The following is an 87,869-nucleotide window of genomic DNA, read 5'->3' as shown; positions in this document are numbered from 1 at the left end:
GGTGGGACCGGTTGTTCGGTTTTTTCGGTCGCCGGGCCCCCCCCCGGGGGGGGGGGGGCCCCCTTCGCTTGCGTGGATCAGTCGTTGGCCTTCTTGGCGCCGGCGAACGCGGCGGCCGCGCCGACGGCGAGGAAGACGTAGGACATGAAGTCCGCCGCTTCCTTCCACACCTTGGTCAGGTCACCGAAGTGGCCGAAGAAGTACTCCGTGAAGGAGAGGTCGCCCAACTTCGTGAAGATGACCGCGATGGCGACCAGCTGGCCCAGGTACACGGCACCGAGCGCGAGCACCGCGCTGATGACGGGCAGGGCCGGGTTGCGGCCGCCGACCTTGGCGGCGGCGAAGCCGACGAGGAAGCCGACGCCGATCGCCGCGTAGCCGATCTCGCGCTCGATGGCACCGCCGATGGCGCCGTACGCGCCCGCGGCAACCAGGGCGGCGACGACGGCGGCCACCAGGCCGAGGCCGATGTTGTCGCGGACCGGGGCCGGCGGCGGAGTCGGGGCGTACGGGGCGCCTTCGCCGGCGAACGGGTTACCGGACGGCGGTGGAACAGGCTGGCTCATGTGGAATTCCCCCCAGGGACGAATGCATCGCACGACCGTGCGAGCGGAGGTCCCGGAGACTAGCAGTCCGGTCCGACAGTGCGGCATTCAGTTATCGAGCCGTTGTGAGGGCTCAGAGGCGGTGCGCTGCGCCGACCGGGGTGGCTCCCCTTGTGTCCAGCAGGAGTTGGGCCTTGACCGCGAGACCCTGGAGGTCGTACGTGCGGTGGTGCTGGAGAAGCACCGTCAGATCCGCGCTGGCGGCGGCCTCGTAGAGCGAGTCGGCCCGGGGCACCGGCTGATCGCCGACGCGCCAGTCGGGGACGTACGGGTCGTGGTAGCTGACGGCTGCGCCGAGGTCCAGCAGACGGCGGGCGATCTCGGTCGCCGGGGAGCTCTCCAGGTCGGCGAGGTCCGGCTTGTAGGTGATGCCCATGAGCAGCACGCGCGCGCCGCGGGCCGATTTGCCGTGTTCGTTGAGGAGGGTGGCGCAGCGCTGGATGACGTACTGCGGCATCCGGGTGTTGATCTCCTGGGCGAGGCCGACCATGCGCAAGGGGTGGCCGGGGGTACGGCCGGTGTGCGGGAGGCAGTTGGGGTCGAGGGGGACGCCGTAGCCGCCCACGCCCGGGCCGGGGCGGAAGGCATGGAAGCCGAACGGCTTGGTCTCGGCGCAGCGGATCACGTCCCACAGGTCGACGCCGAGGTCGTGGCAGAGCACCGCCATCTCGTTGACCAGGGCGATGTTGACATGTCGGAAGTTCGTCTCGAGGACCTTGACGGTCTCGGCCTCGCGCGGTCCGCGAGCGCGGACCACTTTGTCGGTGAGCCGGCTGTAGAAGGTGGCTGCCGATTCGGTGCAGGCCGGGGTGAGACCGCCGATGACCTTGGGGGTGTTGGCGTAGTCGTGGGTGCGGCTGCCCGGGTCGACGCGGCTGGGGGAGTAGGCGAGATGGAAGTCGCGGCCGGCCCGCAGTCCGGAGCCTTCCTCGAGGATGGGGCGGAGGAAGTTCTCCGTGGTGCCGGGCTGGACGGCCGATTCCAGCAGCACGGTGGTGTGCGGGCGCAGTCGGGCCGACAGTGCCCGGGCGGCTTCGGCGACCGCTGTGAGCTCGAGGGTGCCGTCCGCGCCGAGAGGTGTGGGGGCGCAGATGACGGCCGTGCGTACGCGTCCGAGTTCGCCCGGGTCGGTGACGGTCCGGAAGCCCCCCGAGAGCATCCGGCGGATGTCGGCGGGGGTGCGTCCCGCGGCCGGTTCCGTGAGGTGGCGTGGGTCGGTGTCGTAGCCGATGGTTTCGATGCCGACGGCTACGGCGGCCTGGGCGAGGGGCAGGCCGAGGTGGCCGAGTCCGATGACGGCGAGATCTGCGGGCATGGCGTTGGCCGTCCTTCCCTTAGCCGGAGGGGACAGAGAGCGCAAGCCCTGTGGGCAGAACGAGCGTGCGCAATGTCAGACTAGGCGTAAATATGACCGATATGTCGCATTGCAAGCTTGTGGCTGTCCGAGTGTTATCCACAGCCGGTGGCTGAAGTCGCCGAGTGCGGACAGAATCGACGTTGTGAGCCCGACCGCAGGGAACACACGGGGGCGACGGGAGGCAACAGTGAGGACAGCGACACTGGGACCCGCGGAGCGCGCCGAGGCGCTCGCCGGGATGGCCGAGCGTGAACTGGACGTGCTGGTAGTGGGCGCGGGCGTGGTCGGAGCCGGGACCGCGCTGGACGCCGCGACGCGCGGGCTCTCGACCGGTCTGGTCGAGGCGCGCGACTGGGCATCGGGCACGTCGAGCCGGTCGAGCAAGCTGATCCACGGCGGGCTGCGCTATCTGGAGATGCTGGACTTCGCGCTCGTACGGGAGGCGCTGAAGGAGCGGGGGCTGCTGCTGGAGCGGCTGGCACCGCATCTGGTGAAACCGGTGCCGTTCCTGTATCCGCTGCAGCACAAGGGCTGGGAGCGGCTGTACGCCGGATCGGGCGTCGCGCTGTACGACGCGATGTCGGTGTCGTCGGGGCACGGGCGCGGACTGCCTGTCCACCGTCATCTCTCCAAACGGCGCGCGCTGCAGGTCGCGCCCTGTCTGAAGAAGGACGCCCTGGTCGGGGCCTTGCAGTACTACGACGCCCAGATGGACGACGCACGCTATGTGGCGACGCTGGTGCGCACGGCGGCGAGCTATGGGGCCCAAGTCGCGAGCCGGGCCCGGGTGATCGGCTTCCTGCGGGAGGGCGAGCGGGTCGTCGGGGCGCGGGTGCAGGACGTCGAGGCCGGCGGGGAGTACGAGATCCGGGCCAAACAGGTCGTCAACGCCACGGGTGTGTGGACGGACGACACCCAGGCGCTGATCGGGGAGCGCGGGCAGTTCCATGTGCGCGCGTCCAAGGGCATACATCTGGTGGTGCCCAAGGACCGGATCCACTCGACGAGCGGGCTGATCCTGCGGACCGAGAAGTCGGTGCTGTTCGTCATCCCGTGGGGCCGGCACTGGATCGTGGGGACGACGGACACCGACTGGGACCTGGACAAGGCCCATCCGGCGGCATCCAGCGCGGACATCGACTATCTGCTGGAGCACGTCAATTCGGTGCTGGCGGTGCCGCTGACCCGGGATGACGTCGAGGGTGTGTACGCCGGGCTGCGGCCGCTGCTCGCCGGGGAGTCGGACGCGACCAGCAAACTGTCGCGCGAGCACACGGTGGCGCATCCGGTGCCGGGTCTCGTGGTCGTCGCGGGCGGTAAGTACACGACATACCGCGTGATGGCGAAGGACGCGGTGGACGAGGCAGTGCACGCGCTCGACCAGCGGGTGGCCGCGTGCGTCACGGAGGACGTGCCACTGGTCGGGGCCGAGGGATACGGCGCGCTGTGGAACGCGCGGGCGAGGATCGCGGCGCGGACCGGGCTTCATGTGGTGCGCGTGGAGCATCTGTTGAACCGGTACGGCTCGATGATCGAGGAGCTGTTGACCCTGATCGCCGACGATCCGGCGCTCGGTGAGCCGCTGGGCAGTGCGGACGACTATCTGCGGGCCGAGATCGTCTATGCCGCCTCGCACGAAGGGGCGCGGCACCTCGACGACGTACTGACACGACGGACCCGGATCTCGATCGAGACCTTCGACCGGGGTACGCGGAGTGCGCGCGAGTGTGCGGAGCTGATGGCGCCGGTGCTGGGTTGGGACAAGGAGCACATCGAGAAGGAGGTGGAGCACTACGAGAAGCGGGTCGAGGCGGAGCGTGAATCGCAGCGGCAGCCGGACGACCTGACGGCGGACGCGGCGCGGCTGGGCGCGCCGGACATCGTGCCGATCTGACCTCTGGAGATCTGTCCGGCTCCCTGCTTCCGGCCCTGAACCGGCGGAAATCGGCCTCTGGAAAGGTCGGTTCGGGGCGGCGAGCGGAGCGGAGGAGTGTCGTCCGCTTGGCCGGGCAGGGCTACGACCAGCGGAGCGGTGAGCTTCACCGCGAGTAATGGCATTGTGGGTGGTCCCATGCTTCCGGACCCGTCCCGGCGGACGGCGGACCCGGGAGAAACGCCGGTCCTGGAGTAGGGGACAATGGGGGCTCTGCCAGGGCGGGTTACCGCATCGCGCGGGAAGCGGCAGGCGCGGGCGAAGATCAGGGATCGCAGAGGGGACGCATGTCGGAGGCGGAGCAGTCGCGGGAGCCCCAGCGGGACACGGCCGAGGAGCCCCAGCGGGACGCCGGGCAGGATTCCGGGACGGAGCTCGAGGCGGAGTCCAAGGACTCCAAGAAGGAGCTCGGCAAGGAGCCCGGGCCGGGGCCCAAGGCGGAGCCCGTGAAGGGGTCCGGGGCTGGGTCCGGGGCGGGGCCTGCGAAGGGTTCCGGGGGGTCTGACAGGAGCTCAGGGCGGGGCGCGGAGAAGGCTTCCGGTCACGGTGCCGAGGCCGGGTCCGGTGCTGGGTCTGCGGACTCCGCGGCTGGGGCAGGGTCCGCTGAGCGCGGGTCCAAGGCCGGGACTGCGGGGTCCGGGGCAGGGTCCGGGTCCAAGGCCGGGGCCGTCGCGTCCGGAGCCGGGCAGGGCGCTGCCAAGGCTGCCGCGGGCGGAAAGGGGTTCGGGCGGGAGACCGAAGGACGGCTTCTCGCCGGGCGTTACCGGCTCGGAGGCGTGCTCGGGCGCGGTGGCATGGGCACGGTCTGGCGAGCCGTCGACGAGACCCTCGGCCGTACCGTCGCCGTGAAGGAACTGCGCTTCCCCAACAGCATCGACGAAGAAGAGAAGCGCCGGCTCATCACGCGTACGCTGCGCGAGGCCAAGGCGATCGCCCGGATCCGCAACAACAGCGCGGTGACCGTCTACGACGTCGTCGACGAGGACGACCGCCCGTGGATCGTCATGGAGCTCGTCGAGGGCAAGTCCCTCGCCGAAGCCGTACGTGAGGACGGCACGCTGACTCCGCGGCGGGCCGCCGAGGTCGGGCTGGCGATCCTCGACGTACTGCGTTCCGCGCACCGCGAGGGCATCCTGCATCGCGATGTGAAGCCGTCCAATGTGCTGATCGGCGCGGACGGGCGTGTGGTGCTCACCGACTTCGGTATCGCGCAGGTCGAGGGCGACCCGTCGATCACCTCGACCGGCATGCTCGTCGGCGCCCCTTCGTACATCTCGCCCGAGCGCGCCCGTGGCCACAAGCCCGGGCCGGCCGCCGACCTCTGGTCGCTGGGAGGCCTGCTGTACGCGAGCGTCGAGGGCTGCCCGCCGTACGACAAGGGTTCCGCGATCGCGACGCTGACCGCCGTGATGACCGAGCCGCTCGACCCGCCGAAGAACGCGGGCCCGCTGGAGGAGGTCATCTACGGCCTACTCGCCAAGGACCCCGATCAGCGTCTCGACGACGCGGGCGCACGGGCGTTGCTCATCGATGTATTGCACGCGCCCGAGGCGCCGGAGCGGGTCGCCGAGCCGGAGCCGTCGCCCGAGGCCACCCGGGCCATCGCGCTGCCGCCGCTCCCCCCGAAGCCGCCGGAGGCGACGCCGAAGGACCCCGCGGCCGACCGGGTGCGCGGTGCGCTGCGCTCCGTACGGAACGCGGCGGCGGCCGCGAAGCCGGAACAGAAGCCGAAGCCGCGGCTCACGCCGCAGGCACCCGCCGCGCGGCCCGCGCCGGCGCGGGCGCCGCTCACCGATGTGGTGCCGCGCCGCACGCTGGTGATCATCGCGGTCCTCGCCGCGCTCGCCGTGCTGTCCACCGTGCTCTATCTGACGCTGGGCGGCGACGACAAGGGCGGCAAGGGCAAGCCCAAGGGCGACAAGTCCGCTTCGGCCGGGGCCACGAACGGCGGCAACGGCAAGGGCACGGACGCCGGCACGGGCACCGGTAAGGGCAAGGACACGGGCACGGGCGGCGGCAAGGACGACACCGGCGGCAGCGGCGCCGCGTCCGGGCAGCCGTCGGGCAAGCCCAGGACCGACGACTCCGCGGGCGGGAACGGGCTGCCGGCCGGGTACGCGTTGATGTCCAACGACCAGTTCCACTTCACCATGGCGATGCCCAAGGGCTTCAAGCTCACCGGCATCGCGGGTGAGAACTCCGGCGGGATTTTCAGCGCCGGCGGTGGATTCCCGCGCATCCAGGTCGACTTCAACCCCAGCCCCAAGGACGACGCAGCCGCTGCCTGGAATGCGGCGATGCCGGGGACCGCAGGCAGCAGCAGTGGCTACAAGCACCTCGGGATCCGCGCGGTCCAGTACAACGGCTATCCGACCGTCGCCGACTGGAAGTTCGAGCGCAATCAGGACGGCAAGCGGGTACGGATCCTCAACAGGGGCTTCAGGGTGGACTCCACGCACGGCTACTCGATCATGATCACGTGTGTGGCGAGCGAGTGGGGGAGCGCGGAGTGCGAGACGCTGCGCAAGACGGCGTTCGCCACATTCAAGCCCAAGGACTGAGCAAGGCCACGTATCGTGAGAGCGCGCGGACGGTACGCAGCCGCGAGGGGTCGTAAGAGGCCGTCAAACGACCGGAATTGACGGTTTGGTGTCGGCCTCCGGGACCAGCCGGGGGACAGCGCGCTCGTGGGGAGGCGTCGTGGACGACTATGCGGGACGGGTGCTCGCCGACCGCTACCGCCTGCCGCTGCCGCCTTCCGACGCGTACGAACTGGTCGAGACCCGCGCGTTCGACACCTACAGCGGACAGGAAGTCCTGGTGCGGCAGGTGCCGTTACCGGAGGTCGTGGACGCGGAGGTGCTCGACTCGGACGGCATGGCCGGGGCCGCGGTACCAAGGAGAGCCCAGGGGCGCACGACGCGACGGCCCACGGACCCGGCGGTGCGGCGGGCCATCGACGCGGCGCAGGCCGCGGCACAGATCCCCGACCACCCGCGCCTGGACCAGGTCTTCGACGTCTTCGCGGAGGGCGGCTCGCTCTGGATAGTGAGCGAACGCGTCGCGGCCCGGCCGCTGGCGGCGCTCCTCGCGGAGAAGCCGCTCAGTCCGTACCGCGCGGCCGAGGTCGCCTCCGATGTGCTCACCGCGCTCCGTGTGCTGCACGCGCACGGCTGGACCCACCGGAACATCACCGTCCGCACAGTGCTTGTCTGCGACGACGGGCGCGTGGTTCTGACCGGACTTGCGTCCGGCGCGGCCGAGGAGGCGCTCTGCGGATACGCCCCGGTGCCGGCGCCGCCGGAGGAGAGTGACCAGCAGGACGAGGTTATTGAAGCGGAGTTGGAGCCACTGCCGGCGGCGGGAGTTCCCGCATCGCCGGGGCGGGCCGCGCTGGAGACCGCCCGCTCGGAAGATGCGGACGACGAGGCGGATGCGGACGACGAGGCGGATGCGGATGTCGCGGTGGATGCCGAGGATGACGGTCCGTACGAGGCTTCGCCCGCAGCACCGGTCGCGCTGCCGGGCAGCGGGGCCCGCGGTGGTGTGCCGGATGTCCGCGCCGCCAGGGCGGGCGCGATCGCCGCGTATCGCGCGGGCGCCAGGGCGGCTGCACGCGTCAGCGAGAACCAGCGCCAGGACGAGGGGCCGGGCGATCCGGTGGACCGCCCGGTGCAGACCGGCTACGACCCGGACTGGTGGGCCCAGCGACCGGGCGACCTGCGCCCTGCCATCGATGTGGACGACATCGACGACGACGAGGACGACGGGGAGGACGAGGGCGGCTGGTATCCGGACGACGGCTCTCGCGGTCCCGGCCACGCCCGGCTGGCCGGGACGTGGCACGACGGGCCGTTCCCGGGCAGTGAGGGACCCGGACCCGTACCCGCGGGCGGCAGCGGCATGCCCGCCGGTGGCAGGCCCGTACATGGAGTCCCCACAGGTGCCGGGCCCGCCGACGGTGAACTGCCGTACGGTGTGCGCCGGGCGGCACCGGACAGCGGCCATCGCTCCGACCGCGACCGCTCAGACCGCTCAGGCCGCTCCGGACGCTCCGGACGCTCAGACCGCTCCGAGCGCGACCGCTCCGGTGGCAGCCCTTACGGCGGTGCCCCTCCCGCGCTGCCCGCCCCCCGGCCGCCCGGAGGCGGACGCGCCCCGCAAGGCAGCAGCGACCCCTACCGCGCCCGGCCCGCCCGGCCCGCCCTGCCCGGCGCCCGCTCCGGCGCCCCGTCCGGCCCCCGGCCCGCCGCCCCCGCCGCAGGCAGCAGCGGGAGTTGGGAGCACGGCGGTGGCGGGGACGCGCTGCGCGCAGACGCCCAGCGGCAGCCCGTCGTGGCCGGCAGCAGCGCCCCCACCGGGCGTTGGGACGAGATCGTCGCGAGCGGCGGCGCCCCCGCGTACCGCGGCCCCGCCACGCCGCTCGCCGCCGAGCGCGCCCGGCAGGCGCGCATCGCGGTCGTCGGCGCCGTCACCGAGCGATGGGCGCCCGAACAGGCCGGACCAGTCCACGAGAACTGGCAGTTGGCAGCCCCGGTCGGCCCCTCGACCGATCTGTGGGCGCTCGGTGCGCTGCTCTACCGGGCCGTGCAGGGCCATGCCCCGTACCCCGAGGAGAGCGCCGTCGAGCTGGTCCAGCTCGTCTGCGCCGAGCCGCCCGCGTTCGCCGAGGAGTGCGGTCCGCTGCGCCCCGTCGTCGAGTCGCTGCTGCGGCAGGACCCCACCGAGCGCCCGGACTTCGAGGAGCTGCGCGGCTGGCTGCGTTCGCTCGTACGGTCCGCGCCCGAGCCCGAGGCCGGTATGGACGTCGTGCCGCTGCCGGCGAGCGCCGTCGACGGCACGCGGCTGCCCGTCGTTCGCCGCCGGGGCGAGCTGGTGCGCAAGCGCCGCGCCGGCTCGGCCGAGGTGGTCCACGGCCGCCATCGCCACGCGAAGTCGAAGCGGGAGCGGCGCGGACGCGGCGAGCACCGGCCGCGGGCGCTCGGCCGCACCCTCCTGGTGCTGATCCTGGTCGTCCTGGTGGCCGCCGTCGCGTACGCGGTGCTGTTCATGCCGAAGTCCGGCCAACAGCAACAGGACCAGCCGCTGCCCAAGACCGGCGCCCGCCCGCCGGCCGGCAGCCCCAGCCCGGACCGCACCGCCCCGGGCACCCCGCCCGCGACCTCAACCGGCAGCCCCGGGAGTGCCCAGCAGCCGCAGACCTCGGCCCCGGCCGGGAAACTCCCGGACGGCTATGCGCTGCGCAAGGACCCCGAAGGCTTCCAGATCGCCGTCGACAAGACCTGGCAGCGCCGTTCCATCAATGACAGCGGCCAAGTCCGCTACACCGACGGAATCTTCACACTGATAGTCGTCCCCGGCCGGGACCCCGTGAAGACCAACGGCAACGACCCGCTGGCATACCAGCGCGACAAGGAGCGCGAGCTCCAGCCGTTCCGGGACTCCTCCTGGGCCGGGGCGACCGGGCTGCGCCGTATCGACGTCGGGCAGCAGGCCATGGCAGAGGGCCAGTTCACTTGGCAGGACAGCAGCGGCCGTGAGGTCTATGTACGCAACCTCGCCCTGATCGTCGACGGCAGCTATCACGTCATCCAGGTGATCGGCCCTGAGGACCGGCGGGACAAGGTGACGGAGGCCTACCAGGAAGCCACGAACGCCTACCGCGCGACCCGTTAGACAGCTGGACACCTGCCGTACACCCGTTAGCGGGCGTTTTGGCTGTCGTTGCGCAGAGTCACAAGCATCACAGTGAGGTCACTTGAGCCATCCGAGGTTCCGCGCCCGTACTTCACCTCCGTAACCTGTGATCCCAAGGAAACGGGGCGGGGGACGTGGAACACTCTCAGAGCACGGGCGCGGGTCTCTTGCTCGCCGGGCGTTACCGGCTGAGCGAGACGATCGGCACCGGCGGCATGGGCAAGGTCTGGCGCGCACACGACGAGGTGCTGCACCGGGTCGTCGCGGTCAAGGAGCTGACGGCGGGTCGGTATGCCTCCGAAGCCGACCGGATCGTCCTGCATGCCCGCACTCAGAAAGAGGCCCGGGCCGCCGCCAGGATCAGCCACCCCGGTGTCGTCACCGTCCATGACGTACTCGAGCACGACTCGCGCCCCTGGATCGTCATGCAGTACGTCGACGGGCCTTCGCTCGCCGACGCGGCCAAGGAGTCCGGACGGATCCAGGCGCTCGAGGCCGCCCGCATCGGGCTGCACGTGCTGCGTGCGCTGGGTGCCGCGCACGCCGCCGGTGTGCTCCACCGGGACGTCAAACCCGCCAACATACTGCTCAACCGCGACGGCCGGGTCCTGATCACCGACTTCGGCATCGCCGCGATCGAGGGCGACTCGACGATCACCCGCACCGGGGAAATAGTCGGATCCATCGACTACTTGGCTCCCGAGCGGGTGCGCGGCGCCGATCCGGGGCCCGCTTCCGACCTCTGGTCACTGGGCGCGACGCTCTACACGGCGGTGGAGGGCGAGTCGCCGTTCCGTCGCTCCTCGCCGCTCTCCACCATGCAGGCGGTGGTGGCCGAGGAGCCGCGCCACCCTGAGTCGGCCGGTCTGCTCACGCCCGTGATCATGGAGCTGCTGCGCAAGGACCCCGCCGCCCGCCCTTCGGCCGCCGAGGCCGAACGGATGCTGCTGGCGGCGATGGACGGCCGCGGGCCGGCCGCGAAGCAGCCGCAGGTGCCCACTCAGCGGATGACCCAGCGGAACGTGCGGCCCGAGACCGCAAGGATGCCCGCGCCCACGCGGCCCGCACCTGTCCCGGCCCCCGCCAACACCAGTACCAACGCCAACACCAACACCACCGCTTCGGCGTCGGCACCGCGGCGCGGCGGCCGACTGCGCATGGCGGCAATCGTCGTCGTACTCGCCGCCGTCGTCGGCGGCGGTGCGGGACTGGCCGCCATGAAGTACGCGCCCGGGAAGAGCGGCTCGGAGAGTACGGGCACCCAGTCGACCCCGGACACCTCCCCGTCGGCGTCCGCACCGTCCGGCTGGCACCGCGTCGACGACCCCGAAGGCTTCAGCCTGCTGGTGCCGGTCGGCTGGAAGCGCCAGACGGACGGCGACCAGATCGACTACACGCCCGACAACGGCCGTCACCGCATCCGGATCAGCAGCGACACCTCGCCGGACTTCGAGAATCCGTACATGCACATGCTGGACATGGAGAAGAGCGTCAAGCGTCTGCCCAAGTACCAGAAGGTGAAGCTGCGCCCCAACACCTTCCGCGACCATACGAACTCCGCGCTCTGGGAGTTCTCCTGGACCGAGAAGACGGACTTCCCGGGCAAGCGGCGGGCCATCGACCAGATCTACTACGAGGACGACGGCACGGAGTACGCGCTCTATATGTCGGGCCCGGCCGAGGACTGGGCGACGACCCGCGAACAGTTCGACACCATGCTCGGCGGCTGGCAGCCTCCGGCATGATGGACGCAGGCTGATCGAGAGGGAGTTGCGTGTCCGAGGAATCGCGGCTGATCGCGGGCCGCTACCGGCTCCTGGATCGGCTTGGGCGCGGGGGCATGGGCACCGTGTGGCGCGCGGACGACGAGCTGCTGGGCCGTCGTGTCGCCGTCAAGGAGCTTCATCCCGACGACGGGAACTCCGGCCGTCCGGCGTCTCCGTACACGTCGGCGGCCGCACCCCTGCGCGAGGCCCGCGCCGTCGCCCGGGTCAAGCACCCGCATGTCATCGTCGTCCACGACGTGGTGGTGGACGACGGACTCGCGTACATCGTCATGGAACTGGTCGACGGCGGCTCGCTCGCCGAACGGATCTCCCGCCGGGGTCCGGTCGATGTGGCGGAGGCGGCGCGGATCGGGCTCGCGCTGCTCGGCGCGCTGCGTGCGGCGCACGGGCTCGGGGTGCTGCACCGGGATCTGAAGCCCGCCAACGTACTGCTGGAGGAGTCCACCGGGCGGGTCGTCCTCACCGATTTCGGCATCGCGCACTTCGCCGGGGCCACCACGATCACCGAGTCGGGGTCGTTCGTCGGATCGCCGGAGTACACCGCGCCGGAGCGGATGTCGGGCGACACGGCCGGTCCCGAGTCCGATCTGTGGTCGCTCGGTGTGCTGCTGTGCGCGGCGCTCAGCGGTGAATCGCCGTTCCGCCGCGACTCCTTGGGCGGCATTCTGCACGCCGTCGTCGAGGACGAGATCCGTCCGCCCGCGCAGGCGGCCCCGCTGCGGCCCGTCGTCATGGGGCTCCTCGAGCGGGACCCGGAGCGCCGGCTCGGTGCGACGGAGGCGGAGGATCTGCTGCGTACGTACATCACGACGGGCTCGCTGCCGGTGGTCGCGCCGCAGTACACACCCACCCGCCAGGACACGCCGCCCGCGTCCTCGCCCCGGCAGCCGGTCGCCGTGCCGACGTCCGCGCCCCGCCGCCGTGCGCCGCTCCTGGTCGCCGCCGCCCTGGTCGCCGCGCTGGCCGGAGCGGGAGGGGCGGCCGCGGTGCTGCTGCAGGACGACGGGCCGGGCGGCGCACAGGCCGGAAGAACGCCGAACCCTACGGCCGGGAGCAGTACGCCGCCGGTACGCACCGCACAGTCACCCGCCCCTGGCGCGAAGCCGACCCCCACGGTGACCGTCACCACCTCTGCCGCCGGCGCCGCCAACAGGCCGGTGGCGCCGGACGGTTACCTCACCGTGGCCGACCCGGACGGGTTCGCGCTCGCCGTCCCCGAGGGCTTCGTCCGCTCCGAGGACGACAAACGGGTCTACTTCATGGCGCCCGACAAGAGCATCAGGATCGGCGTCCGGGTGCAGAACCCCGCCTCCGACGGGCCACTCGGCACGATGCGACGCTCGGACGCCGACGGTTCGAACACCAACCCCGGCTACCGCGACGGCAAGGTCACCCCGACCACGCACAACGGACTGTCCGCCGCGCTCTGGGAGTTCACCTGGAACGGCTACTCCCAGGCCGAGGGGCCCCGGCACACGTACGACATCTGCTGGGACGAGGACGGCACGATGTACGACATCTGGGTCTCGGCGCCGGTCGGCCGACTCGACGAGGCGCGACGGCACTTCGACACCGCGCTCGACTCCTTCACGCCGCACAGATGACGCGCGGACACGGTCACGGGTCTGCATCCGCTCCGCTGGGCCGGTGGTATCCACATCCACTTATGGCCAGGATGTGAGCATGACCAACGATGGGGGACGGGCGAACGAGCCCACCAGCTATGGACTCCGGCCGCCGAACGCCGCGCAGGTGCCGTCGCAGAGCGGCGCGTACCGGCCCACGCAGGCATCCGAGCTGCCCGGTTCCGGCTCTGGAGATGCCTCCGGTTCCGGTTCGGGCGCCGGCGTCGGTTCGGGCGCCGGGACCGATCCCGAGGTGGGCCGGCTGATCGGCGGTCGCTACCGCCTCGTCTCGCGCCTCGGACACGGCGGAATGGGCACGGTCTGGCGGGCCCGCGACGAGGTCGTGGACCGCGACGTCGCGGTCAAGGAGCCACGCCTGCCGGACCATGTGAACGCGCGCGAGCGGGACAAGGTCTATCTGCGGATGCAGCGTGAGGCGCGCGCCGCGGCCCGGATCGACCACCCTTCCGTCGTCACCATGCACGACGTGGTGATCGAGGACGCCAAACCGTGGATCGTCATGGAGCTGGTGCACGGCCAGTCGCTCGCCGACCGGCTGCAGGACGGGACGCTCGACGTTCGTGAGGCGGCCAGGATCGGTCTCGCCGTACTCGGCGCGCTCTCCGCGGCCCACGAGGCCGACGTGCTGCATCGCGATGTCAAACCGGACAACGTCCTGCTGGGGCGCGGTGACCGGGTCGTACTGACCGACTTCGGTATCGCGCAGGTCGAGGGCGAGCAGGGGCTGACGGAGACCGGGGCCTTCGTCGGGTCGCCGGAGTTCATCGCGCCGGAACGGGTGCTGGGTCAGCAGCCGGGTCCCGAGTCGGATCTGTGGTCGCTGGGTGTGGTGCTGTACGCGGCGGTCGAGGGCATGTCCCCGTACCGCCGCTCCAACAGCCCCGCGACGCTGCAGGCGGTGCTCTCCGCCGAGCCGCAGACGCCCGCTCGCGGTTCCGGGGCCTTCGGCACGCTGGTGATGCAACTGCTGCGCAAGGACCCGGCGATGCGGCCGGACGCCGCGGAGATCCGGCAGACGCTGGAGTCGGTGGCGCGGCCGCCGCAGGTCCCGCTCGATGCGACGAGGCTTCTGGCGGGCGCCCCCGGCCAGGGCGCCGGCAGTCCGGCCGGGCGTGGGAGCCGGTGGGTGCCGCCGGTGCTGCAGGGCAACCGGCCGGCGCAGTTCGGTCTCGGCGGCGGGGTGCTCGCGGTGGCTGTCGCCCTGGTCCTGATCTTCGCCGATCCCTTCGGTGGCGACGGGATCCCGGAGGGCTGGGAGGTCCGCCCGGACCGTGAGGTCGTCTCGGCGAACATCGCCGTTCCGGCGGAGTACGAGCGGGTCGAGGGCGACGGCGGCAACAGCGTCACCTACTGGGATCCGAGCGGTGTCTTCCAGGTCTACATGGAGCGCATCGAGACCAAGACCGTGGAGGGCGAGCTCAAGCCGGAGGCCGACGCCTGGCGGCAGTACTACGAGAAGGGCGGCAAGGACGGCACCGAGATCAAGGACCAGGAGGTGAGGTCCTCGTCCACGACGCAGCAGGGCAGGAAGGCGTTCGACACGCTTGTCGACTATGTGCAGTTCAGCGACTCGAACGACGACCCGATCCGGTACCGCTGGCACGAACGCCTCGTCGGCACGGGCAAGGGCGCGGACGAGGTCTACTGGCGGCTGCGGGTGGCCGGGCCCGCGGAGGGCTGGGCGGCGAGGGAGGGCACCAAGCTCTTCGACGGGGTCGTCAAGCATCTGAAGATCCAGGATCTGTGAGCCCGGCGGGGCAGCCGGAGCCGGCAGACGGGGGCGACGGCAACAGGGGCGACAGCAACACGAGTGACGGCGGCAGGGGCGAGGGCGGCAGCGGTGGGGGCCGGCTGATCGGCGGCCGATACCGGCTGACCGTACCCGTCGGGTCCGGCGGCATGGGCACGGTCTGGCAGGCGCGCGACGAACTCGTCGGCCGCGACTGCGCGGTGAAGGAGCCACGGCTGCCCGGCGATCCCCGCGAGCCGTCCCAGCAGCGGCTCTACGAAAGGCTGCGGCGGGAAGCCAGGGCTGCGGCCCAGGTCGAGCACCCGGCGGCCGTGGCCGTCCACGATGTCGTGATGGACGGCGGACTCCCTTGGATCGTCATGGAGTTGATCCGCGGCGAATCGCTCCATGAACGGCTCAAGCGCGGTTCGCTGCCTCCGGCAGAGGCGGCACGGATCGGGCTCGCGGTGGCGGGCGCGCTGGGCGCGGCGCACACGAAGGGGATCGTCCACCGCGATGTGAAGCCCGCGAATGTGCTGCTCGGCCCGCACGGCCGGGTGGTGCTCACCGACTTCGGTATCGCGCGGATCCAGGGCGAGGAGCCGCTGACCGTGAGCGGTGAGTTCGTCGGCTCGCTCGAATTCATCGCGCCGGAGCGGATGTCGGGCGTCACGGCCGTTCCGGAGTCGGATCTGTGGTCGCTGGGTGTGCTGCTGTACGCGGCAGTGGAGGGCTGGTCGCCCTTCCGCCGTACGACCCTGGAGTCGACGCTCGCCGCCATCCTCCAGGCCGAGGCCCCGAAGCCGGTCCAGGCGGGCCCGCTGGCGGAGTTGATCGTCCGCCTGCTCTCGAAGGTCCCGGAACACCGGCCGTCCGTCGACGAGGTGGAGAGGGAACTTGCGGCGGTCGCGGAGGGCAGCGCGTCGACGCTGCGGCCACCGGCCCCGGCGGAGACCGAGAGCCCGCCGACCCCGCCGGAGACCGAGAACCGGCCGGAGGCGGCGTGGCCGGGGTCCGAGGTGGACTGGCCCGTGGCCGGGTCCACCGGAGCGGGCCGGCTGCCGGGAAGGCGGGAGGCCCAGCAGGCGGCTACGGACGACTCCGGCCCGGTCTACGCCGACGCCGACTCCGACTCCGACTCCGGGACCGTACGGCTCGGAGGCCGCACATCCGCCCCGTCGGCCGCTCCCGACCCCTCGACGCCACCAAGGCCCCCGGCCCGCGCCCGCGCCCGTGTCGCGCTCGCCGCAATCGCCGGTGCCGTCGCCGTCGGTATTGCGGTCTGGGCGTACGTACCCGCCTCCCCGGACACCGGCAACGACAAGCGCGCCGGCGCATCCACCCGTACCACCCCGCCGCCGATGGAGACCCCGGAGGCATGGCAGACCTGGCGGCCCTACCTCGAGTCCCGGCTCGACGCGGAGATCTCCGTCCCCTCCACGTACACACGTGAACCCGTCACCTCCGAGGCCGAGCTCGCGAAGGACAAGCAGATCACCTTCGAGGAGCGCGGCAATCCCGTCTGGGTCGAGCTCAAGCGCGCCGGCAAGGCGAAGGACACGGCCGTCCAGTGGGCGCGGGGGGAGCTGAAGTGGCTGACGGACGGCGGCCCGCGCGCGGGTGGGTTCACCGCGTCCGAGGCGAAGGGCACCGTCGTGCCGGCCAACCACCACGGCGTCGACGCGGCCCTGCTCGACGTGACGTACTTCGCGCAGGAGGGCGACACCGCGCGTCCCGTCCACCGCCTGGCGTTCTACGTCGTCACCGAGGCCGGCGAGCGCTACACGGTGCTCGTCGAGATGCCCAAGGGCGGCAGGGAAGAGGCGGCCGGGCAAGATCTGTTCCGGGGCGTACGGAAGCGGTTGAAGCTCGGAAAAGCCGAGACAAGCCCCTGATCAGGCCTTATCTGCCAGTGATCGCTGGCGCGATGGTGAGGGCCTGGTGAAAAGCCGTTACCGACGGGTACCCAAAGTTCCGGATGCGGCATACTCTCGCCCCCATGACGGACTCGCAGGCCCCCGCCGCCGCCCCCGGCACCAACCCGACAGCCGCCACGCCGGCCGGTGCGCGCACCGCAGCCGATGTGGTCACCCCCGAGGTGGTCGCCCAGCTCACCCGTGGTGTGGTCGGCTCCGGCCGTACCGCCAACCACACCCCGTTCACCGGGGAGAAGCTGGCGGACCTGCCCGAGTCCACCCCCCAGGACGTGGCGGAGGCCTTCGAACGCGCCCGCGCCGCCCAGCCCGTCTGGGCCGCGACGCCGGCCCGCGCCCGCGCCGCCGTCCTGCTGCGCTTCCACGACCTGGTCCTGGAGCGCCAGGCCGAGGTCCTCGACCTCATCCAGCTGGAGACCGGCAAGGCCAGGCTGCACGCGCACGAAGAGGTCCAGGCCGTCGCCGTCGCCGCCCGCCACTACGGCCGCAAGGCGCCCGCCTATCTCAAGCCCAAGCGCCACACCGGTGTCGTTCCCGTCCTCACCAAGACCACCGAACTGCGCCAGCCGCGCGGGGTCATCGGCCAGATCGCGCCCTGGAACTATCCGTTGGAGCTCTCCGTCGGCGATGCGCTGCCCGCGTTCGTCTCCGGCAACGCCGTCGTGATGAAGCCCGACACCGAGACCGCGCTCACCGCGCTGTGGGCCCGCGATCTGCTCATCGAGGCGGGCCTGCCCGCCGGTGTCTTCCAGGTCGTCCTCGGCGAAGGGCCGGTCGTCGGCCCCGAGGTCGTCAAGCACGCCGACTATGTCTCCTTCACCGGCTCCACCCGCACCGGCCGCGAGGTCGCCCAGGGCGCCGCGGCCCGCCTGGTCGGTGTCTCCCTCGAACTCGGCGGCAAGAACGCCATGCTGGTGCTGAAGGACGCGGACATCGAGAAGGCCGCGGCCGGAGCGGTACGCGCCTGCTTCTCCTCCGCCGGCCAGCTGTGCATCTCCATCGAACGGCTGTACGTGCACGAGTCGATCGCCGACGCGTTCGTGGAGCGCTTCGCCACCCGTACGAAGGCGATGCGCCTCGGCAAGTCCCTCGCGTACGGCGCCGACATGGGCTCGCTCGTCGGCGAGCGCCAGCTGGAGACCGTCACCCGCCATGTCGAGGAGGCAGTCGCCAAGGGCGCGACGCTCGTAGCCGGCGGCGTCGCCCGCCCCGACATCGGCCCGCTGTTCTACGAGCCGACCATCCTCGACGGCGTCGAGGCGCCGATGGCCGTCTGCACCGAGGAGACCTTCGGCCCGGTCGTCTCGATCTACCGCTTCACGGACGAGGACGAGGTCGTCGAGCAGGCGAACGCCACTCCGTACGGGCTGAATTCGAGCGTATGGACCAAGGACGGCAAGCGCGGCCACGCGGTCGCGGCGAAGCTGCGCACCGGCACGGTCAACATCAATGAGGGCTACGCCCCGGCGTACGGCAGCGTGCAGTCCCCTATGGGCGGCATGAAGGACTCCGGCCTCAGCCGGCGGCACGGCTCCGAGGGCATCCTCAAGTACACCGAGGCACAGACCGTCGCCCAGCAGCGACTGATGCCGCTGGGGCCGTCCTTCGGTATGGACGACGAGAAGTACGCCGCGTTCATGAGCCTCAGCCTGAAGGCGATGAAGGCCCTGCGCCTGCGCTAGTTTCCGCTGTTTTCGTACGAGGAGAGCCATGTCCCAGGTACCCCCTGCCCAGAATCAGGCCGCCGAGAGTGACGAACAACTGCTCTCCGAAGCGGTCTCCGAAGCGGACTCCGACCAGGCCTTCGACCCGGCGTACGACTACGACGTCGTCGTCGTCGGCTCGGGCTTCGGCGGTTCGGTCACCGCGCTGCGGCTGACCGAGAAGGGCTACCGGGTCGGGGTCCTGGAGGCGGGCCGCCGCTTCACCCGCGAGACCCTGCCCAAGAATTCCTGGGACATCAAGAACTATCTGTGGGCGCCCCCGCTCGGCCTGTACGGGATCCAGCGCGTGCATCTGCTCGGCAAGGTGATGGTGCTGGCGGGCGCGGGTGTCGGCGGCGGCTCGCTCAACTACGCCAACACGCTGTACGTACCGCCCGCTCCCTTCTTCGAGGACCCGCAGTGGAAGGACATCACTGACTGGCAGGAGGAGCTGTCGCCGTACTACGACCAGGCCAAGCGGATGCTGGGCGTACGGCTCAACCCGACGATGACCCCCTCCGACGTACATCTCAAGGCGACGGCGCAGGCGATGGGTGTCGGCGACAGCTTCCACATGGCCCCGGTCGGCGTCTTCTTCGGCGACGGCGAGGACGCCGACGGTACGTCGAAGGCCGGTCCGGGCTCGACGGTTGAGGACCCGTACTTCGGGGGCGCGGGCCCGTCGCGCAAGGCGTGCACCGAGTGCGGCGAGTGCATGACGGGCTGCCGGCACGGCGCGAAGAACACCCTCAACGAGAACTACCTCTACCTGGCCGAGAAGGCCGGGGCCGTCATCCACCCGATGACGACGGTCGCCTCGATCAGCGAGGACCCGGAGGGCGGCTTCCACGTCACGACGGTCCCGACGGACGCCCGCAAGAAGGCCGAGCCGAAGCTGCTGAGGGCCGGGCGCGTGGTCGTGGCGGCGGGCACGTACGGCACCCAGACCCTGCTGCACACCATGAAGGACCAGGGCCTGCTGCCGCATATCTCGGACCGGCTCGGCGAGCTGACCCGTACCAACTCCGAGGCGATCGTCGGCGCCCAGACCGACAACCGCCGCTACCGCAAGCGGCATGGCGTGGACAAGGTCGACTTCACACGCGGAGTGGCTATCACGTCCTCGGTCCACCCCGACGAGAACACCCATATCGAGCCGGTCCGCTACGGCAGGGGCTCGAACGCGATGGGTGCGATGACGATCCTCCAGGTTCCCTACAGTGCGCGGGCGCGGGTCGCCGGCTGGTTCGGCAATATGGCCAGGCACCCCTGGCTCGCGGCTCGCGCGCTCTCCAACCGCCGCTGGTCGGAGCGGACCATCATCGGGCTGGTCATGCAGTCGCTGGACAACTCGCTGACCACGTACCGCAAGCCGGGCGGCATCGGAAAGGGCCTGCTCACCGCCCGCCAGGGCCACGGCGCACCGAACCCGAACCAGATCCCCGAGGCGACGCGCGCGGCCTCGCTGCTCGCCGAGGAGATCAACGGCTTCGCGGGGTCCAACATCGGCGAGCTGATGGGCACCCCGCTGACGGCCCACTTCCTGGGCGGCTGCCCGATCGGCGCCTCGGCAGAGGAAGGCGTCATCGATCCGTACCACCGGCTCTACGGCCACCCGGGCATCTCGGTCGTCGACGGCGCGGCGGTCTCGGCGAACCTCGGTGTGAACCCGTCCCTGACCATTACGGCGCAGGCCGAGCGGGCGATGTCGTTCTGGCCCAACAAGGGCGAGGAGGACCCGCGTCCGGAACAGGGCGCGGCATACGAACGCCTGGCGGCGGTCGCGCCGAAGTCACCGGCGGTCCCGGAGGAGGCGTTCGGCGCGCTGAAGCTGCCGTTCCTGGGCATCCCGGCGGTCCCGCCGAAGAAGTGACCCGGCCTCCGTACGTCGTACGAAGGCCGGAGGTACGAAGGTCGGAACGCGCGAAGGCCGCTGCACCCCCCTCCGAGTGCAGCGGCCTTCTGGCGTGTGGGCCCGGTGTTACGCGGTGGCGTCGCCGCTGCGGCGGCGCTTCATCGCGAAGACGACACCGGCACCGGCGACGATGGCGATGCCACCGGCGATACCGACGGTCGGCAGCATGGAGCTGGAACCGGTCTCGGCGAGGTTGCCGGTGACCGGGATCTCCTTGGAGCCACCCTGCGGCTTGACGTCCTTCGGCTTCTCACCGCTCGGCTTGGCGTCGTCGACGTCGCCCGCGTTGCTGCCGGCCTTGAGAACGTCGAACTCGTAGAACTCGCTGTCCTCGAAGCAGTCGTCGCCCTTGTCGTAACCGCCGGCGGCGAGGGCGATGCCCTTGCCCGCAGGGGCCGCCTTGTCGATGCGAACGCGCAGCTTGATCGAGCGCTTCTCGGCCTTCTTGAGGTCGATCACGTCGAAGTAGAAGCCGTTGTTCATTCCGGAGAGGTTGCCGCCCGCCTTCCACTCACCGGACGACTTGTCGAAGTACTCGAAGTGCGCGTACTTCTCGATCAGGCGGTCCTGCTCGCCGCCGATCAGGTCGTCCTCGTACGAGGCGAAGGTGAAGAGACCGAAGTTCTCGATCTTCTCCTTGCTGTTGTTCTTGACGTCCAGGCTGAACTTCTTCCAGCCGCCGCCCGCGACGATCTTGTTCGGGAAGCCGGCGAGCTTCACGTCGACCGCGGACGCCTTGCACTCGAAGTCCGGGTCCTCGTCGCCCTCGCCCGGCTCGCTCGCGGTGGCGCTCGGCGTCGCGGCGGCCGAGCTCGCGGGGGTGCTCGGCGTCGCGGCGGGCGAGCTCGGGGTGTTGACCGGCGCGCTCGGCGTCGTGGCCGGGGTGCTGCTCGGCGCCTGCGACGGGGCGCTCGGCGACTCCGACTGGGTGGTGCTCGCCGTCTCGGTCGGCGTCGGCGACGGGTCCGCGAACGCGGCCGGAGCCGACAGGAGCGCGGCGGGTGCTATGACAGCGGTCGCTGCAGCGACGGCCATAGCGCGGCGAAGCTTCATTAAGACCTCAGTGAAGTCCGGCGTACCGCATGACGCGGCACGGAGTCTGGAGGGCCTACCGAGGTGGGGGTACACGGGTGAGGCCGTTGTTTCGCATGCATGACCTGTGACCAGGGTGAATGGTTGCCCTGGGACTCACAGAATCTTTATGTGACAGCCGTCACAAGCAACCTTCTCCTCCTGGCCCGGGTCGAACTCGTCGTGCCTTCCGTTCCCTTGCCGTCCCGCGGCAACTTCAGCACCCAGTGATGAGAGTCCCGATGAGACGTTTTGGCTTCGCTGCCTTCGCCGCGGTCTGCCTTGTGACACTGGCCCTGGGCGCAGCCGCGTGTTCGGGCGCAGGCGGCGACGGCGCAGGGAGCGCCGCACCCACGCCGTCTTCGTCATCGTCATCGCCGTCGACAACGCCGACGACCGCGCTCCCGACGCCGTCCGTGAGTCTTTCGCCCGGCAGCGATACGACCGCTACCCCCAAGACGAAGGCCGTGCCCGGCCTGACGGCGAAGCCGCGCAGGACGAAGGCGCCGGGCGGTCGGAGCAGCGGCGGCGGGCAGGCGTCGGCGTCGGCTGTGCCGCAGAATCCCAACCGCGGCTCCAACCCACCACCCGCGCCGCCGGCCCCCGAGCCGACGGCGGAGTGGAGCGACGCCAACTGGAAGCCGGGAGACCCGAACGCGACGAGGTAGCCCCGCGCGGGACAAGCAAGGGCCCCGCGGATGCATGATCCGCGGGGCCCTTGGCGGTCAGCACCGACGTCAGGGCAGCGCCGGTGCCGAGGTGCGGCGCCGGGGGGTAGCGCCGCGTGGGGAGGGTCGCCGACCCGGCGCACTTGGGGCGCACGAGTGGTATCGACCTTTGGCAATATGGCTGCGCAGAGTGGGGACGCGCTTGTCCTGCATCGTGCTGGACGGGCTGCGGCCTGCGCAACCGTTTCGACCGGATGCGGTCGGCCCCGGGCGTCCCCGGAGCCGACCGCCCTTGGGGTGACCGGGCTGCTGTCCCCTGCCGACCGGTCACGCGCGCTGGGGCGAGGTCCCACGACGTACTTGCAGTACGTCACACGCCCCAGCGGAGCCACGCGTGGTTTCCTTCATGACCCGCCCCTGGCTGGCACGGATATCGGTACCAACGAAGCCCCGGCGCGTGCAGTCACGCGCCGTACGGGTGAGAGTGCGCCCGAACTCAGGTCCGTGCGCGGATGTCTGCGCAGGCTCGGACACGGCCTCAGATCCGGCCCCGGCAGAGCTCGAGCAGCGTCATCGCGAGCGCCGTTCCCGGCTTTCCGAGCGCGTCGCGGAAATGGCCGAGAACCTCCATTTCGCGCGACAGACTCACCCGGCGGCCGCCGGAGGAGATCCGGGCTTCCTGGATGACGGCCGAGACGGCCATCCGTTCCTGGATCAGCCCGATGATCCGGTCGTCGAGCGTGTCGATGCGGCTGCGGGCGTCGCCGATGAGGGAAGCGGCCTCGTCGGTACGGGCTCCGGTGTCGGTGGTGACGGTCATGTGGGGCTCCTCGTCGGGGTCGGTGCCCCGGAGCGGCAAGGCCCGGAAATGACAGAACGCCCCGGGCCTTGTCGGCCCGGGGCGCCTGGGAAGTTGCTTGTCAGTGGCTCAAGCAGCTCGACCATGGCAGCCGGACGGGCCGGTGCCATAGGTAAAGACGAAGGTCAGCTGCTTGTGCATGGGTGGAGTATGGACCTCCCGCCGTCCGCGGCCAAAACCGGGTTCGGATGGTGAGACGAAAAGCGGGTCCGCCACGCCGGTAGAATCGACAAATACCGACCCCCTCCCACCGCCGGAAGGCCGCCACCCGTGCCAGCAGCACCCTCCGCCGCCCCCGACAGCAACGCTCCGGACGTCGTCCTCGTTGTTGACTTCGGCGCGCAGTACGCACAGCTCATCGCCCGCCGCGTCCGTGAGGCCCGGGTCTACAGCGAGATTGTCCCGTCCACGATGCCCGTGGCCGAGATGCTGGCCAAGAACCCGAGGGCGATCATCCTCTCCGGCGGCCCGTCCTCCGTGTACGCGGAAGGCGCCCCGCGCCTCGACCGCGCGATCTTCGAGGCCGGGGTCCCCGTCTTCGGCATGTGCTACGGCTTCCAGCTGATGGCCACGACGCTCGGCGGGACCGTCGACAACACGGGAGCGCGTGAGTACGGCCGTACGCCGCTGCATGTCTCCAAGACCGGCTCGACGCTCTTCGAGGGCACCCCGGCCGAGCAGCCGGTGTGGATGTCGCACGGCGACGCCTGCTCCGCCGCGCCGGAGGGCTTCACGGTCACCGCGTCCACGGACGTGGTGCCGGTCGCGGCCTTCGAGAACGACGAGAAGAAGCTGTACGGCGTCCAGCACCACCCCGAGGTGATGCACTCTACGTACGGCCAGCAGGTCCTGGAGCACTTCCTCTACCGTGGCGCCGGCATCGAGCCGAACTGGACCACCGGCAATGTCATCGAGGAGCAGGTCTCGGCGATCCGCGAGCAGGTCGGCACCAAGCGCGCCATCTGCGGTCTGTCCGGCGGCGTGGACTCCGCGGTCGCCGCTGCGCTCGTGCAGAAGGCCATCGGATCCCAGCTGACCTGCGTCTACGTCGACCACGGCCTGATGCGCAAGGGCGAGACGGAGCAGGTCGAGAAGGACTTCGTCGCGGCGACCGGCGTGCAGCTGAAGGTCGTCGACGCGCAGGAGCGGTTCCTCAAGGCGCTGGCCGGCGTGTCCGACCCCGAGGAGAAGCGCAAGATCATCGGGCGCGAGTTCATCCGGGTCTTCGAGCAGGCGCAGGCCGAGATCATCGCCGAGGCCGCGCATGGCGAGGACGTCGCCTTCCTCGTGCAGGGCACGCTCTACCCGGACGTGGTCGAGTCCGGCGGCGGCACCGGCACCGCCAACATCAAGTCCCACCACAATGTCGGCGGCCTGCCCGAGGACCTCGAGTTCGAGCTCGTCGAGCCGCTGCGCAAGCTGTTCAAGGACGAGGTCCGGATGGTCGGCCAGGAGCTCGGCCTGCCGGACGAGATCGTCCAGCGCCAGCCCTTCCCGGGCCCGGGCCTGGGCATCCGTATCGTCGGCGAGGTCACCAAGGACCGCCTCGACCTGCTGCGCGAGGCGGACGCGATCGCCCGCGAGGAGCTGACGGCGGCCGGTCTGGACCGTGACATCTGGCAGTGCCCGGTGGTGCTGCTCGCCGATGTGCGCTCCGTGGGCGTACAGGGCGACGGCCGCACCTACGGCCACCCGATCGTGCTCCGGCCCGTCTCGTCCGAGGACGCGATGACGGCGGACTGGACGCGGATGCCGTACGACGTGCTGGCGAAGATCTCGACCCGTATCACCAACGAGGTGGCGGACGTGAACCGTGTGGTGCTGGATGTGACCTCCAAGCCGCCGGGCACCATCGAGTGGGAGTAGCCCTCTCTGCAGGGTCAACGCCGACGCCGTCGCTCATTCGTTTGAGTGGCGGCGTTGTCGTATGGGCTGGGTACGCTGACCGTACGGCCCAGAATCCCGTCCATGGGAGGAACCATGACCGCTGAGATCGCGCACCCCTGGCCGGTGCCGCCGCAGGACGGTTACACCGTGGACGACCTGCTGACGCTGCCCGACCTCCCGCCGCACACGGAGTTGATCGACGGGAGCCTGGTTTTCGTGAGTCCGCAGCGGTATTTCCACAGCATCGTGATCGATCTGCTGGTGAACAGCCTGCGTCGCACTGTGCCGCCCGAGTTGAGGGTCGCTCGGGAGATGACTGTGGTGATCGACAAGCGCAACGGTCCGGAGCCGGACGTCTCTGTCGTACGCGCCGCGTCGGTGCGGAACCGGGGTCAGACACACTTCCAGGTCAGGGATGTGCTGCTCGCGGTCGAGGTGGTCTCCCCGGACTCCGAATCTCGCGATCACGACACCAAGCCGCACAAGTACGCCGCCGCAGGCATCCCGTACTTCTGGCGAGTCGAGATGGCCGGGGTGGACGACCATCCAGTCGTCCATGTCTTCGAGCTCGACAAGGAGACGCGCGCGTACACGCCGACCGGAACGTACCGGGACACGCTCAAGCTCTCCGTCCCGTTCGACATCGACATCGACCTCGCGGACATCAACAACCTCTAGCCCTTCTCCGACTTCTCCAGCTCGAAGTCGTCGAAGTGGAACCCGGGCGCCACGATGCAGGTGACCAGGACCGGTTCGGCACCTGCCGGGTCCGCCGACTGCCAGGTGCCCGCCGGGACCAGGAGCTGGGGCTGTTCGCCGGATTCGACCAAGGGACCCAGGGGCAGGGTCGTGACTTCGCCCGGCTCGCTGCCCGTGCCGCCGAGGTGCAGATTCAGCGGGCCGCCCCGGTGCCAGAGCCAGAGTTCGTCGGAGCGTACGCGGTGCCAGCGCGAGCTCTCGCCGGGGTGGAGCAGGAAGTAGATACCGGTCGCGTACGCGCGCGGGTCGGGGTAGCCCGGCGGTGTCGTCGAGCCGGCCGTCTTCCAGGTCTCCTTGAACCAGCCGCCCTCGATGTGCTTCTCGAGGCCGAGGAGAGAGACCAGCGGGGATGTCGGTTCGGTCATGGGCGCATTCTCGTGGAAGCCGTGCGAGGCGCGTGAAGTCTCTGGTCAGTTGCGGTACCCGAAGGTAGCTTCCCAGCCATGACTGAGACGCCCGCTCCGATCCCCGTCGAGCAGCTGCGGTTCGCCATGCCGCCCGTGCATGAGTCCGTCGTGGACGAGCGGGCGTACCGGAAGGAGCGGCTCGCCGGGGCCCTGCGGCTGTTCGGGCGTTTCGGGTACGAGGACGGGGTGTCCGGTCACATCACCGCACGGGACCCGGAGTTCACCGACTGCTTCTGGGTGAATCCCTTCGGCGTGCCGTTCGCGCATGTCGCCGCCGGTGATCTGATCCTCGTGAACGAGGAGGGGCAGGTCGTCGTGGGGCGGCACCACGTCAACCAGGCCGCGTTCGCCGTACACGCCCAGGTGCACCGCGCCCGGCCCGAGATCGTCGCCGTCGCGCACACCCACTCCGTACACGGGCGGGCACTGTCCGCGCTCGGCGAGCTGATCGAGCCGATCACCCAGGAAGCCTGCGGTTTCTACGAGGACCACGCCCTGGTCGACAAGTACACCGGAGTGGTCGTCGACGAGGAGGAGGGGCGGCGGATCGCCGATGCCCTCGGTGCGTACAAGGCCGTCGTCCTGCGCAACCACGGGCTGCTGACCGTAGGCGACTCGGTGGACGCGGCAGCCTGGTGGTTCATCTCCATGGAGCGCTGCGCGCAGGTTCAGCTCGCGGCGCGGGCGGCGGGCAAGCCCGTGCTGATCGAGCACCGGGACGCGGTCGCCACGCGCGAGCAGCTCGGCACCGATCTGGTCGCATGGATCAACTACCAGCCCCTGTGGCGGCAGATCAGCCGGGCCGAGCCCGACCTCATGCAATAGGGAGTGGTCAACCGGGCAATAGCGGATTCACCCGCTGTGGCCTCGGGCGCCGCGGCAGGCGCCCCTTCCGTACGGCACAATTCCCAGCAATCAAAGGGAAGTTCAGTCGGTGCGGGGCGGGGAAGGCGGCGTCGGTCGTGGCGGTGCAAGAAGCGGGACAGTGCGACGAATGTACGCACGGAGCGCGCGAAGGGCATCGGCGGGCAGTGGCAGCCTTCCTCGCCAAGCGGGACGAGCTGGCCACCGGGCAGGGATTACCGGTCGCTCTCTCGCACTCGCCGGTCGCCTCGCGCCAGTGGGTGTCGGACGAGCTGACGCAGTCGGCGCGCACCGTCGCCGATCGCAGCCGTGAGGCGGGCGAGGCCTGGCTCCACCTGGTCTGGTGCCGCACGCTGTTGGTCGTATGGGCCGGCCTCGCGGTCCTGGCGCTGGGGCAGACGGTGACCGCGATCGGCGCGGGCTGGACGGGCGCGCGTACGGCAGGGTTGCTCGCCGCGCTCACCGTCGGTGGGCTGCTGACCGGCGCGGCACGGCTGCACCGGTTGCGTGGCGGGCTTCTCGCGCCGCTGATCGGCGAGGACAACCGCCTCTCGACCTCGCGCGCGGTCGCCACGGCATGGGTGCTGCTCGCAGTCTTCGCCGTCCTTGTGCTGGCCCTCCAGCTGGCGTTGGCCTCGTCCGCCGCCCACCGGGACGCGCTGATCGAAGGGCTCGACCTGGCCCGCGGCGCAGGCATGCTCTCCGTCCTCGCGCTCGTGTGCGCGATCGCCGTCGTCGTACGCCGCGTGGTCGCCGTACGCGTCCTCGGCAAGCGGCTGCAGAAGGTGCGTGCCGACCGCCCGAGGCCGGCCGATCTGCTCTGTGACGACGCCGGCCGCGGCAGCTTCGCGGATGTGCAGTACGTGCTGGTGAGCGCCGCCGCGGTGATCTTCGCGTTGGTTCGGCTCGCCCGCCGGCCCGAGCAGCTGCCCGACCTGCCGTGGGGGCTCGCGCTGCTGGTCGCGGTCTCGGCGATGACGTACTTCGCCGGGAAGCACGCGGAAGGAGGCCGGCCCGTCGTGTTCGCGGTCGTCCGGGCCCGTGAGGCCGGGGACCTGGACGCCCCGATCCGTACCGGCGACGACATCGAGATCCGCGGCGCCGGTTTCGTACCGCCGGGCGCCGGGGCCCCCGACCGGCTCGCCCGTATGGTCGTACGCATCGGCGCCGTCCATGTCCATGTCCCGCTGATCCCGGTCACCGGTGGTTTCGCCAACCCGACCGACACGGTGCTCACCGTGCCGGTCCCGGCGGAGGTCGAGCCCGGGCGGGTGGATGTGCAGGTGGTGACGGCATCGGGAGCGGAGAGCAACCGCTGCGCCATCGAGGTGACGGACTGACCGACGGGCAGGCTGTTGTCACAGAGTGAGCCGCACGTCTGGTGAGCCGCGCGGCTTCGTCGTACGTATGGTCAGTTGACGGGTCAACCGAAGGTGGGACCAGCGATGACACACACATATCGGACGACAGCGACCTACGGCACGGTCGACGGAGGCGGCGGACGCGGCGGCTGGCGGGAGCGGGCGGGACACTACGCCCTCCTGCCGCTGCGGATCTTCCTCGGCGTGACCTTCATCTATGCGGGCATCGACAAGCTCATGGACAGTCAGTTCATGGCGGCGAGCGGAGCCGGTTCCGTCGGCGACCTCATGCGCAGCGTGCGCGACACCTCCGCCGTGCCCGCCCTTGTCGATCTGGCGCTCAAGAACCCCGAGGGTTTCGGCTACGCCATCGCCTTCGGTGAGCTCGCCGTCGGCATCGGCACCCTCGTCGGACTGCTGGCCCGGCTGGCCGCGCTCGGCGGGGCGCTCATCTCGCTGAGCCTGTGGCTGACCGTGAGCTGGCAGACCGAGCCGTACTACTACGGCAACGACCTCGCCTATCTGATGGCCTGGCTGCCGTTGGTGCTGGCCGGGGCTCCGTTCCTCTCGCTCGACGCGCTGTTGGCCAAACGGCGGCGCCGGATGCCGTAGTACGTCAGGCTCACCGCCCCGGCCAGGAACAGACCGCCGAAAACGACCGGGAACACCACATAGAACGGTGTCTGCCAGGAGCCGGCCGCATCGCCCGCGTACAGCAGCGCTGCGGCCAGCACGGCGAGACCCGCGACCAGCTTGCCCGGCCGGAAATCGTGCCGGAGTTCACGACGCGGCACGGGTCACCTCCACCTGTCCGATGCCCACTTCGAGATCCAGATCCAGTGTGCCGGTCGGCTTCGCGCCGGCGGGCGGGGGCAGCGTCTGCCGCCGTTCCTGATCGGGTGAGACGTCGATGTCGTTCGCCGCGTCGTCGGGCAGACGGATATCGCCGAGGCCCGCCTGAGCCCACAGCTTCACCGTCGCGTTCTTCGGTACCACCACCTTGAGCTGACCCGCCGCGACCTCGGCCCTCGTCGACACCGTCCGACCCGCGGGGACGGCGAGAGAGGACAGGTCGAGCGTCGCGACTCCCGAGCCGAGCTCGTAGCTCGGCTGGACGGCGGCGACCGAGGCCGGCTTCCACTGCGTACGTGTCCACTCGGTGGTGATGTCCTTGGGCAGCGCCGCGGCTCCCGCCAGCAGTGCCGCCGTGATCACCGTCAGCATGATCGTTCCGAAGCCGGTTCGGCCGAGCAGCGAGCTGACCAGCAGACCCATCCCGAATACCGCCAGCGCGCAGACGAGCCCGATCTGCAGGCTCGTGCCCAGCGGTTGGCTGTCCCAGCTGGTCCCGGTGCCGAGCCCGCCCGCGAGGAGCGCGAGAAGGAAGACGGTGCCGCCGATTCCGCGCGGCCCGCGCACATACGCGGGAGCCGCGTTCGGCCGGCGCAGGCGCGGCGCCCCGGTTTCCGCCACCGCGCTCTCCGGACCCCACAGATAGCCGGTCGGCACCAGCCCCGTCGTGCCGTCCTTGACGATCGGGTCGCGCCACCACGAGGGCCTGTCGGTCACGGGCGGCGCCTTCGTCTCGGGCGGCGCCTCGGCCACCGCATGCGCCGTCGCCGCATCCAGCGGTACACCGTCGGGCGCGGTGAGACGGCGGCGCTGCGACCACACGGCGGCGCCCGCGACCGCGAGGGAAAGCAGCGCGGCGAAAGCGAGCGTCCCGCCGTTGCTCAGCATGGAGAGGAACACCCCGCAGCCGATGAGAGCGAGGAGTACGGCGGTGAGGGAAGCGCCGTCGACCCGGCCGGACAGCAGCCGGCGCGCCTCGTTCTCCTCCTCGTCCTCGAACGGGATCAGCAGCCAGGCGAAGCCGTAGAAGATCAGGCCGATGCCGCCGGTCACGGAGAGCACACCGATGACGATCCGGAATATCACCGGGTCGATGTCGCAGTACCGGCCGAGCCCGCCGCAGACACCGGCCACGACTTTCTGGCGGGGCGTGCGGCGCAACTGCTGCACCTCGGGCGGCGCCGGAGCGGGCTGCGCCTCCGGCTGCGCGTCGTGCGGCGCCGCCGGTGGTGGGGTCGGCTGAGTCATACGTACATGGTGACGGGCGCCGCGCTGTGATGGCACCCGCGCCGACCCTGGCCCTTCCCTGATATCGCACCCGGCTTTCAGGGTCGGTTTAAGGGACGACCCTGATACCGCGGCCTGTCCTTACATGTGACGATCGGGGCATGCCAGTCGCCTCGCCCCGACCCGCCGGTCCCTCCCGCGCCCCCGTGCCGGAGGAGCAGCCGATGCGCAAGCTGTACCGCAGCGCCGACGGCCGGATGCTCGGCGGCGTGGCGCGTGGGCTGGCCGGTCATCTGGGACTGCCGGTCATCTGGGTACGACTCGTCTTCCTCGGCCTCTTCATGGCCGACGGCCTCGGTGTGCTGCTGTACGCCGTCTTCTGGATCGTCGTACCCCTCGGCGTCGGCGGCAGGACCGCAGAGCCGCGCTCCGTCTTCGAGACCACGCCCGACGGCCGGCGGCGGCTGCGCAAGCCCGACAAGGGCCAGCTCTTCGCGATGGTCGCGCTGCTGGTCGGCGCCGCGGTCTTCGCCGGCAATGTCGAGATGGGCAGCAGCGCCAACCGCTATGTCTGGCCGATACTGCTGATCGGCGCCGGTGTGGTGCTGGTGTGGCGCCAGGCGGACAACGCCCGCCGCGCCCGCTGGGCCACACTGTCGACGGACAGCCGGCGCCGTCGGCTGCTGCAGCTGGGCCGGGCGCTCGCCGGTGTGGCGCTGGTCGGCATGGGCCTGACCGTCTTCATGGTGGTCCGCGGCTCGGCGGCCCAGCTCGGCAACGTACTGACCGCCGCGATCGCCGTCATCGCCGGTGTCGCTCTACTCGCGGGGCCGTGGCTGGTACGGATGACGCAGGACCTCTCGGAGGAACGGACCATGCGCATCCGGGCCCAGGAGCGTGCCGAAGTTGCAGCCCACGTCCATGACTCCGTACTGCACACCCTCACCCTGATACAGCGGAACGCCGACGACGGCGGCGAAGTGCGCCGCCTCGCCCGCGCTCAGGAGCGCGAGCTGCGGAACTGGCTCTACAAGCCGGAGGGGACGGGCAAGGACGAGGACGAGGAGCCGGACACGCTCGCCGAGGCGGTGAAGAAGGCCGCCGCCGAGGTGGAGGACAAGCACGGGGTCCCGCTGGAGGTCGTGGTAGTCGGCGACTGCCCGCTCGACGAGAAACTGTCCGCACAGATGCAGGCCGCGCGTGAGGCGATGGTCAATGCGGCCAAGTACGGTGGCGAGGGGGGCGCTGTCCAGGTCTACGCGGAGGTCGAGGGCCGTACGGTCTTCGTGTCCGTACGGGACAGGGGACCGGGATTCGATCCGGATTCGGTGCCCCAGGACCGGATGGGCGTAAGAGAATCGATCATCGGCCGGATGCAGCGCCACGGCGGAACGGCGCGACTGCGCTCGGTTCCCGACGGGGGCACCGAGGTCGAGCTGGAGATGGAGAGGGCGGGCGAATGACCGAGACCGAGGCTGCTGGAGAGACCACCGAGCGGCGTGTACGGGTCGTGCTCGTCGACGACCACCGGATGTTCCGTACCGGAGTGCAGGCCGAGATCGGCCAGACCGACCGCACCGGCGTCGAGGTGGTCGGCGAGGCCGCCGACGTCGACCAGGCACTCACCGTGATCACGGCGACCCGTCCCGAGGTCGTCCTGCTGGATGTGCATCTGCCGGGCGGCGGCGGGGTGGAGGTGCTGCGCCGCTGCGCCTCGCTGATGGCGGCCGCGGAGCATCCCGTACGGTTCCTGGCGCTGTCCGTGTCCGACGCGGCCGAGGATGTGATCGGGGTGATCCGGGGCGGAGCCCGCGGCTATGTCACCAAGACGATCACGGGCACGGATCTGGTCGACTCGATCTTCCGGGTGCAGGAGGGCGACGCGGTCTTCTCGCCGCGGCTCGCGGGCTTCGTGCTCGACGCGTTCGCCTCGACGGACGCACCGCCGGTGGACGAGGACCTCGATCGGCTCACTCAGCGGGAACGGGAAGTCCTGCGGCTGATCGCGCGGGGTTACGCGTACAAGGAAATCGCGAAGCAGCTGTTCATCTCGGTGAAGACGGTGGAGTCGCATGTGTCGGCGGTCCTGAGGAAGCTTCAGCTCTCGAATCGGCACGAACTGACCCGATGGGCGACCGCCCGACGTCTCGTCTAGTCTCCGTTGTGAGGTAACTGGTACATAGGCGGGCAACCAGTTGCGCCGAGTTCACCTCTTGTTTTGCGTGATGAATTTGACGGGGCACACCTTCTTCTTGATCACGATCGTCCTGGTCGTGATCGCCGTCCTGCTGCCGCTGCTGCTGTGGAGCCGGCTGCGCGGTCCCGCTGTGGTGCGGGGCGCCGGGCGGTTGTTCATGGTGCTCTTCGCACAGGCCACCGCCGTGCTCGTGGTCTTCGTGGCAGTGAACAACGCCAACGGTCTCTACGACAGCTGGGACGATCTGCTCGGCACGACCGACCATGTCGACTCGGCGATCGACCTCGGACCGAGCGGCACCGGCGGCAGGCAGATCTCCTCGCTGCCCAAGGTTCCGCTGAAGTTCGAGAAGGTCGACGACCCTCAGCTCGGCAGCGGCTTGCTGCGCACCTCGCTCAAGGGCTCCATATCGGGAGTGTCGGGCGAGGTGTACGTCTGGCTGCCTCCGCAGTACAACGATCCCGCGTACCGCAACAAGAAGTTCCCGGCCGTCGAGGTGCTCTCCGGCTTCCCCGGTACGTCGAAGAGCTGGTTCAAGGCACTGAAGTTCCAGAACAAGGTCCAGCCGCTGATCGAGTCGGGCAAGGTCGCGCCCTTCATCCTGGTCTCGCCGCGGACCATGCTGCTCGGCAAGTCCGACGCCGGGTACGCGAACATACCGGGCGAGGTCAACGCGGACAGCTGGCTGACCGTCGACGTACGCAAGGTGGTCACCGACAACTTCCGGGTCTCCCCGAACCCGGAGAACTGGGCCATCGCCGGCTACTCGGCAGGCGGGCACGGCGCCGCCAAACTGGCCCTGGCCCACCCCGACCGCTTCAGCGCCGCCGTCAGTTTCTCCGGGTACAACGACCCGGCCGTCGAGCGCGGCTCGCTGACGGGCGCGGACCCGAAGCTGCGGCACGAGAACGACGTCCTGAACATCCTGAAGTCGGCGAAGAAGCCGCCGCGTGTGTCGCTGCTGGCGATGGGCGAGGGCGCGGACGGCTATGAGCCGGGGCTCGCGCTGAGGCGTGTGGCCAAGCCGCCGACGCAGGTGGATGTACGGCAGACGTGGGGCGGGCATCTGCCGGTGGTGTGGAGCAGGGAGCTGCCTTACGCGTTCGAGTGGCTGACGCGGCAGATGCAGCTGCTGCACCGGGGCGGCGTGGACGCCGGGGCGCCTCGGGGCGGCGGAGGGCCCAGCGTTGGCGGGGTGTCCCATGAAGCCCAGGACGGTCAGGCGCCCGACAACGGCCAGGCGGCAGCCGGTGGCGGCCTGCTGGAGTGACAGCGGTGGCCTGTGGGGAATGACAGCGGTTTGGCCTGCTGACGTGGGAGCGGTGACCCGCCGGAGTGACAGCGGTGGCCTGCTGACGGTGAGAGCGGTGACCGCGCCGGAGTGACAGCGGTGACCTACTGGAGTGACAGCGGTGACCTACTGGAGTGACATATCGGTCTTGTCGCCGACCCGCCGGTAGCCGATCCCCGCGTAGATCCGCTCGATGTCCGCGTCGCCCGGCTCCAGCCAGACGATGCGGCAGCCCCGATCGAAGGCGGCGGCCGTCAGATACGCGGACAGGGCCGCGCCGATGCCGCGGCGGCGGTGCGAGGAGGCGACCGCCAGGCCGCACAGCTCGCTCAGTCCGTCGGCCGGGACGGAGCAGCCGCCCGCGGCGACCGGTGTGCCGTCCTTGTCGTCCCTGGCGAGGCCGGCGACTCCGCCGCCCTCGTTGGCCCCGCGCAGCCAGGCGATTTCGCCGTCGGTCGGGTCCCCCGATTCGCCGTACGCGAGATGCTGCACGCCCGCCGCGGCGGTGTACCCGGCCTCGTCGGAGGGCTCGGTGAGGGTGACTCCGTCGACCGGCGCCGGGGTTATGAGGGATTCGGGCGTGCAGGCCAGCAGTGGTGCGCGGCGCTCGACCGTGAAGCCGGCCGTGAGCAGAGCGGGCTCGACCTCGGGCGCGCACGACGGCAGGAACTCCAGGCGTGGCTGCCGGTCGCGCTCGTGGAAGACGGCGATCAGAGCGTTGACCTCTTCGGTGGTCGGCTCCGCGCCATGGTCGGGGATGGCGTAATTGGCCGGTGGGATCGCCCAGTTGGGGTTGTAGCGCACGGTGAAGGGGCCGACGCGGACGTGATCGGGCGAGCGGAGCGTGAGCGTGCGTACGTAGTTCTGGACGTCGACGTCCACGGGGGCTCCTGCCGCGATCGGGATCTTGGGACGCCGGGGATGGTGTCACTTCCGTACGCGGCCGGCAACCGGTTTGCGAGCGGTTCGCGGTCCCTCCGGCGGCGCGGGCTCTGCGGCGGCTACACGGGGCGGGCGGCACCCGCGAAGGGCATCTGGTCGATGGGCGCGACGCGGACGGGGGCGCCCGGACGGGGTGCGTGGATCATCTGGCCGCCGCCGATGTAGAGGCCGACATGGGAGATGCCTGAGTAGAAGAACACCAGGTCGCCAGGGGCGAGTTGAGAGAGGGACACGCGTTCGCCGGTGTTGATCTGGGTGTAGGTGGTGCGGGGCAGCGAGACGCCGGCGGAGCGCCAGGCGGCCTGTGTGAGACCGGAGCAGTCGTACGAGCCCGGGCCCGTCGCACCCCATACGTAGGGCTTGCCGAGTGCTCCGTACGCGTACGCGACGGCTTGCGCGGCACGGGAATTGGGGGCCCGGAGCGAGCCGCGCGGGACGGCGGAGCGGTCGGCGCGGGCATCCGTCGCTCCACCCGTACCGCCGTACGCGGAGTTGTACGCCGCGCGCTGCTCGGCGGTCATCCGGGTCAGCAGACGCTCGGCGGCGGCGAGCTTCTCCCGGACGGTGGACTTGTGCTTCGCCAACTCGGTCTGCCGGGCCTCGAGAGCTCTCATCCGCTCGTCGGCCCGCGCCTTCAACCGTGCGATCTCCACCAGCTGTTGGTGTACGCCGGTGATCGCGTCCGCGTGCCGCTCGCCGACTCGCTCGGCGAGCGCGGCGCGCTCCAGATACTGGTCGGGGTCGGAAGTGAGCGCGAGCTGCAGGCCGGGGTCGATACCGCCGGCGCGGTACTGGGCGGTGGCGATCGAACCGAGCGCGTTCCGCGAGGTGTTGAGCCGCTCGGTCCTGCGCCCGGCCTCGTCGCGCAGCGCGTCCAGTGACTCGCGCGCCCTGGCGGTCTGCTCCTTGGCCGCGTTGTACTTCTCGGTGGCGGCCTCCGCCTGCTGGTACAGCTTGTCGACCTTGGCCTTGATCTGTGCGGGGCTGAGGCGGGGCTCGGCGTGCCCGGCGCCTTCGAATGCGGTGGCGGTCGCTGCGCCGGCGAGCGCGAGAGTGGCGGCGGTGCGGGCGGCGGGCCCGGTGAGCGGATGCTGCTTGGGTTTCCGGTGCGCTGCCACGAGGGCGTCCACGTCCTTCCGTTCCCTGCCGGTCCGAGTCGGAGTCCGACGACGGACCGCACAGGGGGAGCGGCCCGCCGCCGGATCTCTCGGCGGTGGTGACTGACGGCCGCCCGGGAACTCGGCGGCGGTGGGGAGTCGGTCACCTGAGGGAGGACGCTAAACCTGGGGGTCACGGGAAAGAGGCGTAAGGACCGATGTTGGCCAAAGGTGGACATGAGGGTGCGCCTTGTGAGAGCCCTGCCCATGGTGCCGGACCGCATTTCCGTACCGGAGTGACCGATGAGGCGAACGAGGCCCACCTGCCCGGAGAGCGGTGGTATGGGGGCGGTTAGGCTCCGCCTCATGGACGTACTCATCAATGTCTTCGTCGCCCTGCACATCATCGGCATCGCGTCGCTGCTCGGCGGCTTCCTCACTCAGATGAAGGCGATAGGCGCGGGAGAGGCACGCTTCATTCCGGCGATGCTGCACGGCGCGCTGACGATGCTGGTCACAGGCGTGGTGCTGGTGGGCCTCAACCAGGCGGACGACCAGGCGGTGAACAACCTCAAGATCGGCATCAAGCTGGCGGTGCTGATCGTGATCCTGGGCCTGGTGTATGTGAAGCGGGACGAGGAGAAGGTGGAGAAGGGGCTGTTCGGGGCGGTGGGCGGACTGACGGTCGCGAACATCTTCATCGCCACGCTCTGGACGTGAGAACGCCGCTCCCGATGTGAGAGCGGCGTTCTCCGTACGTGGCACGTCTTCCGTACGTGGTCTGCCGTACGTGGTCTGCCGTCCGTGGCCTTCCGTACGTGGCCTTCCGTGCTGGGAACGCCCGGGCGCGGTCGGGTCCGGGCGTTCCACTTGTTCCGCTGTGCCGGTTGTTCCGCTATGCCGGACGCACGCTGCCGTAGATCGGCATGTAGTAGATCGACTCCTCGCGGACGTTCGCGCCGGGCTTGGGCGCGTGGATCATCTTGCCGTCGCCGATGTAGATGCCGACGTGGCTGATGTCGTCGTAGAAGAAGACCAGGTCGCCCGGGAGCAGATCCTTTGTCGCGATCCGCGTGCCGACCTTCACCTGGTCCCAGGTGGTGCGCGGCAGATCCACGCCGGCCGCCTTCCAGGCGGCCTGGGTCAGTCCCGAGCAGTCGTACGAGCTCGGGCCCGTGGCGCCCCAGACGTACGGCTTGCCCATCTGCGAGCGGGCGAACGAGAGGACCTTGTCGGCCTTGGCCGCGTACGCACCGCCGCTGGAGCCGGTGCCTGTGCCCGTACCTGTGCCCGTGCCGGTGTCGCCGCCCGGCTGCTGCGCCTGCTCCCGGCGCCTGCGCTCCGCCTCCGCGTCGGCGCGGGCCTTCGCCTCCTCCTTGGCCTTGGCCTCGGCCTTGCGACGCGCCACTTCCTCCTTCTCGCGCTCGATCGCCGCGAGCCGCGCCTTCTCCTCGGCGGTCAGCTTCGACAGCAGCGAACGCGCCTCGCTCAGCTTCGCCTGGACTTCCTGCTTGCTGGTGCGCAGCGCCTTCTGGGAGTCCGTGAGCGACTCGAGGCTCTTCGTCGCCTCCGCTCGCTGCTTGGCGGCTGCGGCCCGCTGGGTCTCGTAGTCGTCGATGACGGTGCGCTGACGGTCGGTCATCCGGTCCATCAGCTGTGTCTGGTCGAAGTACGCCTGCGGGCTGTCCGCGAGCAGCAGGGCGGCGGTCGGGGTGACCGCGCCCGTGCGGTACTGCGCGGCCGCGTAGTTGCCGAGCGTGCGCCGGGACTCGTTCAGCTTGTCCGTGCGCTTCGCGGCGTCGTCGAGCAACTGGTCGACCTCGCGCCGCTTCTCATCGGTGGATTCCTTGGCCTTGTTGTACTTCTCGGTCGCGGTGCCGGCCTGCCGGTACAGGTCGTCGACCTTCTTCTGCACCTCCTCGACGGAGGGCTTCGGCTCGGTGGGCGCGGCGTTGGCGCTCTGCGTGGACAGCAGGGTGACGGAGGCGAGGGCAGCCGTCGTGAACCCGACGGCGGGGGAGTTGGTGCGTAGTCCTGCCATTCCGGCAATTCCGGTACGGGTACGCGGTTTGCGATGCGACGCCAAGGCCGGCATCTCCTTCTTCCGTGGACCGCCTACCGGGTTAGCTGTCGGGTTCGGGCGGAACGGAAGGTCGCCCTACGGACCGAGGGGGGAACGGTCCGATTCACCCCAGGTTGTGCATGGTGGGTCCCCGGTTCCGAACTCCCGTGAAGAGAGCTCGAATTCGGCGCAGGCCGCCCGATTCGGCGCGAGTCGCCAGGGGGGTACGGGCCGCCTGATCGAGCACGCTAGCCAACTCGTGTGGTTGCTGTGAAGGTTGATGTTCGATATGTCCGATACATTTTCGTGACCTTCGCGGCTGAGTGAGGAGTCGCTCACGGGCCGACGCCGCCCGACAGCGCAGCGGAGCGGCCCGATCGCGCAGCGTCGTCGGGCTCCTCGTCGGTCTCGTCGCCCGAGTCGCTGCCCGAGTCGCTGCCCGAGTCGCGCCGGATCCGCTGTCGGAGTCGTATCGCAATGCGGCCGCGGGCTGTCAGTGCGGCGGCCTAGACTCGTAGAGCGATGAGCAGCCTCTTTGACGACAGCTTCCTGGCGGACCTCCAGCCCAGCGCGGAGCAGCACCCGCCACCGCCCGAGGACTCGGCCCCGGAAGAGATCCCGGACGATCTCTTCCAGGGTGCATTCGACGTGCCTCCGGCCCGGGACCCGTACTACCGCGACGGCGCCCCGCGCACCGTCGTGGACCCCGCCGCCCTGCTCGAGGGGCTGAACGAGCAGCAGCGTGCCGCCGTTGTGCACACCGGGTCGCCGCTGCTCATCGTGGCCGGCGCCGGGTCCGGCAAGACCCGGGTGCTGACCCACCGGATCGCGCATCTGCTGGGGACCCGCAGCGTGCACCCCGGCCAGATACTGGCGATCACCTTCACCAACAAGGCCGCCGGCGAGATGAAGGAACGCGTCGAGCAGCTCGTCGGGCCGCGCGCCAACGCCATGTGGGTCATGACCTTCCACAGCGCGTGCGTCCGCATCCTGCGCCGGGAGTCCAAGAAGCTCGGCTTCACCTCGTCGTTCTCGATCTACGACGCCGCCGACTCCAAGCGACTGATGGCACTGGTCTGCCGCGATCTGGACCTCGACCCCAAGAAGTTCCCGCCGAAGTCCTTCAGCGCGAAGATCTCGAACCTGAAGAACGAGCTGATCGACGAGGAGACCTTCGCCGACCAGGCCGTCGACGGTTTCGAGAAGACGCTCGCCGAGGCCTACCGCATGTACCAGGCGAGGCTGCGCGAGGCCAATGCCCTGGACTTCGACGACATCATCATGACCACCGTCCACCTCCTCCAGGCCTTCCCGGACGTCGCCGAGCACTACCAGCGGCGCTTCCGGCACGTCCTGGTGGACGAGTACCAGGACACCAATCACGCTCAGTACACGCTCGTACGCGAGCTGGTGGGGACGGGCTACGAGGACCTGCCGCCGGCCGAGCTCTGCGTGGTCGGCGACGCCGATCAGTCGATCTACGCCTTCCGCGGCGCGACCATCCGTAACATCCTCCAGTTCGAGGAGGACTACCCGGACGCGACGACGATCCTGCTCGAGCAGAACTACCGCTCGACGCAGACGATCCTCTCCGCCGCCAACGCCGTCATCGAGCGGAACGAAAGCCGCCGGCCCAAGAACCTCTGGACCAACGCCGGCGCCGGCGCGCAGATCACGGGCTATGTCGCGGACACCGAGCACGACGAGGCGCAGTTCGTTGCCGACGAGATCGACCGGCTGACGGACGCGGGCGACGCGAAGGCCGGCGACGTCGCCGTCTTCTACCGTACGAACGCCCAGTCCCGTGTCTTCGAAGAGATCTTCATCCGGGTCGGGCTGCCGTACAAGGTCGTCGGCGGAGTGCGCTTCTACGAGCGCAAGGAGGTCCGGGACGTCCTCGCCTATCTGCGGGTCCTCGCCAACCCCGAGGACAATGTCCCGTTGCGCCGGATCCTCAATGTCCCCAAACGGGGTATCGGCGACCGCGCGGAGGCGATGATCGACGCGCTCGCGCTGCGCGAGAAGATCACTTTCCCGCAGGCGCTGCGCCGCGTGGACGAGGCGTACGGCATGGCGGCCCGCTCCGCCAACGCCGTGAAGCGCTTCAACGTGCTCATGGAGGAGCTGCGTACCGTCGTCGACTCGGGCGCGGGTCCGGCGGTGGTGCTGGAGGCCGTCCTCGAGCGGACCGGATATCTCGCCGAGCTGCAGGCGTCCACCGACCCGCAGGACGAGACCCGTATCGAGAACCTTCAGGAACTGGCCGCCGTGGCGCTCGAGTTCGAGCAGGAGCGCGGCGAGGAGGACGGCGCGGGCACGCTCGCCGAGTTCTTGGAGAAGGTGGCGCTCGTCGCCGACTCCGACCAGATCCCGGACGAGGACGCGGACGGATCCGGTGTCATCACGCTGATGACGCTGCACACCGCCAAGGGCCTGGAATTCCCTGTGGTGTTCCTGACCGGCATGGAGGACGGCGTTTTCCCGCATATGCGTGCCCTCGGCCAGGCGAAGGAGCTGGAGGAGGAGCGACGGCTGGCGTACGTCGGCATCACGCGCGCCCGCGAGCGCCTCTATCTGACGCGGTCGTCGATGCGCAGCGCGTGGGGTCAGCCCTCGTACAACCCGCCGTCGCGGTTCCTGGAGGAGATCCCGGGCCGCCACCTGGAGTGGAAGCGGACGGGCCCGATGGCCGCGCCCGCCGGTCCGACGTCCGGCATCGCCTCGTCGCTGTCGTCGTCGCGCTCACGGTCGGGCGGCGGTGCTTCGGGATTCGCCACGCGGCGTACGAGCGACAAGCCGGTGATCGCGCTGGTCGTCGGCGACAGGGTCACGCACGACCAGTTCGGTCTGGGGACCGTGGTGGAGGTGACGGGGTTGGGGGCGGACGCACAGGCGACGATCGATTTCGGGGACACCAAGCCGAAGCGGCTGCTGCTGCGTTACGCGCCGGTCGAGAAGCTGTAGCGGGCTTCGTCGTTACATCGCCTCGGCGGGTCGTCGCCTCGGCGGGTTGTCGCTACGTCGCTACGTCGCTTGGTCGTTACGTCGGGTCGAGGCCGTGGCTGCGAAGCCACGGCAGCGGGTCGATCGCCGAGCCGCCGCCCGGCCGGACCTCGAAGTGGAGGTGCGGTCCGGTGGAGTTGCCGGAGTTGCCCGAGTACGCGATGACGTCACCGGCCTTGATCGAACCGGAGCGGATCTTGGTGCTGCTGAGGTGGCAGTACCAGGTCTCGGTGCCGTCGGGCGCGGTCACGATGGCCATGTTGCCGTAGGCGCTGTTCCACTGCGTACGGACGGTCCCGTCGGTCGCGGCCATCACCTCGGTGCCGTATGACACCGGGAAGTCGATGCCGGTGTGCACGGACATCCAGTTGACGCCGGCCTGGCCGTAGTACGCGCTCAGGCCCTGCTGTTTCACCGGCAGTACGAACTTGGGGCGCATGGCCTCGCGGCGCTTGGCCTCTTCCTCGCGCTTTTTCTTCTCCGCCTCCTGGCGCGCCTTGAGATCGAGGCGTTCCTGAGTGCGCGACGCACGGTCGCCGAAGTCGCGGGCGTCGGCGCTGAGAGCGGCGAGCTGCGTGTCCATCTTGTTGTTGGCGGCGACGGGTTTGACGGAGGCCGGATCGGCGGCCGCCAGGTTGGTCGTGCTGTCCTTGGTGCTGCTGCTGTCGGCGAGGCCACCGACGGAGGCGGCGGCGATACCGGCGACACCCATCACACAGGCGGAGGGTACGGCGACGGTGAGGAGCGCCGAGCGCTTGGCGGGGGTACGGCGGCGGCCTCGGCTTCCGCCGGCACGGCGGACGGGGCGGGGCGTGACGGGTGTGACGGGGGTGAGGGCTGACGGCTCGAACTCGGCCTCTGGGTCGGAGTCGTGGTCGAGTTCGGCTGCGGGCTCGGCTTCGGTGTCGAACTCCGCCTCGAACTCGGTCTCAAACTCCGTCTCGAACCCGGTGTCGGTGTCGGTGTCGAAGTCGGGCTGAGTCTCCGGCTGGAAGTGGGCCTCGGTCTGGAAGTCCGGCTGGTGCTCGGTCGTGTACTCGGCCGGGTTCTCGTAGCCGGTCTCGTACCCGGTGTCGACCGTGAACTCGGGCGCGGGGCTGAACTCCTGCTCCGGCGTGAACTGTCGCGGTACGAAGGCCTCGGCGCCCGTGTTCCAGGCGGTGGCGTCGTATGTGCCGGTGTCGAAGGCGGGCGCCGCCCACTGGCCGGTCGCGTCGTAAGCAAAGGTGGCCGCGGCGGTCTCGTACTGACCGGTCTGCGCGGTCTGGTTCCAGGCGCTGGCGTCCCACTGGCCTGTGGTGTCGTACTGACCCGTCGCGTCGTACTGACCCGTGTTGTTGTACTGACCGGCGGTGTCGTACTGACCGGTCGCGTCCCATTGGCCCGTGTTGTCCCACTGGGCTGTGGTGTCGTACTGGCCTGTCGCCTCGTACTGCGGGAATTGCTGCGTCTGCTGCGGCTGTTGGGCCTGCTGCGTGGCGTAGACGTCGTAACCGGGGGTCTGGTGAGACCCGGTGTCCCATTGGCTGCTGTCGTACTGACCGCTGTGGTTCGCCTCGTGGCTGCCCGGAAGGGCGCCGAAGAGGGGGTCGGCGTCGTAGCCGCCAGTGGAGTACCCGTCGTGTCCGACGTACCCGGCGTGGGCGTGCTGGTCGTTCACCAACTTCTCTCTCGCCTCGGCAGCAGGACCTGGTTCCGGGGCCCGGGAGAGCGGGGAGCCCCAGAGGGAAAGCAGTGGCGCGACTGTACCCGGCGGTATGCGACGGCGACAATCTTCCGCAGGTTTTAGGTAATCAGGAAACGGGCATTCGGCCGTGTTTCGGGGAACTGTGGGCACAGCTTTGGCCCTACGTTCGAAATATGTTCGACGTGCGGTTACCTGGTCGGACGCTGAATCGGGCGCCAAATCAGGCGACCGAGACGGCTCCCGAGGCGCCTGCCTCCGACTCGCTCGATTCGAGCGCCTGGCGGATGCCGGTCGCGACGGCGGAGTGGACCGGCAGGGCGAGATGTCCGATTCCGCTTACGCGCACGTTCTGCGCGATGAGGTCCGGATGGTCGATGCAGGCCGTCTCGACCGGGACCATTATCTGGTCGAGGTCACTCCAGAAGCTGACGAAACGGGTACGGCATCCGGGTGCGGGCTCGCGCAGCTCCTCGATCACGGCGGATCCCGGACGCATCTGGCGAACTATGGGATGTGCGCTCGCGAGCGGGGCGACGGCGGTACCCGAGTGCGGGGTGCCGAGCGTGACCAGAGTGCGTACCCGTTGGTCGCCGCCGAGGCGCTGTACGTAGTAGCGGGCGATCAGACCGCCGAGGCTGTGCCCGACGATGTCGACCTCGCGATGCCCCGTACGTGCGCAGATCTCCTCTATGTGCCGGCCGAGCAGATCGGCGGCGGCGCGGATGTCGCAGGTCAGAGGGGAGTAGTTGAGGCACTCGAGATGGTGCCAGCCGTGCCGGGCGAGGGAGCGGCGGAGCAGGACGAAGACGGAGCGGTTGTCGACGAAACCGTGGAGCAGCACGGCGGGCGGGTGTGCGGGGCCTGCGGTGGTCGGCAGGGCCGCGGCCTGGGACGGCAGCTCGGCGTTCCTCGGTCCGGGGTGGTCGGGGGTACGGCGCTCCGGGGTGAGGCCGGAAGGGTAGAGGAGCAGATGCCCGGCGAGGATCGCCAGCTCGAGGGCGGTGGCCCGCAGCAGCGCGGCCGAGATTCGTAGGTGTCGCACGGGGCGCAGACACAGCGGAAAGAAGGGCAAGACCTTCATGGCCGACCTCCCGAATGGCACGCCGGAGACGGCTCTGTCCCCCGTTGTGCCCTCATGGGGCGCCGCTCAGGCTCTTGTACGGCTCTGTGCCCGTGCCGGGCCGGTGTCGGAGGGGTCGCAGCACCGCGCCGTGCGGCTGACGGCGCGGTGCTGCGACGACCCTGTAGCGGCTCCCCGTGCGACCGTTCCCGCTGCGGCTTGTGTGCCGCGTGATGCGGGTACGACGCATAGCGAACATGTCCCACGTGTGATTTCCCCCTCCCTATCCACCGTGAAACGGCGGGTTGCGGGATGCTGGAGATAACGTTCGTTCACTTCCCCGGACCTTGGTCGGTGCGGGACCCGTGCCCGTGGCGGCGCAGTCGGTATGTGGAGGCAGTGATGGGTGTGACTGGTCCGATCCGCGTGGTGGTGGCCAAGCCGGGTCTCGACGGCCACGATCGCGGGGCCAAGGTGATCGCGAGGGCGCTTCGCGACGCGGGTATGGAGGTCATCTACACCGGGCTCCACCAGACCCCTGAGCAGATCGTGGACACGGCGATCCAGGAGGACGCCGACGCGATCGGCCTGTCCATCCTGTCCGGGGCGCACAACACGCTGTTCGCGAAGGTGATCGAGCTGTTGAAGGAGCGCGAGGCGGAGGACATCAAGGTGTTCGGCGGCGGCATCATCCCGGAGGCGGACATTGCTCCGCTGAAGGAGAAGGGCGTCGCGGAGATCTTCACGCCGGGAGCGACGACGGCGTCGATCGTCGACTGGGTCAACGCAAACGTCCGCCAGCCTGCGGGGGCGTGACGCCTCCGGCGGGGGTGCGGGTTCTTGTTGCCCGGGCCTGGGGCGTCCGGTCTTGTCGGGTGCGGGTTGCCTCCGGCGGGGTGCGGGGTCTTGTTGCCCGGGCCCGGGGTGCGGGTTGCCTCCGGCGGGGTCGTCCGGTCTTGTTTCGGTGCGGGCTCCGGTGCCCCTCCGGGCTCGACTCCTCGGGGTCGGCGGCGTACAGGCTCTTGGTGCGTGACCCCGGTCTTGCCGCCAATCCCCTGCGGGGACGACCCTGCACGGCCCCTCCCCACGTGTACGGAACGAGACCGTCCGCCGCGGGGGTACAGCGGTCCGCCGGAGGAAACCACCCACCGGACAGCAACCGACAACGCCCCCGGCCCACCTCGACCACATGACCGGGCAACTGACGGGGGCGACACTGCACGGCCCCTCCCCACCCGAACGACACGGGTGCGGCCCTCCGCGGGGGTGCAGCGGTCCGCCGGAGGAAACCACCCACCGGACAGCAACCACCAACGCCCCCGGCCCACCCTGACCACATGACCGGGCAACTGAGGAAACCACCCACCGGACAGCAACCACCAACGCCCCCGGCCCACCTCGACCACATGACCGGGCAACTGACGGGGTGGGGGAGCGAAAAAGGCCCCCATCCCGAGCGCGCCCGCACTCCTACCCCGCCGGGCCCCGGAGCTCCGTCGTCATCGTCGCTCGCAGCCGCAGTGTCGAGACCAGGCGCTGGAACGCCTCCGACCAGTAACCACCCGCGCCCGGTGACGCGCCCTCCGGCTCGTCAGGCGTGGCCGTGAGTATCTCCAGGCGGCTCGCCTCCTCGGGGGCCAGGCAGCGTTCCGCCAGGCCCATCACTCCGCTGAAGCTCCAGGGGTAGCTCCCCGCGTCCCGCGCGATGTCGAGCGCGTCGACCACCGAACGGCCCAGCGGCTCCGACCACGGCACCCCGCAGACCCCCAGCAGCTGGAACGCCTCCGACAGGCCGTGCGCCGCGATGAACTCCGCGACCCAGCCCGCCCGTTCACCCGCCGGCAGCGTCGCGAGCAGCTTCGCCCGCTCGGCGAGTGACGTCGTGCCGGGGCCGGTCTCCGGCGGGGTGCCCGGTGCGCCGAGGAGAGCCCGGGACCACTCCGCGTCCCGCTGCCGTACCGCCGCCCGGCACCAGGCCGCGTGCAGCTCGTCGCCCCAGTCGTCGGCGACGGGCAGCGCGACGAGCTCATCGGCCGTACGCCCGCCGAGCCGCCCCGGCCAGGTGGCCAGTGGCGCCGCCTCCACCAACTGGCCCAGCCACCAGGACCGTTCGCCCCGTCCCGACGGCGGACTCGGCACCACGCCGTCGCGCTGCATACCGGCATCACACTCGTGCGGTGCCTCCACCACTATCGCCGCTTCGGTTCCGTCACCACTGCGGTCGAGGCTGATGCACGATGCCGCCCGCGCCGCCATCCGCCCGGCGAGCGCGGAGTGCGGCAGTGCCGAGAGCAACTCGGCGGCCGTGGCGCGGACATTGCGGCTGCGGTCGGACAGGGCCTTTTCCAGGAACGCCTCGTCCGCGTCGGACAGTCCCGTACGCAATGAGTCCAGGAACATCAGCCGGTCCTCGGCGCGCTCCGTGGTCCAGGTCGCGGCCAGCAGCGCCAGCGCCGTACCCGCGTCGTGCGCCCGTATGGCGGCCAGCAGCGCGACCCGCTCGGCGAACAGTCCTTCCTCCCAGAGGCTTTGGACGGCCTCCGCGTCACCTGCGTCCGGAAGCGTGGCGCCGCCGGACGCGCCGCGGAGCGCGAACTTCCACTCCGGGTTGAGCCGGGCGAGCCACAGCCCGCGCGGCCCGGCGAAGGCGAGGGCCTGCGGCCGCAGATCCGTACGCGCACGGGCCGCGTCGAGCAGCGCGGGCAGTACGGACGCCGGCGCCTGGTACTCGCGCTCGTTGGCCGCGGCCAGCCACTGCGGGAGCAGCTCGGTCAGATCCGGCGCCGTACCGCGCCGCCCCCCGGCGGACGGGGCGGACCGGTCTGCCAGCAGCTGGGCGAGCCGGCGCCGGGCGGGCGCGGGCAGCTGAGGGCGCGCGTCGTGCGGCGCGGGCTCGGGGAGGGCGGCGGCAGGTGCGGGCAGCAGCCCCGCCCTGTGCCGTACGGTCTGCAGGGCCGCGGCGTCCAGCAGCGCGGCCGGCGCGTCCTTCCCCGGCGTCGTGGCTTCGGCCGGCGGCGTACGGCGGTCGGTTCCGAGAAGAGCCGAGGTGACGAGCTCTTCCCAGAGTGAGGTGCTGGTGGTGCCAGTCATGGGTCCTCCGTACATTCAGATGAGCGGGACCGTCTCGGACCCGTCCTCGGACCAGGCGGCGAGCGGCGAGAAGCCCTGGTGGCCGCACTCGCCGAAGACGGTGACCGGTCCGCCGCCGGAGAGCGCCACAAGCTTCAACAGCCCGGAGCGGCCGAGCGCGGCGGGCGCGATGGGCAGCGCGGTCTCGCCGTCGGCGTCCGCCAGTTGCCACCCCGGGCTGGTCGGGACGGGTATGACGCCGCTCAGCGTCACCGGCCAGGAGTCCAGCCAGGGATCGTCCCGCAGTGCCCGCCCGTACGCATCGAGAGCCGCCCCGGTCCGCCCTCCCGGCGGCGGTGACGCGATCGCGACGGGCGCGCCGAACTGCTCGCCCAGGTCCGCCCGCAGCTGCCCCGCGCCCGCGTACGGAGTGAGCTCCGCGTCGATCATCAGCCCCACCGGAAGCGCCTGCTGCGGGGACCGGCCTGCCGCGCCGAAGGAGAGCAGCAGCGCCGTCCGCCCGGAATCCCGCCCGTACAGCCAGATACGACGGGTGGTGATCTTGCCGTCCGAGGAGTCGTACTGGGCCAGAATCAGCCAGTGGTCCCGGACCGGCGGGCCCTCGGCGGGGGAGGTGAGGCCGACCCGGGTGCGGACCGTGGCGGCCAGTGGCTCCGGCAGCCGCTCGATGCCCAGCCAGGCTGCGTCCAGCAGATGGATCAGCGCGAACTCCTCCAGCAGCCGCACCGGCCAACCGGGCCCGGAGCCAGGAATGGCGCCCAACTCCCGCACCCGGCCCGCCAGTCCCGGCGCCTGCGCGTCTACCATGCGGGCCGCGGTCTCCTCCCACAGTCCGTACCCCGACTGCTCGGCCGCGGCCAGGCCGCCGCGCAGCAGATCCGCCAGCCGCTGCTCCAGCTCCGTCGCCCCCGCGGTGATCCGCCCCGCCCGGCGTTCGGCCCGGCGCCTGGCCGCTTCCGGATCGGCGGTCTTCGCGGACTGTCCCGTGCCCGCGTCGCTCTGTTCCTTGTCCGTGGCGCGCTTTCGGCGCCCTTCCAGCCACTCCTCAGCCCAGTCCGGTGTCGTGGAGCCGCCTACGACCTCCTCGTCCGCCGCCCAGAGCAGCAGCAGTCCCAGCGCGTGCTTGCACGGGAATTTCCGGCTCGGGCAACTGCACTTGTAGGCCGGGCCCGTGGTGTCGACGACTGTCTGGTACGGCTTGCTCCCGCTCCCCTTGCACAGGCCCCACACCGCCCCCGAGCCGCTGCTGCCCGCGCCGGACCACGGCCCGGCCGCGCCGAGTTTGATTCCCGCTTTGCGTGACGCGTCGTCAGGAGCCAGAGCCAGCACCTGTTCCGACGTCCAGCGCACCCCCTGCTGATTCATGGGTACGACGCTACGGGCCACCACTGACAATCGGCTCTGACCTGCGGAGACGGTCGATTGTCAGTGGCATGGTGCACGGTGGAACGCACATCGGGTCGAACGATCTGGAACCGATCTGGAGGGGGATCCATGACCGTGTCCGAAACCGGCGCAGCCACCGGCGCCGAGGCCCTGCGGCCGCACGCCGAGGATGCTTTCGCCGACGAGCTCAAGATGCTCGCCGCGGCCGACGACCGGCCGCGGCCGGCCCGCTGGCAGCTGTCGCCGTGGGCCGTCGCCACCTATCTGCTCGGCGGGACGCTGCCCGACGGGACGGTGATCACACCCAAGTACGTGGGGCCGCGCCGGATCGTCGAGGTGGCCGTCACCACGCTGGCCACCGACCGGGCGCTGCTGCTCCTCGGCGTGCCGGGCACCGCCAAGACCTGGGTCTCCGAACATCTCGCCGCGGCCGTCAGCGGCGACTCCACCCTGCTCGTGCAGGGCACGGCGGGCACGCCGGAAGAGGCGATTCGCTACGGCTGGAACTACGCGCAGCTGCTCGCCCACGGCCCCAGCCGGGACGCGCTGGTGCCCAGCCCCGTCATGCGCGCGATGTCGGAGGGCATGACCGCGAGGGTCGAGGAGCTCACCCGCATCCCCGCGGACGTGCAGGACTCGCTGATCACGATCCTGTCCGAGAAGACGCTGCCCATCCCGGAGTTGGGGCAGGAGGTGCAGGCGGTCCGCGGGTTCAATCTCATCGCCACTGCCAATGATCGCGACCGCGGGGTCAACGACCTCTCCAGCGCGCTGCGCCGCCGGTTCAACACCGTCGTGCTGCCGCTGCCCGCCACCCCGGAGGCCGAGGTCGACATCGTGTCGCGCCGCGTCGACCAGATAGGGCGCTCGCTCGATCTGCCGCCCGCGCCGGAGGGGCTGGAGGAGATCCGCCGGGTGGTCACCGTCTTCCGGGAGCTGCGGGACGGGGTCTCGACGGACGGCCGCACCAAGCTCAAGTCACCGTCTGGGACCCTCTCCACGGCAGAGGCGATCTCCGTGGTCACGGGCGGTCTCGCGCTCGCCGCGCACTTCGGGGACGGCGTGCTGCGTCCCGGTGATGTGGCGGCCGGCATCCTCGGCGCGGTCGTACGCGACCCGGCGGCGGACCGGGTCATCTGGCAGGAGTACCTGGAGACGGTGGTCCGAGAGCGGGACGGGTGGAAGGACTTCTACCGCGCCTGCCGCGAGGTGAGCGTATGACCGGCCCCCTGCTGCTCGGCGTCCGCCACCACGGGCCGGGCTCGGCACGGGCGGTCCGGGCCGCGTTGGAGGCGGCGTCGCCCGCGGCCGTGCTGATCGAGGGACCGCCCGAGGGCGACGCGCTGCTCGCGCTCGCCGCGGACGAGCAGATGCGCCCGCCGGTCGCGCTCCTCGCACACGCGGTGGACGACCCGGGGCGGGCGGCGTTCTGGCCGCTGGCCGAGTTCTCCCCGGAGTGGGTGGCGCTCCGCTGGGCGCTGGGACGCGGGATCCCGGTCCGGTTCATCGATCTTCCGGCGGCGCATTCGCTGGCGCCGGCAGCGCAGGAGGAGACGGCGAACCGGGACGCCGCCGACGGCGAGCCAGGCTCACCCGAGGGGGCCGAGCCACCCGAGGGCAGCGGTGCCGGGACGGGTGCACCCGGAGCGGGGGCGGACAGCGTCCACCCGGAAGGCCCGGGGACGGGCGGGCCGAGCGGGGTCGCGCCTACGGGGCAGGCGCCCGAGGGCAGCGGTGCTCCGGTGGAAGCACCGGGTGCGCCCGGGACCACAGGATCCCTGGCGCCCGACGGACGGACACCCGGTACGGAGGGCGGCGACGGCGCGGGCACGGTAGGACCCGAGGACGAGCGGGGCGCGCCCGACCCCCGTGGGCTGCGGATCGATCCCATCGCCGTGCTTGCCGAGACGGCCGGATACGACGATCCCGAGCGGTGGTGGGAAGACGTCATCGAGCATCGCGGTACGGGAGCCGACGCGGCGGATCCCCGCGTGCCCTTCGCCGCACTCGGGGACGCCATGGCCGCACTGCGCGAGACGTACGGGCACGGCGGACACGACCGTGATCTCGCCCGCGAGGCCCATATGCGGATCCAGCTCCGGGCCGCGCTAAAGGAGTTCGGGGACGACGTCGCCGTCGTCTGCGGCGCCTGGCATGTGCCCGCGCTCGAGGAGAAGACCACCGTCGCCGCCGACAGGGCTCTTCTCAAGGGACTACCCAAGGTCAAGACCGAGATGACCTGGGTGCCCTGGACCCACCGCAGGCTCGCCCGGCACAGCGGATACGGCGCCGGCATCGACTCGCCCGGCTGGTACGGGCATCTCTTCGGCGCGGCCGACCGGCCCGTCGAGCGCTGGATGACCAAGGTCGCGGGGCTGCTGCGTGACGAGGACAGACTGGTCTCCTCCGCCCATGTCATCGAAGCCGTACGGCTCGCCGAGACCCTCGCCGCCATGCGCGGCCGGCCCCTCGCCGGGCTGACCGAGACGACCGATGCGATACGGGCCGTGATGTGCGAGGGCTCCGACGTGCCGCTGGACCTCATCCGGGACCGGCTCGTCGTCGGGGATGTGCTCGGCGAGGTGCCGGACGCGGCGCCTGCCGTGCCGCTGCAGCGTGATCTGACCCGACTCCAGCGCAGTCTGCGGCTCAAACCCGAGGCACTGGAGCGGGAGTTGGAGCTCGATCTGCGTAAGGAGACCGACGCGGCGAAGAGTCGGCTGCTGCACCGGCTGCGGCTGCTCTCCATCGGCTGGGGCGAGCCCGTGACGGGGCGGGGGAGCACCGGCACCTTCCGGGAGAGCTGGCGGCTGCGCTGGGAGCCGGAGCTCTTCGTCAAGGTCGCGGAGGCCGGGGTGTGGGGCACGACCGTGCTCTCCGCCGCCACGGCGAAGGCCGAATCGAAGGCCGTGTCCGCGACCGCCCTTGCCGACGTCACCGCGCTCGCCGAACAGTGCCTGCTCGCCGAACTGCCCGACGCGCTGCCCGTGGTGATGCGGGCGCTTGCCGACCGCGCCGCACTCGACGCCGACGTCGGTCATCTCGCCCAGGCGCTGCCGGCCCTCGCCCGCTCGCTGCGGTACGGGGATGTGCGGTCGACGGACACGGCCGCGCTCGGTGAGGTCGCGGCCGGGCTTGCCGAGCGGATCTGCGTCGGCCTGCCGCCCGCTTGCACCGGACTCGACGCGGACGGCGCGGCCGAGATGCGGGGCCATCTGGACGGCGTGCACAGCGCGATCGGGCTGTTGCCGACGGACCGTGAACTGATCGCGCGCTGGGCATCGGTCCTGCATCGGCTCGCGGCCCGCGACACCGTGCCCGGAGTCATACGCGGCAGGGCGGCACGGCTGCTGCTGGACGACGGGCGGCTCGAGGAGGACGAGGCCGCACGGCTCATGGGCCTCGCGCTCTCGATCGGCACACCGCCCGCCGACGCGGCCGCCTGGATCGAGGGATTCGTCGGCGGCGCGTCCGGCGGCGGAATGCTCCTGGTCCACGACGAGCGCCTGCTCGCACTCGTCGACGCCTGGCTGACAGGCGTGCCGGTGGACGCGTTCACCGACGTACTGCCGCTGCTGCGCCGCACCTTCTCCGCGTACGAACCGGGCGTGCGCCGCACCCTGGGCGAGTTGGTCCGGCGCGGCCCCGCGGCGGCATCCGGCCCCACGCACGGCGAGTCCACGATGCCCGGCTTCGGCGCCGGCCTCGACGGGCCACGGGCGGACGCGGTGCTGCCGGTGCTGCACCTGCTCCTCGGAATCGACGACAACGACCTCGCGGGGGTGGCCCGATGAGCACGGCGACAAAGAACGAGACCGCGGACGACAGTGCGACCGGGAACGCAACCGAAGCCGTCACGGGAACCGGAACCGGAACCGGAGGCGCAACCGCAAGCACAAGCGCCACCGGAACCGGGGACGAGCGGCTGCGACGGTGGCGGCTCGTCCTGGGCGGCGACTCCGCCGACGGAACCGGTTGCACCCTCAGCGGGACCGACGCGGCGATGGACGGCGCCCTGACTGCCCTCTACGGCACCGACAAGGGCAGCACGGGCAACCGCACCGGAAACCGCTCGGCCGGGCTCGGGGCGTCCGCGCCGTCCGTCGCGCGTTGGCTCGGCGACATCCGCACGTACTTCCCGAGCTCCGTCGTCCAGGTCATGCAGCGTGACGCGATCGACCGGCTCGGCCTGTCCACGCTGCTGCTGGAGCCGGAGATGCTGGAGGCCGTGGAGGCCGACGTGCATCTCGTCGGCACCCTGCTCTCCCTCAACAAGGCGATGCCCGAGACGACCAAGGAGACGGCCAGGGCCGTCGTACGCAAGGTCGTCGACGATCTCGAGAAGCGGCTCGCGACCCGCACCAGGTCCACCCTCACCGGCGCACTCGACCGTTCCGCGAAGATCAACCGCCCGCGCCACCGGGACATCGACTGGGACCGGACCATCCGGGCCAACCTGAAGAACTACCTGCCGATGCCTGAAAAAGAAGGTGCCTACACCGTCGTTCCCGAGCGGCTCATCGGATACGGACGCGCGTCCCAGTCGGTCAAGAAGGACGTGGTGCTCTGCATCGACCAGTCGGGCTCCATGGCGGCGTCCGTCGTCTACGCCTCCGTCTTCGGCGCGGTCCTCGCGTCGATGCGCTCCATTGCCACCCGTCTCGTCGTCTTCGACACCGCCGTCGTCGACCTGACCGACCAGCTCGACGACCCGGTGGACGTCCTCTTCGGCACTCAGCTCGGCGGCGGCACCGACATCAACAGAGCGCTCGCGTACTGCCAGTCGCAGATCACCCGCCCCGCCGACACCGTCGTCGTACTCATCAGCGACCTCTACGAGGGCGGTATACGCGACGAGATGCTGAAGCGGGTCGCGGCGATGAAGGCGTCCGGTGTGCAATTCGTCGCACTGCTGGCACTCTCGGACGAGGGGACGCCGACGTACGACCACGAGCACGCGGCGGCGCTGGCGGCCCTGGGCGCACCGGCGTTCGCCTGTACGCCGGACCTTTTCCCGGATGTGATGGCGGCCGCGATCGAGAAGAAACCACTGCCCATATCGGACATGGTGACTCATCAGTAACAGGGGGCTTGCGTCCCCCCGGGAGACTCGTGCGAGCATCGTCCCGATCCCCGCGGAAGGTCCACTTCCGCCGACCGAGAAGGTTCCTCTCACTGTGACCGTCGCAGCTGCTCGTTCTGCTGCCGTTCTGTGCGCACTGCGCCGGGCGGCGGGCGAGCAGCGTGCGCTGCACGTGGTGCTGTTCCTCGGGGGACTGATGACCCTCGGTCTTCTCTACGGCGGCCAGGCGCACGCGGCGGATTCAGCGGGTATGCCGGAATCGACGGTGTCGGCCGACGCCGAGGTGCGCGTCGCGCCGCCGACCGGGCCGGCCCCGGCGCGGGAACTGCGGCGCGTGGCAACGGACTCCGCCGACGTCGGAACCACTGACGCCGCGGACACGGTCGACTCTGCCAAGTCCGCCCAACCCGTGCAGCCCGGCCGGGCGGCGCAGCCCGTCCAGACCGTTCGCCATGTGGTGAAGCAGGCCGCGGAAACCGTGCGGGACGTCGTACTGCCAGTGGCCCAGCCGCTGACCGGGCCTCTCACCGGGACGCTGAACGGGCTCCTGCCCGTACCGCTGCCGCCGGGCGGCGACGCGGATCAGGGACTCACGCCGCAGCTCCCCGTCGACCGGCCCGTGGACGACTCCGCGGACCGGTTCACGGTCGACAACCTCGCGGACTCCGCGGATCCCGCCCGGTGGTCCGGCACGACCGCCACCACGGTCGGTCCGGTCGGCGGGTACGACAGGGCTCTTGGCTTCAGGCAGGCCGAATTCCGTTACGAGCGGCCGGTAACTGCGCCCGCGCCTGCTCAAGTCCCCGGCAAGCCCTGCGACTCCACGCACGGCGCATTGCAGCAGTCCGGCGAGACGCACGCACCGCGTAAGGGAGACCAGCACGCGGCGACGAGCCCCTACGGCACGCAGTTCGCGCTCGTACCGGGCGTGGCCTGGGCCGCGGCCGAAGCGCCGACCCGCGAACGACCGCGCGACATCCTCGAATTCCCCGGCTAGGGCAGTCCTTTCCCCGCTCAAGACCTGCCGCGCGGGGGCGGGACAGGTCTGCCCGCCAACCGGATAGTTCCGGACAGCCGAATGAATTCGAAGGATTGACGTAAGCATGCATAAGAACATCCGCCGTTCCATAGCCGTCGCTGCCACGGCCACCGGCATGTGGGCCCTCGGCACCGCCGCGGCCAGCGCCGACGAGCTGCCCGTCTCCGTACCGCTCTCCGCGCCCGACGAGGCGGCCGGCGTTGTCGACGACGTCAAGGACGTCGACGTGGTCAAGGACGCCCAGGGCGTCGACGCCGTCCAGGGTGCCAAGGGCGCCGCCGCCGACGCCAAGCGCACCGCCACCGGCACGGCCGCCCAGGCCAAGCGCACCGCCACCGGCAGGGCTGCTCAGGCCACGGGCACGGCCACCGGCACGGCCGCCCAGGCCAAGCGCACCACCACCGGCACGGCCGCCCAGGCCCGCCAGTACGCCGAGGCCGAGCTCCCGGCGTACCAGGTCCCGGCCACCCCCGACGTGGCCGACGTCCAGAGCGAGATCGACTACCTCTTCGGTCCGCTCGCCGCCTTCGCGCCGCAGCTCGCCGAGCAGGCCCCGTCCCAGGTCCACTACCAGGCGCAGGGCGCCGTCGCCGCCGCCACCCCGCTCGCCGCCGCCGCCGCGCAGGACACCCTGCCGCCCATCGCCGCCCGCGCCGTGAACGGCGTGCTCCCGGTCGCCGGTCAGGCGGTCGGCGACGTCGACGGTTTCGCCCAGGGCGTGGTCGGTGACGTGACGCCGTTCGCAGGTGGCGTCGTGGGCGAGGTCCAGCCCTTCGCCGGTGGCGTCGTCTCCGAGGTTCAGCCCTTCGCGGGCGGGGTCGTCGGTGCGGTCCAGCCGCTCGTCGAGACCGTCGTCGACCACGCCCAGCCGGTCGTGCACGGCATCGGCGGCAGCGCCGGCTCCCTGGCCCAGGGCGTCGTGGGCGATGCCACGCCGTTCGCCGGTGGTGTCACCTCCGAGGTCCGGCCGTTCGCGCAGCACGTGTACGGCACGGCCGACTCGACGCCGCTCGTCGGCAACGCCGTCTCCGGCGTCCAGGGCGTGGCCTCCTCGACCACCCCGGGCTACGTGTCGCACCTGACGCAGGGCATCTGACGCAAGCCTGTGACACATGTGACGGAGTGCATCTGACAGGCGGGTCCGATGTTTCCGGGCGGTCCTCATTGGGGTGAGGGCCGCCCGATTCCGTTCGCAGCGGTAAACCTGCCGTCCCGCACCCAGCGGCACCCTTCTCCGAGTCCGCACGGAACCCCCCGTGTCCGCCCCGGCCCCGCCCCGCGTCCACCCTGTAACCATGTCCGACGCGGCCACCCGTGCGATCTGTGACAGGTATCACCGCCCAGGTGTGATCTGCGATTTAGGGACCTCGGGCCCACGGGGATAACCTGCGAGACGGACATGCCGCGTACTCGGACACCGTGTACGCCTCCCTCAGTGACAGCGCAGTCACGTTGCCCTTCGCGGCACGCCCACGCAGAAAACGAACCGCGAGACCACTGAAAAGGGACGGACGCGCGTGGACCTGTTCGAGTACCAGGCGAGGGACCTCTTCGCCAAGCACGGTGTACCGGTGCTGGCCGGTGAAGTCATTGACACGCCTGACGCGGCGCGCGAGGCCACCGAGAGGCTGGGCGGTAAGTCGGTCGTCAAGGCCCAGGTGAAGGTCGGCGGCCGCGGCAAGGCCGGCGGCGTGAAGCTGGCCGCCACCCCGGACGAGGCCGTCGCCCGCGCGACGGACATTCTCGGCATGGACATCAAGGGCCACACGGTCCACAAGGTGATGATCGCCGAGACCGCCCCCGAGATTGCCGAGGAGTACTACGTCTCGTACCTCCTCGACCGCACCAACCGCACCTTCCTCGCCATGGCGTCCGTCCAGGGCGGCATGGACATCGAGGAGGTCGCGGAGAAGACCCCCGAGGCCCTCGCGAAGGTTCCGGTCAACGCCGTTGACGGCGTGACGATCGAGAAGGCCCGCGAGATCGTCGCCCAGGCGAAGTTCCCGGCCGAGGTTGCCGAGCAGGTCGCCGAGGTCCTGGTGACGCTGTGGGACACCTTCGTCGCCGAGGACGCGCTCCTCGTCGAGGTCAACCCGCTCGCGAAGGTCGCCGACGGCCGCATCATCGCGCTGGACGGCAAGGTGTCTCTCGACGAGAACGCCGACTTCCGTCAGCCCGAGCACGAGGCGCTCGAGGACAAGGACGCAGCCAACCCGCTCGAGGCTGCCGCCAAGGCCAAGAACCTCAACTACGTCAAGCTCGACGGCGAGGTCGGCATCATCGGCAACGGCGCGGGTCTGGTCATGTCGACCCTCGACGTCGTCGCGTACGCCGGTGAGGCGCACGGCGGCGTGAAGCCCGCCAACTTCCTCGACATCGGTGGCGGCGCCTCCGCCGAGGTCATGGCGAACGGCCTCGAGATCATTCTCGGCGACCCGGACGTCAAGTCCGTCTTCGTCAACGTCTTCGGTGGCATCACCGCGTGCGACGAGGTCGCCAACGGCATCGTGCAGGCCTTGGCACTGCTCAAGTCCAAGGGCGAAGATGTGAACAAGCCGCTGGTCGTGCGCCTCGACGGCAACAACGCGGAGCTGGGTCGCAGGATCCTGTCCGACGCCAACCACCCGCTCGTGCAGCGCGTGGACACCATGGACGGCGCGGCCGACAAGGCCGCCGAGCTCGCGGCTGCGAAGTAAGGGACGAGGGACTCCAACACCATGGCTATCTTCCTCACCAAGGACAGCAAGGTCATCGTCCAGGGCATGACCGGCGCCACCGGCATGAAGCACACCAAGCTCATGCTCGCTGACGGCACCAACGTCGTCGGCGGTGTGAACCCGCGCAAGGCCGGCACGTCCGTCGACTTCGACGGCACCGAGGTGCCCGTCTTCGGCTCCGTCGCCGAGGCGATGGAGAAGACCGGCGCCGACGTCTCCGTCGTCTTCGTGCCGCCGGCCTTCGCCAAGGCCGCCGTCGTCGAGGCGATCGACGCCGAGATCGGTCTCGCCGTCGTCATCACCGAGGGCATCGCGGTCCACGACTCGGCCGCCTTCTGGGCGTACGCCGGCTCGAAGGGCAACAAGACCCGGATCATCGGCCCGAACTGCCCCGGCCTGATCACCCCCGGTCAGTCCAACGCCGGCATCATCCCGGGCGACATCACCAAGCCCGGCCGCATCGGTCTCGTGTCCAAGTCCGGCACGCTGACCTACCAGATGATGTACGAGCTCCGTGACATCGGCTTCTCCTCGGCCGTCGGCATCGGTGGCGACCCGGTCATCGGTACGACGCACATCGACGCCCTCGCGGCGTTCGAGGCCGACCCCGAGACCGACCTGATCGTGATGATCGGCGAGATCGGCGGCGACGCCGAGGAGCGTGCGGCCGACTACATCGCCAAGAACGTGACCAAGCCGGTCGTCGGCTACGTCGCGGGCTTCACGGCGCCCGAGGGCAAGACCATGGGCCACGCCGGCGCCATCGTCTCCGGCTCCTCCGGCACCGCGCAGGCGAAGAAGGAGGCCCTCGAGGCCGCGGGCGTCAAGGTCGGCAAGACGCCGACCGAGACGGCCAAGCTGGCACGCGCGATCCTCGCCGGCTGACCTTCGCGACAGAGCAGTACACACGGCAGTACGCAGCAGTACGCCGTGCGCAGTTCGTACGAGTGGGCCCGCTCCTCCTGGTGAGGTGCGGGCCCACTCGCGTACCGCCGGGTCTATCGGATCTGGGGTACGAGTCGCTCGGGACCGTTCGCGAGCAGGGAGCGGAGCTGCTTGCGCAGCGCGGTGTCCCGTTGGGGCAGCTGCGGTCCGCTGAGCACCGGTCCGCCGTCGACCTGCTGGGCGGGGGCGAGCGGCGGCTCGTACCGCGTCGGCGCGGTGACCACGGTGAAAGCCGTGGCGCTCACGATCAGCGTGGTGACGGCGATGGCTACCCGCGTCCAGAACCGGGTCCGCCGCTCACTGCCCGACCGCACGGCAACGGCGGGAGTCATCTCCGGCGCCGGCCCCTCGCGGGCGAGGTCCGTGAGCAGTTCGTGCAGCGCCGCCCCCTGGCTCAGCTCCGGGAGCCGCTCGGCGATGGCCGCCCGTGCGTGCAGCACCCGGCTCGCCGCGGCCGGGGTGCTGGCCTCGGTCTCGGCCGCGGTCTCCGGCAGGCCGAGGCCCAGGCCGTCGTAGAGCAGCACCGTGCGGCGGTACGGCGGCGGCAGCTCCAGCAGCGCGTCGAGCAGCGCGCGCCGGCCCGGCTCGGCGGGCGGCCGGGAATCGGGCTCATTGTGTGCGCGGAGGAGCCGGTGCCAGGGGGACATGGCGTACTCGTACGCGACGGCCCGCACCCAGCCCGCGGGGTCCCCGTCGTGCGCGACCTCGGGCCAGTGCTGCCAGGCGAGGTGGAAGGCACGCTCGACCGACTCGTGGGAGAGCCGGCGCCGGCCGGTGAGCAGGTAGGTCTGGCGTACGAGAGCGGGGGCGACATACGAGTACAGCGCGTCGAATGCTTCGGCGGGGGTGAGCTCGGCGCGTGGTGGTGGCGGTGGGTCCTGCCGGGGGGCTTCGCGGACCGCGGGTGCCGAGGTGAGGGCGTTGGTTCTGTCCGTGCGGTCCGGGTCCGGAGCCGGGTCCGGGTCCGGGGCCTGAGGGGCGGGTTCGGTCCAGGGGGAGGGGGCCGTCGTGACGGACAATTCCGCGGGCTCCGTGCCGGGGGCTGCCAGCAGCTTCGCGTACGCCTCCCGCCTGGACCCCTGCGGGCTGGTGCGGCCGGCCTCCCAGGACCTGATCGTCGCCCGCCTGACACCGACCGCAACGGCGAGCTGCTCCTCGGTCAGTGACTTCGCCTCGCGCAGCATCCGCCGTTCCTCCGGGGAGGGCAGTGGAGCGGCGGCAGTGGAGCGTGGGGCGCGCTGAGTCATGAGGGGCTCTCCTCAGTGCTGCACTCGGCAAAAAAGTACATAAGCATATATTGAGCGACACAACGGCTATTCACGTGTTACGCGGTTAAAGAGCGTGTCGTTGGCAGCATGGCCGCGTGACCCAGCTGACCGATCACACCCCGTCGATGCCGCAGACCCCGGTTGCCGTGCAAGGCGGCCGACCGGCCGCGCTGGCAGCGCTGGGCTCGGCCCTCGTGCGCGGAGCGACCGCGGCGGGGCTGGGGCTCGGGGCGCTCGCCGTTCTCGTGATGGTGTTGTGGATCAGCTCCCCGTACCCGGACAGCGGTCCGGGCGGGGCGCTGCATGTCGCGGCCGGGCTGTGGCTGTTGGCCCATGGCACGGAGCTCGTACGGACCGGCACACTGTCCGGGAGCCCGGCGCCGGTGGGGGTGGTGCCGCTGTTCCTGGTCGCGCTGCCGGCCTGGCTCGTGCACCGGGCGGCGCGTGACGCGCTCGAGCAGGACAGGGGGCGGCGGCGGCCGTCCGCGCGGGGTGCGGTGTGTGCGGTGACCGCGGGATATCTGCTGGTCGGCGCTGCTGCGGTGCTGTACGCGGCGGGCGGTCCGCTGGCGGCGGACCCGCTCAGCGTGGCTTTCCATCTGCCTGTGGTGACTGTGCTGTCGGCGGTGGCCGGGGTGTGGACGGCGAGCGGCCGGCCGCTCGGGCCGCTGCCGGCCGGGCTGCCGGAACGGGTACGGCGGGAACTCGCCCGCCCCCAGGTGGCCGTCGCGCTGCGGTCCGCGACGGCGGGAGCGGCGACGCTGCTGGGCGGCGGCGCGCTGCTGGTCGCGGCGTCGCTGGTGTGGCACGCGGACGCGACGCAGGACTCTTTCCTGCACCTCGCGGGGGAGTGGTCGGGGCGGTTGGCGGTGCTGCTGCTGGGGCTCGCCCTGGTGCCGAACGCGGCGGTCTGGGGCGCGGCGTACGGCCTCGGTCCCGGTTTCACACTCGGTACGGGCGCGACGGCGACGCCGCTGGCGTTGGCCGGGGATCCCGCGCTGCCTTACTTCCCACTGCTCGCCGCGGTTCCTTCGGAGGGGCCGGGCACGCCGCTGAACTGGGCGGCGCTGGTGGTGCCGGTGGCCGCGGGGGCGGTGATCGCGTGGTTCACGGAACGGGCGGCGGCACTGCGGTACACGGAACGGGAGGAGGTGTGGGGCTGCCGCGGGACCGCGCTGACCGTGCTGCTCGGGGCGACGGGATGCGCGGCGTTCACGGCAATCCTGACGGCGGCGTCGGGCGGCCCGATGGGCACGCGGGCGCTGGTGGAGTTCGGCCCGGTGTGGTGGCTGACGGGCCCGGCGGCGCTGCTCTGGTCGGCGGGGATCGGGGTGCCGGGGGCGCTGGGGCTGCGGGCGTGGCGGTTGCGGGGGCGACGGGGCGAGGCGGATGTGCCGGTGCCGGTTCCCGCTCCCGCTTCGGTTCCGGTTCCGGCGGACGAGGTGCCGGCCCCGGAGGCTCCGGAGGCGCTTGTGTCGACGGAGCCCGACGACCCGGCGTTGGAACCGTACGACGTCTTGCCGACGGGCTCGTGGAACGAGAGGGGCGAGCGGGAGGCGCGGGAGGCGCGGCGGGCGGCGCTGAGGGAGGCGTCGGGGGGTCTGATGTCGGAGTTCTCGCCGATGCGGATGCCGGAGCCGCCGATCGCGCCGACCGCGCCGGAGGAGCCGGTGGAGCGGGTGGAGCCGGAGGAGCCGGCGCCGGGCGCGCCGTAGGGGGTGTCCCCAGCCCCGCCCCTTCCCGAACCTGGGGGCAAGCCCCCAGCCCCCGGCCCGGTAGCTTCGCACCACGCCCCTGCCTTCGCGCCGAGCCGGTGGGGACGGGGGCTTCGCTGTGCGCGGCTGCAGGGCCGCTGCGCGGCAAAGGGGCGTGCCCGTTGCCGGACCAGCCCCCGCGCTGCGCGGCTTCGACCCTCGGGCCGACACAGCTGTACGGGGCAGGCGGCCCCGACTGCGAGGGAGGGCTGCGCGGTAGCGGGCAGCGAGCCCGCGCCGTTGCAGATTTGCACTGCCGGGTGGCCGGTCCTCGCCGTACGGCAGCTCCGCGCCGCGAGTCCCCCTGGGCGGCGGCTCCGCGCTGCCGGTGGCCTGTTGTGCAGGACCTCTGCGCGACACGCGCCTGCCGCGTTCCCGGGACCAGCCATCCCCCCGCGCGGCAGCTCGCGCCGCTGCGTGGCAGAGAGGCCATGCACACGGTCCCGCCCCCAAGGCGGGGCCGGGACCCGGAGAAACCGCGCGGGCGGCGCTCGTCTACTCCTGGATGCCGATCACTCCGCGGAGCGGCTCCGGGAGCAGGTCGTTGCAGGCCAGTTGGCCCGACTTGGTCAGCGCGTCGTTCACGCAGGTGTAATAGTCGCGGTAGACCAGCTGCGCCGTGAACGACGCCGCCACGATCACCAGCGCGATGCTCGCCATCACCAGACCGCTCACCGCCGCCGTGATCTGGGGCCTGCCCGGAGTCGCGGGTGCCACCGGCGTCGGCGGTGTGGGAGATGTCACGGCGTCCGACGCGCGGCGCTGGGGCTTGGCGCGCAGGGAGCTGATGCTCCAGTACAGCGCCAGCGCGCCGAGCAGCAGCGCGATCTCCGGGAGGTCGAACAGCGCGAAGAAGAATGCCCACATGCCGGAGAGCAGCGCATAGCGCGCGCGGCGCTGGGCCGGGTCCGTCGGGTCCCACTTCAGGCCGCCGGAGGAGCCGCCCTCGGGGCTCTGCTGGCCGCCGCCGTTCTGGCCGTTCTGACCGCTCGGGCGGCCGCCGAAGCCGCCGCCCGAGGAGCGGCCCGGCTGGCGGCTGCTCCACTGGCTGCCCCAGCCGGAACGGCCGGAACGGTCGTCAGGCGTGCCGGAGGAAGGCGTGTCGGAGGAAGACGAGGAGGAGTCGTCGGACGAGCCGTCGTTCGCCGGGCGCCGGGGCTGCCAGGGCTGGTCCGGCCTGCCCTCCGGCGGCGGCGCGAAGGGATTGTTGTCATCCGTGGACTGGCGCTCCCGCGGCAACAGGAGGTCCGTACGGCGGCGTCGGTCCGGCATCTGGTGAACGTCTTCCCCTCAGACCCAGCGCACATGGGGTCTTGTGTCGTCTTGCCCGTCAGGGGACGGGTCCTGTCCCCTGACGCTACCTCCCGGCCACGCCCCCGTCCCGTGGGGGCCGTTCTGTGTGCCGGTATCGTTGCTGACGGTCGGCCCCTTCGTAGAGTTCCCCGTATCGGGGGGCGCGATTCGTTCGTACGACCACACAAAGACGTACAGCAACGCGAGAAAGAGACCCGCCGTGGCCTCCCCGCCCCCCTCCGCCCGACCGGCCCGCCTCGTGGTCCTGGTCTCCGGCTCCGGAACGAATCTCCAGGCCCTGCTCGACGCGATCGCCGACGACCCTCAGGGCTTCGGCGCCCGTATCGTCGCCGTCGGCGCCGACCGGGACGGGATCGCCGGTCTGGAGCGCGCCGAGCGCGCCGGGCTGCCCACCTTTGTGTGCCGGGTCAAGGACTACGAGACGCGCGACGCGTGGGACACCGCGCTCACCGAGGCCACCGCCGCGTACGAACCGGATCTCGTCGTCTCGGCCGGTTTCATGAAGATCGTGGGGAAGGAATTCCTCGCCCGCTTCGGTGGCCGCTGCGTCAATACGCATCCCGCCCTGCTGCCCAGCTTCCCCGGAGCCCACGGAGTGCGCGACGCGCTCGCGTACGGCGCGAAGGTCACCGGATGCACCGTCCACTTCGTCGACGACGGCGTCGACACCGGCCCGATCATCGCGCAGGGCGTGGTCGAGGTACGGGACGAGGACGATGAAGCCGCTCTCCATGAGCGGATCAAGGAAATCGAGCGACGGCTGCTCGTCGAGGTCGTGGGGCGTCTGGCCCGTAACGGCTACCGCATTGAGGGACGAAAGGTAGTTTTCCCGTGACTGTTGAGGCTGCGAAGCGGGCCATCCGGCGAGCGCTGGTCAGTGTTTATGACAAGACGGGTCTTGAGGAGCTCGCCCGCGGGCTGCACGAGGCGGGTGTGGAGCTGGTCTCCACCGGCTCGACCGCCGCGAAGATCGCCGCGGCCGGGGTGCCGGTCACCAAGGTCGAGGAGCTCACCGGCTTCCCCGAGTGCCTGGACGGCCGGGTCAAGACGCTGCACCCGCGCGTGCACGCCGGCATCCTCGCCGACCTGCGGCTCGAGTCGCACCGCGAGCAGCTCGCCGAGCTCGGCGTGGAGCCCTTCGATCTCGTGGTCGTCAACCTCTACCCGTTCCGGGAGACCGTCGCCTCGGGCGCCTCTCCCGACGAGTGCGTCGAGCAGATCGACATCGGCGGCCCGTCGATGGTCCGCGCCGCCGCCAAGAACCACCCCTCCGTCGCTGTCGTCACCAGCCCCGCGCGGTACGCGGACGTCCTCGACGCGGTCAAGGAGGGCGGCTTCGACCTGACCGCCCGCAAGCGGCTCGCCGCCGAGGCCTTCCAGCACACCGCCTCGTACGACGTGGCCGTCGCCTCCTGGTTCGCCTCCTCCTACGCGCCCGCCGACGACTCGGTCCTCCCTGACTTCCTCGGCGCGACCTTCGAGCGTACGAACGTGCTTCGCTACGGCGAGAACCCGCACCAGGCCGCGGCGCTGTACTCCAACGGCAACGGGGGCCTGGCCGAGGCGGAGCAGCTGCACGGCAAGGAGATGTCGTACAACAACTACGTCGACACGGAGGCCGCCCGGCGCGCGGCGTACGACCACGACGAGCCCTGTGTCGCGATCATCAAGCACGCCAACCCGTGCGGCATCGCGGTCGGCGCGGATGTCGCCGATGCGCACCGCAAGGCGCACGCCTGCGACCCGCTGTCGGCGTTCGGCGGGGTCATCGCCGTCAACCGGCCGGTCACGGTCGCGCTTGCCGAGCAGGTCGCCGAGATCTTCACCGAGGTCATCGTCGCTCCGGCGTACGAGGACGGCGCGGTCGAGGTGCTGGCCCGCAAGAAGAACATCCGCGTGCTGCGTTGTACGGGCTCCCCGGCGGCCCCCGTCGAACTCCGGCCCATCGAGGGCGGCGCGCTGCTGCAGATCAAGGACCGCCTTCAGGCGGAGGGCGACGACCCGGCGAACTGGACGCTGGCGACGGGTGAGGCGCTGTCGGCGGACGAGCTGGCCGAGCTCGCCTTCGCGTGGAAGGCCTGCCGCGCGGTCAAGTCCAACGCGATCCTGCTCGCCAAGGACAGCGCGTCGGTCGGTGTCGGCATGGGCCAGGTCAACCGCGTCGACTCCGCGAAGCTCGCGGTGGAACGGGCCGGCGCCGAGCGCGCGGAAGGTTCCTACGCCGCGTCGGACGCGTTCTTCCCGTTCCCGGACGGCCTGGAGATCCTGCTGGCCGCGGGCATCAAGGCCGTGGTGCAGCCGGGTGGTTCGGTGCGGGACGAGCTGGTGGTGGAGGCGGCGAAGAAGGCGGGCGTGACGATGTACTTCACGGGCACGCGCCACTTCTTCCACTGAGCAGGAGCTGTACGGCCTGAGGGCAGCACCTCCGCACCCCCGCCCCGGGCGGGGGTGCGGTTCGGTGTCAGCGGCAGTAGCCGACGCCGGAGATCCGGGTGTGCCGGCCACGGCCGTCGGTCTCAGTGCTCCGGCCGAAGAGGCGCGAATGTGCCGGTAGAACGGCCGAAGGCCGTAAACCCGCCGGTCGGCGAGTGTTACGGCCTTCGTGTATTCGGTACGTGTGTGGTGCCAAGTACCTCAGTAACGCGGGCGGTTGAACCAGGCAGACGCCTGCGAGTTCACCATCGCGCCGAGGATGATGCCGCCGATGGCGAGGGTGACGAGGCCGCCGACCACGCCGCTGGCCTGGCCGGACGCGAAGTTGGCGAGGGATCCGAGGATCATCAGCGATGCGTACACGATCGTGATGACGCGGATGGCGGTGCCGCCGGTGGAGAACTTCACCCCGAGGAAGATCGCCAGGCCCGCGAAGGCCAGCAGGATGATGACCACGATAAAGCCGAGACCGGCCAGGCCAGTTGCTGCGTCCGAGTCGACCGCGTCCGAGGCAGCCGCGATGGCGATGGCCGCGATGATTCCGACGAGGACCTGCAGACCGCCAATGATGTACAGGAGGACGCGGGCCGCAGTCATCAGACCGGGCATGGACGTCGGGGCGCCGCCGTAGGGCTGCACCGGCGGGGCCTGCGGGTAGCCGTATGCCGGCTGCTGCGGCTGGCCGTAGCCCGGCTGCTGCGGCTGGCCCTGCTGGGGGTAGCCGTAGCCCGGCTGCTGCGGCTGGCCCTGCGGCTGGCCGTAGGGGTTGTTCGGGTCGCCGAAGCTCATGGCGGGATTCCTCCGTTGAAAATGCGGGGACGATGCGGTCCGAGCGGAGGAACGTCACGAGATCAGCGGTTTGCCCCCCAACACTGCCGCGGTACTGCGCGGCTCATCGTGGTATTAACGTCGACTTTTTGTCCAGTCGGGATCCGTATGTGTTGTGCAAGTGCAACCTCAGGTTCCCTTGCGGCGGGCCGGGAGTGAGCGTGAAGACGCCGCGATCGGCACGTGACGGCGGCCCGAATTGGAACCCGGGCGGGTCCATCCGCGAGGATGGGTCCATGACCGCCCAGATTCTCGATGGCAAGGCCACCGCAGCCGCGATCAAGTCCGACCTGACCGCCCGCGTGGCGGCGCTCAAGGAGCGGGGCATCACCCCGGGCCTTGGGACCCTGCTCGTCGGGGACGACCCGGGCAGCCGTTGGTACGTCAGCGGCAAGCACCGCGACTGCGCGCAGGTCGGCATCGCCTCGATCCAGCGCGAACTGCCCGACACCGCCACGCAGGAAGAGATCGAGGCGGTCGTACGGGAACTCAACGACAACCCCGAGTGCACGGGCTACATCGTCCAGCTGCCGCTCCCCAAGGGCATCGACGCCAACCGCGTCCTGGAGCTGATGGACCCGGCCAAGGACGCGGACGGGCTGCACCCGATGAGCCTCGGCAAGCTGGTGCTCGGTGTGGATGGCCCGCTGCCGTGCACTCCGTACGGCATCGTCCAGCTGCTCCGGCACCACGGCGTCGAGATCAACGGCGCGAATGTGGTGGTCGTGGGCCGCGGGATCACCATCGGGCGGCCGATGCCGCTGGTGCTGACCCGTAAGTCCGAGAACGCGACGGTGACGCAGTGCCACACCGGTACGCGCGATCTGTCCGCGCATCTGCGGCAGGCGGACATCATCGTGGCCGCGGCCGGTGTCCCGCACCTGGTCAAGCCGGAGGACGTCAAGCCGGGCGCGGCCGTACTCGACGTCGGCGTCAGCCGCGACGAGAACGGCAAGATCGTCGGGGACGTCCACCCGGGCGTCGCCGAGGTGGCCGGCTGGGTCGCCCCGAACCCGGGCGGCGTGGGCCCGATGACCCGCGCGCAGCTGCTGGTCAACGTGGTCGAGGCGGCGGAGCGCGCAGCGGTCGCCGCCGCGGGCTGACCGGGAAGGCTGAGCCCATGGGTGTACGCACGAACGACGGAGCCGACGCGGCGGAGCCGCGGGGCGCGGGCGCGAGCCCGAACGGGGCGGGGACCGGTGGCGACGCGGCGGCCGCGGCGGCCGCCCGGAAGAGGGCGTCCACCGCGGAGGACAAGCCGTCCCGGCCGGGTGCCGCTGACGCCAACGGCGCCGCCCGGAAGCCGGTGGCCGATGCGGCCGGTGGCGGGACTGGCGGCGACGAGGGTGCCGCGCCGAAGTCCGCGGCCGACGACGCCGGTGCTCCTGCCGAGGACGGCGAGTCCGCTGCGGCGGTCCGCTCTCGTTCCGGCGACCGGGACTCGGGTGCCGCTGACGCCAACGGCGCCGCCCGGAAGCCGGTGGCCGATGCGGCCGGTGGCGGGACTGGCGGCGACGAGGATGCCGCGCTGAAGTCCGCGGACGGCGCCGTCGACAGCGGACCCCGTCCGGAAGCCGACGCCACCTCCCCGAAGCCGGAGACCCCGGACACCGCTGCCGCCGCCGTGATCGCCGACGCCGTCCACCCCCGCCACGCCGGTCCGGACGACACCGGCCCGGACGCCGACGCCGCCTCCGCGACGGCGGCCGACAGTCAAGGGGCCGGCCCCGGCGCCGGGAAGACGCCCTCCCGTCGGCCCCCCTCCCTCACCCGGGACACCGCCCGGCCCGAGGGTGGTGGACGGGCCGCGCCCGGGGACGCTTCCGCGCCCGCTCGGCAGTGGCCCCTGCTCACCGTCCTCGCCCTCGCAGGCGTCGGCCTGGTGATCGTCGGCAGCGATGCCTTCGCCGACGCCTTCCGGGTGGGCACCATCCTGATCGGCGTGGCCCTGCTCACCGGTGCGGTCATGCGCCGCACCCTGCCCTCCGTCGGCATGCTCGCGGTGCGCTCGCGCTTCACGGACATGGTCACGTACGGGCTGCTCGGCACCCTGATCGTGCTGCTCGCGCTCGTGACGCAGCCGAAGCCGTGGCTCGACGTCCCGTTCCTCGAGGACGCCGTCCACTTCACCGTCCGTTAGTCCCGACGTTTGGTCCCGACGTTCGAGTATCTTGATGACGAGATATCTGGAGTATCTTGATGACGAGATATATCGGCGGAGTCTGAGACCGCGACATCACTGACTTCGCCGACCCCAGCCGAAGCGCGTGAGAGGGACGTTCCACGTCATGGCCAAGATCAAGGTAGCCAACCCGGTCGTCGAGCTCGATGGCGACGAGATGACCCGCATCATCTGGTCCTTCATCAAGGACAAACTGATCCTGCCGTACCTCGATGTCGAGCTGAAGTACTTCGACCTGGGCATCGAGCACCGCGACGCCACCAACGACCAGGTGACCGTCGACGCCGCCAAGGCCATCAAGGAGCACGGCGTCGGCGTCAAGTGCGCCACGATCACGCCGGATGAGGCGCGGGTCGACGAGTTCAACCTCAAGGCGATGTACCGCTCGCCGAACGGCACCATCCGCAACATCCTCGGCGGCGTCATCTTCCGTGAGCCGATCATCATGGAGAACGTGCCGCGGCTCGTCCCGGGCTGGACCAAGCCGATCGTCGTCGGCCGTCACGCCTTCGGCGACCAGTACCGCGCCACCGACCTGAAGGTCCCGGGCCCGGGCACCCTCACCATGACCTTCACCCCGAAGGACGGCTCCGATCCGATCGAGCTCGAGGTCCACGAGTTCCCGGGCTCCGGTGTCGCCCTCAGCATGTACAACCACGACGAGTCGATCCGCGACTTCGCGCGCGCCTCGTTCCGGTACGGCCTGGCCCGTGAGTATCCGGTCTACATGTCCACGAAGAACACGATCCTCAAGAAGTACGACGGTCGCTTCAAGGACATCTTCCAGGAGATCTTCGACGCCGAGTTCAAGGCCGAGTTCGACGCCAAGGGCCTCACCTACGAGCACCGCTTGATCGACGACATGGTCGCCTCGGCGCTCAAGTGGGAGGGCGGCTATGTCTGGGCCTGCAAAAACTACGACGGCGACGTCCAGTCCGACATCGTCGCGCAGGGCTTCGGCTCGCTCGGCCTGATGACCTCGGTCCTGATGTCCCCCGACGGCAAGACCATCGAGGCCGAGGCGGCGCACGGCACGGTCACCCGCCACTACCGCCAGCACCAGCAGGGCAAGGCGACTTCGACCAACCCGATCGCCTCGATCTTCGCCTGGACCCGTGGTCTCGCCCACCGCGGCAAGCTGGACGGCACTCCCGAGGTCACCAGGTTCGCCGAGACGCTCGAGCAGGTCTGCATCGAGACCGTCGAGGGCGGCCAGATGACCAAGGACCTGGCGCTGCTCATCTCCAAGGACGCCCCGTGGCTGACCACGGAGCAGTTCCTGGACGCGCTCGACGCCAACCTGCAGAAGAAGATGGCGTCCGTCTGAGTCAACCGGCACCGAACGACCGACAGCGCCCGTCCTCTCCCCCGAGGGAGGACGGGCGCCGTCGTGCTTCAAGAGTCATGGACGCGCCAACCGCGTTCAAGGGACGCCTGGTGCCTGTGGCATGGAAGTGACCATTCCGCCACGGTGTGATCGTTGGGCTACGGATGCGAGACTGAAGCGGCAGCCGGGGCGGGGCGCGCAGGGGGGCGCACCAACTGTCCCGAATGCTCCCGTGCACTCCAAATACAGGAACTGACATCCTGGCTCTGCGCATCCCACTGGGTAGTCCGGAACACGGACGCCCGAAGGGCACGGCACGGGGTCGGGACAGCGCGGGGCACATCAGGAACGTTCGGGGGACAAGGGGGGGCAATGCCTCGTTGGAAGGCACTACCGGAGGAGCTGGACCCGCAGGTCCGGGAGTTCACCAGCCAGCTCCGTCGGCTCGTCGACCGCAGCGGGCTGAACCTCGCCGCGGTCGCGGACCGTACCGGGTACAGCAAGACGTCGTGGGAGCGGTATCTGAACGGCCGGCTGCTCGCGCCCAAGGGCGCGATCGTGGCGCTGGCCGAGGTGACCGGTACGAACACGCTCCATCTCACCACCATGTGGGAGCTGGCGGAGCGCGCCTGGAGCCGCTCCGAGATGCGCCACGACATGACCATGGAAGCGATACGGATCTCCCAGGCGCGGGCGGCGCTCGGTGAGTTCGGCCCTGCCCCCGCGGGCACCGCGAACAGCCGCTCGGGGGGTCGCACGGCCGCGCCCGCGGAGCCCGCCGGACCGGAGGCCGGGGCGTTCAGGACCGATGAGCAGCGCCGTCCGCGCGTACCGGTGCAGCCCGGCCCGGACCACCAGGGTTCGCCCGGTCACCAGGGCCCGCCGATGTCACCGCCGACCGCACCTTCCGGCCCCACCGCCTCCCCCGACCAGGGACGTGGAAAGCGCAAAGTCACCATGTTCCTGGCCGGCGTGGTCGGCGCGCTGCTGGTGATAGCCGCGGCCGTGCTCCTGACCGACCTCGGCGGTGACGGCGACGGCGGCAAGAGCGCGGCCAAGACGCCGTCGGCCACGCCGACGACCAGCAGCCCGCCGCTGCCGGCCGGTGTGAAGTGCAGTGGCAAGGACTGCACGGGTCAGGACCCGGAGGCCATGGGCTGCGGCGGACAGCTCGCCAAGACCGTCTCCAGCGCGACTGTCGGCAAGGCCCGGGTCGAGGTCCGGTACAGCAAGACCTGCCAGGCGGCCTGGGCCCGGATCACTCAGGCGGCCCCCGGCGACACGGTGCAGATAAGCGTGGGCGGCAAGGGCGCGCAGAACGGCCTGGTGAACGCGGACAACGACGCGTACACCCCCATGACCGCGGCGGCGGCGCCGGCCGAGGTGAAGGCGTGCGCGACGCTGAAGACGGGGACGACGGGCTGCACCGGGCAGCAGTGAGCGCAGCGGTGGGCCTTGGGTGGGCCATGGGTGAGCGGTGCGTGAGCCGCGCGTGAGCCGCGCGTGAGCCGCGCCACAAGGGGGCGGGGAATGCCGGGGTCGCGGGTCGGATAGCCTGACGCTGGATGTCTCTTCACGTCAAGATTCAGAAGACGCGCGCGAAGGGGTGTCCAGCACCAGGGGCAGGGACCCCCACCGCCAGCTGTCTTACGGAGATCGCCATGACCCGCACTCCCGTGAATGTCACCGTGACCGGCGCGGCCGGCCAGATCGGCTACGCGCTGCTCTTCCGCATCGCCTCCGGCCACCTGCTCGGCGCGGACGTGCCGGTCAAGCTTCGTCTCCTCGAGATCCCGCAGGGCCTGAAGGCCGCCGAGGGCACCGCGATGGAGCTCGAGGACTGCGCCTTCCCGCTGCTGAGCGGCATTGAGATCACGGACGACCCGAACGTCGCCTTCGACGGGGCCAACGTGGCCCTGCTGGTCGGCGCCCGTCCGCGTACGAAGGGCATGGAGCGCGGCGACCTCCTCTCCGCCAACGGCGGCATCTTCAAGCCGCAGGGCAAGGCCATCAACGACAACGCCGCGGACGACATCAAGGTCCTCGTCGTCGGCAACCCGGCCAACACCAACGCGCTCATCGCGCAGGCCGCGGCCCCGGACGTACCGGCCGAGCGCTTCACCGCGATGACCCGCCTCGACCACAACCGCGCGATCTCCCAGCTCGCGAAGAAGACCGGCGCCCCGGTCTCCGAGATCCGCCGCCTCACGATCTGGGGCAACCACTCCGCGACCCAGTACCCGGACATCTTCCACGCCGAGGTGGCGGGCAAGAACGCCGCGGAGGTCGTGAACGACGAGAAGTGGCTCGCCGACACCTTCATCCCGACCGTCGCCAAGCGCGGCGCCGCGATTATCGAGGCCCGTGGCGCGTCCTCGGCCGCCTCGGCCGCGAACGCCGCGATCGACCACGTCCACACCTGGGTCAACGGCACCGCGGAGGGCGACTGGACCTCCATGGGCATCCCGTCGGACGGCTCCTACGGCGTCCCGGAGGGCCTGATCTCGTCGTTCCCCGTCACCACGAAGGACGGCACGTACGAGATCGTCCAGGGCCTGGACATCAACGACTTCTCGCGTGCGCGCATCGACGCGTCGGTGAAGGAGCTGGAGGAGGAGCGCGCGGCGGTCCGCGAGCTCGGCCTCATCTGATCCGTACGCCTCACGTACGTACGCACCGCCCCCGGCAGCCGACAGGCCGCCGGGGGCGTTTGTCATGCCGGTGGAACCGACCATGTGGAACTGACCTCCCCGGACAGGAGGAGCTGGATGCGGTCGGCTCGACCTGCCGCTGGTCCGACGGGTACACCCACGACTTCGTGCCCGCGTTCGTGAATCCGGCGATCACCGTGCTGCTGTCCCTCGCGGTGATCGCGGCCGGTGTCGCCCTCGGTCACGCCGGGGCCGCGCGGGATGCGGCCCGACGGAGTTGATGCGGCCGGAGTGCGCCTGCCCCGCCGGGGCAAAGTGATACGGGTAACTTTGAGACACCCAATGCGCATGCTTTCCGAACCCTGGGGCAGGGGACCCGACCGCCGGATATCACCGGTGTGGAACGTATCGGGAACGGAAGGCAAAACGCGACGTGTCGGCACAACAGACCATCCACGTGGGCGGAGAGTGGCGCGCAGCCGTATCCGGCGCCACGCGCGAGATAATCGACCCCGCTGACGCGACCGTCTTCGCCGTCGTGGCGGAGGGCGGGACCGAGGACACCGACGCCGCGATCGCCGCCGCGCGTACCGCGTTCGACCAGGGCGAGTGGCCCCGCACCCCCGTCGCCGAGCGTGCCGCGCTGCTGCGGCGCGTCGCCGAGTTGCTCCAGCGCGACCGCGAAGAGATCGGTCTGCTGGAGAGCCGGGACGCCGGAAAGACCCTTGAAGAAGGGCGTGTCGACGTCGACTGCGTGAGCGACGCCTTCCGTTACTTCGCCGACCTCGTCATGAACGAGAGCGGCGGGAGAGTGGTGGACGCCGGTTCGCCGGACATCCACAGTGTGGTGGTGCATGAGCCCGTCGGGGTGTGTGCGCTGATCACGCCCTGGAACTACCCGCTCCTGCAAGCGAGCTGGAAGATTGCCCCGGCGCTGGCCGCAGGCAATACCTTTGTGATCAAGCCCAGCGAGATCACCCCGCTGACCACCGTCGCGCTCATCGAGCTGCTTGTCGAGGCCGGACTGCCCGTCGGCGTCGCGAACATCGTCACCGGCGCCGGCGACCCCGTCGGGGCCCGGCTGGCCGAGCACCCCGATGTGGATCTCGTGTCCTTCACCGGCGGACTGTCCAGCGGTACGAAGGTGATGCGCACCGCCGCCGACAGCGTCAAGAAGGTCGCCCTCGAACTCGGCGGCAAGAACCCCAACGTCGTCTTCGCCGATGCGTGCGGGACGGAAGAGGGCTTCGACACGGCCGTCGATCAGGCGCTCAACGCGGCGTTCATTCACAGCGGGCAGGTCTGTTCCGCCGGGTCGCGGCTCATCATCGAGGAGTCGCTGCGCGAGCGCTTCGTCGGCGAACTCGCCCGCCGCGCCGAGAAGATCCGCCTCGGACGAGGCACCGAGAAGGGCGTGGAGTGCGGCCCCCTCGTCTCTCGGCAGCAGCTCGCCAAGACCGAGGAGTACGTGGCCTCCGCCCTGGCGGAGGGCGCGGTGCTGCGGGCCGGTGGAGCGAGGCCGGAAGGGGAGGGGTACGAGGGGTACTTCTACCGGCCCACCGTGCTCGACCAGTGCCACCGCGACATGCGCGTCGTACGCGAAGAGATCTTCGGCCCCGTCCTGACCGTCGAGACCTTCCGTACGGAGGACGAGGCCGTCGCCCTCGCCAACGACACCGAGTACGGGCTCGCCGGTGCCGTATGGACCGCCGACCCGGGCCGGGCGCGGCGCGTCGCCGGGCGGCTGCGGCACGGGACCGTCTGGATCAATGACTTCCACCCCTATCTGCCACAGGCCGAGTGGGGCGGATTCGGGAAGAGCGGCATCGGCCGTGAACTCGGGCCCGCCGGCCTCGCCGAGTACCGCGAGGCCAAGCACATCTACCAGAACCTCGCCCCGCGTCCCGTGCGCTGGTTCGCGGGCTGAGCAGGGGTACGCAGAAATGACGCAGCAGAACATGACCACGTACGACTATGTCGTCGTCGGCGGCGGCACCGCGGGATCCGTGATCGCCTCCCGGCTCACCGAGAACCCGGACATCACCGTCGCCGTCATCGAGGGCGGACCGAGCGATGTCGACCGCCCCGAAGTCCTCACCCTGCGGCGCTGGATGGGGCTCCTCGGCGGCGAGCTCGACTACGACTACCCGACCACCGAGCAGCCTCGCGGCAACTCCCACATCCGGCACAGCCGCGCCCGGGTGCTCGGCGGCTGCTCCTCCCACAACACCCTCATCGCCTTCCGGCCGCTGCCGTCCGACTGGGACGAGTGGGCGGCGGCCGGCGCCGAGGGCTGGGACGCCGCCGCGATGGACCCGTACTTCGACCGGCTGCTGAACAACATCGTCCCCGTCGACGAGGCGGACCGTAACGCCATCGCCCGTGACTTCGTCGACGCGGCCCAGGCGGCGGTGGCCGTCCCGCGCGTCGAGGGCTTCAACAAGAAGCCGTTCCACGAAGGCGTCGGCTTCTTCGACCTCGCGTACCACCCGGAGAACAACAAGCGGTCCTCCGCCTCGGTCGCGTATCTGCACCCGTTCCTGGACCGCCCGAACCTGCATATCGCCCTGGAGACCTGGGCGTACAAGCTGGAGCTGGACGGCACACGCGCGACCGGGGTGCATGTCCGTACGAAGGACGGCGAGGAGCAGTTCGTCGAGGCGCGGCACGAAGTCCTGGTCTGCGCCGGCGCGGTGGACACTCCGCGGCTGCTGCTGCACTCCGGCATCGGGCCGCGCGCCGATCTGGAGCGCCTCGGCATCCCCGTCGTACACGATCTGCCGGGCGTCGGCGAGAACCTGCTCGACCACCCGGAATCGGTGATCGTCTGGGAGACGCACGAGCCGATCCCCGAGAACTCGGCGATGGACAGCGACGCGGGCCTCTTCGTACGGCGGGATCCGGACGCACAAGGGCCCGACCTGATGTTCCACTTCTACCAAATACCGTTCACCGACAACCCGGAGCGGCTCGGCTATCAGCGGCCCGCGCACGGGGTGTCGCTGACGCCGAACATCCCCAAGCCGCGCAGTCGCGGCCGGCTGTATCTGACCAGCGCGGATCCGGATGTAAAGCCTGCGTTGGACTTCCGTTACTTCACTGATGAGGACGACTACGACGGTCGTACGCTCGTCGACGGCATCAAGATCGCCCGCGAGATAGCCAAGGCCGAACCGCTGGCCGGCTGGCTGAAAAGGGAGGTCTGCCCGGGGCCCGAGGTCACCTCCGACGAGGCGATCGGGGAGTACGCGCGGAAGGTCGCGCACACGGTGTACCACCCCGCAGGCACCTGCCGAATGGGTGCCGCCACTGATGAACTTGCCGTAGTTTCCCCGGACTTGACGGTCAGGGGTCTCGACGGCATCCGTATCGCGGACGCGTCCGTATTCCCGACGATGCCCGCCGTGAACCCGATGATCGGGGTCCTGATGGTCGGAGAGAAGTGCGCGGAGCTGCTGTCCGCGGCTTCCGAGGAGAGGGGCGTGACCCGATGAAGTCCGAGACCGAGTCCGAGACCGGCACCAAGGCCGGGACCAAGGCGGAGACCAAGGCCGGGACCAAGGCCGGGACCAAGGCCGAGCCCGGCGCGGAGACGAAGGGTGCGGAGGTGACCGAGGAGGCCGCTTCCGACGCCGGTCAGCCACCCGTCTTCTCCGTACGCGACCTGTGGAAGGTCTTCGGTCCGAAGGCCGGCCGCATCCCCGGCGACGCCGAACTCGGTGCGCTCTCCCCGGTCGAGCTGCGCGAGCGCACCGGCTGCACCGCCGCCGTACGCGATGTCTCCTTCGATGTGCGCAAGGGCGAGGTCTTCGTCGTCATGGGCCTCTCCGGCTCCGGCAAGTCGACGCTCGTACGCTGTCTGACCCGGCTGATCGAGCCCACATCCGGGTCGATCGCCATCGACGGCGAGGACGTGCTGTCCATGGACACGGCGCGGCTGCGCGAACTGCGCCGCCACCGTGCGTCCATGGTCTTCCAGCACTTCGGCCTGCTGCCGCACCGTTCCGTGCTCGACAACGTCGCGTACGGCCTCGAGATCCAGGGCATGGGCAAGACCGCCCGCCGTTCCCGGGCCGCGGACGTCATCGCCAAGGTGGGCCTCGAGGGCCTCGAGCACCGCCGTCCCGGACAGCTCTCGGGCGGTCAGCAGCAGCGGGTCGGGCTTGCCCGTGCGCTCGCAGTCGACCCCGAAGTGCTGCTCTTCGACGAGCCGTTCAGCGCGCTCGACCCGCTGATCCGCCGCGATATGCAGGAGGAGGTCATCCGGCTGCACCGCGAGGAAGGCCGGACGATGATCTTCATTACGCACGATCTGAGCGAGGCGCTGAAGCTCGGCGACCGTATCGCGCTGATGCGGGACGGCCGGATCGTTCAGCTGGGCACGCCGGAGGAGATCGTGGGCTCGCCCGCCGACGACTATGTACGGGACTTCGTCCGCGATGTACCGCGCGAGCAGGTCATGACGGTGCGTACGGCCATGCGCCCCGCGGACGCCGGCGAGGCCGAGAGCGGACCGGCGCTCGCCGCCGACGCGACCGTCTTCGAGGCGATCGAGGCGGTCGCCCGCAGCGGCCGGACCGCGCGTGTCGTGCAGGACGGGCGGTGCCTGGGGGTCGTCGACCACCGCGGGCTGCTGGATGTCGTGGCCGGCCTCGACCGTGGTGCCGATACGGACAAGGCGGTCGTCGCATGACGGCCGTCGTCACCGCCCCCGCCAAGGAGGCGGCCGCACCCGAACGCACCCTCCGGACCCTGCTGCGCCACCGCGTCAAGGGCAAGCTCCTGCTGCTCGCCGTCGCCGCGCTGGTGCTGATACCTGTCGGCATCGCGCTGTGGGGCAGCGGCAGCTGGCCCGGCGGGCTGACCATCGACGTCTCCGGGCCGCTTGACGACGCCAACCAGTGGGTCATCGACAACCGCGAGACCCACCCTCTTTTCCTCTACTTCCTGCTCCACTTCTCCAACACCGCCGTGGAAGCCGTCGACGGGGTCTACCGGTTCCTGGACGCCATGGGCTGGCCGGGTGTCCTGGCCGCCGGTGTGCTGTTCGCCTGGCGGGCCGCCGGGCTCGGGCGGCGCGGGGTCAAGGTCGCGGCGACCGCGTTCGGGGCGTTCGCCGTGTGCGGGCTGCTCGGGATGTGGGACGCCACGCTGCTCACCATCGCGCTGATGGTCGTCGCGGTGGCCGTCGCCGCGCTGCTCGGCGTACTGATCGGTCTGGCGGCCGGGCTGTCCGACCGTTTCGACCGGGCGCTGCGGCCGGTGCTGGACACCATGCAGGTGCTGCCCGCCTTCGCGTATCTGCTCCCCTTCGTGCTGGTCTTCGGCACTGGCACGCCCGCCGCGCTCTTCTGCACGGTGATCTACGCAGCCCCGCCGATGGCCCGTCTCACGGCACTCGGACTGCGCGGCGCCGACCCCGCCGTGCTCGAGGCCTCCGCGTCGCTCGGCGCGAGCGGCTGGCAGCGGCTGCGAACGGCGAGGCTGCCGCTCGCCCGCAAGCAGATGCTCCTCGGCCTCAACCAGACGATCATGATGGCTCTCTCGATGGTCGTCATCGCGGCCCTCGTCGGCGCCGGCGGACTCGGCGAGGAGGTGTACTCGGCCCTCTCCACCGTCGACGTCGGCAAGGCGCTCGCCGCCGGCATCCCGATCGTGCTGATCGCGATCTGGCTGGACCGTACGACGGCGGCGGCAGGCGACCGTATCGGCGAGAGCGCGCCGGGCGGCGGCCTGCTGCACGGCCGGTCCGCGTGGGCGCTGGTGTTCGCCGGTGTCGTCGCCGCGGAGGCGGGGCGGCTGGCGGTCGGCAAGGCCTGGCCGGAGGGCTGGACGTACGACATCTCCACGCCCGTCAACAAGGCCCAGGACTGGATCACCGAGAACCTCTCCTCCGGCGTCCCGGTCCTCGGCGGTACGGAGGTGTGGTCGGAGCACTTCACGCTCTGGATCCTCAACCCCCTGCGCGACACCCTGCTCTGGCTGCCGTGGTGGTCCGTACTGCTGCTGGTGGCCGCCGTGGCCTGGCTGGTCGGCACCTGGGCGACGGCGCTGACCGCCACGGTCTCGATGGCGGCGATCGGCGTACTGGGGGTCTGGGCGAAGTCGCTCGACACGCTCTCGCAGGTGCTCGCGGCGCTTGTCCTGACGCTCTTCCTGGGTGTCCTCGCGGGCATCTTCTGCGCGCGGGCCGGACGTCTGGAGCGCTGGTTGCGGCCCGTGCTCGACGCCATGCAGACCATGCCGCAGTTCGTGTATCTCATCCCGGTGGTCGCGCTGTTCGGCGTCACCCGCGCCTCGGCGATCATCGCGGCTGTCGTCTATGCGCTGCCCGCCGTCGTACGCATCACGACGCAGGGTCTGCGCGAGGTCGAACCGGCCGCGCTGGAGGCTTCCCGCTCGCTCGGCGCGTCGACCCGGCAGCAACTCCTCCAGGTGCAGCTGCCGCTTGCCCGCCCGGCGCTCCAGCTCGCCGTCAACCAGGGTGTCGTGCTGGTCCTCGCCGTGGTTGTCGTCGGCGGCCTGGTCGGCGGCGGCGCGCTCGGCTACGACGTCGTGAAGGGCCTCTCCCGGGGCGAGATGGGCATCGGGATGACAGCCGGAGTCGCGATCGTCTGCCTCGGTCTCGTACTGGACCGGATCACGCAGTCCACCACCCGCAAGACCGACTGAACCCGTCCCTCCATGCACAGGAGCACCATGCGCACCCTCCGTACCACCACCGCTGTTGTCAGTGCCCTCGGAATCCTCACTCTCAGCGCGTGCGGCGCTGCCGACACCGGCAAGAAGGACGCGGTGGGCGGCAAGAAGTCCGTGACGCTGACCGTCCCGTCCTGGGTCGGCGCCCAGGCCAACACTGCCGTCGCCGGTTACATCCTGAAGAAGGAGCTGGGCTACACCGTCAAGACCCAGCAGATGGGCGAGGTACTCGCCTGGGACGCGCTCTCCAAGGGCGACATCGACGCGATCATGGAGGACTGGGGTCACCCCAAGGAGGAGAAGCAGTACGTCGCGACGAAGAAGACCGTCGTCAAGGGCGGCGACCTCGGCGTCACCGGTCACATCGGCTGGTTCGTGCCGAAGTACTACGCGGACAAGAACCCCGATGTCACGGACGCCAAGAACCTCAACAAGTACGCCGAGGACTTCAAGACCGCGGAGAGCGGTGGCAAGGGCGAGATCCTCGAGGGGTCGCCGGACTACGTCACCAACGACGACGCACTCATCAAGAACCTGAAGCTGGACCTCAAGACCACCTACTCGGGCTCCGAGGCCGCGCAGATCACCGCGATGAAGAAGTACGCCAAGGAGAAGAAGCCCTTCCTGACGTACTGGTGGACCCCGCAGTGGCTGAACGCCCAGATCGACATGGTCGAGGTCAAGCTGCCGGAGTACAAGGCGGGTTGTGACGCGGACCCGAAGAAGATCGCCTGCGCCTACCCGAACACGCCGCTGCAGAAGTACTTCAACGCCGACTTCGCCAAGAACGGCGGCGAGGCTGCGGAGTTCCTGAGGAACTTCAAGTGGACGACCGCGCAGCAGAACGAGGTCGCGCTGATGATCGCCGGCGAGAAGATGTCGCCGGAGGCGGCGGCCGAGAAGTGGGTCAAGGCGAACGAGTCGACGTGGAAGGCCTGGCTCCCGAAGAAGTAGCCTCAGAAACCCCTCAACTCTCTTGAGGGGAAGGGGTCCTGCGACCGAAGATCCATACATGTTCGGACTCCGGAAGCAAGAACTCAACGTTCTCGTACTGCGTGACGCGGACGGCATCGCCGATGCCGTCCGCGCCGCGTTGGACACTGCCACGCCCGAGGAGCGCCCGGGCCTCGAGCGGGCGGCCGCCCTCGTCGCCGAGGCCGCGGCCGCCTCGGACGCCGAGCTGCGCGGTCGCTGGGTGCGCGGGCATCTGGCCGCGGCGGGCATCGAAGGGCCGGCCGACTCGATCACGGCGATCAAGGCGCTGCGCCAGGCCGAGCGGCAGCTGAGTCTTTACTCGGCGCTGACCCTGGCGAAGGACGCGGAGGCGACCAGGCCCGGAGCCGGTCGGACCGGCCTGGCGGACCAGGCCGGTTAGTCCGCGGGCTCTGTGCGCCCTGTGCCCTGTGGGCCCTGTGTGCGGTCCGCGCGCAGGCTCTCGGCGATGGTCCGTACCGCCGCCATCGCCTTCCTGTGCAGACCGGGCCCGAAGGTGATCCGGGTCGCGCCGAGGCGGCCCAGCTCCGCGACGCTCGGACTGCCCGGCAGCGGCGCGACATTGATCGGGCCTTCGATCTCCTCGCGCAGCAACGGGAGTTGCTCCGGCGGTACGGCGAACGGATAGACACAGTCCGCCCCGGCCGCGACATAGAGCCGCGCCCGGGTGATCGCCTGCGCGGGGTCGCTCACGCCGCGCAGGAACGAGTCGACCCGGGCGTTGATGAACAGCCGGTCGCCCGCCTCCGCCCGTACCTCCGCCAGCCAGTCCGCGTGCCGCTGCGGGTCCTTGAGCGCTTTCGTGGCCGAGTCGGAGTCCTCCAGGTTGCAGCCGACCGCGCCGGTGTCGAGGATCCGGGCCACCAGTTCCTTCGGGGACAGGCCGTAGCCGGCTTCGACGTCCGCGGAGACGGGGACGTCCACCGAGCGGGCGATACGGGTGACGGCCGCGAACATCTCGTCCGCGGGCGTCTGCCCGTCCTCGTATCCGAGTGCGGCCGCGACACCGGCGCTCGGGGTGGCCAGCGCCGGGAAGCCCGCGTCCGCGAAGGCGCGGGCACTGGCCGCGTCCCAGGGGCCGGGCAGGACCAAGGGATCGCCGGGCGAACGGCCGTGGTGCAGGGCGCGGAAGACGGTCACGGTCATTTCTTCTGGACCTCCTGGACCTTCTGGATCTCCTGGACCTTCTGGATCCCCCGGATAGTCCGGTTCTCCCGGATCTCCCGGGGCAGTGGGCGGCGTTCAGTGCTTGAACTGGCCGGGCGTGTAGTGGCCGGGGACCATGCGGGTCGACACGCCGATGCGGTTCCAGGCGTTGATGACCGTGATCGCGGAGATCAGCTGGGCCAGCTCCTTCTCGTCGAAATGCTTCGCGGCGTTCTCGTACACCTCGTCCGTCACAAAGCCGTCGGTCAGGACGGTCACGGCCTCCGTCAGCTCGATCGCCGCGATCTCCTTCTCGGTGTAGAAGTGCCGCGACTCCTCCCAGGCGCTGAGCTGGATGATCCGCTCCGCCGACTCGCCCGCCGCGAGCGCGTCCTTGGTGTGCATATCGAGGCAGAAGGCGCAGTGGTTGATCTGCGAGGCGCGGATCCTCACCAGCTCGAGGAGGACCGGGTCGACGCCCTGCCGGGCGGCCGCGTCCAGCTTGACCATGGCCTTGTAGACCTCGGGGGCGAGCTGTCCGATCTCGAGCCGGGGGGTGTGCTCATGGGCGTAGGACGTGTTCCTGTTCGTCGTCATGGTGACGACGGTACGCGGCTGGTGGCACAGGAGTATGGTCCACTTCCATGACGGATTCCTGGGCCACTTTCGGTGCCGATCTGCATGTCGAGCTGCGCGGCTCCGGGCTGCGATCGGGCCTGATGGACGCGTTGCGGGAGGCCGTGCGCACCGGGCGGCTGGCGCCCGGGACGAGGCTGCCGTCCTCGCGCTCGCTCGCCGTCGACCTGGGCATCGCCCGTAATACCGTCGCCGACGCGTACGGGGAGCTGGTCGCCGAAGGGTGGCTCACGGCGCAGCAGGGCTCGGGGACGCGGGTGGCCAGACGAGCCGTGCCGAGGAAACCGCAGGCGGGCGTGGTCAGAGCCCGGCCGCCCCACCGCCGGCCCACCTACAGCTTGCATGCCGGCACCCCCGACCTGGCCTCCTTTCCGCGCGCGGAGTGGTTGAAGGCGGCTCGCCGGGCGCTGACCGCCGCGCCCCATGAGGCCTTCGGATACGGCGATTCACGCGGGCGCATCGAGCTGCGGACGGTACTGGCCGACTATCTGGCACGGGCGCGCGGTGTGTACGCGGACCCCGAGCGCATCGTCATCTGCTCCGGCTTCGTACACGGGCTGATGCTGATGGGGAAGGTACTGAGACAGCGGCGGGTGCGGGAGGTCGCCGTCGAGTCGTACGGGCTCGATGTGCACTGGAACCTGCTGACCGAGACGGGTCTGCGAACGCCTGCGCTGCCCTTCGACGAACTGGGTTCGCAGACGGGTGAGTTGGCTGCGCTGCGCGGGGTGGGCGCCGTGCTGATGACGCCCGCGCACCAGTTCCCGATGGGGGTTCCGCTCCACCCCGACCGGCGCGCGGCCGCGGTCGACTGGGCGCGCGGGTCGGGCGGGCTGATCCTGGAGGACGACTACGACGGGGAGTTCCGCTACGACCGGCAGCCGGTGGGCGCGCTCCAGGGCCTGGACCCGGAGCGGGTGGTCTATATGGGCACGGCGAGCAAATCGCTGGCGCCGGGACTGCGGCTCGCCTGGATGGTGCTGCCCGAGGAACTGGTCGGGGAGGTCATCGAGGCGAAGGGGTCCGTCGACTGGGTGTCGAGTGCGCTGGACCAACTGACGCTCGCGGAGTTCATCGCCTCGGGCGCGTACGACCGTCATGTACGGGGAATGCGGCTGCGCTACCGCAGAAGGCGCGACCAGCTCGTCCGGGCGCTGGCGGAGCGCGCGCCGGACATCCGGGTCAGCGGCATCGCCGCCGGGCTGCACGCGGTGCTCGAACTGCCGCCGGGCACGGAGGGCTCCGTGATCCATGCGGCGGCGTGGCAGGGCCTGGCGGTGGAGGGCGTCTCGCGCTTCCGCCACAAGGACGCGCCGACGGGGAGGGACGCGCTGGTGGTGGGGTATGCGACGCCGGCGGACAGCCGCTGGGCGGGGGCACTGGACGCGCTGTGCCGGGCGCTGCCGTGAGACGCACCTGGGGCTCGGCCCCCGGACCCCCGCGCCTCAATCGCCGGCGGGGCTTGAAATCAAGCCCGTCCGGCGTTTGAGGACATGCGGCCGAAGGTCGCATACGGGGGCCCGGGGGCTTGTCCCCAGTTACGGGGAAGGGGCGGGTAGGGGGGACAGCCCCGCTCAGGGGGCCGCAGCCTCGGGTGCCTCCGAAGGCGCGGGCGGCTCGCCGAACCGTGCCAGAGCCAACGCACCCGCCACCGCCACCACGAACCCCGTGACTGCCAGCCACGCCAGGCCCTCGCGGGTCCGGTCGCCGAGCCACACCACGCCCACCAGCGCCGGGCCGATCGTCTCGCCGATCACCATGCCCGCCGTGGCCGTCGTCACCGAGCCGCGCTGCAGGGCGGAGGTGAGCAGCAGGAACGCCGCGCCGCCGCCGAGCAGCAGTGCGTACAGGGCCGGGTTGGTGAGGACCTCGGGCAGGGAGACCGTGTCGATCAGGCGGACCGCGACCTCGACCACCCCGAAGCCGAAGCCCGCGCCGAGGCCGAGGACCAGGGCGCGCGCCTTGTCGGGGAGGCGGCCCGCGACCGCGCCGGCGAGGAGTACGGCGAGCGCGACGCCGAGCATCGCCCAGGCCAGCGCGGGCGATCCGGCGCGGTCGCCCTCCTCGCCCGAGGCGAGGCCCAGCATGGCCAGACCCGCGCAGACCACGGCCACCGCGGCCCATTCGGTCCGGCTCAGACGGACATCGAGGAGGCGGGCGGCGACCACGGCGGTGACCGCGAGGCTGGCGGCGAGCGCCGCGCCGACGGCGTAGATGGGGATGGAGCGCAGCGCGACGATCTGAAGGACGAAGCCGAGGGCGTCCAGGGCGAGTCCGGCGACATAGCGCCACTGGCGCAGCGCCCGCAGCAGCAGCGCCGGGTCGACACCGGAGCCGGTGCCGGGTTCAGCGGCGCGGGCGGCGACGGCCTGGAGGACGGAGGCCGTGCCGTAGCAGACCGCGGAACCGAGTGCGCAGATCATCCCAAAGAGCACAGAGCGACTGTAGATGAACCACAGATGAGGAGGGCTGGTGGACCGGGCTGACAGTCGCGCGGGGCGGCCCTCTAGTCTGACCGGCGATCTACTGGCTTGATTCGAACGGGGGCGACCGGCTGATGGCACGACGCAGGCTGAGGTCGAGCACGGTGGTGCTCGGCGGCATGGGGGTGCTCGCGGCGACGCTGACGTCGTGCAGCTCGGAGCCGGACGAGCGGTGTGTCGATCCGGTGACCTACGAAGTGCTGCCGGACTACAAGTGCGACGGCGACAGCGACGGACACAGCAGCTCCGGCAGGTACTACTACGGCGGCAGGGTGAGCGGTGGCCGGGCCGAGGGTGGCAGCTTCGACAGGACTGCCGTCGACAGCGGCGGCTTCGGCGGCTCCAGCTCCGGCGGCGGCTGAGTACGGGGCATACAGAGCATGAAGCGTCACACCATCGAGCCCCGCCCCGGCTGGCAGCAGATCGTCGAGGAACAGGGCCTCGTCTACCCGCTCACCCGCTACCCGGACGGCTCGCTGCGTCCGTACTGGGACGAGAGCGCGTACTACGAATTCTCGCTGCCCGAGGTCGAGGCGCTGGAAGAGGTCGTCGAGGAACTGCACGCCATGTGCCTGGCCGCGGCTGCGCATATTGTCGAGCAGGATCGGTTCGCCGACCTCGGCATCACCGACCCGAGACTCGCCTCGCTGATAGCCGAGTCCTGGCGGAGGCGGGATGAACTCCCCTCCGTCTACGGCCGGTTCGACCTGCGCTACGACGGCACCGGCCCGGCCAAGATGCTGGAGTACAACGCCGACACCCCCACCTCCCTGGTCGAGGCCGCCAGCCCGCAGTGGTTCTGGATGGAGGACCGCTTCCCCGGCGCCGACCAGTGGAACTCCCTCCATGAACGCCTCGTCGACGCCTGGAAGCGCCAAGTGCCGCTGCTTCCGCCCGGGCCGCTGCACTTCGTCCACTCCGACGGCGACGAGCTGGGCGAGGACCTGATGACGGTCGCGTATCTGCGCGAGACCGCCGAGCAGGCCGGCCTCGCCACCGAGGCACTGTCCGTCGAACGGATTGGCTGGGACCGGCTGTCCGGTCGCTTCGTGGACGACCGGCTGCGCTTCATCCGCAGCTGCTTCAAGCTCTATCCGTGGGAGTGGCTGGCCACCGACCGCTTCGGACCGTACGTCCTCGACACCCTGGACAACGGCGGCGGCACCGGCACCACCTGCTGGATCGAGCCCGCATGGAAGATGCTGCTCTCCAACAAGGCGTTGCTGGCGATCCTCTGGGAGCTCAATCCGGGCCACCCGAATCTGCTTCCGGCCTATCTCGACGGGCCACGTGAACTCGCCGCGGAGCGCGGTTACGTGGCCAAGCCGCTGCTCGGCCGTGAGGGCGCCGGAGTCACCATCCACGAGCCGGGTGCCGAGCCCCTACTGCGCGATGAGCCGTGCTGTTACCAGGAGTTGGCCCCGCTGCCCGATTTCGACGGCAACCGCGTGGTGCTCGGCGCATGGGTCGTCGGGGACGAGGCGGCGGGGCTCGGCATCCGGGAATCGGCGGGGCTGGTCACGGACGAGTACGCCCGCTTCCTGCCCCACGTCATCCTCTAGCCCGGTCCGAACGGTCCGAACGGGCCGAACGGTGCGAACGGTGCGAACGGCCCGAACGGGCCGCTCAGCCCTCCAGTACGGCTCTGAGCTGGTCCAGGCCCCAGTCCAGGTCCTCCTTGCTGATCACCAGCGGCGGGGCGATCCGGATCGTCGAGCCGTGGGTGTCCTTGACCAGGACCCCGCGGTCCATCATCTTCTCGGAGATCTCCCGGCCGGTGCCGTGGCTCGGCACGATGTCGACACCCGCCCACAGCCCGCGGCCGCGCACCGCCTCCACCGCGCCGCCGCCCGTCAACAGGCCCAGCTCGTGGTGGAGATGGTCGCCCAGCTCGGTGGCGCGCTGCTGGAACTCGCCTGTGCGCAGCATCGCGATCACCTCCAGAGCCACCGCGCAGGCCAGCGGATTGCCGCCGAAGGTCGAGCCGTGCTCCCCGGGCCGGTAGACGCCGAGCACCTCGGCGGAGGAGACGACCGCCGACACCGGAACGACGCCGCCGCCCAGCGCCTTGCCCAGCACATACATGTCCGGCACGACGTTCTCGTGCTCGCAGGCGAAGGTCCGGCCGGTTCGCCCGAGGCCCGACTGGATCTCGTCCGCGATGAAGAGGATGTTCCGCTCGCGGGTCAGCTCCCGCACCCTCGAGAGGTACCCGGCCGGCGGCACCAGCACCCCGGCCTCGCCCTGGATCGGCTCCAGCAGCACGGCCACGGTGTTCTCGGTCAGCGCCGCGCTCATCGCGGTCAGGTCCCCGTACGGAACGATCTCGAAGCCCGGGGTGTAGGGACCGAAGTCCGCCCGTGCCTCCGGATCCGTCGAGAAGCTGATCACCGTCGTCGTACGGCCGTGGAAGTTGTTGGCCGCGACGACGATCTTCGCCATGTTGTCCGGGACGCCCTTGACCCGGTAGCCCCATTTCCGGGCGGTCTTCACGGCGGTCTCCACCGCCTCCGCCCCGGTGTTCATCGGCAGCACCATCTCCATGCCGCACAACTCGGCGAGCTGTGTACAGAAGTCGGCGAACCGGTCGTGATGGAAGGCACGGGAGGTGAGCGTGACTCTCTCCAGCTGTGCCTTGGCGGCGTCGATGAGACGACGGTTTCCGTGACCGAAGTTGAGCGCCGAGTACCCGGCGAGCATGTCGAGGTAGCGGCGCCCCTCGACATCGGTCATCCAGGCGCCCTCCGCCGTGGCGACGACGACGGGCAGAGGGTGGTAGTTGTGCGCGCTGTGAGCCTCCGCCGAGGCAATGGCACTCTCCGTTGTGGACACGGGATCTCCGTTCAGTAGAGACAAGCCGTCCGGTGTGGGGCGGGGTGGTGCCCCTGTTTCTATCGTCGCTCGCATGGTGGACTAAGAAACCTTGCTGTGGGGCGTGGCCGCTAGGCTGGGTATTACGCACGGCGACTGGCGTACGGGGAAGTGACCTCGAGGGAACCGCGCGCGGAAGATCACACGAGGTGCCGCCCGCCTGGGTACTCCGGGACACATCCCATCCGGGTGCTGCCCGCCCCTCGTCTCAGGCCGAGGGGACCCACGAGCCGCACCCCGGGACCACGACCGAGCAACGGATCGCCCCGGAGGACACCATGACGCTTCCCCTGCCGCACCCCGCACTCTCCGCCACCGACCCGGAACTGGCGGGCCTCGTCGCCGCCGAGGAACAGCTCCAGGCAGAGACGCTCCGGCTGATCCCCAGCGAGAACTATGTCTCCCGGGCCGTACTGGAAGCCTCCGGCACGGTCCTGCAGAACAAGTACAGCGAGGGCTACCCCGGCCGCCGCTACTACGAGGGCCAGCAGAACATCGACCAGGTCGAGCGGCTCGCCATCGCCCGCGCCAAGGCCCTCTTCGGCGTTGAGCACGCCAATGTCCAGCCCTACTCCGGCTCTCCTGCCAACCTCGCCGTCTATCTCGCCTTCGCCGAGCCCGGCGACACCGTGATGGGCATGGCCCTGCCGATGGGCGGCCATCTCACCCACGGCTGGGGCGTCTCCGCCACCGGCACATGGTTCCGCGGCGTCCAGTACGGCGTACGCCATGACACGGGCCTCATCGACTTCGACGAGGTGCGCGAACTCGCCCTCAAGGAGCGCCCGAAGCTCATCTTCTGCGGTGGCACCGCGCTGCCCCGCACCATCGACTTCGCCGCCTTCGCGGAGATCGCCCGCGAGTCCGGCGCCGTCCTGGTCGCCGATGTCGCGCATATCGCGGGCCTGATCGCGGGCGGCGCCCATCCCTCCCCCGTGCCGCACGCCGACGTGATCTCCACAACCACCCACAAGACCCTGCGCGGGCCCCGCGGCGCGATGCTGATGTCCCGCGAGGAGCACGCCAAGGCGATCGACAAGGCGGTCTTCCCCGGACTCCAGGGCGGCCCGCACAACCAGACCACCGCGGCCATCGCGGTCGCCCTGCACGAGGCGGCCCAGCCCTCCTTCCGTACCTATGCGCAGTCGGTCGTCGCCAACGCCAAGGCGCTTGCAGAGGAGCTGCTCGCCCGCGGCTTCGACCTGGTCTCCGGCGGCACCGACAACCACCTGATCCTGATGGACCTCACCCCCAAGGACGTGCCCGGCAAGGTGGCGGCGAAGGCCCTCGACCGAGCGGGGATCGTCGTCAACTACAACACCGTCCCGTACGACCCGAGGAAGCCCTTCGACCCCTCCGGCGTACGCATCGGCACCCCCTCCCTCACCTCCCGCGGCCTCGGTACGCAGCACATGGCCGCCGTC

66 protein-coding genes and 1 riboswitch (1 of these 67 running past the window's edge) are annotated in these 87,869 nt (G+C 70.6%); of the genes, 46 read left to right on the top strand and 20 right to left on the bottom strand.

Going from position 1 to position 87,869, the window contains the following annotated elements; all coding sequences use genetic code 11:
- Nucleotides 1-77 precede the first annotated feature (77 nt).
- The gene (locus ACFWDI_RS15040) at nt 78-566 is read right to left on the bottom strand and encodes a hypothetical protein (RefSeq protein WP_385304077.1); all 489 of its coding nucleotides are present in this window, start codon (nt 564-566) and stop codon (nt 78-80) included.
- Between the two features lie 112 nt (nt 567-678).
- Complete coding sequence (locus ACFWDI_RS15035) at nt 679-1,920, bottom strand: nucleotide sugar dehydrogenase (protein ID WP_385304075.1); 1,242 nt, start codon at nt 1,918-1,920, stop codon at nt 679-681.
- 229 nt (nt 1,921-2,149) lie between these two features.
- Here ACFWDI_RS15035 and ACFWDI_RS15030 point away from each other — a divergent pair, with 229 nt between their 5' ends.
- The 9 genes from ACFWDI_RS15030 (at nt 2,150) to ACFWDI_RS14990 (ending at nt 20,264) form a co-directional block, all read left to right on the top strand.
- Nucleotides 2,150-3,856 (top strand): glycerol-3-phosphate dehydrogenase/oxidase, encoded by a 1,707-nt coding sequence (locus ACFWDI_RS15030; protein ID WP_385304072.1) that lies wholly within the window; start codon nt 2,150-2,152, stop codon nt 3,854-3,856.
- 326 nt (nt 3,857-4,182) lie between these two features.
- Nucleotides 4,183-6,456 (top strand): serine/threonine-protein kinase, encoded by a 2,274-nt coding sequence (locus ACFWDI_RS15025; protein ID WP_385304070.1) that lies wholly within the window; start codon nt 4,183-4,185, stop codon nt 6,454-6,456.
- 139 nt (nt 6,457-6,595) lie between these two features.
- The gene (locus tag ACFWDI_RS15020) at nt 6,596-9,571 is read left to right on the top strand and encodes a protein kinase (RefSeq protein WP_385304068.1); all 2,976 of its coding nucleotides are present in this window, start codon (nt 6,596-6,598) and stop codon (nt 9,569-9,571) included.
- Nucleotides 9,572-9,726: 155 nt separating this feature from the next.
- Nucleotides 9,727-11,337, top strand: coding sequence for a serine/threonine-protein kinase (locus ACFWDI_RS15015; RefSeq protein WP_385304066.1), 1,611 nt, complete (start codon nt 9,727-9,729; stop codon nt 11,335-11,337).
- Between the two features lie 29 nt (nt 11,338-11,366).
- Entirely contained in the window at nt 11,367-12,983 is a 1,617-nt protein-coding gene (locus ACFWDI_RS15010; RefSeq protein WP_385304064.1) for a protein kinase, read from the top strand.
- 79 nt (nt 12,984-13,062) lie between these two features.
- A complete protein-coding gene (locus tag ACFWDI_RS15005; protein WP_385304062.1) occupies nt 13,063-14,772 on the top strand; it encodes a serine/threonine-protein kinase in 1,710 nt (569 codons plus the stop codon).
- Nucleotides 14,769-16,649 carry a protein kinase gene (locus tag ACFWDI_RS15000; RefSeq protein WP_385304059.1) on the top strand — a complete coding sequence of 627 codons (1,881 nt, stop codon included), beginning with the start codon at nt 14,769-14,771 and terminating at the stop codon, nt 16,647-16,649. The genes ACFWDI_RS15005 and ACFWDI_RS15000 overlap by 4 nt, the downstream gene beginning before the upstream one ends.
- Before the next feature lie 104 nt (nt 16,650-16,753).
- Nucleotides 16,754-18,370, top strand: a complete 1,617-nt coding sequence (locus ACFWDI_RS14995; protein ID WP_385304058.1) for a succinic semialdehyde dehydrogenase — start codon at nt 16,754-16,756, stop codon at nt 18,368-18,370.
- Between the two features lie 28 nt (nt 18,371-18,398).
- Complete coding sequence (locus tag ACFWDI_RS14990) at nt 18,399-20,264, top strand: GMC oxidoreductase (protein WP_385304056.1); 1,866 nt, start codon at nt 18,399-18,401, stop codon at nt 20,262-20,264.
- Nucleotides 20,265-20,372: 108 nt separating this feature from the next.
- Here ACFWDI_RS14990 and ACFWDI_RS14985 read toward each other — a convergent pair whose 3' ends face one another.
- Nucleotides 20,373-21,341: an LPXTG cell wall anchor domain-containing protein gene (locus tag ACFWDI_RS14985; protein WP_385304054.1), complete on the bottom strand. Its 969-nt coding sequence runs from the start codon at nt 21,339-21,341 to the stop codon at nt 20,373-20,375.
- Between the two features lie 346 nt (nt 21,342-21,687).
- Here ACFWDI_RS14985 and ACFWDI_RS14980 point away from each other — a divergent pair, with 346 nt between their 5' ends.
- Entirely contained in the window at nt 21,688-22,083 is a 396-nt protein-coding gene (locus tag ACFWDI_RS14980; RefSeq protein WP_385304052.1) for a hypothetical protein, read from the top strand.
- Nucleotides 22,084-22,583: 500 nt separating this feature from the next.
- Here ACFWDI_RS14980 and ACFWDI_RS14975 read toward each other — a convergent pair whose 3' ends face one another.
- On the bottom strand, nt 22,584-22,865 hold the full coding sequence (locus ACFWDI_RS14975) for a chorismate mutase (protein WP_385304049.1): 282 nt from the start codon (nt 22,863-22,865) through the stop codon (nt 22,584-22,586).
- A gap of 309 nt (nt 22,866-23,174) precedes the next feature.
- Between ACFWDI_RS14975 and guaA the strand changes: the two genes are divergently transcribed.
- Both guaA and ACFWDI_RS14965 read left to right on the top strand, forming a co-directional pair.
- Nucleotides 23,175-24,770, top strand: a complete 1,596-nt coding sequence (guaA, locus tag ACFWDI_RS14970; RefSeq protein WP_385304047.1) for a glutamine-hydrolyzing GMP synthase — start codon at nt 23,175-23,177, stop codon at nt 24,768-24,770.
- Between the two features lie 114 nt (nt 24,771-24,884).
- A complete protein-coding gene (locus tag ACFWDI_RS14965; protein ID WP_385304045.1) occupies nt 24,885-25,469 on the top strand; it encodes a Uma2 family endonuclease in 585 nt (194 codons plus the stop codon).
- Here ACFWDI_RS14965 and ACFWDI_RS14960 read toward each other — a convergent pair.
- Nucleotides 25,466-25,915, bottom strand: a complete 450-nt coding sequence (locus tag ACFWDI_RS14960; protein ID WP_385304042.1) for a cupin domain-containing protein — start codon at nt 25,913-25,915, stop codon at nt 25,466-25,468. The genes ACFWDI_RS14965 and ACFWDI_RS14960 overlap by 4 nt on opposite strands.
- Nucleotides 25,916-25,993: 78 nt before the next feature.
- Between ACFWDI_RS14960 and ACFWDI_RS14955 the strand changes: the two genes are divergently transcribed.
- From ACFWDI_RS14955 to ACFWDI_RS14945, 3 genes are all read left to right on the top strand, one after another.
- On the top strand, nt 25,994-26,782 hold the full coding sequence (locus tag ACFWDI_RS14955; RefSeq protein ID WP_385304040.1) for a class II aldolase/adducin family protein: 789 nt from the start codon (nt 25,994-25,996) through the stop codon (nt 26,780-26,782).
- Nucleotides 26,783-26,988: 206 nt separating this feature from the next.
- A complete protein-coding gene (locus ACFWDI_RS14950; protein ID WP_385304038.1) occupies nt 26,989-28,161 on the top strand; it encodes a hypothetical protein in 1,173 nt (390 codons plus the stop codon).
- 105 nt (nt 28,162-28,266) lie between these two features.
- Entirely contained in the window at nt 28,267-28,794 is a 528-nt protein-coding gene (locus ACFWDI_RS14945) for a DoxX family protein (protein ID WP_385304036.1), read from the top strand.
- A 168-nt stretch (nt 28,795-28,962) separates the two neighbouring features.
- Here ACFWDI_RS14945 and ACFWDI_RS14940 read toward each other — a convergent pair whose 3' ends face one another.
- Nucleotides 28,963-30,282, bottom strand: coding sequence for a PspC domain-containing protein (locus ACFWDI_RS14940; RefSeq protein ID WP_385304033.1), 1,320 nt, complete (start codon nt 30,280-30,282; stop codon nt 28,963-28,965).
- A gap of 140 nt (nt 30,283-30,422) precedes the next feature.
- On the opposite strand from ACFWDI_RS14940, the gene ACFWDI_RS14935 reads away from it, so the two are divergent.
- The 3 genes from ACFWDI_RS14935 to ACFWDI_RS14925 all read left to right on the top strand — a co-directional run bounded on the left by ACFWDI_RS14935 (nt 30,423) and on the right by ACFWDI_RS14925 (nt 33,728).
- Complete coding sequence (locus ACFWDI_RS14935) at nt 30,423-31,724, top strand: PspC domain-containing protein (protein WP_385304032.1); 1,302 nt, start codon at nt 30,423-30,425, stop codon at nt 31,722-31,724.
- Nucleotides 31,721-32,416: a LuxR C-terminal-related transcriptional regulator gene (locus tag ACFWDI_RS14930; protein WP_385304029.1), complete on the top strand. Its 696-nt coding sequence runs from the start codon at nt 31,721-31,723 to the stop codon at nt 32,414-32,416. The genes ACFWDI_RS14935 and ACFWDI_RS14930 overlap by 4 nt, the downstream gene beginning before the upstream one ends.
- A 97-nt stretch (nt 32,417-32,513) precedes the next feature.
- Entirely contained in the window at nt 32,514-33,728 is a 1,215-nt protein-coding gene (locus tag ACFWDI_RS14925; protein WP_385304026.1) for an alpha/beta hydrolase, read from the top strand.
- A gap of 147 nt (nt 33,729-33,875) precedes the next feature.
- On the opposite strand, the gene ACFWDI_RS14920 is transcribed toward ACFWDI_RS14925, so the two are convergent.
- Entirely contained in the window at nt 33,876-34,631 is a 756-nt protein-coding gene (locus ACFWDI_RS14920) for a GNAT family N-acetyltransferase (protein ID WP_385304024.1), read from the bottom strand.
- Between the two features lie 119 nt (nt 34,632-34,750).
- Nucleotides 34,751-35,821, bottom strand: coding sequence for an NlpC/P60 family protein (locus ACFWDI_RS14915; protein WP_385304021.1), 1,071 nt, complete (start codon nt 35,819-35,821; stop codon nt 34,751-34,753).
- A 333-nt stretch (nt 35,822-36,154) separates the two neighbouring features.
- Between ACFWDI_RS14915 and ACFWDI_RS14910 the strand changes: the two genes are divergently transcribed.
- Nucleotides 36,155-36,508, top strand: a complete 354-nt coding sequence (locus ACFWDI_RS14910) for a hypothetical protein (protein ID WP_385304020.1) — start codon at nt 36,155-36,157, stop codon at nt 36,506-36,508.
- A 175-nt stretch (nt 36,509-36,683) separates the two neighbouring features.
- On the opposite strand, the gene ACFWDI_RS14905 is transcribed toward ACFWDI_RS14910, so the two are convergent.
- A complete protein-coding gene (locus ACFWDI_RS14905; RefSeq protein ID WP_385304019.1) occupies nt 36,684-37,883 on the bottom strand; it encodes an NlpC/P60 family protein in 1,200 nt (399 codons plus the stop codon).
- 2 nt (nt 37,884-37,885) lie between these two features.
- Nucleotides 37,886-38,050, bottom strand: a riboswitch (cyclic di-AMP (ydaO/yuaA leader).
- 322 nt (nt 38,051-38,372) lie between these two features.
- Here ACFWDI_RS14905 and pcrA point away from each other — a divergent pair.
- The gene (pcrA, locus tag ACFWDI_RS14900; protein ID WP_385304017.1) at nt 38,373-40,814 is read left to right on the top strand and encodes a DNA helicase PcrA; all 2,442 of its coding nucleotides are present in this window, start codon (nt 38,373-38,375) and stop codon (nt 40,812-40,814) included.
- Nucleotides 40,815-40,890: 76 nt separating this feature from the next.
- On the opposite strand, the gene ACFWDI_RS14895 is transcribed toward pcrA, so the two are convergent.
- Both ACFWDI_RS14895 and ACFWDI_RS14890 read right to left on the bottom strand, forming a co-directional pair.
- On the bottom strand, nt 40,891-42,513 hold the full coding sequence (locus tag ACFWDI_RS14895; protein WP_385304016.1) for a M23 family metallopeptidase: 1,623 nt from the start codon (nt 42,511-42,513) through the stop codon (nt 40,891-40,893).
- 247 nt (nt 42,514-42,760) lie between these two features.
- Nucleotides 42,761-43,621, bottom strand: coding sequence for an esterase/lipase family protein (locus ACFWDI_RS14890; RefSeq protein WP_385304013.1), 861 nt, complete (start codon nt 43,619-43,621; stop codon nt 42,761-42,763).
- Between the two features lie 381 nt (nt 43,622-44,002).
- Between ACFWDI_RS14890 and ACFWDI_RS14885 the strand changes: the two genes are divergently transcribed.
- Nucleotides 44,003-44,416 (top strand): cobalamin B12-binding domain-containing protein, encoded by a 414-nt coding sequence (locus ACFWDI_RS14885; protein WP_327325560.1) that lies wholly within the window; start codon nt 44,003-44,005, stop codon nt 44,414-44,416.
- Nucleotides 44,417-45,070: 654 nt separating this feature from the next.
- On the opposite strand, the gene ACFWDI_RS14880 is transcribed toward ACFWDI_RS14885, so the two are convergent.
- A complete protein-coding gene (locus ACFWDI_RS14880) occupies nt 45,071-46,690 on the bottom strand; it encodes a DUF5691 domain-containing protein (RefSeq protein ID WP_385304010.1) in 1,620 nt (539 codons plus the stop codon).
- Between the two features lie 15 nt (nt 46,691-46,705).
- Complete coding sequence (locus tag ACFWDI_RS14875) at nt 46,706-48,055, bottom strand: SWIM zinc finger family protein (protein WP_385304008.1); 1,350 nt, start codon at nt 48,053-48,055, stop codon at nt 46,706-46,708.
- A gap of 129 nt (nt 48,056-48,184) precedes the next feature.
- Between ACFWDI_RS14875 and ACFWDI_RS14870 the strand changes: the two genes are divergently transcribed.
- The 7 genes from ACFWDI_RS14870 to sucD all read left to right on the top strand — a co-directional run bounded on the left by ACFWDI_RS14870 (nt 48,185) and on the right by sucD (nt 57,800).
- Entirely contained in the window at nt 48,185-49,297 is a 1,113-nt protein-coding gene (locus ACFWDI_RS14870) for an AAA family ATPase (protein WP_385304005.1), read from the top strand.
- On the top strand, nt 49,294-51,870 hold the full coding sequence (locus ACFWDI_RS14865) for a DUF5682 family protein (RefSeq protein WP_385304002.1): 2,577 nt from the start codon (nt 49,294-49,296) through the stop codon (nt 51,868-51,870). The genes ACFWDI_RS14870 and ACFWDI_RS14865 overlap by 4 nt, the downstream gene beginning before the upstream one ends.
- Nucleotides 51,867-53,159 (top strand): VWA domain-containing protein, encoded by a 1,293-nt coding sequence (locus tag ACFWDI_RS14860; RefSeq protein ID WP_385304000.1) that lies wholly within the window; start codon nt 51,867-51,869, stop codon nt 53,157-53,159. The genes ACFWDI_RS14865 and ACFWDI_RS14860 overlap by 4 nt, the downstream gene beginning before the upstream one ends.
- Before the next feature lie 94 nt (nt 53,160-53,253).
- Nucleotides 53,254-54,156 carry a hypothetical protein gene (locus ACFWDI_RS14855; protein WP_385303997.1) on the top strand — a complete coding sequence of 301 codons (903 nt, stop codon included), beginning with the start codon at nt 53,254-53,256 and terminating at the stop codon, nt 54,154-54,156.
- 106 nt (nt 54,157-54,262) lie between these two features.
- On the top strand, nt 54,263-55,294 hold the full coding sequence (locus ACFWDI_RS14850; protein ID WP_385303995.1) for a hypothetical protein: 1,032 nt from the start codon (nt 54,263-54,265) through the stop codon (nt 55,292-55,294).
- Between the two features lie 421 nt (nt 55,295-55,715).
- Nucleotides 55,716-56,894, top strand: a complete 1,179-nt coding sequence (sucC, locus tag ACFWDI_RS14845; RefSeq protein ID WP_327325568.1) for an ADP-forming succinate--CoA ligase subunit beta — start codon at nt 55,716-55,718, stop codon at nt 56,892-56,894.
- 21 nt (nt 56,895-56,915) lie between these two features.
- Nucleotides 56,916-57,800: a succinate--CoA ligase subunit alpha gene (sucD, locus tag ACFWDI_RS14840; protein ID WP_385303993.1), complete on the top strand. Its 885-nt coding sequence runs from the start codon at nt 56,916-56,918 to the stop codon at nt 57,798-57,800.
- Between the two features lie 113 nt (nt 57,801-57,913).
- On the opposite strand, the gene ACFWDI_RS14835 is transcribed toward sucD, so the two are convergent.
- On the bottom strand, nt 57,914-59,107 hold the full coding sequence (locus tag ACFWDI_RS14835) for a sigma factor-like helix-turn-helix DNA-binding protein (protein WP_385303991.1): 1,194 nt from the start codon (nt 59,105-59,107) through the stop codon (nt 57,914-57,916).
- A 116-nt stretch (nt 59,108-59,223) separates the two neighbouring features.
- Between ACFWDI_RS14835 and ACFWDI_RS14830 the strand changes: the two genes are divergently transcribed.
- A complete protein-coding gene (locus tag ACFWDI_RS14830) occupies nt 59,224-60,843 on the top strand; it encodes a DUF6350 family protein (protein WP_385303989.1) in 1,620 nt (539 codons plus the stop codon).
- A gap of 534 nt (nt 60,844-61,377) precedes the next feature.
- Here ACFWDI_RS14830 and ACFWDI_RS14825 read toward each other — a convergent pair.
- Entirely contained in the window at nt 61,378-62,154 is a 777-nt protein-coding gene (locus ACFWDI_RS14825) for a hypothetical protein (RefSeq protein WP_385303988.1), read from the bottom strand.
- Nucleotides 62,155-62,395: 241 nt separating this feature from the next.
- Here ACFWDI_RS14825 and purN point away from each other — a divergent pair, with 241 nt between their 5' ends.
- Nucleotides 62,396-63,031, top strand: a complete 636-nt coding sequence (gene purN, locus ACFWDI_RS14820) for a phosphoribosylglycinamide formyltransferase (protein ID WP_385303986.1) — start codon at nt 62,396-62,398, stop codon at nt 63,029-63,031.
- Nucleotides 63,028-64,590: a bifunctional phosphoribosylaminoimidazolecarboxamide formyltransferase/IMP cyclohydrolase gene (gene purH / locus ACFWDI_RS14815; protein ID WP_385303983.1), complete on the top strand. Its 1,563-nt coding sequence runs from the start codon at nt 63,028-63,030 to the stop codon at nt 64,588-64,590. The genes purN and purH overlap by 4 nt, the downstream gene beginning before the upstream one ends.
- A 240-nt stretch (nt 64,591-64,830) precedes the next feature.
- Here the strand turns inward: purH and ACFWDI_RS14810 are convergent, their stop codons facing one another.
- Nucleotides 64,831-65,418 (bottom strand): hypothetical protein, encoded by a 588-nt coding sequence (locus ACFWDI_RS14810; RefSeq protein ID WP_385303981.1) that lies wholly within the window; start codon nt 65,416-65,418, stop codon nt 64,831-64,833.
- A 275-nt stretch (nt 65,419-65,693) separates the two neighbouring features.
- Here ACFWDI_RS14810 and ACFWDI_RS14805 point away from each other — a divergent pair, with 275 nt between their 5' ends.
- The 11 genes from ACFWDI_RS14805 (at nt 65,694) to ACFWDI_RS14755 (ending at nt 79,691) form a co-directional block, all read left to right on the top strand.
- Nucleotides 65,694-66,560 (top strand): bifunctional methylenetetrahydrofolate dehydrogenase/methenyltetrahydrofolate cyclohydrolase, encoded by an 867-nt coding sequence (locus ACFWDI_RS14805; RefSeq protein ID WP_385303978.1) that lies wholly within the window; start codon nt 65,694-65,696, stop codon nt 66,558-66,560.
- A gap of 17 nt (nt 66,561-66,577) precedes the next feature.
- Nucleotides 66,578-67,597 (top strand): DUF3017 domain-containing protein, encoded by a 1,020-nt coding sequence (locus ACFWDI_RS14800; protein WP_385303976.1) that lies wholly within the window; start codon nt 66,578-66,580, stop codon nt 67,595-67,597.
- Nucleotides 67,598-67,745: 148 nt separating this feature from the next.
- The gene (locus tag ACFWDI_RS14795; RefSeq protein ID WP_385303975.1) at nt 67,746-68,966 is read left to right on the top strand and encodes an NADP-dependent isocitrate dehydrogenase; all 1,221 of its coding nucleotides are present in this window, start codon (nt 67,746-67,748) and stop codon (nt 68,964-68,966) included.
- Between the two features lie 372 nt (nt 68,967-69,338).
- The gene (locus tag ACFWDI_RS14790; RefSeq protein WP_385303972.1) at nt 69,339-70,406 is read left to right on the top strand and encodes a DUF2690 domain-containing protein; all 1,068 of its coding nucleotides are present in this window, start codon (nt 69,339-69,341) and stop codon (nt 70,404-70,406) included.
- A gap of 221 nt (nt 70,407-70,627) precedes the next feature.
- Entirely contained in the window at nt 70,628-71,617 is a 990-nt protein-coding gene (locus ACFWDI_RS14785; protein WP_385303971.1) for a malate dehydrogenase, read from the top strand.
- 433 nt (nt 71,618-72,050) lie between these two features.
- Nucleotides 72,051-73,544 carry an aldehyde dehydrogenase family protein gene (locus tag ACFWDI_RS14780; RefSeq protein ID WP_385303969.1) on the top strand — a complete coding sequence of 498 codons (1,494 nt, stop codon included), beginning with the start codon at nt 72,051-72,053 and terminating at the stop codon, nt 73,542-73,544.
- A 16-nt stretch (nt 73,545-73,560) separates the two neighbouring features.
- The gene (locus ACFWDI_RS14775) at nt 73,561-75,111 is read left to right on the top strand and encodes a GMC family oxidoreductase (protein WP_385303968.1); all 1,551 of its coding nucleotides are present in this window, start codon (nt 73,561-73,563) and stop codon (nt 75,109-75,111) included.
- Nucleotides 75,108-76,310, top strand: coding sequence for a glycine betaine/L-proline ABC transporter ATP-binding protein (locus ACFWDI_RS14770; protein ID WP_385303966.1), 1,203 nt, complete (start codon nt 75,108-75,110; stop codon nt 76,308-76,310). The genes ACFWDI_RS14775 and ACFWDI_RS14770 overlap by 4 nt, the downstream gene beginning before the upstream one ends.
- Nucleotides 76,307-78,289, top strand: coding sequence for an ABC transporter permease (locus tag ACFWDI_RS14765; RefSeq protein ID WP_385303964.1), 1,983 nt, complete (start codon nt 76,307-76,309; stop codon nt 78,287-78,289). Before ACFWDI_RS14770 ends, ACFWDI_RS14765 begins: the two co-directional genes overlap by 4 nt.
- A gap of 27 nt (nt 78,290-78,316) precedes the next feature.
- Nucleotides 78,317-79,270: a glycine betaine ABC transporter substrate-binding protein gene (locus ACFWDI_RS14760; protein WP_385303961.1), complete on the top strand. Its 954-nt coding sequence runs from the start codon at nt 78,317-78,319 to the stop codon at nt 79,268-79,270.
- A 58-nt stretch (nt 79,271-79,328) separates the two neighbouring features.
- The gene (locus ACFWDI_RS14755; RefSeq protein ID WP_385303959.1) at nt 79,329-79,691 is read left to right on the top strand and encodes a hypothetical protein; all 363 of its coding nucleotides are present in this window, start codon (nt 79,329-79,331) and stop codon (nt 79,689-79,691) included.
- On the opposite strand, the gene ACFWDI_RS14750 is transcribed toward ACFWDI_RS14755, so the two are convergent.
- The gene (locus ACFWDI_RS14750) at nt 79,688-80,455 is read right to left on the bottom strand and encodes an isocitrate lyase/phosphoenolpyruvate mutase family protein (RefSeq protein WP_385303956.1); all 768 of its coding nucleotides are present in this window, start codon (nt 80,453-80,455) and stop codon (nt 79,688-79,690) included. The two genes, ACFWDI_RS14755 and ACFWDI_RS14750, sit on opposite strands and share 4 nt — an antisense overlap.
- 96 nt (nt 80,456-80,551) lie before the next feature.
- Entirely contained in the window at nt 80,552-81,052 is a 501-nt protein-coding gene (locus ACFWDI_RS14745) for a carboxymuconolactone decarboxylase family protein (RefSeq protein WP_385303954.1), read from the bottom strand.
- A gap of 47 nt (nt 81,053-81,099) precedes the next feature.
- Here ACFWDI_RS14745 and ACFWDI_RS14740 point away from each other — a divergent pair, with 47 nt between their 5' ends.
- Entirely contained in the window at nt 81,100-82,500 is a 1,401-nt protein-coding gene (locus ACFWDI_RS14740) for a PLP-dependent aminotransferase family protein (protein ID WP_385303953.1), read from the top strand.
- 165 nt (nt 82,501-82,665) lie between these two features.
- Here the strand turns inward: ACFWDI_RS14740 and ACFWDI_RS14735 are convergent, their stop codons facing one another.
- Nucleotides 82,666-83,514 carry a hypothetical protein gene (locus tag ACFWDI_RS14735; protein ID WP_385304100.1) on the bottom strand — a complete coding sequence of 283 codons (849 nt, stop codon included), beginning with the start codon at nt 83,512-83,514 and terminating at the stop codon, nt 82,666-82,668.
- A gap of 134 nt (nt 83,515-83,648) precedes the next feature.
- On the opposite strand from ACFWDI_RS14735, the gene ACFWDI_RS14730 reads away from it, so the two are divergent.
- Together ACFWDI_RS14730 and ACFWDI_RS14725 are read left to right on the top strand one after the other, a co-directional pair.
- Complete coding sequence (locus ACFWDI_RS14730; RefSeq protein WP_385303951.1) at nt 83,649-83,936, top strand: hypothetical protein; 288 nt, start codon at nt 83,649-83,651, stop codon at nt 83,934-83,936.
- 18 nt (nt 83,937-83,954) lie between these two features.
- Nucleotides 83,955-85,136 carry a glutathionylspermidine synthase family protein gene (locus ACFWDI_RS14725; protein ID WP_385303949.1) on the top strand — a complete coding sequence of 394 codons (1,182 nt, stop codon included), beginning with the start codon at nt 83,955-83,957 and terminating at the stop codon, nt 85,134-85,136.
- Nucleotides 85,137-85,200: 64 nt separating this feature from the next.
- Here the strand turns inward: ACFWDI_RS14725 and rocD are convergent, their stop codons facing one another.
- Nucleotides 85,201-86,406, bottom strand: a complete 1,206-nt coding sequence (gene rocD, locus ACFWDI_RS14720; protein ID WP_385303947.1) for an ornithine--oxo-acid transaminase — start codon at nt 86,404-86,406, stop codon at nt 85,201-85,203.
- Nucleotides 86,407-86,723: 317 nt separating this feature from the next.
- Between rocD and glyA the strand changes: the two genes are divergently transcribed.
- Nucleotides 86,724-87,869: the 5' portion of a serine hydroxymethyltransferase gene (gene glyA, locus ACFWDI_RS14715; protein WP_362678568.1), read on the top strand. Its footprint extends 123 nt past the window's final position; 1,146 of the gene's 1,269 nt are visible here — the first part of the coding sequence; it begins with the start codon at nt 86,724-86,726; its stop codon lies off the right edge, out of view.

Source organism: Streptomyces sp. NPDC060064, assembly GCF_042736455.1.
In the GTDB taxonomy this organism is placed as follows: domain Bacteria; phylum Actinomycetota; class Actinomycetes; order Streptomycetales; family Streptomycetaceae; genus Streptomyces.
This window is presented reverse-complemented; position numbering and strand designations above follow the sequence as displayed.

Bases quoted from the DNA above. Each gene is read 5' to 3' on its own strand.
- ACFWDI_RS14905 (WP_385304019.1), bottom strand. From the start codon at position 37,883: ATGCCGGCCTTGGCGTCGCATCGCAAACCGCGTACCCGTACCGGAATT.
- ACFWDI_RS14760 (WP_385303961.1), top strand. From the start codon at position 78,317: ATGCGCACCCTCCGTACCACCACCGCTGTTGTCAGTGCCCTCGGAATC.
- ACFWDI_RS14810 (WP_385303981.1), bottom strand. From the start codon at position 65,418: ATGAGCTTCGGCGACCCGAACAACCCCTACGGCCAGCCGCAGGGCCAG.
- ACFWDI_RS14910 (WP_385304020.1), top strand. From the start codon at position 36,155: ATGGACGTACTCATCAATGTCTTCGTCGCCCTGCACATCATCGGCATC.
- ACFWDI_RS14750 (WP_385303956.1), bottom strand. From the start codon at position 80,455: ATGACCGTGACCGTCTTCCGCGCCCTGCACCACGGCCGTTCGCCCGGC.
- ACFWDI_RS14940 (WP_385304033.1), bottom strand. From the start codon at position 30,282: ATGACTCAGCCGACCCCACCACCGGCGGCGCCGCACGACGCGCAGCCG.
- ACFWDI_RS14990 (WP_385304056.1), top strand. From the start codon at position 18,399: ATGTCCCAGGTACCCCCTGCCCAGAATCAGGCCGCCGAGAGTGACGAA.
- ACFWDI_RS14875 (WP_385304008.1), bottom strand. From the start codon at position 48,055: ATGAATCAGCAGGGGGTGCGCTGGACGTCGGAACAGGTGCTGGCTCTG.
- ACFWDI_RS14945 (WP_385304036.1), top strand. From the start codon at position 28,267: ATGACACACACATATCGGACGACAGCGACCTACGGCACGGTCGACGGA.
- ACFWDI_RS15025 (WP_385304070.1), top strand. From the start codon at position 4,183: ATGTCGGAGGCGGAGCAGTCGCGGGAGCCCCAGCGGGACACGGCCGAG.
- ACFWDI_RS14735 (WP_385304100.1), bottom strand. From the start codon at position 83,514: ATGATCTGCGCACTCGGTTCCGCGGTCTGCTACGGCACGGCCTCCGTC.
- ACFWDI_RS14975 (WP_385304049.1), bottom strand. From the start codon at position 22,865: ATGACCGTCACCACCGACACCGGAGCCCGTACCGACGAGGCCGCTTCC.
- ACFWDI_RS14805 (WP_385303978.1), top strand. From the start codon at position 65,694: ATGACCGCCCAGATTCTCGATGGCAAGGCCACCGCAGCCGCGATCAAG.
- ACFWDI_RS14965 (WP_385304045.1), top strand. From the start codon at position 24,885: ATGACCGCTGAGATCGCGCACCCCTGGCCGGTGCCGCCGCAGGACGGT.
- ACFWDI_RS14995 (WP_385304058.1), top strand. From the start codon at position 16,754: ATGACGGACTCGCAGGCCCCCGCCGCCGCCCCCGGCACCAACCCGACA.
- ACFWDI_RS14885 (WP_327325560.1), top strand. From the start codon at position 44,003: ATGGGTGTGACTGGTCCGATCCGCGTGGTGGTGGCCAAGCCGGGTCTC.
- pcrA (WP_385304017.1), top strand. From the start codon at position 38,373: ATGAGCAGCCTCTTTGACGACAGCTTCCTGGCGGACCTCCAGCCCAGC.
- ACFWDI_RS14880 (WP_385304010.1), bottom strand. From the start codon at position 46,690: ATGACTGGCACCACCAGCACCTCACTCTGGGAAGAGCTCGTCACCTCG.
- ACFWDI_RS15005 (WP_385304062.1), top strand. From the start codon at position 13,063: ATGACCAACGATGGGGGACGGGCGAACGAGCCCACCAGCTATGGACTC.
- ACFWDI_RS14860 (WP_385304000.1), top strand. From the start codon at position 51,867: ATGAGCACGGCGACAAAGAACGAGACCGCGGACGACAGTGCGACCGGG.
- sucD (WP_385303993.1), top strand. From the start codon at position 56,916: ATGGCTATCTTCCTCACCAAGGACAGCAAGGTCATCGTCCAGGGCATG.
- ACFWDI_RS14730 (WP_385303951.1), top strand. From the start codon at position 83,649: ATGGCACGACGCAGGCTGAGGTCGAGCACGGTGGTGCTCGGCGGCATG.
- ACFWDI_RS14775 (WP_385303968.1), top strand. From the start codon at position 73,561: ATGACGCAGCAGAACATGACCACGTACGACTATGTCGTCGTCGGCGGC.
- ACFWDI_RS14850 (WP_385303995.1), top strand. From the start codon at position 54,263: ATGCATAAGAACATCCGCCGTTCCATAGCCGTCGCTGCCACGGCCACC.
- ACFWDI_RS14865 (WP_385304002.1), top strand. From the start codon at position 49,294: ATGACCGGCCCCCTGCTGCTCGGCGTCCGCCACCACGGGCCGGGCTCG.
- ACFWDI_RS14725 (WP_385303949.1), top strand. From the start codon at position 83,955: ATGAAGCGTCACACCATCGAGCCCCGCCCCGGCTGGCAGCAGATCGTC.
- ACFWDI_RS14960 (WP_385304042.1), bottom strand. From the start codon at position 25,915: ATGACCGAACCGACATCCCCGCTGGTCTCTCTCCTCGGCCTCGAGAAG.
- ACFWDI_RS14835 (WP_385303991.1), bottom strand. From the start codon at position 59,107: ATGACTCAGCGCGCCCCACGCTCCACTGCCGCCGCTCCACTGCCCTCC.
- ACFWDI_RS14790 (WP_385303972.1), top strand. From the start codon at position 69,339: ATGCCTCGTTGGAAGGCACTACCGGAGGAGCTGGACCCGCAGGTCCGG.
- ACFWDI_RS14825 (WP_385303988.1), bottom strand. From the start codon at position 62,154: ATGCCGGACCGACGCCGCCGTACGGACCTCCTGTTGCCGCGGGAGCGC.
- ACFWDI_RS14795 (WP_385303975.1), top strand. From the start codon at position 67,746: ATGGCCAAGATCAAGGTAGCCAACCCGGTCGTCGAGCTCGATGGCGAC.
- ACFWDI_RS14930 (WP_385304029.1), top strand. From the start codon at position 31,721: ATGACCGAGACCGAGGCTGCTGGAGAGACCACCGAGCGGCGTGTACGG.
- ACFWDI_RS14785 (WP_385303971.1), top strand. From the start codon at position 70,628: ATGACCCGCACTCCCGTGAATGTCACCGTGACCGGCGCGGCCGGCCAG.
- ACFWDI_RS14745 (WP_385303954.1), bottom strand. From the start codon at position 81,052: ATGACGACGAACAGGAACACGTCCTACGCCCATGAGCACACCCCCCGG.
- ACFWDI_RS14770 (WP_385303966.1), top strand. From the start codon at position 75,108: ATGAAGTCCGAGACCGAGTCCGAGACCGGCACCAAGGCCGGGACCAAG.
- ACFWDI_RS14870 (WP_385304005.1), top strand. From the start codon at position 48,185: ATGACCGTGTCCGAAACCGGCGCAGCCACCGGCGCCGAGGCCCTGCGG.
- ACFWDI_RS14935 (WP_385304032.1), top strand. From the start codon at position 30,423: ATGCCAGTCGCCTCGCCCCGACCCGCCGGTCCCTCCCGCGCCCCCGTG.
- ACFWDI_RS15040 (WP_385304077.1), bottom strand. From the start codon at position 566: ATGAGCCAGCCTGTTCCACCGCCGTCCGGTAACCCGTTCGCCGGCGAA.
- ACFWDI_RS15035 (WP_385304075.1), bottom strand. From the start codon at position 1,920: ATGCCCGCAGATCTCGCCGTCATCGGACTCGGCCACCTCGGCCTGCCC.
- ACFWDI_RS14985 (WP_385304054.1), bottom strand. From the start codon at position 21,341: ATGGCCGTCGCTGCAGCGACCGCTGTCATAGCACCCGCCGCGCTCCTG.
- ACFWDI_RS14740 (WP_385303953.1), top strand. From the start codon at position 81,100: ATGACGGATTCCTGGGCCACTTTCGGTGCCGATCTGCATGTCGAGCTG.
- ACFWDI_RS14765 (WP_385303964.1), top strand. From the start codon at position 76,307: ATGACGGCCGTCGTCACCGCCCCCGCCAAGGAGGCGGCCGCACCCGAA.
- ACFWDI_RS14755 (WP_385303959.1), top strand. From the start codon at position 79,329: ATGTTCGGACTCCGGAAGCAAGAACTCAACGTTCTCGTACTGCGTGAC.
- ACFWDI_RS14955 (WP_385304040.1), top strand. From the start codon at position 25,994: ATGACTGAGACGCCCGCTCCGATCCCCGTCGAGCAGCTGCGGTTCGCC.
- ACFWDI_RS14800 (WP_385303976.1), top strand. From the start codon at position 66,578: ATGGGTGTACGCACGAACGACGGAGCCGACGCGGCGGAGCCGCGGGGC.
- ACFWDI_RS14890 (WP_385304013.1), bottom strand. From the start codon at position 43,621: ATGAAGGTCTTGCCCTTCTTTCCGCTGTGTCTGCGCCCCGTGCGACAC.